The following is a 114,417-nucleotide window of genomic DNA, read 5'->3' as shown; positions in this document are numbered from 1 at the left end:
CCACGATCAAGTCGGTCACCGGCGGCAACGGCGCCACCGACGACCTGACCGGGCTCAGCGGCCACGGCCGGTTCGTCCGCCTGGTCGGTACCCAGCGAGGGACCAGTTACGGCTATTCGCTGTTCGAGCTGGAGGCCTACGGCACCCTCGACTCGAGCGGTGACACCCAGGCGCCGTCGGTGCCGACGGGCTTGACGGCCACGGCGGTGACAGCGACGACCGCCAACTTGTCGTGGACGGCGTCGACGGACAACGTCGGGGTCAGCGGGTACGAGGTACTTCGTGACGGGGTCGTGGTCACGACGGTCAGCGGCACGCAGTACAACGATTCCGGGCTGACGGGCGATACGTCGTACCAGTACTCCGTGCGCGCTCGCGACCTGGCCGGCAACCTGTCCGCGGCCAGTGCTCCGATCACGGTCAAGACCGCTGTGGGAGGGACCGGGTCGTTCGTGCTGGCCGCCGCCGGTGACATCGCGGACCAGTGCACCGCGTCGTCGTCCGACTGCATCCACCCGAAGACCGCGAACCTGGTCGATCTGATCAAGCCGGCCAACGTGATCACGATGGGCGACAACCAGTACGACGACGCGCATCTGTCCGACTTCCAGAACTACTACGACAAGTCGTGGGGCCGGTTCAAGTCGATCACCAAGCCGATCCCCGGCAACCACGAGACGTATGACGACCCGTCGTACAACGGGTACGACAAGTACTTCGGCTCGGCGATCGCGAAGCCGCTGGGCAAGCGGTACTACAGCTGGGAGAAGGGCAACTGGCACTTCATCGCCCTCGACTCGAACGACTTCGTCAAGGAGTCCAAGGCGCTCGCCGAGCCGGCCCAGCTCACCTGGCTGAAGTCGGACCTGGCCGCCAACACCAAGGGCTGCATCGCGGCCTACTACCACCACCCGCGCTTCAGCTCGGGTGACCACGGTGACAACGCGGGTGCCGCGCAGCTCTGGGACGTCCTGGTCGGCGCGAAGGTCGACCTGGTGCTGAACGGCCACGACCACCACTACGAGCGGTTCCTGCCGCAGAACAAGAGCGGGGTGGCCGATCCGAACGGGCCGGTCGAGATCATCGGCGGTACCGGTGGCAAGGAGCTATACCCGCCGAAGACCGCGCACCCGACGACCGCCAAGCTGCTCGAGACCTTCGGCGTGCTGAAGCTGTCGATGACCGACACCACCTTCCAGAGCCAGCTGATCAACCTCGACCAGCAGGTACTGGACAGCAGCCCGACCTACACCTGCCACTGACAGGCCGGGCTCATGTATCTCGCCGAGACTCGCAGTAGCAGCCCTTCGAAACAGACCGGCCGCCTGTGGCGCCGGGTGCCGGCCAACGTGCTGGCGCTCGGCGTGGTCAGCCTGGTCACCGACATCTCGTCGGAGATGGTGACGGCGATCCTGCCGCTCTACCTGGTGATCGGGCTGGGCCTCAACCCCTTGCAGTTCGGTCTGCTGGACGGGCTCTATGCCGGGGCGACCGCAGTACTGCGACTCGTCGGCGGGCACGTGGCCGATCGCTGGCGGCGGCTCAAAGCCGTCGCCGGCATCGGCTACGGGCTGTCAGCGGTCTGCAAGCTCGGGCTGCTGGCGGCCGGCTCCTCGGTCGCGGCGATCGGGGGAGTGCTTGCGATCGACCGGGCCGGCAAAGGTATTCGTACTGCTCCTCGCGACGCGCTGATCTCGTTGAGCACTGAGCCGGCGAAGCTGGGTCGCGCGTTCGGTGTGCATCGGGCGCTGGATACGTTTGGCGCCTTTCTCGGGCCGCTGGTGGCGGCTGGGGTGTTGTGGGCCAGTTTGGGCGACTTCGACGCGGTGTTCGTGGGCAGCTTCTGCATCGCTTGTTGTGGGGTGCTGCTGTTGGTGTTGCTGGTCAAGGATCATCCGCGGCCGGGGCCGGCTATCGCTGTGCCCTTGCGGGGGATGCTTGGACTGCTGAGCATCAAGGCCTTTCGCCGGTGTTGTGGGTGGGCGGCGATGCTCGGGTTGGTGACTATCACCGACTCGTTTGTCTATCTGGCGTTGCAGCGGCGGTGGGAGGTCAGTACGGCGCTGTTCCCGCTGCTGCCGATCGGTACTGCGGGGACGTTCTTGTTGCTGGCTGTTCCGCTGGGGCGGCTGGCTGATCGGGTCGGGCGATGGAAGCTCTTCCTGGCTGGGCACGGGGCACTGGTGCTTGCGCTGCTGTTGCTGTGTGGGCCGGTGAAGAGTCCGCTGCTCGCGGTGGTGGCGTTGGGGTTGCATGGCGCCTTCTACGCGGCCACTGACGGAGTACTGCCCGCTGCGGCTGGGCCGTTGCTGCCTGAGCACTTGCGGGCTAGTGGGTTGGCGCTGCTCCAGACGGGGCAGGCGTTGGCTCGGATGGTGTCGGCGGTGTTGGTCGGTCTCGTGTGGACGCTGTGGGATCTTCGGCCGGCGTTGCTGGCTACTACGGCGGCTCTGTTGGTGGTCACGCTCGCGGCTGCGGTCGTCCGGCCTTGGGAGGAAGCGCGATGAAGAAGATCCTCACGGGTGTGATCGGCGTTCTGTTGCTGCTCGGGGCCGGGACGCTGTACGTCGTACAGGCACGTGGTGGCGGACCGGCGGTCAACGCGCGGCCAGTGGTGTCGGGACAGGTGGCGGTTGCTCCGGGCAACTTGTACTTCCGGAACCTGGCGTCGGGACCGGACGAGGGCAAGCTGGCGGTGGTACCGGTCGGTGATTCCGCTGGTCCACGGCAGGTCGGGGAGTTGCATTGCGACCGGTTCGCGACGGCTCGCAGTACGAGCATCTGTCTGCGGTTGAAGCCGGGGTCGCTGCCGCCGCTCACCGAGATGCTTGCGCTCGGGCCGGATCTGAAGGTGAAGCACCAGGAGACCTTGCCCGGTACGCCGAGCCGCGCCCGCGTCTCACCCGACGGGAACATCGTCAACTGGACCGTCTTCGTCACCGGCGACTCGTACTCCGCGACCGGCTTCTCCACCCGCACCGGCCTGTACGACCTTCGCACCCGGACTCTGCTCAAGAGCATCGAAGAGCTCCCGGTCTTCGTCGACGGCAAACGCTACTTCGCCTCCGACATCAACTACTGGGGCATCACCTTCACTGCCGACAGCAAGTACTTCTACGTGACGATGGGCAGCAAGGGAAAGACACACCTGATCAAGGCCGACTACCAGGGCTACCGAGGCGACGCCGTCGCGTCGAATGTCGAATGCCCGTCGCTCTCCCCGGACGGCCGCCGAATCGCCTACAAACAAAAGACTCCCGACGGCACTTGGCGCCTGGCAGTGCTGGACCTGACCACCCACCAAATCACCCACCCTGCCGAAACCCGCCCGATCGACGACCAGCCCCTCTGGCAGAACAACACCACAATCCTCTACGCGCTCCACCACGACACCACCTCCGACATCTGGTCCGTCCCCGCCAACCCAACCGGCACCCCAACCCTCCTAGTCCCCGACGCCTCCTCACCCGCGGTCCGCTGACCCGCCGTAGCAGACCAGCAGACCGGCAGGCCGCTCGATCGGAAGACCAGCCGGTCGGTTTTGGTTGCTGATGGCAGGTAGCGGTCGTCAGTGCACGCGTAACTCGGCGGGTAATCGCTTGCCTCGGCGTGTTGGGGTGGTTGGTGGGGGTTGTGCGTGCGTGGCGGTGCCGGGGTTGGTGACTTTGTGCTCGGTGTGAGTGGATCCGTCGCTGGGGGGGTGCGCAGGTGGGGCACTAGGTGCCTCAGGCAACTGGTTTGGGAGGGCGGCGGGGGTGTTTTGGCTCAGTCGCCGGGCGGCTGGCGGCGGGTGAGTGGTGAGGGCAGCGTGGGCGGGTCGGCTGGCGGGTTGTTCGGCCGCTGGTGTCCTACAGGGTGGTAGTGGGCGAAGTAACGGGGTTCGTTGGCGGGGTTGTGGCGCTGGCGCGATGGTTAGTGCCGACGGCTGCTTGTGGGTGACTCGATGGCAGGGGCGCCGCGGCGTGGCCGGCCATCGGCAACCAGCCATCCAGGCCACACGCTCGCCATCGGGAGCCACCGATCCGCAGCGCCCTCGCAGTCGGCGAACCTGAGTCCGGAGCAGGCCACGCGGCTAGGGTTTGTGGGTGGATGGGTTGCGGCTTCGGACGCTCGAGCTGGCTGATGGGCCGGTGTTTGCACGCTGGGGGTTGGATCGACGGTTTTGTGAGGTGGCTGGGTGGCGGCTTGATCGGTCGTTGGCTGGGCATGAGGCGCATTGGCGGCAAGTGATTGTGGAGCCGAACGTGGGGCAGTTGCGGTTGGTGGCTGTGCACGGCGGCGAGTTGGTGGGGTACGTCGACCTGGCGGGGAGTGAGGTCGGGTGGCGAGAGTTGGGGTATGTGGTGGAGCGGTGGAGGCTTGGGCTGGGGAGTGCGGGGGCTCGGCTGGGGTTGGTGTGCGGGTTCGGCGTACTGGGGTTGCGGGAGATTTCGGGCTGAGGCGCTGGATGCCAACGGTTGCGTCGGTGCGGATTCTGCGGTCGCTTGGGGATGACCGAGACCGGGCGGGGTGAGGACGACTCGTTTTTGGGGGAGCCGTGCTTCTGTCGGAGGTTCCGGATCAGCGCGGGCGGGTGAGGGTTGCGACTTTGGTCGTAGGGCGGGGTCAGCCGGGTGGCTGGGTGGGGTGGGCTGTGGGTGGATTCGCTCGGGGGCTGGGCGCTGGCACGGTGTTGCCATGGTCAGTGAGGTTCAGGCGAAGAGCAGGAAGCGGCATCGGGTTCGGCGGTTCTTCGGGCGGGTGCTCGTGGTGGTGGTCGCCGTCGTGCTGGTGTTCGTGGTGGGGACCTACGTCTGGAGCTGGCGGGACGGGCGGAAGGCTGAGATGACTACGTCGGGGCCTTATACGGGGGACCTCGAGTCGTTGGAGAGGCGTCCGTTGCCTCGGTGGTTCGCGGATGCGAAGTTCGGGGTGATGATCCATTGGGGGTTGTACTCCGTACCGGGGTACGCGCCCAAGGGGACGACGTTCAACAAGTTGCTGGAGACGCAGTACGGCGACGCAATGACGCACAACCCGTACGCCGAGGACTATGCGAACGCGATGAAGGACCCGGACTCGCCGACGGCCGTGTTCCATCGCGAGCACTACGGGGATGCGGCGTACAGCGACTTCACCGAAGAGTTCGATGCAGGGCTGAAGCGTTGGGATCCGGATGAGTGGGCGGCGCAGTTCAAGGCGGCCGGCGCGGCGTATGTGGTGGTGACGGCGAAGTACGCCGACGGGTATTCGATGTGGCCGACCGCGGTGCGCAATCCGCATGCGCCGGACTTTCACGCCAAGCGGGATCTGATGGGTGAGCTGGCGACGGCTGTCCGCAAGCAGGGGTTGAAGTTCGGCGTGTACTACTCGGGCGGTGTCGACTGGACGTTCCAGCCGAAGGTGGTGAAGACGCTTGGTGACTACGCCTACCTGCCGTACGGCGCGGAGTACCGGCAGTATGCGATCGATCAGGTGCACGAGCTGATCCAGCGGTACAAGCCGGACATCCTGTGGAACGACATCTCCTGGCCGACCGGTTCGAAACGGTTGTACGCGCTGATGGCCGACTACTACAACACGGTTCCCGAAGGGGTGGTCGACGATCGGTGGAGCACGTCGTCGTTCAGCCGGCAGGTGCTGGGGCGGCAGCCGTTCCGGTGGGGGTTCGACCAGGTGATGAAGGGGGTGTTCCAGCTCCCGAGCGCGGCCGACAGCGTCAGTACGCCGGCCGACGTGCCGCACAGCGACTTCCGCACGCCGGAGTACGCCGATTTCGACACCATCCAGTCGAAGTTCTGGCAGCAGGACCGCGGGATCGGCGGCTCGTTCGGCTACAACCGCGAGGAGACCGAGGCCGACTACGCCAAGGTCCCCGAGCTGATCGACGCGCTCGCAAGCGGTGCCGCCAACAACGGGGCCCTCCTGCTCAACCTCGGCCCCAGCGGCGGCGAAGGCGAGATCGTCCCCGGCCAACTCAGCCGCCTCAAGGGAGTAGGCAGCTGGCTCCGCACCAACCAAGAGGCGATGACCGGCACCCGCCCCTGGACCCGCTCGACCGCCACCACCACAGCAGGCGACAAAGTCGTCTTCACCACCAAAGGCAACAACCTGTACGCCGTAGTCCTCGGCAACCCCAAAGGCGACATCACCATCAAGTCCCTGACCCTCCACGGCACCACCACCCACCAAGGCCGCCCCGTCCCCCTCACGGTCGCCAACGGCAACACAACCCTCAAAGCAGCCGCCGACGGCACCTACGCTCCCGTCTACAAGATCGCCGACGGAGTCTGAAAGCCGGGGAACCTCTGGACCTGGCCAGGCTGTCTACTAGGTGAGAGAGCCTGGTGGAGCGGGGGAGATGTGGGTCCGGACGACGATTTCGGTGACTTTGTGGCTGCGCGCTGGGCGAGTTTGGTGCGGGCGGCTGTGTTGCTGGGGTGTTCCGTGGCTGAGGGGGAGGATCTGGTGCAGAGCACGCTGGAGCGGTGTTTGCTCAAGTGGGACAAGGTGCGGGTCGCGGAGGATCGCAACGCGTATGTGCATCGGGTGCTGATCAATCAGTTCGTCTCGTCCCGGCGCCGTCGCTGGACCGGGGAGCGTCCGGCGGCGGTGTTGCCGGAGGTGGCCGGCGCCGATCAGACCGAAGGGGTCGATGACTCCGACGCGGTGATGCGGGCGCTGGATCGGTTGACCAGCGAGCAGCGGACAGCGGTCGTACTTCGGTACTACGCGCATCTCAGCGAGCAGCAAATGGCGTCGGCTCTCGGCGTCGCGGCCGGGACGGTGAAGAGCCGGCTGGCCAGAGCGCTGAAGACGCTCGCCGAGGACCCGAACCTGGCAGAACTGCGAGGAATCTGATGCGCGAATCCCAGCTGGCCGAGCTGCTCGAACGAGCCGGCGACCGGACCGTCGTCGGCGAGCGGCCGATCGACGCGATGCTGGCGGCGCTGCCCCGTCGCAAGCGCCGTCGTACCGCCCTGGTCTCCTTGGCCGCCGCGGCGACTGTGGTCGCGGCGGTCGGCGGAACCGCGCTGGTGGCGACGCCGGGCGGCGGCTCGGGGAAGGTGCCGGCTTCGTCCAAGAGCACGCCCAACCTCAGCAACCCGGTGCCGACGGCAATCAACGGCACGGGGACCAACGCAGTGCCGGCCGGGATGCGGCCGGCCGGCTTGGGGCATGTGGCGATCGCGGTCCCGCAAGGGTGGGGGACCAATCAGGTCCGCTGCGGAACTCCGCAGACGGACACGGTCCTGATCGACGGGTGGCTGACGCAGGCGTGCGCGTTTCCCCGGCCGGTCGGTGTCGAGAGCGTCGAGGTGGGTGACGGCGCGCAGGAGCTGGTGTACAAGTACGGCTTCGAACCGGACGAGGAGTTCCAGATCGACGGGGTCAAGGCCCAACGGCAGCGGACGGCCTGCTGGACGGGTGGTGCCGGCGGTCCGCAAGTCTGCCGGGGGATCGTGCTCCTCCCGTCGACCGGGGTCTGGTTCTCTGCGGAGTCGACGACGAGTGCGGCCGAGGTCGATCGCATTCTCGGCCGGATCATGGTGCTGCCGGATCGGGTCGGCGTACCGGAGCAGCATGGCGTGACGACGAAGGACGACGGCAGCTCCGGGCGGAAGTACGCCGATCTGCTGCGCGCACTGGGGTTGCGGGTCGAGACCAAGGCCACGGACGCGCCGGGCTACGCGCCGGGCGAGCTGCTCAAGGTCGCGCCCTTCCCCGGCACGATGCTGCCCCAAGGGGCAACAGTCACCATCACGGTCGCCGCGAAGCGCTGATCCCTGAGAAAATGGAGCGTATGACTGACTTCGTTCCGGGACTCGAGCTGAGCCGACTGTTCTACGCCGAGGCGGTGCGGCCGATCCTGGAGTCGAACTTCCCGGTACTCCCGCACAGCGCGGCATTGATCGGGCGTGGGTCGGAGGTGCTCGGCTTCGACGACGAGGTGTCGACGGATCACGACTGGAAACCACGGGTGCTGCTCTTCCTGCGCGAGGAGAACCCGGCCGTCGCCGAGACGTTGCGGCGCGAGCTGCCCGCGGAGTACCGGGGCCGGTCAATCGACGCGGCCGCACCGGGCGTACTCGGGTCGATCGGGGTGCACACGATCCACGGGTACTTCCGGGACACCCTGAAGGTCGAGATCCACGACGAGCTGACGGTCGAGGACTGGCTGACCTTCCCCGAGCAGACGCTGCGGACACTGACCGCCGGCGCGGTCCATCATGATGAGGCCGGACTGCAGGACGTCCGCGACCGGCTGGCCTACTACCCGCGCGACGTCTGGCTCTATCTGCTGATCGCGGGCTGGTGGCGGGTGCATCCGGAGATGAACCTGGTCGGCCGGACCGGCTCGGTCGGCGACGAGCTCGGGTCGGCGCTGATCGGTTCGCGGCTGGTCACCGACCTGATGCGGCTGTGTTTCCTGATGAAGCGGCAGTATGCGCCGTACTCGAAGTGGTTCGGTACGGCGTTCGCCCGACTCGACTGCGGCCCCGAACTCCAGCCGATCCTGACCGAGGTGCTCCGCGCCGGCACCTGGCAGGAACGCGAGCGCGCGCTCAACGCGGCGTACGAGAAGCTCGGTGCGATGCACAATGCGCTGGAGCTGACCGAGCCGGTCACCATCGGCGTCGAGCAGATGTGGGACCGGCCGTTCAAGGTCGCCTGGGCCGACTACCCGGGGCTGTTGGCGGCCCAGATCAAGGACCCGGCCGTGCTGAGCATCCTCGAGAGATGGCCGGTCGGCCCGGTGGACCAATTCCGCGAGCTGCTGTGGCGCCCGCACAACCGCACCTTGCTGCTCCGCGTCTTCGAGCAGGAATGACAGGAGCCCAGGTCAACCGACCTGGGCTCCTGCTGAAACCATTGCTTCAGGCGAAAGTCACTCGCCGACGAGCAGCGGACCGCCGCTGCCCGTGTAGAGGAAGTGCACCAGCGCGTCGTTGGTGGCCGGCGCGGTGCCGATCTTGTTGACGACCGTCTTCGAGCCGACCGCCTTGCCCATCGCGTACACGGTGACCGTGTTGGCGGTGTTGTCGAAGGCGCTCAGCATCGTGGCGTTGCCACAGCGCTGGGCGACCAGCTGGTCGAACTGCTTGAAGCCGCTCGCCCGGACCGCCTTCAGGGTGCCCTTGAACGTGCCGGTCACCGGAAGGTGGATCGTCCAGAGCGCGCCGGCCTTGGTGGTGGCCAGCAGGGTGTCGTACGTCGGGGCCGTGGCGATCACCGTGATCGCCTTGAACCCGTTGTACCCCGGGGCGTGCCCGGCGCCGACGACCGGACCGGTCGGTCCGTTGACGCGGTACCGGTAGAGCGAACCGTTGGTGTGCAGGCCGTACAGGAACGTGTGCTCCTTGGTCGTGCCCGGCACCCAGTAGTTGGCGCTCGTCAGAGTGGTGAATCCGCCGTAACCGCCGCCGAGGACCTTCGAGCTGACCTTCGGGGTCTGCGCGTTGTTGTAGTAGGTCTCGGCGCCCGCCAGCAGGTTGCCGCCCTGCAGGACGAAACCGGCCCAGTAGTACACGGTGTCCGACGGCTCCCAGTAGTACCAGCTGGAGCTGGCGCGGCCCGGGAACAGCTTGAACGGGGTGTAGTTGTGGACGTCGACCGGCCTGGTGGCAGTGACCCGGTAGGCGCTGTTCTTGGCGTCGGCGGTGATCGTGCCGACGTCGGTGACGCAGGCCGCGGACACGGCCTTCGTCTTGGGCTGCGCGTTCTGGGCCTGGGCCCGGCTGTGCGTCGGCTCAGGCTGGCCCTGGACCTCGGCGGTCGCCTGGCCGGCGGCAGCCGCCGCGGTGACCAGGCTGAGCCCGGCCACCACGGCAGCGAAACGACGAAATCTCATTCTGCGGTGTCTCCCTTTACTACTCGCCGATCAGCGACGGGCTGCCGCTGCCGGTGTACAGGAAGTGCGTCACCCCGTTGTGGCTGGCCGGCGCGCTGCCAATGGTGTTGATGATGGTCTTCGAGCCGTTCGCCTTGCTCATGGCGTACACCGTGAGCGTCTTCGCCGTGGGGTCGAAGCCGGTGAGCAGCGTGCTGCTACCGCAGCGCGACGCGACGAGCTTGTCGTACTGCTTGAAGCCGGTCGTGCGGACCGCCTTCAGGGTGCCCTTCAGCGGAGCGGTCACCGGGAGGTGGATCGTCCACAGGGCGCCGGCCTTGGTGGTGGCCAGGATGGTGTCGTAGCCGACCGTCTCGGAGATCACGGTGATCGACTTGAACGAGCCGTAGCCGGCCGCGCTGCCGTAGCTGGTGATCGGACCGGTCGGGCCGTTCACGCTGTAGCGGTAGAGCGAGCCGTTGGTGTGCAGGCCGTAGAGGAACAGGTGCGGCCGCGTCGTGCCCGGCACGTAGTAGTTGGAGCTGGTCAGGGCGGTGAAGCCGCCCCAGCCGGCGCCGAGCTTCTTCGAGCTCGTGGTCGGCGGGTTGGTGGTGCCGTTCTTGTACGTCTCGGCGCCGGCGTACAGGTTGCTGCCCTGCAGCACGAAGCCCGCGTAGTAGTAGATGTTGGCCGGGGTGCGCCACCCGTACCAGGTCGAGCTGGTCCGGGCGGCGAACAGCTTGAACGGCGCGAAGTTGCTGACCGTCAGCGGCTTGGTCGCGGTGATCCCGTAGCCGGAGTTGATCCCCGCGGCGGTGATCGCGCCGACCTCGACACCGCAGGCGGCCGCGGCGGCCTTGGTCTGCGGGGTCTGAGCCGCGGAGTGGCCGAGCGTGGTGCTCGGCCGGGGGTCGCTCTGTACGCCCGCCGAGGCCTGGCCGGCCGCGGCGGCCCCCGTCACCAGGCTGAGCCCGGCGACCGCAAGAGCAAAACGACGAATTCTCATCTGCAAAGATCTCCCTTAGTACTCGATGCCCCCCGAGGGCCTCTCGCACCGACGAATGTCGCCACACCCTATCGAGCCAGAGGTCTACACCAGTTCGGGGTTGCAGGTAGCTGCAACCCCGCCTCGACTGTTGCGGCCCGGTCGGCCGCTCCGCCAGCCGCTGTTCACCTGCGCTCCATCCGGGCGTCGGACGCTGCAATCCGCCCCATCGGCACGTCTCCCGTCCGATCGTCCGAGGGACACCTGATGCACCCGCCGGTACTCCGCGGGTCAACGGTCCTGCACGCCGTGACCCGTGTCCTCGCCGTCCTGCTGCTCGCCCTGCCCGGGGTCGTGCTGTCTGGCGTCGTGCTGCCTGACCTCGTCTTGCCTGGCGCCGGTCAGCCGCAGCGGGCGTTCGCGGCCGACAACCCGCCCTGGGAGATCAAGCCTGCCGCCAACATCTTCGGGGCGAAGCGCCCGAGCTTCAGCTACGCCCTGCCACGCGGCGGCCAGCTGCGCGACGGCCTGCTGATCGTCAACCGCGGCCGGACCGCGCTGACAGTGACGCTGCACGGCGCCGACGCCTTCACCACCGACGACGGCAGCATCGAGCTTCGGAGCACGGAGGCCAAGCCGCGCGACGTCGGCGCCTGGATCGAGTTGGATGAGACCACTGTGCGGGTCCCGCCCGGCCGCTCCGTCGACGTACCGTTCCGCCTCGCGCTCCCCGACAGCGCCACACCCGGCGACCACCTGGGCGGCATCGTCGCACTGGTGCAGCAGGCCGGTACTACGGACCGCCTGACCACCACCAGAATCCGCCTCCAAGTCAGCGGCGAACTCAAACCGGCCCTCGCCGTCGAGGACCTGAAGGTGCACTACTCCGGTACTCCGAACCCCTTCGGCGAAGGCAATGTCGCCGTCACCTACACCGTCCGCAACACCGGCAACACCATCGTCGCGGCCCGCCAGGCGGCCGCCGTCACCGGCCCGTTCGGCGTCTTCACCGCCGGTCCCGGGCAACTCGCCGATTCACCCCAGCTGCTCCCCGGTGAGACGTGGAAGGTCGCCGCCTCGATCCCCGGAGTACCGCCGGCCCTCCGCCTGACCGGCACAGTCCGCGTCGTACCGGTGGCGAAATCGGCCCCTCAACCCACCAGCGCCGCCACCGCTCACGTCCTCACCATCCCGTGGACACTCCTGCTCCTACTGATCGGCTGCGCAGGCGTCCTCGCCCTCGCCATCCTCAGCCGCCGCAACCGGAAGCGCCCCGCCCACGCCAGATGAGCACAAGGCCCGGACTGCTTCGAGCTCAGCCTCCACGACGGCCATCTGCGCGGTGACGGCGTCGTCCGGCGCGTCCAAGGGGAACTGCAGCGTGAACTGGTACTCGCTGCCGTCGCCGTTCGGCAGTACCCGGCTGTAGGCGCCTTGGCTCGGATCGTCGGCCGAGAGGATGTCGACGGTGCCGTGCTCGCGTGACGAGCGGACCACGATCCTCGCCTCGCCCTGTTCGTTCTCGATGATCCAGTGCTCGCCGGCCGGACGGGCCGAGCGGGCGAAGCCGGGGGCCCAGCGGGGGAACGCGGTCGGGTCGGAGACGAGGTCGAAGAGCGTCTCCGGCGAGGCCGCGATGGCGATGGACCGGGTGTGGCTGTGCTTGAAATTAGTATGCATGTGCAGATCATATGCACATGCTTACGATTGTTCAACGCCTATCATCCGAGTCATGCAGCGCGAAGACCTGGGATCGCTGTTCGGGCGGATCACCCGGCGGCTGTACGTCGCCGAGGAGCCGCTGCTGCGCGCGCACGGGCTCTCGATGTGGGGGTACGGCGTCCTCACCCACCTGGCCAAGGAGCCGGGGATCAATCAGCTCGGGCTGGCGACCGCGATCGGGTACGACAAGTCGCGGCTGATCGCGTTGCTCGACGGGCTGGTCGAGGACGGGCTGGTCGTGCGCGAGCAGGATCCGGCGGACCGGCGCAACCGGCTGGTCCGGCTGACGCCGGCGGGCGAGGCGCGGCTGGTCGCCGTACGGGCCGAGATCCGGGCGATGGAGGAGGAGTTGCTCGGTGAGTTCAGCGCGGCCGAGCGGCGGTCGCTGATCGGGATGCTGACCCGCCTCGCGGACTAGCTCGCCACGGTTCTAGCCGGTGATGTCGGCGGCGGTCTTCTCGGCTTCGGCGCGGGTCTTGGCGCTGATCTGGACCTTGCCGCCGGTGATCTCGGACATCACCGTGGGGGCGGTGACGACCTTGCCGCGGACGACGATCGCGAGCTGGTTCTCCGGCGGCATCTTGGTGGCGAGTCCGGCGGTGAGCTGCGCGAACGCCTTCGAGCCTTCGTCGTCCAGTGTCAGGTTGACGACCCAGGCGACCTTGTCGGGTGATTGGGCGGCGACCACCTCGGTGACGTGGGTGCCGTCGAGCCCGGCCTTGCCGAGGGTGTAGCGGATCCCGTCCGAGCCGCAGGCGGTGTCCGCGGAGGCGGTCGTCGTCGAGGCGCCGCAGCCGTTGGGCTCGGCCTTGACGACCGGGCGGAACTGCACGGCCTCCGGTGTCGACGGCCGGGTGGCGACCTTCTCGACGGCGGGCTTGCCGTCGTCGTTGTTGTTGCGCAGTAGCAGGACGCCACCCGTGACGAGGATGCCGACCAGCAGCAGTCCGAGCACGACGAACATCACGATCAGCGACGCCTGGTTCCGGCTCGGCTGACCGTTGTACTGCTGACCGCTGTACTGCGGCGTCTGCTGGGACATGCCTGCAGATACTACGCGTCACGAGTGTCAGGCACTGAGTGTCAGCAGGTCTCGCGGAGGTGGTCGGGGGTGCCGGGCGGGGTGACGTCCAGGTCGCGGCGGACGATGGAGAGTTTGTTGCCGAAGGCATCGCAGGCCTTGCGCAGACCGGCGGCGGTGTACTCGATCACCAGCACATGGTTGCCGAAGGCATCGGCATAGGCGGCGCATTCGTCGTACTGCCCGCACTCCTCGGAGACGGCGAAGTCGAGTCCTACCGACTTGCGGTCGGCGGCGAGGTCGGCAGTGTTCTTCTGGCCGATCGCGAGGTTGCGCTGGTGTGCGTGAGTCGCCAGGAGTGTGAGGAACTCCTTCGCTTGATCAGCGGTCAGGAGGTTCTTCGAGCGGGTGTAGCTGTCGTAGTTGTCCGGCTCGATGGCTTGGTAGCCGCTCGCCGCGCAGCCGTCGATCCAGCCGTTGACCTTGGTCGCGATCCGTTGCCGCTTGCCGGCGGTACGCAGGTCGAGCAGCGGTTCGTCCCAGTCCTCGTCGATGACCGTCTTGCCGGCCTTGTCCTTGAGCAGCAGGTCCTGGTCCCACTGGTCCTGCTCGTCGGGCTGGGCCTGGAAGGCGTTGACGTAACAGACGTTGTAGAGCCCGTTGACTGCCGGCGCGGTCCGGTCGCGCACCACGATCTCCACCCCAGCAGCCGGCGGATACGGGCCGCCCAGCTGATAGTCGAACCCGGCATGCAGGGGCGGAAGCCTGACCGGCGGTCCCGGTGAGGTCGGCGCGGGACTCGAGGTGCCGGCGGTCGGCGGACTGGCGGTCGGTGTGCCGGCCGCGGCCGGTTCGTCCGGAGTCGACGGCCGGTTGAGTAGGTAGGCGAGTCCGGCGAGGAGGAGGACGCCGCCGAGCAGGGCGAGCAGGAGCCGGCGGGCGCGCGCGGGCACAGCAGACAAGGGTGATTCCAACCGCTCGGGACCTGGTACGACGCATTCTCGCCTGCGAGAAGTTCCGGAACCGGGAGAGGGGTGTGCAATGCCTGGCCGGACAGTAGAGTCGCCGCCGAAGCAAGCGCTTTCCCCGTCTATCGAGGAGACATCGTGAGGCGATCCATCAGTGCGGCGGTCCTGGTTGCCGCGGCCGCCGGGAGCATGCTCGCAGCGGCCGGGCTGCCGGCGACCGCGGGCCTGCCTGCCACGAGCGGCCGGCCTGACCGCGGTACCGCCGTCACCGGCACCTACTCCAGCGGACCGGCACAAGCCTGGCAGCCGCTGCCCACCAGCTATGTGACCAGCGACCAGGGCGGTACGACGGACGCCACCGTCGTCGTCGACCCGAGCACGCTGCGGCAGCAGTACTCCGGGATCGGCTTCTCGCTCGACGAGACCAGCGTCTCCAACCTGTGGAAGCTGACGGCCGCCGAACGCGACCGCGCGATCCGGCTGCTCGTCGACCCGTTGACCGGCGCCGGGCTGGACCGGTTCCGGCTGACCATCGGCAGCCCGGACCTGATCGAGCACCTGCCGTTCTGGTCGTACGACGAACTGCCCGCCGGCGTGGCCGACGACTTCGCCCTCAAGCACTTCTCGATCAAGCGCGACGTCGACCTGCACATCGTCGAGACCGCCAAGCTGATCAAGCGCTACAACCCGCGCGCCACCTTCTTCGCCTCGGCGTGGAGCGCGCCGGCCTGGATGAAGACCAACAACCGGTTCACCGGCGAGGTAGCCCTCAAGCCCGGCAGCACGTCGTACTACCAGGTCGGCAAACTGCGCGACGACTGCATCGACGTCTTCGCCCAGTACTACGTCAAGTACCTCCAGGCCTACGCCAAGCAGGGCATCAAGGTCGACGCGCTGACCCTGCTCAACGAGCCGGGCATCGACGTGGTCTATCCCGCGATGGACATCAGCGTCGAGCAGCAGCAGAAGCTGGCGATCGCGATCAAGCGCGAGGTGAAGCGGGCCGGCCTCGGCACCGATCTCTACGTGCACGACTTCAACTTCTGGGACTGGCGCGACCCGAACAGCACCGAGACGAAGAACTACTACCGGATCCTCAACGACCCGTTGGCCGCTAAGGCCGCGGACGCGATCGCGTTCCACCCGTACTGGGGTGACCCGGCCGTCATGCGCGACGCCTACGAGCAGACCGGCAAGCCGGTGCACATGACCGAGACGAGCGATCTCAGCCCGGCCACGATCCTGAACTACTTCCGGCTGGACGCCTCGTCGTACGTGATGTGGGCGCAGACCACCGACCAGGACGGCGGCACCCTGCACTGGACGCCGCTGCGCGACAACAACGTCGACTGGGAAGAGGTCGGCCGCACCACCAAATGGCCCAACCGGCTGGTCAAGGTCAACACCACCACGCAGACCTTCACGGTTCGCGACGAGCTCTACGCGATGGGACAGTTCGCGAAATACCTGGGCAAGGAGCACACCCGGGTCGAGTCGAGCGCGACCTCGAACGGCATCGCCAACGTGGTCTACAAGGACCGCGGCGACAACTTCGTCGCCATCGTCGGCAACAGCAACGCCACCCCGTCGACGGTCCGCGTCGTGCTCGCCGGCAAGTCGTTCACGGCGACGGTCCCGGCCAACTCCTACGCGACGTACCGCTGGAAGGGCGACGTCCCGTCCCAGCACCACAACCACGCACCGGTACTACGCCCCGTCGGGGACGTAGTCGCCGACCAATACGCCACGACCCAGGTGCAGCTGTCCGCGACCGACCGCGATCGCGACCGGCTCACCTACTACGCCGTCGACCTGCCCGCCGGCGTCACCGTCGACGGACGCAGCGGCCTGGTGACGTTGCATCCGACCTCGGCCGGCAAGCAGGACCTGAAGTTCCGGGTCACCGATGGAGCGGCGAGCGATGAAGTGACCGTCCACGTGACGGTGACGCCGCACGGGACGCCGGTCGGCGAGAAGGTCGAGGCGGAGGCGTATGTCGCGCAGCACGGCTGGACCGACGGTGGCGCCAACTTCGTCGAGAACAACGCGGCCGCGAGTGGTGGCAAGAACGTCGGCTGGACGGCAGCGGGCAACTGGCTGCAGTACCGGCTGGACGTCACCAACGCCGGCACATACGACGTGGAGCTCCGCGTCGCGAACGGCACCGGCGCGACTGCTCCGGACGCGATCTCGCTGCGGGATGCGTCAGGCGCAGTACTGGCGAAGGTCTCCGTGCCGAGTACGGGTGGCTGGGGGACGTACCAGTCGATCCACACCCAGGTGACGCTGCCCGCGGGCGACCAGCTGATCACCTTGTTCTGCGAGACGGGCGGTTTCAACGTCGACTATCTACGCCTGACCGCCTAGCTGTACTGCAATTTCAGTAGGTAGGTGTCTGCAGGAGCACGACGACACAGTGGCCCTTCGGATCGAGGCTGGACGGATAGCCGATCTCGATCTGGAGGCCTGTGTCGTGGCGCTGTTTCTCTACCGTTTGGGTCGTCTGGCCTTTCGCCGGCGGTGGTACGTCGTACTGATCTGGGGTGCTGTCCTCGCGGTTGCCGGTCTGGCGGCCGGCGCCGCGACCGGCCTGCCGTCAGATACGAAGTCGACGCCGGGTGGCGACAGCGCGCGAGTCGTGTTCATCGCGCCGGCCGGGCAGAAGGTCACCGATGCAGGCAATCGGGCCGCGATCGAAGGGTTCGTCGCCGAGGTCTCGCGGGGGAGTCAGGTCGCCAGTGCGGCCAGTCCGTTCGCGTCCCGGGCGGTGAGTCGGGACGAGTCGGTTGCCTATGTGGTCGTCGGCTACGCCGGGGGCTCCGACGAGCTCACCGAGGACACCAGGAACCAGTTGCGGGCCGCGATCGACCGGGCCGAGACGTCCGGCTTGACGGTCGAGGTCGGGGGACCGGTGCTGGCCGACAAGCCCAAGGTCGGTGGAGCGAGTGAATTGGTCGCCGTCGCGCTGGCGGCCGTGATCCTCGTGGTGACGTTCGGTTCGCTGGTGGCCGCGGGGCTTCCGTTGCTGACGGCTCTGCTCGGAGTCGGGATCAGTACGCTGACGATCCTTGCCGTCGGCGACGCCTTCGGGTTGTCCACGACCACTACCGTCCTCGCCTCGATGCTGGGGCTGGCGGTCGGTATCGACTATGCGCTGTTCGTGGTCTCGCGCTATCGCGAGGAACGGGCCAAGGGCCGGCCGGCCCAGGAGGCCGTCGGGCTGGCGGTCGGCACGGCCGGTTCGGCTGTGGTCTTCGCGGGGCTCACCGTCGTCATCACGCTGGCCGGGCTCACGGTGCTCGGCATCCCGTCGGCGGGCAAGATGGGCCTGGCGGCGGCCGGCGCGGTCGTTGTGGCGGTCTTCATCGCGCTGACGTTGGTACCGGCTCTGCTGGGCTTCTGGCCGGATGCGGTGCTGTCGCGGCGAGTTCGCAACGGTAGGTCCGAAGAGGAAACCGAGAATCGCGGGACGCGGTGGGCGCGGCTCGTGCTGCGTCGTCCGCTGCCGGTACTGCTTGCCACGATCGCCGCCTTGGTGGTGCTCGCGATCCCGGTACTGGACCTGCAGTTGGGCGCGCCAGGCGACGAGAGCAGGTCCACCGCGACCACCGAGCGGCGTGCCTATGACGCTCTCGCCACCGCCTTCGGGCCCGGCTTCAACGGGCCGCTGACCATCGTGGTGGACACGGCCGGGGTGAGCGACCCGAAGGCTGTGGTCGCGACCATCGCAGCGAGGATTGCCGAGACGCCTGGCGTGGTGTCGGTCTCGCCGCCGCGGTTCGACCCGGCGCGGAGTACCGCGCTGTTCATGGCCACCCCGTCGACCGCTCCCGCCAGCCAGCAGACGAAGGACCTGGTTCACCTGATCCGGGACAACCGCGCTGTCACCGAGGCTGGCACCGGCGCTACCTTCCTGGTCGCCGGCGTCACGGCGGCCGACATCGATCTGGCCGATCAGGTGATGGGTGCCCTGGGCCCCTACCTCGCGATCGTGCTGAGCCTGGCCTTCCTGCTCCTGCTGACCATCTTCCGGTCGCCGATCGTGCCGCTCGAGGCGGTCTTCGGGTTCCTGTTGTCCACCGGCGCAGCGCTGGGTGCGGTGGTCGCCGTCTTCCAGTGGGGCTGGGGTGCTGAGCTGATCGGCCTGCAGCAGACCGGCCCGATCATCTCGATGATGCCGGTCGTGCTGGTGGGCATCATCTTCGGCCTGGCGATGGACTACGAGGTGTTCTTCGTGTCCCGGATGCGGGAGGCGCACTCGAGCGGCGAGTCGGCGAGCGAGTCCGTCGTCACCGGCTTCCGGCACAGCGCCCGGATCGTGGTGGCCGCCGCGCTGATCATGGTCGCGGTGTTCTCCGGCTTCGTCGGCGCCGACCTGCCGATGATCACGATGATCGGCTTCGCGCTGGCGGTCGCCGTCCTGCTGGACGCGTTCGTGGTCCGGATGACGCTGGTACCCGCTCTGCTCAAGCTCACGGGTGAGATCGCGTGGTCGTTGCCGCGCCGGCTGGACCGCATCCTGCCGCAGGTCGACGTGGAAGGCGCGGCTCTTCGCGATCGGGTGCCTAAAGTGGTGGAGACGACCATGGGAGTGGGCGCTTGACGATCAACTGGCGTGAGTACCTCAGGAACCACCCGCATGTCGTCGACGTCGCGCTCGTCGCCTTGCTGTTTCTCGCGGCGTCCGGGCCGGCGATGCTCAACAGCGAGCTGTCCGCCACCGACAAGCTGAGCTGGCGGTCTGCCGTCCCGCTGGCGCTGATCGGCTCGCTGGCTGTCTTGTGGCGGCGCGGCCACCCGCGCACGGTGGTCGTGGTGACAGCGCTGTGCGGATGCGCTGCGGGCGGTTTCGGGTATCTGATCACGCCGCTGACGCTGGCTCCGCTGATGGTGGCGCTCTACGAACTGGCCTTGCGGGCTCCTGGGCGGACCACGCGGTGGTACTGGCTTGGCGTCACGGTGGCAATCGGTGCATCGGCACTGGTCGGCGATCGCCACCGCTATCCGTGGGTCTTCGTGATCGTCAATGCCGTTCTGTACCTCGTACTGCCGGTGGCCGTCGCGGAAGCTACCCGGCTCAGGCGCAACTACTTGGCAGCCGTCCAGGCTCGCGCTGAGCATGCCGAGCAGACTCGCGAGGAGGAGGCACGGCATCGGGTCGCCGAGGAGCGGGTGCGGATCGCTCGCGAACTGCATGATGTGGTCGCCCACCACCTGGCCCTGGCCAACGCCCAGGCCGGCACCGCCGCCTACCTGGCCCGCAGCCACCCTGACCAGGTCGAGCCGATCCTCGAACAACTAACCGGTACTACGACCGCCGCCCTCCGCGAATTGAAAGCCACCGTCGGCCTCCTGCGCCGGCCCGACGACACGACCTCTCCACTCGAACCGGCGCCCGGCCTTGCCCGCCTCCCCGAGCTGACCGCCGCCTTCGCAGCCTCCGGGCTCGAGGTCGAGGTCACCGTCGAGGGTCAGCAGCAACCGCTGTCGGCCGGCGTCGACCTGACCGCGTTCCGAATCATCCAGGAGGCACTCTCCAACGTCACCAAGCATGCGACCACCGACACCGCGCAGGTGCAGTTGACGTACCGGAACGACCACCTCACCATCACCATCTCCAACACAGACTCCCCAACAGACTCTTCGACCCTGGATCACCCGGCACGGGGTGAGGTGACCGCGGGGCACTCGGCACCGGGTGGGGTTGCGGGGCCCGCGGCACCGGGTGGGGTTGCGGGGCCCGCGGCACGGGGTGGAGCGGCGGCAGAACGCGTGGCGGCGGGTGGGGTGGAGGGTGGGTTCGGGTTGGTGGGGATGCGGGAGCGGGTGGTGGCGGTGGGTGGGCGGTTTCATGCTGGGAGGCGGGCTGAGGGTGGGTTCGTCGTGACGACTACCTTGCCGGTGCGATGACGATCCGGGTGCTGCTGGCCGATGACCAGACGTTGCTGCGGGCAACCTTTCGGATGCTGATCGAGGCAACGCCGGAGATGGAGGTGGTCGGGGAGGCGGCCGACGGGGAGGAAGCGGTTGCGCTGACTCGTGCGCACCAGCCGGACGTCGTACTGATGGATATCCGGATGCCTGGCACCAACGGGCTCGCTGCCACCGCCGCGATCTGCGCCGACCCGGAGCTGGCGGCGACCCGGGTCCTGATCCTCACGACCTTCGAGACGGACGAGTATGTTGCCGAAGCTCTCCGTGCCGGCGCCAGCGGGTTCCTCGGGAAGGACGTCTCGGCCGACGGGCTGCTCGACGGTATCCGCACCGTCGCGGCCGGCGAAGCGCTGCTGTCTCCGACGGCGACCCGGGCGTTGATCGCCCGATTCCTCACCACCGACGAACCGAAGGCCGGTACTGCCGGTCTCGACCTGCTGAGTGCCCTCACTGCCCGCGAACGCGAGGTCATGGCGCTGGCGGCCGAGGGGAAGTCCAACTCCGAGATCGCCGACCAGTTGGTGGTCAGCGTGTTCACCGTCCGCACCCACATCCAGCGCGCCCTCACCAAACTCCACGCCCGCGACCGCGCCCAGCTGGTAGTGATCGCCTACCAAACCGGCCTGGTCCGGCCGCCTCCACGAGAGGTCACCGAGCCCGGCTGAGACTCACTGCGCGGCGCAACGGACCCGGCGACGGACCTCTCGCCAGGTCAGCCGGCGGCCGTCTCGCAGTGGGTCCACCAGTTGACGAAGCTTGACCACTTGGCTTCTGCCTCCGTGGTCAGCGGCTCCCAGGGGGACAGCGTTGGCGGCTCGTTCTTGCGGTAGGTCCAGTGGGCGATAACCCGGCCGTGCTGGATCAGGCTGCCGGACATGCGTTGTGGGTTGAAGCGGGGGTCGCGCTTCGCCTCGTACAGGGGGTCGTTCGTCGAGCGCCTGCAGTAGTAGAGGTTGTCGAACTCCGGTAGGACGTGGAGGCCGGGGCGCGTTGCTGTCGGGGCTGGCTTTTCGAGTTGGTCTGCGACGGTTTGGGCTTCGGATTTCTTGAGGCCGGACCAGTAGGCGAAGTCGTCGACGGTTGCCGGGCCGAACGCGGTTGCGAACGACCGGGCGAGGTCACGCAATCCGGACCGGGCGTCGGCCGGTTGTGGGGGTGCGGGGGCGAGGCGGTACGTCGTACGGGGTGGATGCCAGGCGTTGTCCGGGGCTACTTCGACGACCGGGAGGATCATGCGGAGGGCGAAGCCCAGGTGGCGGGGTTCGGCGTCGGGGAAGTGTTTGGCGGCTGCGGATCCGAGGTCTGCGCGGGTTCGCGGGTGGTCGTCGGACATGAGGTCGAGGCCGAAGTCGTGGAGTGCTTGGTAGTCGACGGAGGTCCAGATTCCGCGGCAGAAGCCGGCGACGAGTCGCTTCAGGGTTGGTTCGAGGGCCGTGCGCCAGAGCCAGTACTGGCGGAGGGTGAGGAGGTGGATGGTGCCTCGCATCACGTTCGACTTCACCAGGTCGTACGACTGCATCCGGGCGGTCAACTCTTCGAGGTCGCTCTTCTCGCCGCAGCGGGTCCAGATCGCTACCGGGATCGCGCGTGCGGTTTGCGCGTTGATGCCGGCGAGTTGTTCGACGAGTGCGACGAGGTCACCTGGGAACGGCTCGTCGAGGGACTGGCCTGACCACGGGAGGGCGCTGGGTGGCTCGGGGTCCATGGGGTGATCGTAAGGAATGTCGGGGTCTGACCGATCCGCGGTGGGTGCCGGTCCGAAGTACCGGTATGACCTCGAAGAGACGCCGTGCGCTGGCAGCCGTTGGAGGGGTACTCGCTGCGGGTGCCGGACTGGGGCTTGGTGAGCTGACGGCGGCGCTGGCGGGTGGTACGTCGCCGGTGGTCGGCGTCGGCACCCAGTTGATCGACCTGGCGCCGGGTGCTGCCAAGGACTTCGCGGTCAAGAACCTCGGTACCGCCGACAAGCCGGTCCTGATCGGCGTGGTGCTGTTCGCGGTGACCGTTTTCGCCTTGCTGGCGGGCGCGATCGGAGCGACGAGACCTCGCGTCGCCGTTGCGCTGACCGCCCTGCTCGGAGTACTGGCTATCCTGGCCGCCGCCACGGGCCGGACGCTCGCTCCGAACCATGTCGTCCGGGTGCTCCCCGGAATCATCACGTTGCTTGTAGCAACAATCGGCATCCTGCTCGTCCTACGGATCCTTCACCCCGGGAGCAGGACCAGCCAGCCCGGCAAGCCTGCCGCCAAGGCGTCGCCCGAGTCCGCCGCAGCGGCGGCCGGGCCGGCTGAGGCACCGGCTGGGTTTGATCGGCGGAGGTTTCTTGGGACTGCGATGGCGCTCGGCGTTGCCGGAGCAGGCGGATTGGGTGCCTCCTTGGTGATTCCGGCCGGGGTGAGTGAGGCGACGCGGCGGGGGATCAGGATTCCGGTGCCGGCCAGCCGGGCCCGGGCGATGCCGGCGGGGGTGATGGCCGACGTGCCCGGGGTGAGCCGGTTCGTCACGCCGAATCCGAGCTTCTACCGCGTCGACACGTTGTTGACCGTCCCGAAGGTCGATCCGCGGACCTGGAGCCTGCGGATCCACGGCATGGTCGATCGCGAGCTCGAGCTGAGCTTCGCCGACCTGCTCGACCGGCGGCTGATCGAGCGCGACATCACCCTCACCTGCGTCTCCAACGAGGTCGGCGGCCCGTACGTCGGCAACGCCCGCTGGATCGGCGTACCGATCGCCGAGCTGCTCCGCGAAGCCGGTGTCCAGGGCGACGCTGACGCGATCAAGTCGACCAGCGTCGACGGCCTCACCATCGGTACGCCGCTCAAGGCGCTCACCGACGGCCGGGACGCGATCCTCGCCGTCGGGATGAACGGTGAGCCGCTCCCCTTCGAGCACGGCTTCCCGGTCCGCATGGTGGTACCAGGCCTGTACGGCTACGTGTCCGCGACCAAGTGGGTCGTCGACCTCGAGGTCACCAAGTTCGCCGACTTCAGCGCGTACTGGACCGACCGCGGCTGGGCCGTCGAGGCGCCGATCAAGACCTCGTCCCGGATCGACGTACCGAAGGGTTTCGCCCGGATCAAGGCCGGCCCAGCCGTCGCGGCCGGCGTCGCGTGGGCGCAACAACGCGGCATCGCCAAGGTCGAAGTACAGGTCGACGACGGCGAATGGCAACCCGCGAAGCTCGCCGCCGAAGACTCCATCGACACCTGGCGCCAATGGACCTTCCGCTGGAACGCAACCCCCGGCAACCACACACTGACCGTCCGGGCCACCGACACCACCGGCGAGGTCCAGACCGCCGACCGCGCAGCCCCTCGCCCCAACGGCTCCAGCGGCCTCCACAACACGGTGGTGATGGTCGAGTAGTCAGTCCGGACGATCTGAGGCAGCTACACCCCGGCGAGACCGGGTCAGCAAGGGTGGGAGCCAGTAGAAGGGGATCAGTAGTGCGAAGGTGATGATGCCTAGGACGGGGAGGAGGGCGCCTAGGGCGGTGCCGATGCCGTAGAGGACCGGGCCTAGGAGGAAGCGGCGGCTGATTGCCTGGGCTTCCTTCGGGGTGATGGTGGGGCCTAGCAGGCGGTGGTCTCGGCGGGCGTATTCCCAGATGGCGTTGAAGGGGAAGCCGCCGGCCACCAGGACGACGCCGTACAGGACGACGGCCGTTCGTTCGGACTCGCCGTTGCGGAGGGCGGACGCCAGGACGCCGGCGGTGAACGGGATGAGGGCGACCAGCAACAACAGCAGGGTGTTGAGGAAGAGCAGCATCCGGTCGGCCACCGCGATGTGGTCGAACATCGCGTGATGGTTCGCCCAGACCAGGCCGATCACCAGGAAGCTGATCGTGTAGCCGAGGTAGGACGGCCAGAGCTCCAGCAGCTTGTGGGCCAGATCGTGGGTGTCTTCGGGCACCTTGATCTCGATCACCAGCAAGGTGATGGCGATCGCGAACACGCCGTCGCTGAACGCCTCCAGACGCGCAGTTTTCACCCGGCCGACGCTATCAGCGCGGGTGGGGCAGGACCGCCTGGTTTTCCGTACCACCGTCAGCCGCCCGAGCAGCGCGGGCTGCCCGCCGGGCGAGGTCGGCGAACGCGTTCCGCAGCTCCGGGGGATCGACCACCTCGATGTCGACGTCCCATCGGCTGAGGGTCGCTGCCAAGCCGGCCCACGACCAGGCGCCGAGGCGGACCCGGCAACTGTTGTCGTCCAAGGGCTCGACGATGCCGTCGCGGGCGAAGGGGATGACGTCGGCTGCCGGAGCGGCCAGGATGACTTCTCCTTGGCAGGGCCAGGTGTTGGGGCCGGGTGAGCCTTTGAAGCGGGCGGCCAGGAAGGTGGCGGGGTCGCCGCCGGGGACTTCGCGCGGGGTGAAGCGGGGGCCGGTGGGGATGCGAGGGGTCATTCGGTCCGCGCGGTAGATGCGCCAGTCTTCGCGTGCGGGGTCCCAGGCGAGTAAGTACCAGCGGCCGGCCTGGGCCAGCAGGTGGTGCGGGTGGACCCGGCGTGGTGCCACCAGCGGGCCGTCGTCGCGATCGGTCGGGGATCGGTAGTCGAAGCGGAGTTCTTCCCGGCTGCGGATCGCGGCGCCGATCGCGATCAGTACTTCGATGTCCGCCTGCGGATCGCCTTCCTCCGGCTGCTTGACGATGGCCGTGTCCAAGGCGTCGAGTCGGGCCCGCAGTCGCTTGGGCATCAGTTGAGTCACCGTAGTGAGCGCCCGAGCCGCCGCCTCCTCGATCCCTGCGCCGACGAGCGCCGCAGTCCGGAGCGCCACGGCCAGCGCGACGGCTTGCTCGTCGTCGAACAGCAGCGGAGGGAGGTGAGCGCCCGCGTCCAACCGGTAGCCACCATCGGGCCCCTTGATTGCGCGGACCGGGTAGCCGAGTTCGCGCAGCCGGTCGATGTCCCGGCGTACGGTCCGCGAGGTCACCCCGAGGCGGGCGGCCAGCAGGTCGCCCGGCCAGTCCCGGCGTACCTGCAGCAGGGACAGCAAGGACAGCAGGCGTCGCGAGGCGGACGGCGCGGAATTGATCGGCATGGATCTCATCATCCATCAAGTAGTGGACGTTCCCTGTCCGCTACTGCTGCGACTGTTCGGTTGTCGCCGGAACCGGTCCGGTGGACAACGAACAGGAGACAACGCATGTCTGTGCAGACGGTCGCTCACCTCAACTTCCACGGCGAGGCACGCGAGGCGCTGGAGTTCTACGCGTCGGTGTTCGGTGGGGACCTCACCATCGCCACCTACGGCGACTTCGGGCTGCCGAAGGAGCTGCCCGACGCCGGCAAGGTCGTGTTCGGCCAGGTTGCCGGCGGCAACGGATTCCAGCTGATGGCGTACGACGTACCGGGCGAGACCACGCCGGCCACCCCGGCGCCCAGTACCCACCGGGCGAACGGCACCACGATCACCACCGAGAAGTTCTTCCTCTCGGTGCGTGGCGACACGATCGACGAGGTCACCGCCTACTGGAAGGCCCTCTCCGAAGGCGCCACCGTGATCGAGAACCTCGCCCCCGCCCGATGGGCCCCCGCCTTCGGCATGCTCACCGACCGCTTCGGCATCACCTGGATCATCGACGTCGCCGCGACGAACCGCCAAGGCTGATCGGCGCCGTCACGCCAAGGTTCTGTGGGCCAGGTCGTGGCCGAGGGTTTGGCCGGTGTAGTGGTCCAGGCGGGTGTGGATGCCGGCGTAGAGGCGGCTGAGGCCGGCCTCGTCGGCTATTGCTTGTAGGGAGCGGAAGGTGCGTGTTGCGCCGGGGAGGAGTTCGGAGGTGACGGTGAGGTGGAGGCGGGGGTCGAAATGCTGGGACAGCAGGGTGGCGGCTGTTTGGGAGATGACGCTGTGGGCGCCGGGATAGGACGGGTCGGGCGGGGTGTTGGCCAGCGGGGTCCAGGTGGGGTCCGCGGCGGTGGAATGGTTGCCGTCGGCATCGGCCAGGCGGATCGCGGTGATCGGCCGCCAGATCCGGAAGTGGTACTTGGCGTCGTAGAACGCGATCACGGCGTCGGCCAGCGCCAGGGTGAGCTGGGCGAAGACGGCGGCGGCGCGGGACAGGTCGTGGTGCTGGGTCCGCAAGGCGGTTTGGGTGATCTCGTTCCAGTAGTTCCAGATCGGGGCCGCCCAGAAGTTCGCCTGTACGGTCTGGTCGGCCGTGCGGGTGGTGCTGTTGTTCCGGCCCAGTCGCCGGACTTCGTTGATCGCGGCGGCGTACCGGCGGCCGGCGAGGTCGGGGTACGCCTCGGGGCGGAAACGGTCGGCGCGCTTGATGAGGAACGGCGTCACGCCGGACCAGTGCGTGAACACCGGCGCGGCGTTGGCGGGCGGCGTAGGCCGGTACTGGCCGGGCTCGGTACCTGGGGCCAGCGGCGGTGGTACGGCCGATGAGCCGTCGTGGTCGCGCAGGTCGAGCAGCAGCCGAGCCGTCAGGCGGCCGGCGGCGATACCCGATTCCCGAGCCTGCGCAGGGCCGGCACCGACCAGCGACGCCTCGAGTTGGCGGCTCAGACTTGCGGCCTCGGTCGGGTACAGGGCAATGAGAACGTCGTGCCCGGCTTGGGCGGCCGCGGCGATCGGCGACGCCCCCGAGGCCGCATGGACGGCGAAGAGGTACGGCGTGCCTTTCCCGGTCGTGGCGACCACCGCGTTGTGGATCGCGGCGTGCAGGATCGCGAAGCTTCGGGTCGGGTGGATCGTGGGCGGTTGCAGGCCTGGCGTGCGGACGATCCGGAGCATGGCCTGATTCCAGGCGATCACCACGTCGGCGCCCGCCCGCACCTGCCGGGTCAGTTCGAGGGACGGGATGCGGGCAGCGGTATGAGCGGCGGCGAAGCCGGTGCTGGTCGCTGCGACGGCGACGGCCGCGGCGGTCGTGCCACCGGCGATCAGCAGGCCGCGGCGGGAGATTGGAGATGTCACGATGACTCCAGGGAGAGGATTCGATGGACGCCATGGGGATAGCCGGCCGGGTTACGAGCAGGACCCGTGTAACCCCCGCACCTATTACTGGTGTGGTGTCGTGTCGGTCCTGACGGGCGAAGGTGACGGTGGCGGGTGGCGGGACAGAGATCGTGGGGGCGGCAGCCGCCCGAACGGAGACCGGACGCGCCGGTTCAGCTGCACGTGGTGAGCGACGACAGCTACTCCGACTGGGAGTCCGTCTACAACGACAACGTGGACCGGGTGTACCGGCTCATGTACATCAAGGTCGGCAACCGGCCGGACGCCGAGGATCTGACGGCGGAGGTGTTCGTGACCGCGCTGAAGCCGTTGCGGCTGACGGCGAGCATCGGCGAGGTCCGGGCGTACCTGCTCGCGACGGCACGGACGGTGCTCGCGGGGTACTGGCGACGGACGCTGGGGCGCCAGATCACCCGGCTCGAGGAGGACTGGGCGCTGACCGAGCCGGTGAACGATGCCGGGGACAGCGGCGCGGTCGCCCGGGCGGCGGCGATCCTGGCCGAGTTGCCGGATCGGTACCAGCGCATCCTGCGGTTGCGGTTCATCGACGCCTGTTCGTTGAAGGAGGCCGCGATCGAGCTGGGAGTGACCGTGGGCAACGCGAAGGTGCTGCAGCATCGGGCGCTTCGCCAGGCCGCGGCCGTGGCAGACAGAATGGAGGGGTGACGATGCGCGGAGTACGCCGATTCGTCGACGACCTGCTGAACCGCCGTCGGACCAGACCCGCTGCCGTCGACGAGGCCGACGAGTCACAGATCCGGACCGCCGTCACCCTGCGTGCCGCCGGCCCGGACAGCACCCCGACCGACGACTTCGTCAACTCGCTGCGCGAACGCCTCCGGACCGAACTGGACGACGACACGTCAGCTGCGCACGAGCCGGCCGACGGTACGCCGGTGCGCGAACTGCGCGGCAGCAGCCGTCGGCGGTTCGTCGCGTCGATCGCGGCGGCCTCCGCGGCATCGGTCGCCATCGGGGTGGCTGCCGGGGAGGCGCTGGGCGGTGGCGGCGAGGCAGTGACGGCGGAGCCGGGCGAGCAAACGATCACGCCCGACAACGGTGAGTGGCGGGGGATCGTCGCCGCGAAGGACCTGCCGGACGGCGCGGTACGGCCGTTCGACACCGGCAGCATCTCCGGATTCGTCCACCGCTCCGGCGACCAACTGAACGCCGTGTCCGGGGTATGCACCCACCTGGGTTGCAAACTCGCTCTGGACGGACCCGCGCGACAGCTGAACTGTCCGTGCCACAACGCCGCGTTCGGCGTCGACGGTGCGGTGCTGCATCACCGGCTGCCGATCGCCCTGCCACCGTTGCCGAAACTGAACGTTCGCGAATCCGACGGAGTCGTCCAGGTCTTCGTGCCACCCCGCCAGGCGTAACCCCGGCCCCTATCAAGGGGCATGAGAATACGACGTTTCGTCATCGCGCTCGCGACGGTCGGTTGCCTCACGACCGTCGCCGCGTGCGGTACCGATAACCAGGCTCAGCCAGCCGCCAAGCCCGCTGCCTCCGGCTCCGAGATGCCAGGGATGTCGATGTCGCCGGCGCCGGCCGCCGGCCCCGCGGTCGTGGCCGATGCCGTGGACATCAAGGAGTTCGCGTTCGGCCCGCAGGACATCACCGTCAAGGTCGGCACCACCGTGACGTGGACCAACGACGACCAGGATCCGCACACGGTGACCAGTCAGAACGGCGACGGCCCGCTGAAGTCGAGCACCCTGCAGAAGGGCGACAAGTACGAGTACAAGTTCACCAAGGCGGGCACGTTCGGCTACTTGTGCACGATCCACCCGTTCATGACCGGCACGGTGGTGGTCACGGCATGAGCCCCGAGGACGGTCACAGCCCGGAAGGCATGACCCGCCGGCAGTTGATGCGGCACACCGCCTGGTTCGGCGCGGCCGTCGTACTGACAGTCACCGGAGGCGAGGTGATCAGCCAGATCGCCCGCGCGGACGAGCAGCCGGCGGCGCTGGCAAAGGACCCCAACGCGTTGCGGTTCCTCCAGATCAGCGACAGCCACCTCGGCTTCGTAGGGACGGCGAACACGGCCGTCGAGCAGTCCTTCGCCGAGGCGATCCAGCAGATCAACGAGCTGCCGTACCGATCTGATTTCGTCATGCACACCGGCGATCTGACCCATCTGTCGACGCCGGCCCAGTTCGACCAGGTCAAGCAGATGATGAGTGGCCTGAACACCGGCCACGTGTTCACCGTGCCGGGCGAGCACGATTCGATCGACGATCACGGGCAGAAGTACCGCAAGGCGTTCGGCAAGGGGACGGTCGGCGACGGGTGGTACAGCTTCGACCTGCGGGGCGTGCACTTCATCTCGCTGGTGAACACACTGAGCCTCGAAAGCCTCGGGCATCTCGGCGCGGATCAGATCGAGTTCGTCCGCCAGGATGTCGCGAAGCTGTCCTCCGACACCCCGATCGTCGTCTTCAGCCACATCCCGCTGTTCGCCCTGTATCCCAAGTGGGGCTGGGGAACAGACGATGCCACTCAAGCGCTCAGCCACCTCAAGAGGTTCTCCTCGGTGACCTGCCTCAACGGCCACATCCACCAGCTCTTCACCAAGACCGAGGGCAACATCACCTTCCACAGCGCGACCACCACGGCGTACCCGCTGCCGCGCCCCGGCGAGCGGCCGGCGCCGAGCCCGGTCACCTTGCCGGCCGGGAAGCTCAAGGCCGCGCTCGGCATCCGCGAGGTCCAGTACGTCGAAGGCACCGAACGCCTCGCGATCAAGGACGTGGAGCTCGCATGAGGACCTTCCGCCCCACCCTCACCGCCCTGCCGATCTCCGTCTGCCTGGCGATCGCCGGCTACATCCACGCCCAGCTGTACGTCCGCAGCTACCACGCGATTCCGTACATCGGCACGTCCTTCCGCTGGGACGCCGCCGCCTCCTTCGCCATCGCCGCGCTCCTGCTCCTCCGGAACGCGCCTGTACTCCGAATCGCCGCCATAGCCCTTTGTCTCAGTGGCCTGGGCGGCTTCATCGGGTCCCGGACGATCGGCCTATTCGGCTTCACCGAACGCGGCTGGCAACCGGCTCCCCAAGCCCTGCTCAGCGTGCTGGCCTGGGTTGTCGCGCTGGTCGTGCTCCTGATCCCCTTCGCGCAGCAACTCGCGGGCCGCCATCCATGGGGTGTCGGCGCGGTGGAGGAGATAGACCGCGGCCGCACCGACCACTGAGAAGGCCATGCCGGTGAGGGTGGCGGTGTTCCAGCCTGCGACGAGGGTTGCGGGCGTGCCGGCCGGGTGGACGGCGATGATCGTGACGACGGTGACGCCGATGGCCGCACCGACGTACCGGCTGGTGTTGTTGATGCCGCTGCCCGTGCCGGCTCGGTCCGGGGGAACGCTTGCGACGGCCTCCCGCGCGAGGGTTGCGTTGACGACTCCGGTGCCGACACCAGCTACGACCAGGCCGCCGATGAGGTGCCAGGGTGCGGACGTCGGGGTGAGCAGGGTCATGGGGATGAGGCCGATGGTGATGACTACGAGCCCGCCCGCCATCTTCGCGCCGCCGGACAGGCGTGGGGGCAGGTGGCGGGTGAGTAGGGCGGCGGCGACGCTGATCGCGGACCAGGACAGGAGCAGGACGGAGGCGAAGACGGGGGAGCGGGCCATTCCGCGTTCGAGGACCGTACAGAAGAAAGACAGCAGTGCGGTGATTCCGGCGCCGGAGATGAACGCGGCGAGCGTTGCTGCACTCAGGGCCGGGCGCCGGAACAGCGTCAGGTCGAGCATCGCGCCACTCGCCCGCCGCTGATGCGTGACGAAGCCGGTGAGGAAGACGACCGCGCCGGCCATCAAGCTCAACTCGAGCAGGCTGGTCCAGTCCTGGCGGCCTTGGGTCAGCGCGGCCAGGAGGCAGGCCAGGCCGATGCCGAGTAGGAGTGCGCCGATGACGTCGATCGTGCGGGCTCGGCCGGAGCGGGACTCTTCGAGCCGGAAGCGGCCGACCAGGGCGAGGCCGAGGGCGAGCACTGTGAACAGTAGATAGCTGTACCGCCAGTCGGCGGCAGTATCGATGAGGGAACCTGCGAGCGGGCCGAGAGCGATGCCGGCGCCGAGGCTGGCTCCCCAGATGCCGGTCGCGCGAGCGCGGGCCGGACCTGGCGGCGACGTGTGACTGATGATCGCCAGGCCGCACGCGATGACCGCTGCCGCGCCGATCCCTTCCAGGACTCGGCCGAGCACGAAGACCAGCGCGTTCGGCGCCAGGCCCGCAACCGCCGAGCCAATGCCTAGTACCAGCGCACCGGCGGTGAACACGCGCCGCCGGCCGAAGTCGTCTCCGATCGCGCCTGCGGTCAGCAGGGTGATCGCCAGTCCGAGGCTCATCGAGCTGAGGATCCACGAGGTCGCGATCGTGCTCGCCTGCAGCCCGGCGGCGACCGAGGGAACGATCGACAGCGGCGCGGTGAAGACGCTGAGGGCGAGCAACGTGCCCCCGGCCGTGATCGCGAGACCCGGCCGGTGCGGGGCGGGCGTGTCCATGGATCCTCCAGAATGGTTCGGTCAGCGAACCGATCTGAGGTTAGCACGGTTGGTTCGGTGAATGAACTATCCTGGGGGAATGGCTCTTCCCCGCGAATACCTCGATCAGCCGTGCTCGATGGTCCGGGCGCTGGAGATCGTCGGCGAGCGCTGGTCGCTGCTGATCATCCGCGACGCGTTCTTCGGCATCCGGCGGTTCACCGACTTCTCGTCCCATCTGGGCATCCCGCGCGCCGTGCTGACCGAACGCCTGGAGTTCCTGGTCAGTGAGGACGTACTGGCTCGCACGCCGGGATCGGGGCGCAGATTCGAATACGAGCTGACCGCAAAGGGCCTGGATCTGTGGCCGGTAGTCCGATCCCTCACCGAATGGGGCGACGCCCACTACGCGCCCCAAGGCCCGCGCCGGGTCTTCACCCACGCCGACTGCGGCGGCCAGCCCGACGCAACCAGGCGATGCTCCCGCTGCGGCGAAACGGTCCCGGTCGCGGCGATGCTGATGGAACCGGGCCCCGGCATGGTGGCGTCGCCGAAGGCCGATCCCATCAGCGCGGCCCTAGCCGAACGACGGCCGCTGCTGCAGCCGGTGGAGCCCTGAGTCGATCGCGTCAGGCGCAGTACCCGGGCGGATGCTTCGGCGGACTCGACGTGGTCCGGCAGCGAGGCTTCGCGTACGCCGATCAGCCGCACCGGACCGTCGTCGAGAACGAAGGTCAGGGTCAGCTCAGGGCTGCTCCAGCGCAGGAGGTTCCTCCACGGGTCTCGTTTCGCCGTCGGTCCGGCGGTGGGTCTCGAGCAGGTCGTCCTCGACCGTGAACAGGTGGACCGCCATCCGGATCCGGGCGCGGTCGGGGTCGTGCGCGGTCAGCGCGGCGAGGATCGCGAGGTGTTCGGTGTGGGCGGTCTCGTCGGCGCCCGGTTGGGTGATCGATCGGCGGAGCCGGTCGCGCATCGTTCGTCCACCCAGCGCGTTGATCAGTGCCGCCAGCACCGGATTGCCGGCCGCGTCCGCGATGATCCGGTGAAAGGCGATGTCGTTCTCGATCACCGTCTCGTGATCGGGCTCGTCGAGCCGCAGTTCCGCCTCGTTGTGGCGCAGCAGTTCGGCAGCGGCGTCGAGGTCGGCCGGCGCGATCTGCTGGGCCGCGATGGCGGCCGCCTCGGTCTCGAGCATCCGCCGGACCGCGTGCAGATGGTGCGTTCCGCTGCCGTCCTGCAGGTCGACGACGAACCCGATCGGTGCGAGCAGCATCGACGGCTCCAGTTTGGTGACGTAGGTGCCGTCTCCTTGCCGGGTCTCGAGAACTCCCATCATCGACAGCGCCCGGACTCCCTCACGCAGCGGGTTCCTGGAGACGCCGAGCGCCGTCGCGAGGTCCTTCTCGACCGGGAGCCGGTCACCGGACCGGAGCCGGCCGTCGATGATCATCTGCCGGATGCTCTCGATGACGACATCGGTCTGGGAGGTACCGGGCGCTTTGTCGACCACCTTGCCCGGCGTCATTGCTGTGGGTCCCGTGCCGGGGCGGACGACCAGTAGGCGCCGTCCGGAAACCGGTAGGTCTGAACTGACTCCCTGTGCATCTCGGCACTGTAGCCGGGAGCGGTCGGCGGCACGTACGCTCCGCTCTGGACCACACAGGGGTCGACGAAGTGTTCGTGCAGGTGGTCGACGTACTCGGTGACGCGGCCCTCGAGGCTTCCGGACACTGCGACGTAGTCGAAGACCGCGAGGTGCTGGACGAGCTCGCACAGACCGACACCACCTGCGTGCGGGCAGACCGGTACGTCGAAGCAGGCCGCGAGCAGGTAGACCGCGAGTACTTCGTTGACGCTGCCGAGGCGAGCCGCGTCGAGCTGGCAGAAGTCGATCGCGCCGGCCTGGAACATCTGCTTGAACAGCACCCGGTTCATGCCATGCTCGCCGCTGGCGATGCCGATGGGTGCGACCGCCTTGCGGATCGCGGCATGGCCGAGGATGTCGTCGGGGCTGGTGGGCTCCTCGACCCACAGCGGATCGAACTCGGCTAGCGCCTTGATCCACTCGATCGCCTGCGGGACCTCCCAGACCTGGTTGGCGTCGATCATCAGGTGACCGTCCGGGCCGAGCACCTCGCGAGCGATGCCGCAGCGCCGGATGTCGTCGTCCAGGTCGGCGCCGACCTTGAGCTTGACGTGTTTGTAGCCAGAGGCAACGGCTTCCTCGCAGAGCCTGCGCAGCTTGGCATCGGAGTACCCCAGCCATCCGGCCGAGGTCGTGTAGCACGGATAGCCGGAGGCCTCGAGCTCCTCGATTCGTTGCCTGCGGCCCGGTTCTTGCCGCTCCAGCAGGGCAACGGCTTGCTCGGGGGTCAGTACGTCCGCGAGGTACCGCAGATCCGCGGCGTCGACGAGCTGCTCGGCGGACATGCCGCTCAGTAGCCGCCACAGCGGTACGCCGGCCCGCCGGGCGGCCAGATCCCAGACCGCGTTCATGACTGCCGCGAGCGCCAGGTGGATGACGCCTTTGTCCGGGCCGAGCCAGCGCAACTGGCTGTCCGACTGGAGTTCCCGGTAGATCTCGCCGGGGCGATCGCACAGCCCGTCGACATCCCGGCCGACCAGTGGCTCGGCACGCTGAGCGGCGGCCGCGACGCACAGGTCGTTGCCGCGCCCGATGGTGAAGGTGAAGCCGTGCCCGGCGAGGTCCGGGTCGTCGGTGTGCAGGACGACGTACGCCGCCGAGTAGTCGCCGTCCTTGTTCATCGCGTCCGAACCGTCGCGGGTCAGCGAGGTCGGGAAGCGGACGTCGACGACCTCCACCGAGGTGATGCGTGGCATGGCGGCCCCTCAGGTCCGATCCCTATAGATGGGATCTTTCTTCCGATTCAACGGCTTTCAGTATGGACCATGCGGTGCAGCAGCGCTACGATCCCGGAAATTCATAGGATTAATACCTCGTCATCTCGACGGAGGACAGTGGTATGAGCAACCTGGTGAGCTCGGACCGCGCCGCGACGCAGCGGCTGTTCTACGACCGCCCGGCCGGCAGCTGGCTGGAGGCGTTGCCGCTCGGCAACGGCCGCATCGGCGCGATGTGCTTCGGCGGTGTCGGCACGGATCGGATCGGACTGAACGACGAGACGCTGTGGTCGGGCAGTCCGGAGACCGCGCGGCTGCTGTCCACTCCGCTGGGTGCGACCGGCGCCGAGGCGGTCGTGGCTGTGCGCGACGCGCTCGAGGCCGGCGATGTGCGCCGAGCGCATGAGTTGGCCCGGGGGTTCCACTCCGGCTACAGCCAGGCGTACCTACCGTTGGGCGACCTCCTGCTGGAGGCACGGGCCGGTGGCGCCACTCCGGCCGCGGGCGACGTTGCGCAGTACCGGCGGGAACTCGATCTCGATGCGGCGACGGCAACGGCGGAGTACGAGCTCGGCGGGGTCGTGGTGCGGCAAGAGGTCTTCGTCAGTGCGCCGGACGGTGTGCTGGTCGTGCGAATGACCGCGTCCGATCCGGTGCTGGCGCTGACATGCCGGCTGACCTCGCAGTTGCCGTCGCAAGCTCAGGCCGCTGCCGATGGGCTCGGCTTGTTGCTGCAGGCCCCTGCTGATGTCGCTCCTCCGCATCGCGACGTCCCGGAGCCGGTCCGGTACTCCGAAGGCCCTGATCGCGGCATGGCAGCAGCCATTGCGCTACGGGCCGCGAGCGACGGCGAGATCCGGGCCGATGAAACCGAGCTCAGCGTCGAGGGCGCGAGCGAAGTCACGCTGATCCTCTCCACGGCCACCGGGTACGCCGGGCCGTCGGCCGCGCCGACCCGATCGGCGGCGGAGTGCTGGGCGGACGCGGACGCGACGGCACTCGCCGCGCGAGCCCGTCCGTACGCCGAACTCCTGGCCGATCATCGCGAGGATCACCAACGGCTGTTCCGTCGGTCGGCGCTCGAGCTGGCCGGTCCGGCCGGGCAGGCTGACCTTCCGACCGACCTGCGGATCGCGCGCGAGACCGACGCGGAGGATCCTGCGCTGGCAGCGCTGCTGTTCAACTACGGCCGCTACCTGATGATCGCGGGCTCGCGGCCGGGCGGCCTGCCGACCAATCTGCAGGGGATCTGGAACGACATCCTCCGGCCGCCGTGGAGCAGCAACTACACGGTCAACATCAACACCGAGATGAACTACTGGCCGGCGGAGACGACCAATCTGTCCGAGTGCCACGAACCGCTGCTGCGCTACATCGGTCAGCTCGCCCAGGCCGGGAGTACGACGGCCAGGGAGCGGTACGGCTGTGGTGGCTGGACCGCGCATCACAACGCCGACGCCTGGTGCTGGTCGTTCCCGGTCGAAGGAGATCCGCGCTGGTCGAACTGGCCGATGGCAGGAGCCTGGCTGGCCCGTCATCTGTGGGACCACTACGAGTTCACCGGCGATCTGGAGTTCCTCCGCGAGTCGTGGCCCGTGCTGCTTGGCGCCGCGGAGTTCTGCCTCGACTGGCTGGTGGAGATGCCGGACGGCACCCTTGGTACGGCGCCGTCGACGTCACCGGAGAACGACTACCTCGCCGACGACGGACAGCCCGCATCGGTGACCCGGTCGGCGACGATGGACCTGGCCCTCATCGCGGATCTCTTCCAGCGGGTAGCGCAAGCCGCCGGACTGCTCGAGATCGTCGACGCCCTTGTCGATGAGCTGTCCGCTGCCCGCAAACGGCTGTCCGAGCCATCGATCGGTGCTCGCGGACAACTGCAGGAGTGGGCGGCCGACCTCCCCGAAGAGGATCCCCATCACCGGCACATGTCGCACCTCGTCGGCGTCCATCCCGGCGATGCGATCACGCCGGACAGTACGCCGGTCCTGGCAGCCGCGGCAGCGCGCACGCTGGACCTGCGGGGCGACGAGGCCACTGGCTGGTCGCTGGCCTGGAAGATCAACCTGCGGGCCCGGCTCCGCGATGCGGTCGCCGCGCACCGCCTGGTCCGGGCATTCCTCAGGCCTGCGGACGACACCGCGACGGGGCGGCCTGGCAGCGGCGCGGGTGTCTACCCGAACCTCTTCTGCGCACACCCCCCGTTCCAGATCGACGGCAACTTCGGCGCGACCGCAGGGATCGCGGAGATGCTGCTGCAGAGCCATACCGGCGAGATCGAGGTACTGCCCGCACTGCCGGTCGACTGGCCTTCCGGTCGGGTGACCGGTCTGCGTGCGCGAGGCGGCGTCTCGGTCGACCTCGCCTGGTCCACGGACGGAGTGGACGTGACCCTGACCGCGGATCGGAACCAGGAGCGCGTCATCCGCTCTGGCGACGAACGGATCACCGTCCGGCTGAGCGCCGGCACAGCCCACCGTCTCAGCTTGAGCTGACGACGCCCAGGCAGGAGGAGGCCCCGATGGCAGCAATCCCCACCACCATCCCGCCACCCATCGGCGAAGCACCGCCACGGCCACGGCCGCGGCGGCGCCGGCGCGAACGCACCACGGTCGTCGGCCTGCGTCGCAGTCTGCGGCGGCACTGGACGCTGTACCTGCTGATGGTTGTCCCGCTGGTCTGGTTCGCGGTCTTCAAGTACATCCCGATGTCGAACGCCGTGCTCGCCTTCAAGAACTACAACGTGATCCAGGGCATCTGGGGAAGCTCCTGGATCGGCTGGCAGAACTTCGAGGTGTTCTTCCAGAACCCGGTGTTCTCGACCCTGGTGAAGAACACCTTCCTGCTGTCGGTCTACACGGTCGCGGCCGGCTTCCCGCTGGCGATCGTCTTGGCGCTGGCGCTGAACGAGGTCCGTACCGGCCTCTTCCAGCGGACCGTGCAGATGGTCACCTACGCGCCGTACTTCATCTCGACCGTGGTGGTCGTCTCGATGACCATCCTGGTGCTGTCGCCGCGGTTGGGCATCGTCAACGAGGGACTGGGATTCTTCGGGGTTCCCGCCGTCGACTTCCTGGGCAATCCCGACTACTTCCGGCACATCTACGTGTGGTCGGACGTCTGGCAGACCACCGGATACTCGGCGGTGATCTATCTGGCGGCGCTGGCGGGGATCGACCCGGCGTTGCACGAGGCGGCGAAGGTGGACGGCGCCGGGCGGCTGCGCCGGATCATCCACGTCGACCTGCCCGGGATCATGCCGACCGCGGTGATCATCCTCGTGCTCGCCGTCGGCAACATCATGGCGATCGGCTTCGAGAAGGCCTTCCTGCTGCAGAACCCGCTGAACCTGAGCCAGTCCGAGATCATCGCCACCTACGTCTACAAGACCGGTCTGCTGAACGCCGACTTCAGCATGGCGACCGCGATCGGCCTGTTCAACTCGGTGATCAACCTGGTCCTGCTGCTGATCGTCAACGCGATCGCCAAGCGAGTCACCGGCAACGGACTGTGGTCATGAGCACGGCCCAGCGGATCCGGGAGTCGCGCTCGGACCGGATGTTCATGTTCTGCGTCTACCTGTTGCTGACCGTCTTCCTGCTGGTCGTGCTACTGCCGCTGCTGTACATCGTGGCCAGTTCCTTCAGCAGCCCGCAGGCGGTGTCGTCGGGCCGGGTGCTGCTCTGGCCGGTGGACTTCTCGCTGCGCGGGTACCACGCGGTGTTCGAGAATCCGCAGGTCGTCCAGGGGTACGCGAACTCGTTGTTCTACACGGTCGTCGGCACGATCGTCAGCGTCACGATGACGATCGCGATCGCCTATCCGCTGTCGCGCCGGACGCTGGTCGGCCGCAACCTGGTGATGACCCTGATCCTGTTCACGATGCTGTTCACCGGCGGCCTGATCCCGACGTACCTGGTGGTCCAGCAGGCCGGCCTGCTGGACACCCGGTGGGCGCTGATCATCCCGCAGGCGATCGGGGTCTGGCAGGTGATCATCGCCCGCACCTACTTCCGCACGGCGATCCCCGAGGAGCTGGTGGAGGCCTCGCAGCTCGACGGTTGTGGCGACCTGCGGTTCCTCTGGTCGGTGGTCATCCCGCTGGCCAAACCGATGATCGCGGTGGTCGCGCTGATGTACGCCATCATGCAGTGGAACTCGTACTTCGACGCCCTGATCTACCTGAAGAACCCGGACCTGTTCCCGCTGCAGCTGGTACTGCGCAACATCCTGATCCTCAACACCACCGGCGGGGGAGCGGTCGACGCGTCCGTCGCGCTGCAGCGGCGGGAAATGGCCGACCTGCTGAAGTACTCGCTGATCGTGGTCGCGAGCGTTCCCGTGCTGCTGATCTATCCGTTCGTCGCGCGCTATTTCACCAAGGGAATCCTGATCGGCGCCGTGAAGGGCTGATCCTCGGCACCATCTCTACCCTGTGAGGGAACCATGTCTGGACAGTTCGGAAAGCGGAGGCGTGCCGCGGTTGCCGGTGCGAGTCTCCTGGCACTCGCCCTGGCCGCTTGCTCAGGAGGCGGATCGTCGACGACCGCGGGCAAGCCATTGCCGACCATCACCGGGAATCCCGCGGTCACTCTCGACGTGTTCGCGCCGCAGTCGGCCGACTGGAACCTGGCCACCAACGACTTCACCAAGCTGGTGAAGCAGAAGTTCAACCTCAGCATCAAGTGGCAGACCACGACGTTCGACGGCGGGCCCGCCAAGGAGAAGCGGCAGATCTCGCTGGCCAGTGGCGACTATCCGGACCTCTACCTGCTGATCCCGTGGGTCGACCAGTTCAGCCAGGCGGATCTGCTGAGGCTGTCGAACCAGGGCGTCGTCGTCGCGCTGAACCAGCTGATCGACCAGTACGCGCCGAACATCAAGAAAGCGCTGGACGCCTCGCCGGGCTACAAGGAGATGGCGACGGCGCCGGACGGGAAGATCTACGGGATGCCGCAGTGGGTGGACTGTTTCCACTGCTCGTACCAGGACAAGCTCTGGATGAACACGACCTGGCTGAAGAAACTCGGGCTGGAGCAGCCGAAGACGACCGAGGACATGCGCAAGGTCCTGCAGGCGTTCAAGACGCAGGACCCGAACGGCAACGGCAAGGCCGACGAGGTCCCGCTCAGCGCCGATGTCCGCGACAGCTTGATCCCGTACTTCATGAACGCCTTCATCTACGACCCGCAGGGCACCAGCGGCAACAACAACTCCACCCTGGTGCTGAACGACGGCAAGGTCGACATCCAGGCCAACAAGGACGGCTGGCGCGACGGTCTGAAGTACCTCAACTCGCTGGTCAAGGAAGGCCTGATCGACAAGGGCGCCTTCACCCAGAACCCGGACGCGCTGATCCGGCAGGGCGACTCGGGCAGCGTACCCGCGCTCGGCGCGGCTACCGTGCTGCACTCGGGAGAGTTCGTCACCATCGGGCAGGCGGACGGGCGGGACAAGCAGTACTACGCCGTCCCGCCGCTGACCGGGCCGAGCGGCGCGAACTTCACCGGCTACAACTTCCCGAGCGTGCCCGGAGCGACGTTCGTGCTGACCAGCAAGGCGACCCCGGAGGAGCAGATCCAGGCGATCAAGATGCTCGACTACATCTTCACCGACGCCGGCCAGATCAACGGGCAGTTCGGCATGGAGGGCAAGGGCTGGACCAAGCCCGGACCCGGGGACGTCGCCCTGGACCAGTCGCTGAAGCCGGTGTTCAAGCAGATCCCGCTGAAGCCGGGCTCGAAGCCGTTGAACTCGGGCTGGGGCGCGCTCGCCCAGTACAACAACACGGCCCAGTTCCGCAACTCCGAGGCGATCGCCCCCGACATCAACTCGCAGCCGGGCTATGAGCGCCGGTTGTTCGAGGCAACCAAGTTGTACGCCGGCAAGGAGGACAAGGCCCAGATCTACCCGTTCTGGAAGGTGTGGATCGACCCGTCCCTGGCGAGCGAGGTCGCGACACTGCAGACGAACCTCGAGAACTACGTCCAGCAGAACGCCCTGCAGTTCATCACCGGCTCGAAGAACATCGACACCGACTGGGACGCCTACGTCAAGGGCCTCGACGGCCTCGGGCTGAAGCGCTACCTGGAGATCCAGCAGACCGCCTACGACAAAGTGCCCGGCAAATAGCCGGCTGACTGGCGGTTAGCGTTAAAACCAGATCCAGCCTGACTGCATCTTGACGTGACCCGCGCGGCTCACTAGCGTGCGGGTCACGGATTTTAACGTTAATAAGATGCAGGTCAGGGAGGCCGGGATGGCGCCGGTGCCGCATGGGCATGTGACGTTGGTGCAGGTGGCTCGCTGGGCAGGGGTGTCGGCTCAGACGGTGTCGAACGCGGTCAACAATCCCGAGCGGGTGGCGCCGGCGACGCGGGAGCGGATCCTGGCGGCGGTCGAGGAGCTGGGCTACGAGCCGAACCTGTCGGCGCGGGCGCTGCGCAACCGCAGCTCGTCGCTGATCGCGTTCAAGACCCGGCCGGCCCGGACCGACAAGGCCTCGCTGCTGATGGACGAGTTCCTGTACGCGCTGAACGCCGCCGCGGCCGAGGCCGGCTACCACCTGATCCTGTGCCATGCCGAGGACGGCTCGGCGAACGAGATCAAGGCCTACCGGGACCTGCTGAAGAAGACGTCGGTCGACGCGTTCGTACTGGCCGAGACGCATCGCAACGACGACCGGGTCTCGGCGCTGCGGTCGTGGGGCGTGCCGTTCGCGTCGTTCGGCCGGTCCTGGGACGGTGACGAGGCCACGTCCTGGGTCGATGTCGACGGCCGCGCGGGCACCCGGGCGGCGACCGAGCACGTCGCGGCGCAAGGGCACTGCCGGATCGGTCATATCGGCTGGCCGGCCGAGTCCGAGATCGGCTCCGAACGTCGCGAAGGCTGGCTCGAGGGATGCCGGGGGCGCGAGCTGGAGACGGATCTCCAGGCGGCGGTTGCCGACACCCTGGAGGCGGGGCGGCAGGCCGCGCACCGGATGCTCGATTCGTCCCGCCCTGCCACGGCGCTCGTCTGTGCGTCCGACACGCTCGCCCTTGGCGTACTCCGTGCGCTGCACGAGCGGGGGCTGCGTCCAGGGGCCGACGTCGCGGTCACCGGGTTCGACGACTCACCGACCGCAGCACTCGTGAGCCCCGGGCTCACCACCTTGCACCAGCCGATCGACGTCGTCGGCCGGCAGCTGATCCAGTCGATCGACAACCTGCTCGCCGGCGATCTGCGGGATCCACAGCACGTCTTGCTGGAACCGGAACTGATCGTCCGCGGCTCCAGCCTTCCAGGTCCACCGAGGCAGTGAGGGGATACCGATGAGGACCCGAACGAAGTTGCTCGCAGCAATCACCGCCGGGGCGCTGTTGCTGCCGGCCCTGACTTCCTTGCCGGCGGCGTCGGCGACACCGTCCAACGCGTTCGTGGTCAATACGGAGAAGCTCGCGGGTGGTACCGGGGTGGCCGGGGTGATGGATCTGACCGCCTACGGTGACCTCGACTGGGTCCATCCGGCCGGCACGGGTACCGAGCGCAAGGCCGGGGTCGCGCCGTCGATCACGGTCGACAACCTCGATCCCGCTGCTGCGCAGACCACTCTCAACGACAGCCCGCTGTCGTTCCGGTGGTCGGACGGGACCTCGACGGCATCGAGCACGGGGATCACCACGGGCGGGGTTTTCAACTCGGCCGGCGCGGCGGGCGGCTACCGGATCACGGTCGCGCCGGCGGATTCGGCCCGGCGGTTGGTGTTCGTGGGCGGGATCTGGCAAGCCCGTGGCACGGTCAGCGTCGCTGCGGCGGACGGGAGCGGTACGGCGTACACGACTCCGATCAGCGCCACCGATGCTGCTGTTGCCAAGCGCTACACGGTGACGATCCGGCCGGGGGAGGGCGTGGTCGTGACGGGCAAGTTCACCGAGAAGGTCCAGCCGGCCGGGAACGTGTCGCTGTCCGCGGTCGCGCTTTCGCGGGTCGCGTCGGCGGCCGGGCCGAGCTTCACGGCGACGGCGCCGCCGGTCTCGATGGATCTGACCGGTGAGGGGCCGAGCGACTGGCTGCATCTCGATGGCTCGACGATCAATCGCAGTTCCGGCGTACCGGCTGGGACGGCTCGGCTTGCTGTCGCGAACCGGCAGGCCGGCGCCGCGATCGGTGCGCAGAACGACAACCCGGTGACGTACTCATGGACCAACGGCACGCCGACCGGGGCCCAGGCGGGCACTCGGCAGGGCGGCATCTTCTTCGCCGATGGAGCCGACACGGGCGTGGATCTTGGCGGGTCGTACGGCTTCGACCTCACGGTCCCGGCGGCGGCGAGCGGACGGACCGTACGGTTCGTGTCCGGCGCCTGGCGCGCGGCCGCGACCGTGTCCGTCTACCTCAACGGCGCTGCGACGCCGAGCTTCGTCAGTAGCGATCTGGTCAGTTCCAACGACGCGGTCACCCGGCTGTACGAGCTCACCATCGCCGCCGGCGACTCGGCCCGGATCAGCGCGCAGCTGCTCCGCAAGACGCATGCCTCCGGCAACGTGACGCTGGCCGGCGTGACTCAGTCGGAGACGTCGGCCGATGGGTACCGTTCGCTCACCCGGACGCTGCTCGCGCGGGCCGCGTCGGCTGACTTCAACGCAGCCAGCGAGGCGGCGCAGCAGCAGCTCGACGGCGAGATCACCTCGGCGACAGCGGTGATCGGGGATGCCTCAGCTCAACGGGACGAGCTGCGGCTGTCCTACCTGCTGCTCAAGGCTGCTTTCGACGAGGCTGGGGTGGCGGCGGCTGGAGCGGAGTACACGAACGTCACGAACCCGGGGCTCACCTCGTCGTTCGGATGGGAGGGCGACCTGAACGCGCCGATCGCCTTCATCGACGGGAGTTACAAGCTGCGGAGCCGGGGCGACGCGATGGTGACGTTCGGGGTGCCGAACATTCCCGGCAAGATCAAGTGGACGAACGCCGAGGGGTATCTGCCGGCGTTCATCAGTGAGTACGCCAAGGACGGGCTGCAGATCCAGGTCGAGAACTTCGCGGATCTGGTCGTGATCGGCGGGAATCGGTTCGAGGTGGCGTACTCGCGGATGACTGTCACGAACACGACCGCGGCTACCGCCCGGTTGCCGCGGGTGTCGGGCCTGTTGACGCCGCTCACCGCTACCGCCGCGTCGACGACGATCGGCGCGGGGGAGACCGTGGTGCGCGACTATGCGGTCGCCGCTGATCGGTTCGGGGCGAGCTACGACTGGCCGTCCGCGCTGCAGTTGCAGCAGGCGGGATCGTTCAGCAAGCACTACAAGGACATGCGGAAGTACTGGAACACGCGGCTGGCGGCGATCGCGCAGATCACCGACCTGCCGGATCAGCGGCTCGTCAACGCGTACAAGGCCGGCTACATCTACACGCTGATCATCCGGGACGACATCGACGGCGCGAAGCAGTTGCACGTCGGCGAGAACGGGTACGACGAGATGTTCGACCACGACACGATCGGCATCGTGGCCACCCTGCTGACGATCGGCGACTTCACCTACGCCCGCGACTACCTCGCGACGCTGCCGGCCCAGCTCCAGTACGACGACGCCAAGTGGAAGTACAGCTGGCCGTACGCGCTGTACCTGCAGCGGACCGGCGACAAGGCCTTCGTGCGCAGCCAGTTCGAGACGATCAAGAAGAACACCCACATGGTCGAGACGGACCGGATCGACGGCGGTACCGGCATCATCAAGCAGACCTTGGCGATCGACTCGCTGGGCTACTGGACGATCGACAACTGGTCGGCGCTGGCCGGGCTCACGACGTACCGGTACCTGGCCACGGCACTCGGTGAGACGGCTGAGGCGGCGTGGGCCAAGGCGGAGTACGACGATCTGCTGCGGGTCGCGACGGCCCGGATCACCCAGACGATGCAGGAGCACAACCTGGACTACATCCCGATCTCGATGGTCGAACCCAACGAGACCGGGCCGCGCAAGGATCCCCGGGACGCGAACTGGGCGTCGATGTTCCTGTTCGGCCGGTGGGCCTGGGACGGGTATCTGTTCGGCGCGGAGCAGAGCGGGGTGATGCTCGACAAGATCGACGACACCTACACGCACGGCTTCGACCGTCGCAAGGACATCTCGGACACCATCTACAACTTCGGCGGCTATCCGCACGGCTACTACTCGAGCGCGTACAACGCCGGGTACGGGAGCTCCGCGCTGCGGGGTGAGCAGTACCGCGATCTGGGGATCAAGGCGTACCAGTTCATGATCTCCAAGTCGCAGAGCGGGCCCTTCGGCTGGTGGGAAGGTGTCGGCTATCCGAGCGCGAACTCGCCGTGGGACATCGACCACGCGTCCGGCGGCGGCGGCTCGAACCAGCACATGTGGGGACAGTCGACGGCGACCAAGGTGCTGTTCGACTCGCTGATCGCGGAGAAGTCCGATGGCACGCTGATCATCGGCCGCGGCGTACCGGGCGAATGGCTCGCCGGCCGCCAGAAGCTCGCCGTCGACAACTACCCGACCTCCGACGGCAAACGCGCCGGCTTCCGGCTGACCACCAACGGCAAGTACCTGTCACTCGAACTGACCGGCGCTTCCGCTACGGCGTACAGCATCGAACTCCCGGCGCTGCGCAACAACATCGCCACCGTCTCGATCAAGGGCGCCGTGGTCGACCAGTCCGCGGGCACCGTCGTCCTCCCGGCCGGCACGACCTACGCGACAATCACCTTGCAACGCCCCTGACCGCATCGGGTGCAACCTGAAGGAGCGGGCTTTCCGTCTTGGGGGAGACATGGAGAGCGGAGGCGAGGATGGCGGAGCGTGACAAGGCGTTCGCCGAGTTCGTGGAGGCGGCGAGTCCGTCGCTACGGAGGACGGCGTACCTGATCGGCGGCGACCGGCACAAGGCGGACGACGTCGTCCAGGAGACGCTCTACCGGCTGTACCTCGCCTGGCCGAAGGTGCAACGGGCCGGCAACCCGTTCGCCTACGCCCGCCGGACGCTGGTCAACGTCGCGTACGACGGTGGCCGGCGGCCCTGGCGCCGGGAGGTCACCAGCGCCGAGGTCCCGGAGCGCGCCGTCGAGAACGGCGACTTCGCGACCGGGCACGCCGAGCGTGACGAAGTGCTCGAAGCGCTGCGAGCACTCGCCCCACGCCAGCGTGCCTGCGTCGTCCTGCGGTACTACGAGGACCTCTCGATCGAGCAGACCGCGGAGATCCTCGGCTGCTCGGAGGGCACGGTGAAAAGCCAGGCCGCGCGTGGCCTCGACACTCTCCGCAAGGCCATCGATCGGCGCCGGAGCCCGGCGCTGTGAAGGAGAACGAGATGGAAGACACCCGCGAGGTCAGCGCTGAACTACGCCGCCTGGCCGACGCCGAACCACTGGACCACTTCGACACCGCGACGGTCGTCACCCGGGGCCACCGCGGCCTGCGCCGCCGGCGCCTGCTGGGTGCCGGCGGTGCCGTCGCCGGCGTCGCCGCGGCAGCCCTCGCCGTCACCCTCTTCCCGAATCCGGGCACCACCGGCAACACTCCCGGTGTGGCCGCGGCCGAGAACTCCCAGTTCGGCCCGGTCCCCGGCGTACCTCGTGGCGAGGACGGCGCCGCCCAGCGGATCTCCAAGCAGGAGGCCGAACGCCGCTGCGCGCTCCGGTACCCCGGCGCGAAGAAGCCGCTGATGAAGACGTCCGGCTTCCGGTCCGTGAGCTCGCGCGCCTACGCACTGAAGAACGGTTCCACCGGCCCCTTCTTCTGCATCATTCCCGGCGGGGACAAGCCGTCGGCCGCACTGGTGGCCGCCGCGAAGGCGGATCCGTTCCCGGACAACCCGGCCGGCCAGCTGCGCAACTGCTCGGTGAACGCCTGGGTCGACATGACCAACTGGCACATCCAGGTCTCCGACCGCTTGAGCCTGACCGAGAAGAACTACACCGGTTTCAGCGGCGCCCTGCTGATCGCGACCTCACCGTCCGGCAAGACAGTGATCGCCTGCCAGCTGCCGATCGACGAGATCCGGGGCGGCGGCTACGGCTGGGGCGTCACCGCCCTACGCCTCGGCGACCTGGGCACGGACTACCCGCGAGTCCCCTGGCCTGACGGCACCCGCGGCAAGGACATCGCCGCGATCCACCCCGCGGGCACCGATTGCCAAGGCACGGCCGGCGGCCGCTCGCTCCCGACCGGTTGGGGCCGGGCACCGGCCAACACCGCCAAGGTCGTAGTACAGATCGGCTCCGGCCCGACCTACGAGGCGCCCCTCGCAGACGGCTGGTTCGCCTTCACCGCCCTGGACAAAACCCCCCACTCCACCGCCGACCCCCTGAAGGTCAGGGCCTACGACCAAACCGGCAAGCTCCTCGCCAAGCTCTACCCCGAGAAGTGATCCAGGAGCCGGCCCGGGACCACCCGGGCCGGCCCCTTCTTCAAGACACTGACACCGTATCTGGTCCTCAGTACTCGCAAGCGGCACAGCGTCGGGGGCTGTCGGCCTAGTGGTATGCCTGGCCGCTGTGCTCCTCACCAGGGGCACTGCTTCCCCGAGCAGTACCGCCGACGTATCCGTCACAGCCAAGGCCAGCGGGCCCATCTAGCCCACCTACGAGTCCATCGGCGGCGCCCTCCCATGGGCGACCACCCGCGGTCAACTGTGGGTGCTGGATGCCGTGGCTCGTGCGCGGAGGCCGAGGCTGAAGAGGTCGGCCTTCGGCTTTTGTGATGACTCGAGTTTGCGGTAGGCGGTCGGCGTGACCCCGACCTCGGCCAGGAACTGGCGGTTGAAGTTGGCCATGTTCCGGTAACCGCTCCGCTGGCCCACTTGGCCGATGGAGGCGTCGGTGGTGTCGAGAAGGCGGCGTGCGTGGGCGATGCGCAGCTTCTTGACCATCGCGCTGAAGGTCATGCCGGCGGCACTGCGGAAGTACTTGGAGAAGGTCGATTCGGACATGTGCGCAAGCCGGGCGGCGGTCGACAGCCGGATGTCGTCGGTGAGGTTTTCGAAGATGTACGCCAGACCCAGCTCGACGGCGTTCTGCGAATTGCCGTCGGCCGGCCGGCCGAGCCATTCGCTCGCGACGATCTCACGCTCGTCTCGAGGGGCTCGGGCGAAGATGCCCAGCAGACGGAAGAGGCCGGCGACCTGTTCGGCACCATCGCCGCGGACAACGTCGAGGATGGTCTCCGCGGCCTGCCAGGCGGTCGTTCCGTAGAAGACGATCCCTCGGGCCGCTGTACATGATCCTCAAGAGCTTCGGCCTGCTCGACAACATCTACATGCTGGCCATCGTCTACGGTGCGGTGAACCTGCCGGTGACGGTGTGGATGATGCGGTCGTTCTTCCTCGAGGTGCCGTTCGAGATCGTCGAGGCGGCGCGGGTCGACGGGGCCGGGTTGTTCCATGAGATCGTGCGGGTCGTCCTGCCGCTCGTGCTGCCGGGCGTCGCGGCCGCGGCTCTGATCAGCTTCATCTTCAGCTGGAACGAGTACTTCTTCGCCACCCTTCTGACGAGCAACGCTGCGCGGACCACTCCGCCGTTCCTTGGCAGCTTCGTCGACGGGCGGGGCCAGTTCCTCGCCGTCCTGTCGGCGGCGGCGACGATCGCCGCACTGCCGGTGATCCTGGCCGGCTGGATCGCGCAGAAACAGCTCGTCCGCGGGCTGTCGATGGGGGCCATCAAATAAGCCCTCACGACGATGCGGACAGGGCGGCTGACCATGCTGCCCACGCTGCGGTGGTCTCGTGCTCCGGGCCCAGGCAGACAGCCTGCCGATCAGCCGGCCCGGAGTCTGCGGGACTGGGCGGTGCGCCGCCGGTTCGTACATGTTCACGGAACGAGCGAGAGCCCGGGCCTTGCAGTCCGTGCGATATGGGCGCAGGGTCGAGAGGGGCGGTTTGACAAAGGGAACGGCATCGTCGTCTGTTCGGAGTCTCGCCCTCGCTAGGGAGCCGAGATGCCAGCATTCACGCGCACTTCGGGCCGTCGACGGACTACGATCCTTGCCGTTTCGCTGTTGATGCTCGCGTCTTCGGCCTGCGGCAGCGATTCGTCGACGACCCCGTCTCCGAGCCTGACTGCCAGCGCTCGGACCTATACGAGCCACGCCTTCTCGATACCGCTCATCGCCACGCTGCCCGATGACCTCAAGGTCGAGGCGGATCCGGACAGCGCCACGCTACTGAGTTGGGACTCGAATCTCGCCGAGAACAACAAGGTCCGCTTCGTGCTGCCCGTCAACGTGTACAAGCCGAAACAGCTCAAGCCGGCCGCGCCTCCTCAGGACTACCTGACCTACCTTCGGGGACTCACCGCGCAAGGCGTGACACTTACGGACGAGGTGACGACAACCGTCGACGGCCACAACGCGACCGTCATGACGGGCGATGCTGCGGGGCCGCTCGACGGGGTCCTCGGGTGCCCGGAGGCCAACATGCCGGCCGACGACTGTTTCGGACTCCAGCCTGATCTCACCCTGCGCATCGCCGTGATCGACGTCAGCGGGAAGACCTTGCTCGCGTGGGCTCGGGCGGAGAAGGGCGCCGTCGACGTGGCGACCTTCTTCACCGAGTTCGAGACGATGCTCAAGGGAGTGAAATTCACCTGACGACGACATGAATCAGCCGGGGTCCGATCTTCAGGACCTGGTCACCCGTGCTGCGTGCCATCGCCGTTTGCCGTGAAGGCGCTGCTGTATCGATTGCGACTGCTCTTGACGGACCGTGTTGGCCTGGTCAGACTATCGGGACTGTTAGCGCTAACAATCCTGGTGAGGTTGCGATGCAGATCAGTATGCGCTCGTTCCTGGTGGTCGCCGCGGCGCTCTTCGCCGTGCTTGGTGGGCAGATCGTGCCGGCGACAGCAGTCGCCGGCGTCACGTTGACAGACCAGGTGAAGGCTGACGACGCCGCGGCGGCGCTGGCCGTCGTGCACGCCGACGATGTTCGCGGCAACCTGAGCTTGCCGGCGGTTGGTGAGCACGGCGCCGCGGTCAGTTGGGTGTCATCGGCCCCGGCGGTGGTCGACAGCGGCGGCGTGGTCCACCGGCCCGCGCACGGAAGTGGCGATGCCGGCGTCACGCTCACCGCCACGACCGAGGTCGGAACGGCCGAGGCCAGCCGGGAGATCGGCCTCACCGTGCGCGAACTCCCGGCGGCCGAGCCGTACACCGGATATGCGTTCAGCTATTTCACCGGCAACTCGATCGCCGGGGAGAAGATCTACTTCGCCGCCAGCCGTGGCAACACGGCACTCAAGTGGGACGAGCTCAACAACGGCCGGCCCGTGCTCGAGTCCACCAAGGGCACTCTCGGTCTGCGGGACCCGTTCCTGATCCGCTCGCCTGAGGGTGACCGGTTCTTCCTGATCGCGACCGACCTGTCCATCGGCCGCAACGGCGACTGGGATGCCGCGCAACGCCGGGGCAGCCGCTATCTGGAGGTCTGGGAGTCCACCGACCTGGTGACCTGGTCGGAGCAGCGCCATGTCCTGGTATCGCCCGAGACAGCCGGCAACACCTGGGCACCCGAGGCCTACTGGGATGACGAACTTCAGTCCTACGTCGTGTTCTGGGCGTCGAAGCTGTACGCCGCCGACGATCCGGGACACACCGGTTCGACGTACAACCGGATGCTCTATGCAACGACTCGCGACTTCCGGACCTTCAGCGCGCCGGCCATCTGGCAGGACCGGGGCGAGTCGCGGATCGACTCGACGGTGATCAAGGAGAACGGCGCGTACTACCGCTTCACCAAGGACGAGGGTGGCGGCGGCACCGGCTGCTCGGACATCATCCAGGAGAAGTCCTCGTCACTGACCGCGGTCGACCTGCCCGGCCAACCGGCGTGGGCGATGCAGGACTCGTGCATCGGCCGCGACGCCGGTACGTCCGCAGTCGAAGGACCGACCGTCTTCAAGTCCAACCCGGGCGACACGTCCGGCTCCAGGTACAACCTTTTCGTCGACGAGTACGGCGGCCGCGGGTACATCCCGCTCGGCACGAATGATCTCGAGGCGCCGAACTGGCAGGTGCCGGCGACGTACTCGCTGCCGGCCAGCCCGCGCCATGGCACGGTGCTCCCAGTGACCCAGGCCGAGCTCGACCGGCTGCGTAACGGTCTGGTGCTGCCACCCCCGGTGAAGGCGGATGCGAACGGGCTGGTCGCGCACTATCCGTTGAACCAGACCACCGGCGGTACGGCGACCGACGTCACCGGTCACGGGTACGACGGCGTCGTCACCGGTGACGCGTCCTGGGCCGACGGTGCACTCAACCTCGGGGGCACAGATGGTCACGTGAAGCTGCCCGACAACCTGATGACCGGACTCGACGCGATCACCGTCTCGGCCGATGTCTGGATCGATGCCGGCCAGGCGACGCCGTACTTCATCTGGGGACTCGGCAACACCGCGAGCGATATCGGTAACGGCTACCTGTTCACCACCGGCGACGCCTACCGAACGTCGATTGCCACCGGCAACTGGTCGACCGAGCAGACAGCCACCTCGGGCAGCCCCGTACCGCGTGGTGTCTGGAAGGCGCTCACCTACACCCTGACCCCCGACGACATCGCGACGATCTACCTCGACGGCGTGCAGGTCGGCCGGAAGACCGCTGTCACGATCGACCCTGGAGATATCGGCGGCGGCCGTACGACGGCCAACTACATCGGGCGTTCGACCTACACCTCTGACAAGTACCTGAAAGGCAAAGTGCGCGACTTCAGGCTGTACAACCGGGCCTTGTCAGCCGGTGAGGTCAGCGACCAGGACGCCGACCCGCGAGCAGTCATCGGCGTCGAGCTGGCGAGTCTGAAGGTGCCGGCGATCATCGACGACGCCTCCTCCACCGTCACCCTGCCGGTGGTCCCCGGCACCGATCTGAAGAAGCTGGCGCCGGTACTGAAGGTCGTCTCCACCTCCAAGGTGTCGCCGGCCGGGCGGGTCAACCTCTCGAAGCCCAGGACCTACATCGTGACCGCCCAGGACGGAACCGAACGGGCGTGGACGGTCAAGGCCGTCGAGATGCGATCGCCGGTGTTGCCGGGGTACAACGCCGATCCGAACATCGCTCGCTTCGGCGACACCTACTACCTCTACGTGACGACCGACGGAACGGCCGGCTGGGGCGGCAAGGACTTCTACGTCTGGAAGTCGAAGAACCTGGTGGACTGGCAGAGGTCGGCCAAACCGTTCCTGACGCTCGACGGCGCGAACGGCACCGTGCCCTGGGCGAGCGGCAACGCCTGGGCGCCGACCATCATCGAACGGGCCGGCAAGTACTACTTCTACTTCTCCGGGCACAACCCGGCCTACAACCGCAAGACGATCGGCGTCGCGGTGGCGAACAGCCCCGAGGGCCCGTTCACCGCGCAGCCGGCCGCGATGATCCTCAACAACGAGGCGGTCACGTCCGGCCAGGCGATCGATCCGGCCGCGTTCCGCGATCCGGTGACCGGGCGGTACTACCTGTTCTGGGGCAACGGTTCGCCGGTGTACGCCGAGCTGAGCGACGACATGCTGACGATCAAGCCGGAGACACTCAAGCCGATCAGCGGGCTGACGAGTTTCCGCGAGGGGTCCTTCGTCAACTATCGCAAGGGGACGTACTACCTGACGTACTCGATCGACGACACCGGTTCGCCCGACTACCGGGTGGGCTACGCGACGGCGAGCAGCGTCAACGGACCGTGGACCTACCGTGGCGTCATCCTCGAGAAGGATCCGGCGCAGGGCATTCTGGCGACCGGCCATCAGTCGATCATCCAGGTACCGGGCACGGACGACTGGTACATCGCGTACCACCGCTTCGGTATGCCCGGTGGTGACGGTACCCATCGCGAGACCACGATCGACCGCCTGTACTTCGCCGCCGACGGCACGATCACGAAGGTCAAGCCGACCCCGAGCAGCGTCGCCCCACTCCGGATCCATCCCCATCGCTGAACCGGGGGAGGTTCCGGATCGTTGCGGATCTGTACGAATGTGATCGCTGTCTGGTGGCCTGCCGAGGCACGCGGGAGCATGGCCGGATGACCCTTGCCGAGCGCTGGCACGCACTCGACCCGGCGACCAAGAGGGAGGCTCTCGACCTGGCACGGGATCGTGCAGGTGTCCCCGACCTCGGGCAGCGCGGGGTCTGGGAATCACGGCCCCCGACTGCCTCGGCCGCGGTGCTGGACCGTGCCGCGGGGGATCGTTCGCGGCCGTGGCCCCGGCTGCTGCTGTCGGACTTCGCCCGGTACTGGCGTGACGGAGTACGGACGGCGTACGAAGGTCCGGCGGGGGAGTTGCGGCAGCGAACCAGTACGGCGGTGCTCGCGGCTGTCCTGACCGGAGACCAGCAGGATGTCGACGAGGCCGCCGACGGACTGTTGCTGCTCTGCGAGCAGACGACCTGGTGCTGGGCAGCTCACGAGTCGTTCGCGGCAGCGCGAGGAGAGGTCGTGGCGGATACCGGTGCGCCGTACCTCGATCTGGGCGCCGCCGAGACCGTGGAGATCCTGGCGTGGGCCGATCTCGTGCTCGGCCCGGCACTGGATGCACGCGTGCCGGGTCTTCGCCGACGCCTGCGGGAGGAGGCCGAGCGGCGGGTACTGCGGCCGTTCGTCGAGGACCGTCGCTGGCACTGGCTCGGACTCGACGGACACCTGCACAACTGGAACCCGTGGATCCACGGGCATGTACTGGTCGCCGCGCTGTTCCTGGACACCGATCCGGTACGCCGTACGCAGGTGGTCGAGCTCGTTGTCGACGGTCTCGACCGCTACCTCCGGGCGCTCCCGGCCGACGGCGGGTGCGATGAGGGCTACGCATACTGGTGGAACGGACCGGCGCGACTGGCCAGCGCGTTGGAACTCCTCGACCGGATCACCCTCGGCGCCTTCGATCCTTGGCAGTGCGCGCCGCTAGAGGAACTGGCCCGGTACCCCCAGCGGATGACGTTGGGCGCCGGCTGGTTCGTGAACGTCGGCGACGGACCGGCCAGGCCCGCACCTGACCAGCCGTGGGACGTGTTGCACCGCTGGGGCCGCCGGATCGGTGACGGGGACGTCATGGCCCAGGCGGCCGCACACCGTGACGAGCTGCGGTTCGTGGCTGGTCTGGGACGAGCGTTGGTAGCACTCGCTGATGACGACTGGTGGCGGGCGACCGCCGTACCGCTGCCGCTGCCTCGATCGAGTTGGCTGCCCGAGGTGCAGTTGCTGGTAGCCCGGCAAGACGGCGGCTCCACCGCGGGCTGGGCGCTGGCCGTGAAGGGCGGGCACAACGACGAGAACCACAATCACAACGATGTCGGCTCGTTCGTCGCCGCACTCGACGCGACGCCGGTGCTGGTGGACCTGGGGCAGCCGACGTACACGGCGATCTCGTTCTCCGATCGCCGGTACGAGCAGTGGGTGGTCCGCAGCGAGTGGCACAACGTCCCCGTCGTCAACGGTCGCGAACAGCAAGCAGGTCCGCAGTGGCGGGCGACGGACTTCGCCGTCGACAGTCCTGGCGATACCGACCGCGCCGAGCTCGATCTGTCGGACGCCTATCCCAGCGGGAACCTGCGCCGGACGGCGACCTTGGACCGGATCGGTCAGACCGTCCGCATCGTCGACACGTGGCCGCGGGGGACCGAGATCGCCGAGCACTTCGTGATCGCCGGACGACCCGTTGCTCACCAGCCCGGCCGCCTCGTGGTCGAGACCCTTGGCGGCAGCGTCGCGGAACTGCGGTGGGATGGCGGCCTCGGCACCGGCCGGCTGGAGCAGCGATCCGTCGATGACGAACTGCTCCAGCGGGTCTGGGGAGCGGCCGTCCACCGCCTGATCCTTGCAGCGGGCAACAATCATTTCGAACTCACCCTGATCCGAGGACCTCGTTGATGAACGACGCCCGCTTCACCGGCCTCACCCGCGACTCCTGGGCGGCGGTCGCCGACCACCTGCTGCTCTCGCTGCGTGGCTGGGCCTCGCCCGGGCACGCCCGGATCGACCTGCCTGGACAACAGAGTGCGTACGGACCCGACAGCGACTCCTTGGAGGCCTTCGCCCGGTCTTTCCTGCTGGCAGCGATCCGGCTGAAAGGTGACGATGGCAACGACCCGCACGATCTCGCCGGGTGGTACGCCGAGGGCCTGCGGGCCGGGACCGATCCGAGGTCACCGCACGCCTGGCCGCGCCCGGACCAGCTCGGGCAGGCCAAGGTCGAGGCCTGCTCGATCGCGCTCGGGCTGCAGCTGAGCAGGCAGTGGTTGTGGGACCGGCTCGACGACCGTGATCGCGAGCAGATCGTCGCCTGGCTGGCGACCGTGGTCGGCGAGAAGTATCCACCGATCAACTGGGTCTGGTTCCAGATCGTCGTGGAGACGTTCCTCAAGTCGGCCGGCGGACCGTGGTCCCGCGACGACATCGACAGCGGCCTCGCGGTGCACGAGTCGTTGTATCGCGGACACGGCTGGTACGCCGACGGCCCGGAGCGCGCGTTCGACCACTACAACGGCTGGGCGCTGCATGTCTATCCGTTGCTGTGGGCATCGATGGACGCCGGGTTGTGTGATCCCGCGCTGGTGACCCGATGGCGCGAACGGCTGACGGCCTTCCTGGATTCGGCGGTCCACCTGGTCGGCGGCAACGGCGCACCGCTGATCCAGGGCCGGAGCCTGACCTACCGGTTCGCCGCCGCCGCGCCGTTCTGGATCGGTGCGATCACCGGTGCCACCGATCTTGCCCCTGGCCTGCTGCGCCGGACGACGTCGGGCATGCTCAAGTACTTCCTCGACCAGGGCGTCCCCGATCGGCGAGGTCTGCTCACCCTCGGCTGGCACGGCGAATGGCCGGCGATCGCCCAGTCGTACTCCGGCCCGGGATCGCCGTACTGGGCGGTGAAAGGCATGCTCGGCTTGATGCTCCCGGCAAGTCATCCGGTCTGGACCGCGGCCGAGGAGCCCTTGCCCGTCGAGCGTTCCGACTTCACCCGCGAACTCGCAGAGCCCGGCTGGCTGATCAGCGGGACCCGGGCGGACGGGATCGTGCGCGTCGTCAACCACGGCACCGACCACTCGGTCCCGGGCGACGAACGCGCCGACTCACCGTTGTACGCCCGACTGGGGTACTCGACCCACACCATGCCACCGCTGAGTACGCCGTACTGGGCGCAACCGCTCGAGAACAGCGTCAGCATCGTGCACCCCGAGCTCGGCCGGTCGCATCGCAACGGCTTCACGACGACCGGTTCGAACGCGTCGATCGCGGTGACGCACTGGGTGCGGACGACCGATGACACCGGACCGGAGCATGGATCGGGCCGCGGCGGAGGGGTCGTCACCGGGCCGACGGTCGCGATGGTGTCCTCGCTGCGCGGAAGCCACGAGGTGCGGGCCGCACGCATCGATCCGGACGCAGTCGTCGAGCCCGGCCTGCTGCTCGAGATGTCCGGCTGGCCGCTCACTTCCGACACCCCGCCGTCGGCCGTACTCGAAGCGCGGGCCGACGTCCGTGCCGCTGAGTTGCTGTCCTCCGTCGAAGGCCGCATCGGCTTCGACGCGGTCGACGTCCGCCGATCCGACGAGCCGGAGGCCCTGGGCAACCACACCGCGATACCCGTCGTGAGCGCGGCCGCCGTACCGGGTCAGATCTTAGTGGCCATCGTCTCCCTGTCCGGCGGTCGCCCCGAGCCTGTTCCGAGCCTTGCGGTGGATGGCGGCTGTATCCGGGTCACCTGGTCGGATGGCACCGACGAGATCTTGTGCGTATTTCGTTCGCGCCCCTGTTCGGCGTGCTGACAGACTTGCCGGATGGACGAGTCGGTACGGACCAACCAGGCGGTCTGGGACCAGGCGGCGACGAAGTACGTTGACGAGTACGACGAACTCCTGGAGCAGGCCCGCGGTGAGTGGGAACTGTTCCCTCGGGAGCTGGAACTGTTGGGTCCGGTGCTCTCGGCTGCTCCGACCGTCGTGCATTTCCAGAGTGGGCACGGATTGGACGACACTGCACTTGTCCGGGCGGGGGCGCGGACTGTACTGGGGATCGACTACAGCGTGGTCACCGCGGCTGCGGCACAGCGCCGGGCCGTCGAGGTCGGCGCACCGTGTCGGTACGTTGCGGCCGAGGTGCCTGCCGTGCCCGTGCGCGACGCGTGCGTGGACCTTGTGTACACCGGCAAAGGCGCAGTGATCTGGATGCGCGACATCGACGCGTGGGCGCGGGATGCGGCGCGAGTACTGCGGCCGGGCGGCAGTCTCTTCGTGTACGAAGCACATCCGGCGGTACCGCTGTGGACCTGGGACGAGGACGAGCCGCGGATCCGTGCGGACCGTAGCTACTTCGCCGAGTCGCACGTCAACGACAGCTTCCCCGGCAACGGCGCGCGCGAATGGCAGTGGACGCTCGGCCAACTCGTGACTGCCGTCACGCGCGCGGGGCTGCGACTCGACGTGCTGGAGGAGTACGCCGAGCCGTTCTGGCGTCCCGACGACGGATCCGAGGCTGCCGCCTGGTCCGGTCGCCTGCCGAACGCCTATGCCCTGCTGGCTCACAAGTAAGGCGCCGAAGGCGGCAGGGCGGTCAGTGCGGCATCGATGAATCGCGGATGACCAGCTCGGGCACGATCAGGACGCGTTGCGGCGGGCGGCGGCGGCCTTCGGTCAGACGGGCGACCATCTGCTCGACCGCGGTCCGGCCGACCATGGACTTCGGCGGACGGATCGCGGTCAGGGCCGGCTCGGCCAGGTGGGCGATCTCGTCGTCGTAGGCGACGATCGCCAGTTGGTCCGGGATCGCGATGTCCTGCTCGGCGCAGTACTGGGCGACTGCCATCGCGTCGGGGTCGGAGTGCACGACGAGCGCCGTCGTGCCGGCGGTCCGGCAGCGCTCGAGTACCTGGGCGATGATGTCGCGGTGCCCCGGCTGGTCCATGTTCACGGACTCGCGAATCACCAGGCCGGCCGGGATCGCGAGATCGGCACACACGAGATTCCAGCCGGCCGCCAGATGGGCCGAGGTCGGACTTCCTTTCGACAGCAGTAGCGCCAGGTTGCGGTGACCCTGGGCGTGCAGGTGCCGGACAGCCAGCTCGACCCCCAGGGCGTGATCACTGCGGACCCATTCGACCTGGTACTTCGTGGGTGTCCAGCGCGGCGGCTGCCGCTCGACCAGGATCACCGGTACCGGGAGCCGGGCCATCCAGTCGATCATCTCGTCGACGGCGGCTCCCTCCAGGTTCGGCGCGAGCAGCAGGCCCTGGACCTGCTGCGCCTCGATCAACCGGGTGATCTGCCGGCGGTCCTCGGCCCAGTCGTAGCTCGATCCGCGCAGCTGGATCGCCACTCCCAGTGCGGCGGCGGTCGTCCGCGCCCCGGAGACGATCGGCGGCCAGTAGTAGTCGAGCGAGGGGACCACCATCCCGATGGTGAACCGGGGCGCGGCCGGGCCGCGTCGTCGCGCCGGAGGCGCCAGGTCGGTCGGCAGGGTCGCGCCGCCGTGGACCTTGGTGAGCAGGTTCTGTGAGGCGAGCGCGGCGATGTCGCGCCGGACGGTCAGCTCGCTGACGCCGAGCAGTTCGGCCAGGTCCTTGACCCGGACGGCGCCTTCGCGGCGCAGCTCGTCCATCACGCGTTCGTGCCGCTGCAGGCCGAACAGCCGGTCGTCCGGCATCCGCCAACCTCCGTTGTTCGAGTCTGAACGTTTGTGAATGATCACGGATGAGCCGTAGATGGTCTGAACGTCTGCGTCATCTCATGTTCACATGACCGCAACGGTAACCGCTTACCGCAGTGAGGCGCTGCTCGTGATGAACCGCGAGTCGTTCGACGCTCACTTCGATCGGCCCCGGCTCGATCGGCTCCGCTCGCTGGTGGCGCTGCCCGATCCGATCTGGACCGACGAGCTCGACTCCGCGCGGGCCCGGGCCCGCCTCGCCACCGCCGACCTGATCGTCAGCTCCTGGGGTGTGCCCCGGCTGACAGCCGACCGGTTGGCCGCCGCGCCGCGGCTCAAGGCCGTCTTCCATGCGGCCGGAAGCGTCCGTTCGGTGGCCGACGGCGTCCTGTGGGCCCGGGACATCGTGCTCACCAGCGCGGCCGACGCCAACGCGATCCCGGTCGCCGAGTACACGCTGGCCGCGATCATCCTGGCCGGGAAGAAGGCGCCGTTCCTGGCCGCGGACGCGGCGACGGCGTACCGGGGCTGGGGTCAGTCGCAAGGTTTCGGCGACCTGTCGAACTTCCGGCGCACGATCGGTGTGGTCGGCTTCTCCCGGATCGGGCGCCGGGTCGTCGACCTGCTCCGCGTGCTCGACGGCCCGTCCGTGCTGGTGGCCGATCCGCATGCTGACCCGGCGGAGGTGGAAGCGGCGGGTGCGCGACTGGTCGGTCTCGACGAACTGCTGCCCCGCGTCGACGTGCTCTCCCTGCATGCGCCGGCACTGCCGAGCACGTACCAGATGATCGGCGCCCGGGAACTGGCCGGCCTGCCCGACCGCGCCACCGTGATCAACACCGCGCGGGGAAGCCTGATCGATTCGGCCGCCCTCGCTGCCGAGTGCCGGGCCGGACGGCTGTTCGCGATCCTCGACGTCACCGATCCGGAGCCGCTGCCGGCCGATTCGCCGCTGCGTTCGACCCCCAACGTCATGGTCACCCCGCACATCGCCGGATCCCTCGGCACCGAGATCCATCGGCTCACCGATCACATGCTGGCCGAGCTCACCCGGTGGCTGGCCGGCGAACCGCTCCGGCACCGGATCACGGCCGACCTCTTCCCGCTCACCGCCTGACCGCCACCCACGCAGTACGAAGTACAAGGAGAAACGCCCGTGAAGCGACACCTCGTGACCATCCTGGCCGGTGCGTCCGCGCTGGCCCTGCTGGCCGGCTGCGGAGGCAGTTCGAACGGTCCGGCCGCCGACGGGCCGCAGACCATCAAGGTCGCGCTCTGGAACTACGCCACCACACCGGAGTTCAAGGCAATCATCGACGGCTTCCAGCAGGCCAACCCGCAGATCAAGGTCGAGCCGGTCGACATCCTGGCCGACGACTACGCCGAGAAGGTCACCACGATGCTGGCCGGCGGTGATTCGACCGACGTGCTGACGATGAAGAACGTCATCGACTACGCCCGGTTCGGCACCCGCGGGCAGTTGCTGCCGCTGACCGACCAGGCCAAGGCACTCGACCCCGCGAAGTACTCGGGCCTGAAGGCCTACGAACTCGACGGCAAGTACTTCGCCCTGCCGTATCGCCAGGACTTCTGGGTGCTCTACTACAACAAGACGCTGCTCGAGCAGGCCGGCGTGCCGGAGTCGAAGCTGCAGAACCTGACCTGGGCCGACTACGCCACGCTGGCGAAGAGCCTGACCAAGGGCGATGGCCCGGCCAAGGTGTACGGCGCGTACCAGCACACCTGGCGCTCGGTGGTCGAGGCCACCGCGGCGGCCCAGACCGGCGGTGACCTGCTCGGTGGCGACTACGGCTTCTTCAAGGACCAGTACACGATGACGCTGGATCTGCAGAAGGATGGTGTGCTGTTGCCCTGGGCAACCGCCAGGAGCCAGAAGGTCACGTACAACACGATGTTCTCCACCGGTAAGGCCGCTCTGATGCCGATGGGCACCTGGTACGCCTCGACGCTGCTGGCCGACACGAAGTCGGGCAAGACCAAGGTGGAGTGGGGGATGGCGCCGCTGCCGCAGCGCACCGCGGACGGCAAGGTGACCACCTTCGGTTCGCCGACCGCGTTCGCGGTGAACAAGAACTCCAAGCACGCCGACGCGGCGAAGAAGTTCGTCGAGTGGGCCTCGAGCGAAGCCGGGGCCACCACGGTCGCCAAGGCCGGCGTCACGCCGTCGCTGCAGAGCCAGCAGATCCTCGACACGTACTTCGCCCTGCCGGGGGTGCCCGGCGACGCGGTGGCGAAGAAGGCCTTCAAGCCCGACACCGTGGTGCTCGAGATGCCGGTCGGTGACAAGTCCTCCGACGTCGACCAGATCCTGACCGAGGAGCACGAGCTGATCATGACCGGGCAGAAGTCGCTGGACGACGGCCTGGCCGAGATGGCCAAGCGGGTCAAGAACGAGGTCCGCTGACCGATGACCGCCACCGTGTCCGCACCGCGGCAGGTCCGGCCGCCTGTGCCCGCGCCGCGGCCGGCCCGGCGCCGCAGCCGGACCTGGGTCGGCTGGAGCTTCATCCTGCCGAACTTCATCGGCTTCGCCGCGCTCACGCTGGTGCCGGTGATCGCCTCACTCGCGTTGTCCTTCCTCGACTGGGACTCCTACAGCACCCCTCGCTGGGTCGGCCTGGACAACTTCGAGCGGATGATCCACAACGACACCTTCTGGACCGCACTGAAGAACACGGCGTACTACGCCGTCGGGCACGTACCGCTGACGCTGTGTGCCGCACTCGGCTTCGCGGTGCTGCTGAACCAGAAACTGAAGGGAGCGCGGTTCTTCCGGACCGCGCTGTTCTTCCCGTACATCACCTCGCTGGTCGCGGTCGCCGTCGTCTGGAACATGTTGCTCAGCCCGGAGTCGGGCCCGGTGAACCAGTTCCTGCGGGCCGTCGGCATCGACCACCCGCCGGGCTGGACCACGTCGACCACCTGGGCGATGCCCGCGGTGATCGTGGCCAGCGTGTGGCGTGATCTCGGCTACTACATGATCCTCTATCTCGCCGGCCTGCAGACGATCCCGGCCGAGCTGTACGAGGCCGCCCAGGTGGATGGGGCGAGCGGCTGGCAGCGGTTCCGGCACATCACCGTTCCGGGGCTGCGGCCGACCACCTTCTTCGTGCTGATCATGCTGACCATCTCCAGCTTCAAGGTGTTCGACCTGATCCAGGTGATGACCGAGGGCGGCCCGGGGCGCGCGACGCTGGTGCTGTCCCAGGTCATTTACCGCGAGGGCATCGTCCAGGGACGGTTCGGCTACTCCTCGGCCGTGTCGATGGTGCTGTTCGTCATCGTGCTGACGATCACCGTGGTCCAGTTCCGGTTGCAGCGAAGGAGCGAGCGATGAGCCGGGTACGCCGCACGTCGGCGTACCTGCTGCTGGGGCTGCTCTCGGTGGCGGTGCTGGTGCCGTTCGCCTGGATGGTCTCGTCGTCGCTGAAGGCCGACGCGGACGTCTTCAGCGTGCCGGTCCGGTGGATCCCGGCCGAGTTCCACTGGGGCAACTTCAGCGCGATCTGGGGCCGGATCCCGCTACTCACCTACCTGCGCAACTCGGTGTTCCTCAGCGTCACGATCACCGCCCTGCAGGTGCTCACGGGCAGCTTCGCGGCGTATGGGTTCGCCAAGGTGCGGTTCCCCGGCCGGGACGCGTTGTTCCTCGCCTACATCGCGACGATCGCGGTGCCCTGGCAGGCGTACATGGTGCCGCAGTACGTGATCATGCAGAAGGCGGGCCTGGTGAACACACACCTGTCGCTGATCCTGCTGCAGGCGTTCAGCGCCTTCGGGGTGTTCTTGATGCGGCAGTACTACCTGACCATCCCCGACGAGCTCAGCGAGGCCGCCCGGCTGGACGGGCTGAGCGAGTACGGCATCTGGGCCCGGATCATCCTGCCGTTGTCGAAGCCTGCGCTGGCGAGCCTCGCCCTGCTCACCTTCGTCAACACCTGGAACGACTACATGGGTCCGTTCATCTATCTGACCGACAACAACCTGTGGACGATCCAGCTGGGGCTGCGCTCGTTCGTCGGCCTGTACGACGCGGAGTACGCGATGATCATGACCGGATCGGTGCTGTCCGTGCTGCCGATCCTGGTGATCTTCCTGCTCGGCCAGAAGTACTTCGTGCAGGGCATCGCGACCAGCGGGATGAAGTGATGGCTTCCCCGTTGTCGCGGGTGAACGTCCGGGCGGACGCCTGGGAACTGCTCTGGTCGTTCGCCCACCGGGTCCTGGCGGTCAACTTCGTGCTGGCCGTCGCCGGATCGCCGCTGATGCTTGCCCTCGGCACCGTCGCGACGCCGTGGAAGTACCCGCTCTTCTTCGGCCTGCTGGCCCTTCCACTCGGACCGGCAGCGGCCGCCGCGTTCGGCTATCTCGCCATCGACGACGCCCGTCCTCCGTTGAGCGCCCTGATCCGGTTGGTGTGGGTCACCGGTCGTCGCTCGCTCCTCGTTGCCTCGCTCACGGCAGGGCTGGCGGGAGTTCTGCTGGCCGACCTCAAGGTGCTGGCCGGTGCATTTCCGGCCGCCGCGCCCCTGCTGGTGGTGCTTCTCGTGCTCGTACTCAACGCAGGCCTCACCGGTTTGGTGCTGGCCGGCACCGAGCCGGCGCTACGTCTGCGAGCGCTGCTGCGGCTCGCTGTCTACACCGGCGTCCGCGCCTGGCCGCTCAGCCTGCTCTCACTCGGTGTCCTGACGGCCGTACTGATCATCGTCAGCCAGGTCCCGGTGGCGGGCCTGGCCACCGTCCCGGGGTGTGCCTTGTGGGTCGTGCACACGAACACCAATGCCCAGCTCGCTCGAATCAGGAATCCGCCCGCCCGATGAGGAGAATCCGATGAGGCTGCTCAGACCAGTTCGAATCCTTGCCGTCCTGACCGCCGCGCTCACCCTGCTGGCTCCCACCGCGGTCGCGGCACACACCGAGCGGTACACGTCGTTCCGCCCAGGTGCTCAATGGCTCGACAACAACGGGCAGGTGATCCAGGCCCATGGTGGGCAGATCGTCGCCTCGACCGATGGCGGCGGGAAGCGGGTCTGGTACTGGTACGGCGAGGACCGCAGCAACGGCTACTACGACAGCCCTGGCGTGCACGTGTACTCGTCGTACGACCTCTACAACTGGAAGGACCGCGGGCTCGCGTTGCGGGCGATGAGCTCGCCCGGCCAGTTCGAGAGCGACCCGTACTTCGCCAAGGTCTACAAGCACTACACCCCGGCGCAGAAGGAGGTCGTCTGGCGCGACCTGTCGACCAACAGCGCGCGTACGGACGGTTGGGCGCGGCCGTCGATCCTCGAGCGGCCGAAGGTGATCTACAACAAGTCCACGCGCAAGTGGGTGATGTGGGTGCACTCCGACGGGCCCTCGTCGCCGGCCAGTACGTCGACGTACGCGCGGGCCGAAGCCGGTGTGGCGATCGCGGACTCGCCGATGGGACCGTTCCGCTGGATCGACTCGTACCGGTTGAACCATGTGCCGAGCGATTCCGTGCCCTGGTGCGGCACCGGGTCCTCGTTCGACCCGGCCGGCGGGATGGCGCGGGACATGAACCTGTTCGTGGACGACGACGGCACGGCGTACATCATCTACTCGTCGGAGGAGAACCGGTCGATGTACATCTCCAAGCTCGACCGGGACTACACCTATCTGTCGGCGCGGCCCGAGAACGCCGTACAGGGCAAGGACTTCGTCCGCACACTGGCCTGCAACCAGCGGGAGGCGCCGGCCATGTTCAAGTCCGAGGGCCGGTACTACCTGCTCACTTCGGGTGCGACCGGCTGGGACCCGAACCCGGCCAGGTACGCGACCTCGGACAATGTCCTCGGTCAGTTCACCGACCAGGGCAGCCCGATCAGCGGCCCGGGCGCGGCGACCACCTTCGGCTCGCAGAGCACCAACGTGATCCCGTACGACCAGGAGAACAACAAGTTCGTCTTCATGGCCGACCGCTGGACGCCGAGCGACCTCAAGAACGCTCCGTACGTCTGGATGCCGATGTCCCTGGGCGAGAGCGGCAGCCTGTCGATCGGCCCGGACCAGGAGTGGACGCTGGACGACTTGGCGCCGTACCAGCGGTGGAGTGTAGAGACCCAACTGCCGGACCACACCTGGCTCGGTGACACCAGCACCCTGCCGGCCGAGGTGATGGTGAAGACGGGCTCGCGGTCGACGCAGGTGGCCGTGACCTGGGACGCGGCGAGTGTCGCGCGGCCAGGACCCACCAATCTCCGGGGGACGCTGGCGGACGGACGGACCTTCACCCGGTCGATCGTGGTGATGCCACGTGAGCTGCGGTACGCGGTCAACGCCGGTGGGGTGGCCACCGCTGACTGGCAGATCCTGGCGAAGAACGCCTCATTGCTGAACTCCAGCGCGGAACAGGCGTTGGGAACCGATCCCGTCACCGGGACCGCCTGGGGTTACACGGGTGCGAGTGCACCATCCGGTACTGCGAACGGCGACCTCTACAGCACCTTGCGGTACGCCAAGAACCACGAACCGCTGACCTACACCTTCGGGGGCCTGGAACCGGGGACGTACACCGTGCATGCCGGGTACTTCGATCCCTGGCCGTGGGCCAACCGGGCGGCGCAGGTGACCATCAACCGTGCCGTCGTCGACCAGCAACGCCTGTTCGCCGGCACCAACGAGGCAGCGGCGTACGAAGGTGTCACGGCCGGCGCCGACGGCAAGATCTCCGTCACGATCGCGCCGACCAGGTCGCCCGACATCCAGGTCAGCTGGCTGATGGTCGCCCGCACCGGCTAGCCGGTGCGGTGCGCATCCTCAGAGGTCCAGTTCGATGGTCGCGAACGAGTGCGGCGGGAGGGTCAGCCGCAGCCCTCGATCGTCTTCGGCGATGCCGGTCAACGCCACCGGTACGACGGCTTGCGGATCGGCCATCGAGTTGTGTGCCTGGAGTTCGGGGGCCGTGAGCAACCGTCCGCGGTGGTCGCGGATCGTCGCGCCCCGCAGGTCCAGGACGACCTCGGCGGACGCGGCCGGATCGAGATTGGTGATCGACACCAGGGCATGGTCACCCTTCACGCTGGCCGAGGCCGAGAGCAGCTCCAGGCGCTTGCCGTCGAGTTCGTACGGCGCTTGCCGGTCGACCAGATGGACCGGTACCGACGTCGCGTCGTGATGGCCCTTGTTCATCTCGAAGACGTGGTACGTCGGGGTCAGCACCAGCCCGCCGGTGTCGTCGGTCAGCAGCATCGCCTGCAGGACGTTCACCGTCTGGGCGATGTTGGCCATCACCAGCCGCTCCGCATGCCGGTGGAAGACGTCGAAGTGCAGGCCGGCCACCAGCGCGTCGCGCAGTGCGTTCTGCTGGTACAGGAATCCCGGGTTGGTGCCCGGCTCGACGTCCCACCAGGTGCCCCACTCGTCGAGGACGAGGCCGATCCTGCGCTGCGGGTCGTAGGCGTCCATGACGGTCGAGTGCCCGGTGAGCACGCGGTCGATGTCCTGGGCCTTGATCATGGTCCGGTAGTAGTCGTCGAGGTCGAAGTCGGTCGCGCTGCCCTTGTGTTCCCACGTTCCGGGCACGGTGTAGTAGTGCACCGATACCGCCTGGAAGAGATTCCGCGGTTCGCCGCCGAGGCTGCTGATCGCCTTCATCAGGGCCTCGGTCCAGGCGAGGTCGTGGTCGGAGGCGCCGGCGGCGATCCGGTACAGCTTGTTCCCGTCGTGGTCCTTGCAGAAGGTCGCGTACCGGCGCGCCAGTTCGACGTAGGCCTCGGCGCTCAGATTGCCGCCGCATCCCCAGGCCTCGTTGCCGATTCCCCAGTACGGCACCTTCCAGGCCGCGTCGCGTCCGTTGGCCTGGCGGAGCCGGACCATCGGGCTGTCGCCGTCGCGGGTGAGGTACTCGACCCAGTCGCTCATCTCCTGCACGGTGCCGCTGCCGACATTGCCGTTAACGTACGGCTCGGCGCCGAGCAGTTCGCACAGCGCCATGAACTCGTGGGTACCGAAGTGGTTGTTCTCCACCACGTTTCCCCAGTTGGTGTTGACCATTCCGGGCCGGTCGGCCAGCGGGCCGATGCCGTTCATCCAGTGGTACTCGTCGGCGAAACAGCCACCCGGCCAGCGCAGGTTGGGGATGTTCAGGGCCCGCAACGCCTCGACCACGTCGAGCCGGATGCCGCCCTCGTTCGGCAGACTGGACGATTCGCCGACGTAGAAGCCGTCGTAGACACAGCGGCCGAGATGCTCGGCGAAGTGTCCGTAGAGGTGCCGGCTGATGGTCGGGCCGGGGACGTCGAGGTCGATCACGATCCGCGATTCGGTGGACAAGATGCTTCTCCTAGGAGTGCGAGCGGGGGCGGCGGCGGGCGATCGGCGTACTGGCCGGGCTGGCCAGGCCGAGCTGACCGAGGAAGTGCTCCAGCGCGAACGCGGCCATCCCGAGCGCGACCGGGTTGCCGGGAACACGGGAGGCCTCGACGGTGAGGTTCGGCAGCGAACCGGGCAGAACGTGATCCGGCAGTTCCGAGCGGACGGCCGGTACGAGCCACTCAGCCAAGGCGGCCGAGGTCCAGCCGGTCAGGGTGATGTACGGAATGTCGAGCAGGTTGACGAGGTCGCCCAGAGCGGCCGCCAGGTAGTGGGACGTCCGTTCGGCCAGCTCGGCCAGGACCGGGTCACCGGTCGCGAGACCGTCGGCCACCGCCTCGACGAAGCCACGTTGCAGCGGCTGGCGCAGCGCGGGATGCGCCGGGTCGATCTCCGCGAGTGAGGTCTCGATGCCGTGCACGCCGAGGTACGCCTCGACGCAGCCGCGACGGCCGCAGCGGCACCGCCGGCCGTCCAGCTGGAGCAGGGTGTGGCCCCACTCGCCGGCGTTGTTGTTCGCGCCGCGGATCAGCGCTCCGTCGATGGCGATCCCCGCGCCGACGCCGGTGCCGAGGTTGACCACGGCCATGCTCTCGGTCACCCGCCCCACGCCGAACCACATCTCGGACAGCGTGACCGCCTTCAGCGGGTTGTCGACGTTCACCGGGATCCGCAGGCTCTGCGCGAGCAGTTCCTCGATCTCGACGTCGTGCCAGTCCCAGTTCGGCGCGAAGACCGAGACGCCGGCTGCCGGGCTGACCTGACCGGGCATGCTGACGCCGGCGCCGAGGATCCGGTCCCGGTCACCGGTTCCGATGGCCGCGTCCACCGCCCGGACGATGCCGTCCACGACGTAGGCCTGACTGTTCTCGTGCTCGTCCAGCGTCACCTCGCCGTGGCTGACCGGGGTGAGGGCGATGTCGAAGACGGTGGCCGCCACATAGGTCTCGGCGACGTCGACACCGACGATGCGGCCGCGATCGGGGTCGATCGCCAGCCGCTCGTACGGCCGTCCGACGGTCCGGCGTTCCATCGTGGCGATCCGCAGCACGCCTTCGGACAGGAACTCGGTGACGAGGGTGGCCACGGTCGCGGTACTGAGCCCGGTGTGCCGGGCGATCTCCTGCCGGGTGGACGGACCCAGCCCGAACAAGGCGTGCAGGACCTCGAACCGGCTCTCGTTGCGAAGATCACGTGACGTCTGCCGCGGCACCTCGGCCCCCTCTGCTGGTGGATGCACCTAGCTGAAGCGTACGAAGTACCGGCGTACCGGAACCCGCGAGGCCCCGCACCAACAGGGTCAGGCCGGACCATCCCGCGGGCAGCCACAACACGTCCGGGTCGCCACCCGAGAACCTCGCCCGGTCACCGGTCCAGATCCGGCCGAGGCACTCCCCACCGGCCCAGGCGGTCACCCGTACCTGCGTGCCATCGAGCCTCAGCAGCCGCTCGTCGTCGCCGGCAGGCACGTCGACGTCGAGCCAGACCTCGTGCCCTGGTTCGAGACTCAGCGGTAGTTCGAGGTCGGTGGTCTCGGCTTCGTGGATGGCGAAGTCGGTCAGCAGTTCGTCGTTCTGGACCGCGCAGGTCCAGTCCGTCACCGGCGCGAGGCTGAGCAACTCCGCGTGCAGGCCGGCGCCACCGGGATGATGGATCAGCGTGACCGAGACCTCGCTGACGAAGGCCGCGGGCAGCATCACCCACGGGTTCTCCCGATGGACGGTGACCGGCTCACCGCCGTCGACGCTCACCCTCACCGGCTGGTCGACGCCGATCAGGTGAAGGGCCGACGTGGTCGTCAGGGCGAGACGGCGTGAATAGGTGATCGGTACGCCGACGCGCGTGCTGCTCCAGCCGCCGAGCGACCGCAGCGGCGCCGGCTGACCCGCCCAATGACCCTCCACCGTCCACGAGGCCGCGAGATCCTGAACGCCTCGCACCTTCCACAGCCGGCCGAGCCCCCGCAGCGAACCCAGCCGGAGCGCCGGCAGCCGCGCGTCGTCGAAGTTGGCGTGCCCCCAGATCTCGACCGTCGCCTCGAGGTCGGCGGTACCTTCGACAGCACGTACGTCGAGCCGGTGGATCGCGCCGAAACCGGCGATGGTCGGTTGGGCCAGCCCCGCGATCGACAGGTCCACGAGGTCCGACGCACCGATCAGCAGGAGTTCGTCGACGCCGGTCAGGTTCGCCGACGCAGAGTAGGTTCCACGGCCCCGGTAGGCGCCCAGCGATTCGAGCGACGGCGGCAGCCGATGGGTGCCGGCCGCTGTCGCGGGAGCCGTCGCCGATCGCTGCCGGACCGCCCGCACTTCGGTCGACGGCCCAGGAACGGCTTCGTCCGGTACGCCGGCCAGCTCGACCGTGCCGTCCGGACGGACGGACTCGAGTCGAGCGGCCTGCTCAGGAGTCAGTACGACGAGAGTGATCCCGTCGACGACCTGGTGCTCGGCGTGCCCGGCGGTCGCGGGGATCTCGACCCGGGTCCGGCCGAGTACGACGGTCACCGGTACGGCCGACGAGAACACGAGTACGGTGTCCGTCAGCGCGACCAGGTCCGCCGAGGCGAGCGTCAACGTCCTGCCACGTAAGGGCAGATCGACCAGCATCAGCGGGCACGAGTCGCCGGCGACCGCGACGGAGACTCCGCCGACGACCGCACGACCGGGACTGTCGCCGAGGTTCGGTAGGGCGATCAGCTGGCCGCCACCGTGCAGGTCGAGAGCCGACAACGACGAGCTGGTGGGGAAGTCGGCCGTCACCTCCGGGCGCGGCACCGTCGAGGTGGCCAGCGCCAGCCGCGATCCCAGCGCGGTCAGTACGTGGGCGAGCACCTTCGCTTCGGCGTACTCCGGACGCTCCTGCCCGGTGGGTGAGACGTAGCCACCGAAGTCGTAGTCGTGGCTCATGAAGTTGCCCGGGTCGCCCCAGTTGCCGGTCGACGGGGTGTAGCCGAAGTTCCAGCCGGACGACTGCAGGTAAGGCGCGATCAGCGACGCGCCACTCGCCAGTAGCCGCCGCAGCGTCCGGTGCCGCCGGTTGGTCTCGGTGACGAGCAACGGGAGATCGCGATCGGCGAGCAGCCCGGCGTAGCGGCGTACCTCCTCCTCGATGTGCGGTGAGCCGTCGTCGGGGTAGAAGTTGCACGCAGCAACGATTCCGGGGACGTCCCCGGTGGCGCCGGCGATGTCGCCCTGCCCGGCACAGGCGATCAACGGCACCGTGATGCCGTGATCGATCGCCTGGTCGCGCAGGGCGGTCAGGTAGCCGGTACGGTCCGCGCAGTCGAAGAAGTCCAGCTCGTTCTCCAGCTGGACCATGATGACCGGACCGGCCGGATGCTGGCGCTCGGCGAGGATCGGGAGCGCCTGGTCGAACCAGGCCGCCACCTGGGCGAGGTAGCGCGGCTCGTTCTGACGGACCCGTACCTCGGGATCGAGACCCAGCCAGGCCGGCAGCGCGCCACCGTCCCACTCCGAACAGATGTACGGCCCGGGCCGGGCGATGACGGACAAACCGGCCTCATGCGCCAGGTCCAGGAAGGCCGCGACGTCACGCCGGCCGTCGAACGACCACCGGCCGGGGGAGAGCTCGTGGTAGTTCCAGGGCAGGTACACGTCGACACAGGTGTAGCCCGACGCGCGGACTTGTTCGAGGCGGGCCTGCCACTGCTCTCGCGGCAGCCGGAAGTAGAACAGCGACGCGCAGAGCAGCAGCTTCGGACGGCCGTCGATCCGGATGCCGGAGGCGTCCAGCTCGACACCGGTACTGACAATGGTCACTTGACCCCCGCGCTTCCGCCGCTGATGTCCATCTCGTACAGGTACCGCTGGCCGAGGTAGTAGACCAGGATCATCGGCAGCGTCAGCAGGATCGAGCCGACCATCACCAGATTCCACGGTGGAGCCTGCAGCGCCTGCGACGTACTGGTGATGTACTGCACGCCGAGAGCAAGCGGCATCTTGGACTCGTCGTTCAGGTAGATCAGCGGGCCCATGAAGTCGCCCCAGGTCGCCGTCAGGGTGAAGATCGCGATCGCGATCAGCACCGGGCTCAGCATCGGCAGCATGATCCGGCGGTAGATGCCGAAGAAGCCGAGCCCGTCCACCATCGCGGCCTCGTCGATCTCGCTCGGCAGCCGGGAGACGAACTGGCGGACCAGGAAGACGTTGAAGGCGTTGGAGAAGAAGTTCGGCACGATCAGCGGCAGGTAGGTGTTCACCCAGCCGAGGTCCTTGAACAGGATGAACTGCGGGATCATCGTGATCTGCGCGGGGATCATCATGGTCGCGATGACGACGATGAACAGCCCGTTCTTGCCGGGTGCCCGCAGCCGGGCGAACGCGTAGCCGACCAGCCCGCTGGACAGCACCTGACCGGCCACCGCGCCGGCCGAGATGATCACCGAGTTCAGCAGGAACCGCTGCATCGGCAGCTCGGTGCCGAACACCCGGGTGAAGTTCTCCCAGTGGAACTCGCGCGGAATGATCGTGAAGGTGTTCGCGTTGACGGTCTGGTCGCTGGACAGCGCGATCGACACGACGAACACCAGCGGCACGCAGAGCACCGCCGAGACGATGATCAGGGTCGCGTAGCTGAACGGTGTCGACCGCTTGGCGCCGACCGTCCGTTCGGTACTGCGCACCCGCCGCGTGGCGGCGGCGGTGGAAACAGCGGTGGCCATCACTTCACCTCGGTCTCGTAGAACACCCAGCGCCGGGCGCTGCGGAAGGCGATCAGGGTGAACACCAGGATCACCGCGAACAACAGCCAGGAGATCGCCGACGCGTACCCCAGGTGGTAGTAGGAGAACGCCTCGTTGAACAGCAGCGGCACCATCGTCTGGCTCGCGTTGTCCGGGCCGCCCTTGGTCAGGATGTACACCTGGGAGAACACCTGGAACGCCCCGATCAGGCCCATGATCAGGTTGAAGAAGATGATCGGGGTCAGCTGCGGGACGGTGATGCTCCAGAACTGCCGGACCGGACTCGCACCGTCCACCTCGGCCGCCTCGTAGAGCTCACGGGGTATGCCTTTCATTGCTGCCAGCAACAATACGGTCGCCGCGCCGGCGCCCCAAACCGACAGCAGGATCAGCGCCGGTTTCACCCAGACCGCTTCCAGCAGCCACGACGGTCCGGGGATGCCGAACACGCCCAGCAAGTCGTTCAGCGGGCCGGACGGTGCGAGCACCATCTTGAAGATCATCGCGGTGGCCACCAGGGGAACCAGGGTGGGCAGGTAGATCAGCGTCCGGAACAGCTTGCGCAGCCGGATTCCCTTGTTCAGCAGGTTCGCCAGCCACAGGCCGAGCACCAGACCGAGCGGGACCGAGACCGCCGCGTAGTAGAAGGTGTTCCACAACGCCTTCCAGAAGACGGGATCGTCGGTCAGCAGCCGGACGTAGTTGTCCAGCCCGACCCACTTCGGCGGGGTGAAGGAGTCCCAGTCCGTCAGCGAGAAGTAGATCGACGCGACCATCGGACCGAGCAGGAACACGACGAAGCCGATCACCCACGGCGAGGCGAACAGGTAGAACCACAGCGCCTCCCGGCGCCGGAGCCTCGACATCGCCTAACCCGCGGGCTTGATGATGGACTCGAGCCGCTGCTGGATCGCGGTCAGCGAGGTCCGGGCGTCCTTCTTGCCCAGCCAGAAGTCGGCCAGCCCGTCGTCGAACGCCTTCTGCATCTCGTTCCAGGCAGGGATGAAGGGCGCCCGGTAGACGAACGCGCTGGACTCGGCGAAGACGTCCATGTTCACCGGCTTGGTCATCCAGGCCGGTTTGAGGAACGCGTCGCTCTTCTGCACCTCGAGGCTGGCCGGCACGTCCTGCCCGGTGGCGATGATCTTCTGCTGCGCCTCGGCCGAGGTGAGGAAGTCGATCGCCTTGAACGCGGCGTCGGGGTTCTTCGCCGTCCGGGAGATGGCCAGCCCGCTGCCGAACGCGGTCACGGCCTGGTCCTTGCCCCGCCACAGCGGCGCGATGTCCCACTCGATCTTGCTCTTCGTCAGGCCGCTGATCCCCCAGAACCCGGTGGTGTTGACCGCGACCTTGCCGTTCGCGAACGCGCCGTCGCCGCCGACGTCCGCCCCCATGTCGGCGTACTGCTTCTTGGTCGGGACGACGCCGTGCTTGAAGACCAGGTCGCCGGTCCACTGCAGCGCGTCGATCACCTCGTCGGTGGCCACCGACGGCTTGCCCGAGTCGTCGATGATCTTGCCGCCGTTCTGGTAGACGAAGCTCCACCACTGGGCCCACCAGCCGCCGCCGGAGTAGCCCCACTGCTTGCCGGGGACGGTCAGCTCCTTGAACGCGGCCAGGGTCTCGTCCCAGGTCCAGTCGGCCGTCGGGGCTTTGATGCCCTTGGCATCGAACAGCCCCTTGTTGTAGTACACGATCATCGCGCCGGACCGGTCCGGGATCGCGTAGACCTTGTCCTGGTACGAGTACAGCTTGCCGATCGACCCGAACCGCTTCTCCAGGTCGAGCCCGGCCTTCTTGGCCAGCTCGTCCAGCGGCTGGATCTGGTTCTTGCTCGAGTAGACGTTGACGCTCTCGGCCACCTGCATGATGTCCGGGCCCTTGCCGCCGGCAATCATCGTCTGCACCTTCTGCGCGTACCCGTCGTTCGGGATCAGCTGCAGCTTGACCTTCAGCTCGGGGTACTTCTTGACCAGCAGGTCGATCCGCTGCTGGTACGTCGTCTTGTCGTTCTCGCCGCCCCACACCGTCATCACCAGGTCGGCGGCGGTGGAGCTGCCCGAGGCCTTGTCGCTGTCCGAACCGCAGGCGGTGAGGGTGATCACGCCGGCGGCCGCGCCCAGGCCGAGAAAACCGCGACGCGTCAGACGCGTCCTGTCGATCGCCATCGCACAGTCCTCCTTGGGGTTTGAGTGGTGGTTAAGCTAACCGTCAGAAAAACTCCCGGCAAGACCTCGGCCGATAAATGTGTGCGCTAACAATTCAGCGTCGGGAACTGTTGACGCACGGGACGTTAGCGCTAACATTCAGCGCAAACAGCGCTGGATGGAGGAACTGCCGTGATGAAGAGACTGATGGCCGTGGCGACGGGGCTGGTGCTCGTCGGGGGCCTGGTGGGCTGCGGGGACGACAAACCCGAGTCGAAGGCGGCGAGCGACAGCATCACGATGGGCTTCGCCCAGGTCGGCGCCGAGAGCGGCTGGCGGACGGCGAACACGAAGTCGGTCCAGGAGGCGGCCAAGACCGCGGGGATCGAGCTGAAGTTCTCCGACGCGCAGCAGAAGCAGGAGAACCAGATCAAGTCGATCAGGTCGTTCATCCAGCAGAAGGTGGACGTGATCGCCTTCAGCCCGGTGGTCGAGACCGGCTGGGACACCGTGCTGATGGAGGCCAAGCGCGCCAACATCCCGGTCATCCTGACCGACCGCGCGGTCGACTCCAAGGACACCACGCTCTACAAGAGCTTCCTCGGCTCCGACTTCGTGGTCGAAGGTAAGAAGGCCGGCGAGTGGCTGGTGAAGCAGGGTGACGCCGCGGACGTGAACCACGACGGCTCGATCAAGGTGGTGGAGCTGCAGGGTACGACCGGCGCCGCGCCGGCCATCGACCGCAAGGAGGGCTTCGAGGAGGCGATGAAGGCGAATCCGAAGATCGCCATCGCCGCCTCGCAGACCGGTGACTTCACCCGGGACGGCGGCAAGAAGGTGATGGAGTCGTTCCTGAAGTCGCAGAAGGACATCGACGTGGTGTTCGCGCACAACGACGACATGGGGCTGGGCGCCATCGAGGCGATCGAGGCCGCCGGTCTCAAGCCGGGCAAGGACGTCCAGATCATCACCATCGACGCGGTGAAGGACGGGATGACCGCGCTGGCCGACGGGAAGATCAACTACATCGTCGAGTGCAACCCGCTGCTCGGCCCGCAACTGATGGGGCTGGCGAAGAAGGTCGTGGCCGGCGAGGAGGTCCCGGCGCGGGTACTGACCGAGGAGACGGTCTTCGACCAGGCAGCCGCCAAGACGGCGCTGTCCGCACGGCAGTACTGATCCCGCGATGACCCAGGCGATCACTCCCGCCCCATCGACGGCGCTCACCCCGCCGGTGGTCGAGATGCGCGGGATCAGCATCGGCTTCCCCGGTGTCAAAGCGCTCCAGCAGGTCGACTTCCGGCTGCTCCCCGGTGAGATTCACGCCCTGATGGGTGAGAACGGAGCAGGCAAGTCGACCCTGATCAAGGCCCTGACCGGCGTCTACGCGATCGACGAGGGCACCGTGGCGGTGGCCGGCGCGGAGCATCTGTTCGGCTCACCGGCCGACTCGCAGGCCGCCGGGATCAGCACCGTGTACCAGGAGGTCAACCTGTGCACGAATCTGACCGTCGCGGAGAACATGCTGCTCGGCCGCGAACCGCGGCGGTTCGGCCGGATCGACGGCTTGGCGATGAAGGCCCGCGCAGGGTCGATCCTGGACCGTCTCGGCCTGGCGATCGATCCGGGGTCGACGCTGGCCGACCACCCGATCGCGATCCAGCAGCTGGTCGCGATCGGGCGGGCGCTCGACCTCGACGCGCGGGTGCTGATCCTCGACGAGCCCACCTCGAGTCTCGACGCGGACGAGGTGGCGAAGTTGTTCGCGGTGATGCGGACGCTGCGCGGCCAGGGCGTGGCGATCCTGTTCGTCTCGCACTTCCTGGACCAGGTGTTCGAGATCTCCGACCGGATGACCGTTCTGCGCAACGGCAAGCTGGTGGGGGAGTACCCGACCGGGAGCGTCAGCCAGCTGGAGCTGGTCGAGGCCATGATCGGTCGCGAACTGGAGACGCTGGACAAGCTCGAACAGCACGCGGCGGCCGACGTGCCGCAAGACCGGGTACCGCTGGTGAAGGTACTGGGCCTGAGTCGCCGCGGCAGCCTGCAAGCCGTCGACCTGGAGATCTACGACGGTCAGGTGATCGGTATCGCCGGTCTGCTGGGGTCGGGACGAACCGAACTCGCCAGGCTGCTCTTCGGAGCCGACACCGCGGACACCGGCTCGATCGACGTACGCGGTACGCGGCGAAGGTTCCGTACGCCGCGGAACGCCATCGGCGCCAGGATCGCGTTCTCCAGCGAGGACCGTCGCGCGGAAGGCGTGGTGGAGGATCTGACCGTCGCGGACAACCTGCTGCTCACCCTGCAGGCTTCCCGGGGCTGGCTCCGGCCGATACCGGTCCGGACCCGCGAGCGGCTGGTCGCCGAATACATCAAGGCCCTGGACATCCGGCCGCCCGACCCAGCCGCGCTGATGCGCAACCTGTCGGGTGGCAACCAGCAGAAGGTCCTGCTGGCCCGCTGGCTGATCACCGAGCCGGAGCTGCTGATCCTGGACGAGCCGACCCGTGGGATCGACATCGGCGCCAAGACACAGATCCAGCAACTCGTCGCGAAGCTGGCCGCGGACGGCCTGTCCGTCGTCTTCATCTCCGCCGAACTCGAAGAGGTGCTCCGGCTGAGCCACCGGGTGCTGGTGATGCGGGACCGGGCGAAGATCGCGGACCGGCCCAACGACGACACCGTCACGGTGGCCGCGATCCTCGAGCTCATCGCGGCCGGCGGTCCGGCAGCCGAAGGGAATCCCGATGCGTGACCTCGTCCGCCGGCCACTGTTCTGGCCGGTCCTCGCCCTGGTCCTGCTGCTGGCTCTGAACGCGGTGGTGACCCCGGCGTTCCTGTCGGTACGGATCCAGGACGGTCATCTGTACGGCAGCCTGATCGACATCCTCCGCAACAGCGCTCCGGTGCTCCTGGTGGCGCTGGGCATGACGCTGGTGATCGCCACCCGGGGGATCGACCTCTCGGTGGGGGCGGTGGCCGCGATCGCGGGCGCCGCCGCCTGCGTGCACATCGCCGGCTCACCGCAGCAGGCGGCGACCTCGACACTGCTCACCGCGGTCGCGATCGCGGTCGGCGTCTGCCTGCTGCTCGGCCTGTGGAACGGCTTCCTGGTCTCGGTGATCGGCATCCAGCCGATCATCGCCACCCTGGTGCTGATGACCGCCGGCCGCGGACTGGCCATGCTGATCACGGACGGCCAGATCACCACAGTCGTGAGCCCCGGGTTCAAGGTGATCGGGGCCGGCTTCGTCGCGACCCTGCCGGTGGCGATCCTGATCGCCCTCGCGGTCTTCGCGCTGACGGCCGTACTGGCCCGGCGGACCGCGCTGGGCCTGCTGATCGAGTCGGTCGGCATCAACCCGGAAGCGAGTCGGCTGGCCGGGATCCGCGCCCGGACGATCACCTGGACCGTCTACGTGTTCAGCGCCTTCTGTGCCGGCGTCGCCGGGCTGATGATCGCGTCGAACACGAGCGCGGCGGACGCGAACAACGCCGGCCTGTGGATCGAGCTGGACGCGATCCTGGCCGTCGTGATCGGCGGCACCTCGCTGGCCGGCGGAAAGTTCTCCCTGACCGGGACGCTGGTCGGTGCGATGTTCATCCAGACCCTGGCCACCACGATCCCGACCATCGGGATCCCGGCCGAGGCCAACTATCTCTTCAAGGCGGTCGTCGTGATCGTGGTCTGCCTCTTGCAGTCGCCGAAGGCGCGGGCGGCGCTGCGCAGCCGCCGGCCTCGCCGGGCCACCCCCACCGTACGGACGGAAACAGCATGAGCGCGCCGGCCCTGTCGCCCGCGGTGACGGCCCGGATCCGTCGGTACAGTCCGCCCCGCCGTTATCTGCCGGTCACGGCGGCTGTCGCGCTGCTGATCGGGATCTTCGGCGCCGGGTCGCTGCGCTACCAGGGTTTCGCGGATCCTCAGGTGATCCTGAACCTGTTCGTCGACAACGCCTTCCTGCTGGTGCTGGGGGTCGGGATGACGTTCGTGATCCTTGCCGGCGGCATCGATCTGAGCGTCGGCTCGGTGGTCGCCTTGTCGACGATGATCGCGGCGTCGACGCTGGAGGCGGGCTGGCCGGTGGCAGCCACCGTCATCGCCGTCCTGGTGGCCGGGACGCTGCTGGGTACGTTGATGGGCCTGGTCATCCACTACTTCGATGTGCAGCCGTTCATCGCGACCCTGGCCGGGATGTTCCTGGCTCGTGGGCTGTGCTACCTGATCAGCGTCGAGTCGATCCCGATCCGTGATCCCGGTCTGACCAGATTCGCTCAGGGAACCGTCCCGCTGCCCGGCGGTTACCACGTCACCCCGAGCGTCGTGGTGGCCCTGGTGGTCTTCGCGATCGGCGCGTGGGTGCTGCACCTGACCCGCTTCGGGCGCACGGTCTATGCCGTCGGTGGCAGCGAGAGCTCCGCGCATCTGATGGGGTTGCGGGTCGCTCTGGTCAAGGTCGGCGTGTACACGATCAGCGGCCTGTGCTCGGCGCTGGCCGGGTTGCTCTTCGCGGCCTACACCCTGTCGGGGTACAGCCTGCACGCCGTCGGGATGGAGCTCGACGCGATCGCTGCGGTGGTGATCGGTGGGACGCTGCTGACTGGCGGCCGGGGCCTGGTGCTGGGCACGATGGCCGGGGTCCTGCTGCTCGGCACCATCCAGACCTTCATCTCGTTCGACGGCACGCTGAGTTCCTGGTGGACGAAGATCTCCATCGGAGTGCTGCTGCTGATCTTCGTGGTGATCCAGCGCCTGTTGACCAGAAGGCAGACCTGACGGCGATCAGGCAGCGCCGGAGCTCTCGCGCACGATCAACCTGGCGGGGATCTGCTCACTGCTCGGCCGGCCGCCGTTCATCTGCTCGGACAGCAGGTGGAAGGTCCGCCGGCCGACCTCGTCGAAGTCCTGCCGCACGGTGGTCAGCGGCGGGTTGAAGAACTCGGCCTCCGGGATGTCGTCGAACCCGACGAGCTGGACGTCGCCGGGCACCGAGATTCCGGCCTCGGTGAACGCCCGCAGCAGGCCGAGAGCCATCTGGTCGTTGGCGACGAACACGGCCCCCAGGCTGGATTCGCCGGCCAGTGCCTTACCGGCCTGGTACCCCGAGCGCGGGCTCCAGTCGCCCCGGGTCAGCCGGGGCCGGCGGACGCCGTGGGCCTTGAGCGTTTCCCGCCAGCCGCGCTCGCGTTCGGCCGCCTCGAGCCAGTCCGCCGGCCCGCCGACATGCCAGACCGTCTTGTGACCGAGCGACAGCAGGTGCTCCGTCGCGAGGCGGGCGCCGTCGTACTGGTCGACCGAGACGGCCGGCACCGGTGAAGCCGCGCCGCCGACCGCGACGAGCGGCACGCCGTGCGGCGCGAACTCCAGTGCCTTGGCCGTTGCGACGTGTGGGGCGATCACGACGATGCCTTCGACCGCCTGGCGCTGCAACGACTCGACTGCTTCGGCGATCGCCTGGCCACCCGGCTGGCTGATGCTCGCCACGGTGATCGCGAAACCGGCATCCCGCGCCGCGCGCTCCACGCCGTAGAGCGTGCTGGCCGGTCCGTACAGGGTGGAGTCCAGGGTCACCACCCCGAGCGTGCCCGTCCGCCCGGTGACCAGGGCTCTGGCGGCGGTGTTCGGCCGGTACCCGATGCTCTCGATCGCGGCCAGCACCCGCTCGCGCGTCGCCGGCCGGACGACGCCGCTGTCGTTGATCACCCGGGACACCGTCATGTGGGACACCCCCGCGAGCACGGCGACATCAGCCAGGCTCGGATGCCGCCGGGCCGACGACGCCACCGGCTGGTGCCCGACGTCCGAACCCTTCACCACGTTCACCTCTCCGATCGTCGCCCCGGCTGAATTCTGTCATCCGCGACCCTCTTCCCCGCGGATGACGGCACCGAGTTCGATGACGCGGGCGGAAGGTTCGCAGGACGAGGTGGTGACGGTCAGCATCTGGCCGGTGCTGGTGTAGGTCCAGTCACCGGGCTGGGCCGGGAAGAAGTTCTCGACGGTCCGTCCACCGAGGGGGAGGTCGAGCCGGCCAGGAGTGGCGGCACGGTGCCACAGGGTCAAGTACGACGAGGTGGCACCCGCCAGGCCGAAGGCGACCCACTCGTCGGTCCAGCCGGGCAGGCCCAGCGGCCAGAACGGCGTCAGCTCCTCGATCTGCGCCAGTACCTGCCGATGCGCCGAAACCGCGGCCCGGACCAGGTCGAGCTCGTCCGTCGTCATCCGGTTCAGGTAGCCCGACAGGTACATCCGGCCGAGGATTCCGTTCACCAGGCTGACAGTGAATCTCTCCGTCGACGTGCTGGTCTCCGGGTAGGCCCAATGGCCGGCCTGTTCGGGAAGGACCGACGCGGCCGCGGCTGCCGCGATCGGGGCATAGAGCAACGGATCCTGCTGGTCCGAGGTCGATTGCAGGTGCAGCCTGGACAGCAGCGCATAGTCCATCCGCAGCGCACCCGATCCGCAGTTCTCCAGCAACAGTTCCGGGTGACGCGCCTGTACGCCGTCCAGCCAGTCGAGGTGCGCCCGGTTGTGCTCGAGCAGCCCCTGTCCGGGTGACTTCCCGCCGAGGTCGGAGCCCGGACCGGTCATGGTGTTGTAGTCCAGCTTGAAGAATCCGATCCCGTACTCCGCGACCAGCCGGTCGACGGTGCTGTCGAGATGGTCGCGGGCCGCCGCGCTGCGCAGGTCGAGCAGATACCGGCCGCTCTCGGCGTACCGGACTCCACGCCTGCTGATAAACGCCTCGTCGGGCAGTTCCCGGGCCAGCGGCGAGTCGACACCGATCACCTCGGGTTCGAGCCACAGTCCGGGCACCATGCCACGGTCGCGGATCCGGTCGATCACCTCGCCGAGACCGTTCGGGAAGCGGGTCGCCGACGGTTGCCAGGCGCCGACCGTACTCCACCAGTCGCCCTCGGCGTACCAGCCGGCATCGATGCAGAAGTAGTCCGCGCCGGCGTCCGCGGCGGCGTCGATCAGCGGCAGCAGCTTGGCCGTGGTCGGATCGCCCATCAGGGTGTTCATGTAGTCGTTGAAGACCACCGGCAGCCGATCGTCCACCGGGCGGCGCCGGCGCAGTGCGCGGCGCTGGCGGGTCAGGGCCGCGAAGGCGTCGTCCTGTCCGCGGCCGGCGACCAGCGACACGGGCACAGTGCTGAACGAGTCGTCGGCGCTGATCGAGGTGGTCCACTGGTGTTCGGCGTCGGTGGGGCCGCTGAGCAACAGGTATCCACCCTGCCGCGTCTCGCCGACCTCGTAGTGCCAGGGCCCGTTGTGCTCGATCTGCCAGCCGAGCGAGTACGGCTCGTCGTGTGCCAGCAGCACCCCGGTCGGCAGTCGCTCACCGGTGGACCACGAGCCGTTGCAGGTGACGGCCCGGCGCGTGCGCGGCGGTGGACGATGCACCGCGGTCCGGATGTCGGGCAAGCCGGTACTGCGCAGCGGCGAGCGGCTCCAGCGGCTCTCCGCCATCCAGTCGTTGTCCCCGGCCAGCAGGTCGAAGTCCACCGAGCCGAGACCGATCACCGCCGATGACAGGAAGTCCAGTTCGAGCCGCCCGGCACCCGTGAGCGTCGCCTCGGTCCAGGTCTGAACGCCTGCCAGCGCCCTGAAGCAGCTAATGACTTCGAGCCCGGTCACGTCGTCGTGCTGGACGATCCGGAGCATATCCGCGCTCTGCTCGTGCCGTTGGTACCGCAGCCGCTTCCCGATCGTCGTCTCGACGTGCCGGAACGTGCTCGGTGAGCGCCCGTGGCCGAGCGCCGACACCTCCACCAGAGGCTGATCCGTCGTCCCGGAGCCGTCGCCCGGCTCGTCACGCGGCCGGATCGAATCCAGCCGGACCGGGCCGTCGTCGAAGCAGAAGGTCAGCGTCAGGTCGGCAGTCTGCCAATGAAACGTCATGAAGCTCCGTTCGTGGATGCGATCGGTCGGAAGATGAGGCCGCTCCGCCGATGACGCCGAGGCTCCCTCCCGGCGTCATCGGCGAAGCGCCCGCGCAATGACCTAGCTGATGGTCAGGTCGCGGATGTTCGTGCCGGTTCCGGTGAAGACCAGGTAGACGTCGCGGACGCCGTGGGCCAGTCGTGGGTCGAGCCGGCTCGTGGTCGCGGCCCAGGTGTAGCGGTCGCCGGTGACAGGGCTGGTGAGTGTGCCTGCGAGCGGTCCGGCCGGGCTGTCGAGGTGGATCTCCACGTTGGCGGTTCCTGCCGGAGCTCGCGAGACGGTGGCTTCCAACCGGGTCGCGCCACGGCCCAACTGGACATCCTGGAAGGAGATCCAGTCGCCCGTCGCCGTCTTGCCGACTGCGTCGCCGCGCACCTTGGCGGCATCGATGAGCTCGATCCCCGAGTAGTCGTCGAAATCCGTGGCCGCTGTCCGCCTGCTGAGGTCCCGGGCCGGGATCACCTCACCACGGACCGCTACCGACGTACGGGCCCTGATGTCGGCCGACGAACTGCCCACTTGCACGTCCTGGACGGCCGACTCGACCACCCACTTGTTCCGGGTCACGTCCCAGAACGCCAGGTCTTTCGCTTTCACCGCGAAGGAGACGGTACGACGTTGCCCGGGGGCGAAGGACAGTCGCTGGAACCCGCGAAGCGTCCTGACCGGCTGGGCCACCCGCGAGGTGCGTTGCGCGGTGTAGAGCTGAACGACCTCGTCGCTCGCGGTCCGGCTGGTATTGGTCACGTCGACGCTGACCTTGAGCAGCCCGTTCGGTGCGAGGACGTGCGAGTCGACCCGCAGTCCGGAGTAGCGGAAGGTGCCATAGGTCAGGCCGTGGCCGAACGGGTAGAGCGGAGTCGCGCGGTGGTACTGATAGGTCCAGCCGGCCTTGATCACGTCGAAGTCCAGCGGATCCGGCAGTTCCTTGTCCGTGCGATACCACGTCTGCGGGAGCCGGCCGGACGGCGAGTAGTCGCCGAACAGTACGTCCGCAAGCGCCCGGCCGGTCTCCTGGCCTGCATGCGACGTCCACAGGACCGCCTTCGCCTGCGACCAGTTCCCCGTCAACGGGTAGCTGCTCTCCAGCACCACGATGGTGTTGGGATTGGCAGCGGTGACGGCCTTCACGATCGCCTGCTGGCCGGCGGCCAGAGCGGTACTCTGCCGGTCGTTGTCCTCGCGACCGTTGATGAACGGATCACTGCCGACCACGACGACCGCCGTGTCCGCCTTCTCCGCGGCCGCCACCGCCGCGGCCGTACCGCTGACGAGAACCTCCCGGGAGAACTGAGCCGCCGTGTCCTGGGTGGCCGCGCCGATCTCGAGCTTCCCGTCGCCGGTCAGCACGATGTACTGGTTCGGTCCGTTCCACGGCTCCTTGACCTCGTTGCCGCGGTACCGCAGCACGTAGTTGCCGTTGGCAAGTTGTTCCAGGCCGAACTGCTGCTGGACGAACCAGCCGTTGGGTTTGTCCTGGTCGTTCACCAGCCCGTTGCCACTCCGCGAGACGAACTTGCCGTTGGCGGCCGAGCGCAAGGCGAGCTTGCCGCCGCCCCAGTCGAAGACGTCCAGCGACTGAGCCGCGCCCGCCGTCGCCGCGTCGGCGGCCAGCGCGCCACCCGTGGCGCCGGCCGGGGCGGTCACATACTTGCCGGTGGCAATGGAACGGAGCGCGATCCGGTCCACGCCCTCGGTCGCAGTGACCGTGCCGCCCGCGCCGAGACGCTCGGCGATACCGGCTCGCGGGGTGATCCGGTACGGCATCGTGCCCGAGTACCAGTCCTCGTACAGGGTGTCGGCCAACGGACCGATCACCGCGACGTCGTTGGTCCGGGTGGCATCGAGCGGCAGTGCGTGGTGCTTGTTCTCCAAGAGGACGAGTTGCTCGCGTGCCGCTTCGCGGGCCAGTTCCCGATGGGCCGGGCTGTCGATGCTGTCCGGCCCGATCTGCTCGTACGGGTTCAGCCCGGCCGGGTCGAACTCGCCCAGCCGGAAGCGGATCGACAGCAGGTGCCCGACCGGCTTGTCGATGTCCGCTTCGGTGAGCAGACCCTTCGCCAGCGCTTCCTTCACCGCGGCGACGGTCGGGCCGCTGTTGCTGTCGTTCTCGGTGAAGCTGTCCAGGCCCGCCTTGATCGCTGCGGCAGCACCCTCGGCGGCCGTGGGGTAGTACTGCTGGATGCCACTGACGTTGCCCGCGCCCGAGGCGTCCCCGACGATCATCAGATCATCGGCCGACCAGGAGCGCACCGTCTCGCCGAGTTCGGGCGACACGTGCGTCGGCCTGCCGTTCAGCAGGTTGTACGACGCCATCACGCCGGTAGCCGCCTTCGCGGCAAGGGCCGGCTGGAAGGCCTTGTACTCGTACTCACGCAGTACCCGGGGCCGGACGCTCGCTGACACGACGGCACGATCGGTCTCGACGTTGTAGGAGGCGAAGTGCTTCAGGGTCGGAGCTGTCTTGAGGTAGCGCGGGTCGTCGCCCTGCAGACCGTGCCCGTACGCCGTCGCGATCTCACTCGTCAGCAACGGGTCTTCGGCGTAGCCCTCCTCGTTGCGGCCCCACCTGGGGTCACGCAACAGGTTCACCACCGGCGCCCACAGGTTCAGCCCGTTCTTCGCCGGGTCGATCCGGTTGAACGCCCGCGCCTCGTCTCCGACGGCTGAACCGACCCGCTTGATCAAGGCCGGGTTCCAGGTACTGCCGAGTCCAACGGCCTGGGGGAAGACGGTCGCCTCACCCAGCCAGGCAACGCCGTGCAGCGCCTCAGTACCGGTCTTGAAGGAGGCGATGCCCAGTCGCGGGATCGCGGGCTGGTACTGATGCAGCAGCGAGACCTTCTCGTCCAGCGTCAGACGGCTGGTCAGGTCGTTCAGCCGGACCTGCAACGGCAGGCCGGGATTGCGGAACTCCGGCACGGGCTCGGCCCGCGCGGGCTGCCCCACCAAGACCGCGGGGACGAGCAGCAGGGCCAGGAGAGCGCCCCCGAATCGATGCCGATAGGTCATGGCGGTTCCCTTTCGGAGAAGTGTCGAAGCGCTTCGACTATCGGGGCAGGAGTCTGGGCCGTCAAGAGCCAGGAGGTCATTGCCGTCGTGCTCGGTCAGGCCAGGGGGAGCCAGACGCGCATGGCGCCGGGCTCGCGGTTTGCCCAGGTGTAGTAGGGAATCGCGGTGACGATGACCGGAGTACTGGCGGTCGAGGCCGGCGGGTAGGGCTGGTAGAGAGTCGTGTCGAGGGGCGTGGCGACCGCGGGCAACCGGAGGTGGACGGGAGCGGCGCCGTGCTGCGGTACCTCTTCGAGAATGGCGCCTGACTGGTCCAGCGCCAGTTGCTCGACCGTGATGCCGTCGGGAAGGTCTGCCTGCTCGACGCAGTACACGATCGGTCCGCGTTCGATGGCCACACACCCGCGGACGGCATCGACGCGCCGGTCCGCGCGGACCAGGCGCGGCTTCATCGGCAAGGTGATCCGCACGGTTGCGCCGTCCTCGCACGACGCTCGCAGGTAGTCGCCCGGTGTCGGTTCCGCCAGGATCTCCGCGCCCTTCGCGGCAGCGGTCGCGCCCGTGGCCCAGGCGGGGATGCGGACTGCGAGCTCCCCTCGGCCGCGGATGGTCACCAGTACCTCGCCGCTCCATGGATAACCGGTTTCGACCACCGCGGTCAGCGTGTCCGCCGTGAACGACCCTGCCGTGAGGAGATGCAACTGGAGCCCGGAGGCGTCCGAGGTGGCGGCGTAGCCGTGCAGGGAGGCGAGCAGGCGAGCGAGATTGGGCGGACAGCAGGCGCACTCGTACCACGGCAGCCGCTCGCTGGGCGCATCCTCGTGGGAGCCGTCGTGTCCGGTGCGCAACTGCAACGGATTGGAGTAGAAGAAGGAGATGCCGTCGGCTGTCATCGCTGCCGCGACGGCATTGAGCAGCGCACGCTCCATCTCCTCGGCGTACCGTGCCCGTCCCGTTGCCAGCAGCATTCGCCAGGACCATTGCAGGGCCGCGATCGAGGCGCAGGTCTCGGCGTAGGCGCGGTCGGGTGGTAGCTCGAACGGATCGCCGTACGCCTCGTCCCGATGTCTCGAGCCATGTCCTCCGGTGATGTACATCTTCGTACCGAAGGCGCTGTCCCAGAGCTGCGTCATCGCGTGCAACAGTGTCTCGTCACCGTTCTCCAACTGCAGATCGGTGACGCCGGCGGCCAGATAGAGCTGCCGCACCGAGTGCCCGATGGCCTCGGTGGCGGCCCGCACCGGCAGGTGATCCTGGTAGTACTGGGATCCGAAGTGCCCGGGCGGCAGGGCGCCGTGCCCACGTCGTTCGATCTGCAACTCGGCCGCCCGGAGATAGGACTCCTCGCCGGTCTCGCGGTAGAGCTCGACCAGCGCTGTCTCCACCTCCGGGTGCCCATCGATCCGCGGGCCGGCGTCGGCAGTAAAGGTGCGGGCGATCAGGTCGGCGAATCTCCGGGCGATCGCGAGGAAGCGCGGATCGCCACCACCACGGTGGATCGCTACGGCAGCCTGGATGAGATGACCGGCGCAGTAGAGCTCGTGGCTGTGCTCGAGCTGACTGAACGGCTCCTGGTCCGGCATCCCCTGCACACGAGTGTTGAGGTAGCCGTCCGAGGTCTGCACCTGCTCCAGCAGCTCGGCCATCTCGGACAGCAATCCGGCCCACCGGCCGGTACCGGTCCGCGCCATCTCCCAGCCGATCGCCTCGAGCGTCTTGTAGAGATCCGAGTCGGCGAACCACATCCCTCGGAAGCTGCCCTCAGGAGCGCCTGGTACGCCGACCAGCCGACGGAAGTTCTCGATGACACCCGTGCGCTCGATGTTCTCCACGCAGTGCGGAATGGTGGCCGCGGCGTTGACCTCCTGCCAGCCACCCAGCAACGACGCAGGGTCGAGCCGCACCCCGCTCAATGCCAACGGAGTCAACCGTGCGGCCTTCCGCGGCACGACCGGCCCCTGGGTACCGATCGGTGATTCCTGAACGCTCATCTGTGGCTCCAGACTCTCGACCCACTGCATGTTAGCGCTCACATCAACTCTTCGACAGGCGGCAACCTTTTCGCCTCCGGCGGCAACTGGGAGGTGGACGGCGATTCGATCAACCGAACGGATGGATAGATGAGGACAACGAAGCACGGTGGGGCGCAACTGCCGAAAAAGCGCCGGCGGGCCGTCGGCATTCCGCTGACCCTGCTGGCTGTCGGCCTAGTGGTCTGCCTGGCCGCTGCGTTCCTCACCAGGGGAAGAGCTACCCCGAGCAGTACCGCTGACGCGTCCGTTGCGGCTGCCGAGGCCGGCGTGCCACCCGATTCCGGCTCTGCGGACGCGACGGCCGACGCCACCACCGCACCGACGCGGCCGCCGGCCGCGAGCCTGCCGCCGTCGCGCCATACTCCGTCGTCCTCGACCGCGCGCAAGCCTCCTCCGTCGTCCTCGACCGTGCGCAAGCCTCCGGCTTCCACTCGCAGCCCCCGCCCGACCTCCAGTACTTCGCCAGCAGCTACTCGCAGCCCGGGCGTCTCATCCAGCACCCCGCGTACAGCGTCCTCGGGAACCTCGGGATCCTTGGCGGGACGGATCAAGCCCGCCGTCCGATACCACGGCGTGGCGACCGCCTACGAGGCAGGCGACGGTAACGGTGCCTGCCTGTTCGGCCCGTCCGGCGACATGATGATCGCGGCGATGAACCACACCGACTACGAGTCGGCCAAGGCATGCGGGGCGTACGTACTGGTCCGCGCCGCCAACGGGGCCTCCATCACGGTACGGATCGTCAATGAGTGCCCGTTGCCCTGCGCCCCAGGGCAAATCGACCTCAGCCAGCAGGCCTTCGCCAGACTCGCCAAACTCTCCGTCGGCCGGCTCCCGATCACCTGGACGCTGCTGAGCCCCGCCGCCTCCGGCAAGATCTCCATCCGGTACAAGACCGGGTCCAGTCAGTACTGGTGCGGCATCCAGGCGATCGGTCACCGCAACCCGGTGGCCGCGCTCGAGGTCCGGACCACCAAAGGCTGGCGGAAGCTGCACCGCACCGACTACAACTACTTCCTCTCCACTGACGGCAGCGGATGCGGCAAAGCGATCAGGCTCACCGACATCTACGGCGAGCGGCTGACCATCGACGGGATCGCACTCGAGCCGGACGTCGCGCAGCCGACCCGGGTCCAGTTCAGCCGGCATTGACCGTGCCGCCTGTCCATCGTCAGGACGCCGCCCTCCACGGGCGGTCGCCGTCCGGCAGCCGATCAGGGGCGCTGTTACGCTCGGGCCGATTGTTAACGCGCACATCGCAGGGAGAGGGCGACCGCGGGAGATGCTCCTCGACGACGCGTCCGAGGAGTTCAACGACTTCTTCGAACGCCACCACGCCGAACTGGCTCGTCTCGCCCACCTCCTGACCGGCGAGAAGGACGTGGCCGACGACCTCGCCGCCGATGCGCTGGTCGCCCTGTGGCAGCGCTGGGACCGGTTGCGGGCGGCGCAACACCCGGTCGCCTACGCCCGCGGCGTGGTGGCCAATCTGGCTCGGGAGTGGATCCGGAGTACGGTCCGCGAGCGACGGCGAGTCGGGCTGTTCTGGTCACGCGGTACGGAACCGGTGGACGGGCCCGACGTTGCGGTCGTGCTGGACGTCCGGGCTGCGCTCAGCCGGCTGCCGTTCCGCAAGCGGGCGTGTGTGGTCCTGCGTCATGCCTTCGACCTGTCGGAGAAGGACACCGCCGCCGCGCTGGGCATCTCGGTCGGTACGGTGAAAAGCCAGACCTCGAAGGGGATGGCCGAGCTGGAATCGCTGCTCGGCGCAGAAGCAGTCGGCGAACTCGCGGCAGGAAGGAGGAACCGGTGAACGAGGAGATCAGCCGACGGCTGCGAGAGGCCGCCGAGGCCCACGAGCCCAACCGTGCAAGGATCCTGGCGCGTGTCGAGCGCGGCGCGGCCGACCCCACCGTCCGGCACCGCACACCTTCGATCGCGAGGTCCTGGCAGCAGGCGGCGATCGTCGGTCTGGTCGCCGCCGCCACCCTGGCGACCGGTGGTCTGGCCGTAGCCGCCATCGGCGGAACTCCTTCGCTGCCGGCTGTCGCCCCGACTCCCACGGTCCCGCACCCGATCGCTACCTCCACTCCGACGCCATCCCCCCGCACCACCCGCACCACCAGCACCGCCACCGCCACCCGCCCTGCCCCGACCACCACCCCGCGCAGCCCACACCCGACCCCGCCGACCACCAGCCGCTTCCAGAACGGACCGCTGTGGTCCCAAGGCTCGATAGACGCGCACAGCACCATCTACTGGGCCCAGAACAACCTCACCCTCAAGACCACTCAGCCACTCACCTCGCTCACCGTGGAACTGCGCATCGCCCAGACCGGCGACGTGCGGACGACCGGCTACTGGCAAACCCTGCCGAGCGAGGACTTCACCGTCACCGTTCAGGAGACCGGCGGTGCACTGCTCTACCGCTGGCTCCTCATGCCGGGCCGCACCGTGCCGGCCGGACAGCATGTGTTCGCAGCCCAGTACAACCACGCCACCGGCACCCGCAACCCCAAGCGCGACACCTACTACGCCCAAGCCCGAACCTCAGCCGGCCCCAGCACAGTCCGGGGAGGCTTCACACAATGATGTGAGGGGACACCCAGCTGCAGAAGTCGCCTAGAACACCAGGCCGAGAACTGGCTGCCTACAACCTCGCCCAAGAGGTCTGCCCCTACCGGAAACTGCCCGCACAGAAACTCCCGAACCCCGACCCGCGCCGCCTCGGCCCCCTGCTGACCGCGCAGTCCGAGTTCGACCCGGCCACGATCTAAAGGCTGAACACCGGCAATCTGCGCCGGTACTCAGCACGGCGGTCGCTGTCAACGACGCGGGTACTCACGGCCAGTACGGCAGCGCTGCCGGTCGACAACTAGGTCTACCCCCGGCCGGTCGACCGCCTCGGGCGGCCTCATCCTTCGAGAACCGACCACATGCCCGATCACGTCCGCAAGGCCGCTGAACAGCTGATCCGGTAGCCCCGCACCGGGGGGATCTCGGACTACACACGGCACCACGAATCGCAGATGGCGGGCCGCCCGAGCGAGGACGCGGTAATGGTCGGTGTTCAGGACGGTTGGCCTGGGGTCGTGGGACCTGTGTCCCTGGATGGGTGGGACGGGGCCGATCAGGCTGGGGGCCTCTGCTTCATTCGGTCAGCGATTCGCTGGGGGTGCGCGACATGAAGTCTCGGCTGTTGACAGTGGTGCTGGGCGTCGGGCTGGTGAGTTGGCTGCTGCCTGGGCCGGCTTCGGCATCACAAGGTCAGGTGACGGAGGCCTGTGGGGTGGTGGCCGGTTCGGTGACATCGGGCGGTGACCATCGTCAGCAGTACTTCTCGGCGACTGTTCCCCCGACGCGGATCCTGGACCATGTTCTTCAGTACCAGGCGTTTCCGGCCGGCCAGACCAGACTGAGCGGTTCGATGGTGGCCGATCCCAATGCCGCCGGGCCGGACGTGAGCGGTCACCTTGTGATCGGGTCGGTGATGTACTCGACGGCGTACGCGGCCAACTGGTGGGAGCCGGAAACGGGACCGGTGCGGCTGACCCGGGTCGGTGGCGGCTGGGGTGATTTCACCGCTTTCGACGAGGCGCTCTATGTCCCCACGACCGGTCGTGGCCGGACTAGTGCCTACGGTTTACGTTCCGACGGTGTCCTGTTCCGGTGGACCATCGCGCCGTCCGGCGTCTGGCAGGGCAAGACGTCGTACCCCGGGTTCGCGGCCGTCAAGGCGTTCGCGATCATCAGCGAGACCGCGACGTACGACACCTTGCTGGCGACTACTCGTGGTGGGGCGCTGTACACGATCCACATCCCGACCTCCACGCCGATGCACCCGGTGGTCAAGCTGGTCCGGCGTACCACCTGGCAGGTCTTCGAGTCCTTGATGGTCGCCGCCTGCGGCCAGTACGGCGTACTACTGCTCGGCGTCGACAAGAACACCCACTCGGGCTACCTGTACGCCGTCGGCCACGCCACCGGCCTCTCCACCGTCATCCAGCCACGCGGCAAGCTGCCAGTGTCCTTCGACGACCCGACCTACCACGGTTGGGCCGCCCCAGGCTCCCCACTCTTCGGCGAGTAACCCCTTCGCAGCATTGACGGCCACGAGGTGAGTGAGGGGACGCGGGTACGCCGGGTCGTGCCGGACGGGTTCAACGGGTCATCGCGAGTACGTCGCGGACCAGGCGCCTGGGGTGGTCGTCGTCGAGTGGCAGGGCGAAGATGACGTTGTAGTACAGCGGCGCGACGATGTGGTCGAGGATTTGCTGGACGGTCGGTGTCTGCTCGCCTCGTTCGCTGGCACGCCGCGTCATCTGCGTTGCCTGCTCGTGGCGGGCGTCGGTGACCGCGCAGTTCGTGACGAGGTCGACGCGGGCCGCCACCATCGCGCGCAGGTAGCGGGCTCGCTCGGGACGGGTGATGTCGCCGGCGATGATGTTGGCCCAGTCCGTCAGGTCCTGCTCGAGGGATCCGGTGTCGGGCACGGACTCGCCGTCCCGCGTCAGCGCTGCGACGGCGACGTCCTCGAGTAGCGCGTTGACGTCGGGCCAGCGCCGGTAGAGCGTCGTCGGGTTGACCCCGGCGCGCTCGGCGATGACCGGAAAGCTGATCTTGTCGGCGCCCTGACCGACGAGCTCGCCGACGGCGGTGTAGATCGCGGTCAGCACCCGGTTGCTCCGCCCTCCAGGACGACTCGGTCGGTCAGGCATGCCGCCATTCTAAGCAAAGAAGTTTGCTTTTACGAAGATCCGGGCGCTAGTGTCCTTAGAGCAAAGATCATTGCTTTTGGGATGGAGGTCTCCCGTGTTCAGCCGCTCAGTCTCGTTCGTCGTCGCCGGGGCGGCCGGCGCCGCGACGCTGACCGCCGCGTCGGCGCCGTCGCCGCTCTATCCCGTCTACCAGCGTCTGTGGGGGTTCTCCGCGTTCGTGCTGACGGTCGTCTTCGCCGTCTATGTGTTCGCGTTGCTCGGCGCCTTGCTGACCGTCGGCTCGCTCTCCGACCGGGTCGGTCGTCGCCCGGTCGCGTCCGGAGCGCTGGCGCTGCTCGCGCTGGGCATGGTGCTGTTCGCGATCGCCGGAGGTACCGGCGGTCTCGTGGTCGCGCGCATCGTGCAGGGTCTTGCCGTCGGCGCTGCCACCGGTACGACGACGGCGATGATCATGGACTCGGCGCCGAACCCACGGTTCGGTTCGGTCGTCAGCAGCGCGGTACCGTCCCTGGGCATCGTGATCGGAGCCGTCCTCGCCGGTGCGCTCGTGGAGTTCGCGCCACTGCCTCGTCAACTCGTCTTCTGGATCCTCGCCGTGGTCTACCTGATGCTCGCAGCGCTCGTCTGGCTGATCCCTGAGGGCGCCCGTCCGAAGCCGGCCGCGCGGGAGTCGCTCTGGCGGTCGCTGCGGCCGAGCGCCGGGCTTCCGCCGGCCGTGCGGCCGGTCTTCTTCGCCCTGGTTCCTTCGATGGCCGCGACGTGGGCGCTCGCCGGGTTGTACCTGTCGCTCGGGTCGTCCGTGCTCGGTACCGTCCTCGAGGTGCACAGTCATTTCGTCGTCGGCATCGTGCTCGGAGTGTTCTTCGCCGCCGGGGCAGCCGGCACCGTGGTCTCGTCGGTCTCGCCGACGCGTTGGCGCGAGTGGCTCGGGTACGGATCACTCGCTCTCGGCGTTCTGGTCACGATCGCGGCGATGCTGCTGACCACGTTGCCGCTCTACGTGGCCGGATCGGCAGTCGCCGGACTGGGCTTCGGCGCGACGTTCCGCTTCGCCGTCCACGCACTCGGCGAGGCCGCGCCGGACAGCCGGCGCGGGGAGGTGTTCGCGACCATGTACATCGTCAGCTACCTCGCCTTCAGCATGCCCGCACTGGCTGCCGGACTCGCCGCCGAACGCTTCGGCCTCGAACCGACAGCGGTCGCGTACGGCGCCCTGGAAGTCGCCCTGATCCTGATCGCGGCGGCCGCCGGAATCATCCGCGCCCACCGACAGGTCAGCGAGAACGAGCTATTGGCGGAGCACACTGTCGTCCGCGAAGCGGAGTTGCCGTGTCGGACCAGTTGATGGCTGTGATGATCACACCGTTGGGCATCCTGTTCACTCCTTGCTTGCTGGCAGATAGACCAGCTCGACCACGCCAGATTCGAGCTTCCGTGCGTCGCTGAGCTGGAGCGTGGCCCGGACACCACCATCGGTGAACAGCCGCGTTCCTCCGCCGAGAACGAGCGGGTGAACCGCGACCCGGTATTCGTCGATCAGGTTGTGATTCATGAGCGTTTGCACCAGCGTGGAGCTGCCGTACACCTCGATGTCCCCACCGGTTTGCTGCTTGAGCTGGGCGATCTCCCCGGCCACGTCGCCTTGGATCACCGTCGCGTTCCAGGGCAGCGACCCGGTCAGCGTTCTCGATGCGACGAGCTTGGGAATCTCGTTCGTCCGGTCGAGGTACGGGCCGCCGCCTTTGATGTTGCCCCAGGACCGGTACATCAGCTCGTAGGTGGTCCGCCCCATCAGGAAGTAGTCGCTGGCCAGCAAGCGGCCAAGCGCCTCCTGCTGCGCCTGGTCGGTGAAGTACTGGTTTGCCCAGCCGCCCTGGTCGGTTTCGCCGAACCCGCCTGGGTCCTGGATGACGCCGTCGAGCGAGGCCAGGGTCGAAACGGTCAGTTTTCGCATGACGAACCTCCGTGTGTGGGGTTGCCGACCCTTCGGCAACCGTCGCACTACAGACCGACCGCGCGGCCGGAAGGAATCGGTCTGGCCCAGGAAATTCCGCGTCGCCGATTGTTCAGCCCCGCATGGCGGCCCAATGGCGGGTCATGCGTCCGGCGGGACCGCCGGGAACCCGAATGCGGTGACCAGATCTGCGTCGCCGAACGCGGTGATGCGTGAGATCCCCTCCGCGTCCGCTGTGAGCACCACGATCCCGTAAGGGAGATAGCCGCCGTCCGCACCGCGGTGGTAGGCGGCGACCGCGGGCTGCCCGTTGGCGCTGGCCGGCAGCATCCGCCAATGCCCGGGCGAACCCAACACGTGCTGTCCCATGTAGGGCATGCAGTATCTGATCCCGGAGTACCAGCGCCGCAACGGCGGAGCCTCGAGCGTCGCGTCGGCGCGCAACAGCCGTTCGAGTGCTGCGGGGTCGGCCTTCTCAAAGGCGGCGACGTAGCGGTCCAGTAGCTCGCGCTGCTGCGGCTCGGTCAGTTCGCCTACCTGGTCCGCGACCGGCGCCACATCGTCCAGCCGTGCCCGGGCCCGCTGCAGAGCGCTCTTCACGGCTGCCACCGAAATGTCGAGCAGCTCGGCAACCTCAGCGGCACTCCAGGCGAGCACCTCGCGAAGGATGAGCACTACGCGCTGGCGGGGCGGCAGGTACTGCAGGCTGGCGACGAGCGCGAGCCGCACGGTGTCCCTGGCGGTGACGATCGCGGCCGGATCGTTCGAGTCCGGCAACCGGTCATCTGGAAACGGCTGCAGCCACGTCACACTCGTATCCACCGAGTTCGGCGGGGCGGAGGAGTCCTGACTCGGAGCGCCCAAGCCGGACGGCAGCACCCGCCGGCCGTGGTGCTTCAAGGCGCTCAAGCAGGTGTTCGTCGCGATCCGGTACAACCAGGTCCTCAGCGACGCCCGTTCTTCGAACGAGTCGAAGGCTCGCCAGGCGCGCACGTAAGTCTCTTGCACCGCATCCTCGGCATCGGCCAACGATCCGAGCATTCGATAGCAATAGGCCAGCAGTTCCGGCCGGTACTGCTCGGCGCGCAGCACGAACTCGTCGCTTTCCGCCGCGGTCCCGGTCACACCGCACACGTTAGCCCGGTGCCCCTCCCCGGCGAAGCTGGTTGCAGCCAGCCCCTCGGTCTGCTCGAAGGCGATGGCCAGGGTGGGCGTGCGGGCGACCGCCATCGAGGTGAATCCCATCCGCCGACCGTCGAACTGTCACGCCCATTGCAGTACGTCGTGATGCGACAGCCGGGGTAGACGGGGGAGCCACGGGGCTTTGCCCGGGTGTCCGATGTTCACGACCAGGATCGAGTGCAGCCGGCCGTCGGGGAAGAACTCGCTGTCCATTCCGCCGGCGTCGAAGCCGCCCATCGGACCGGCGGCCAGGCCGTGCGCGCGGACCGACAGGATGAAGTAGCCGGCCTGCAGGATCGCGTTGAACTTCGCGGCCTCGGTGCGCAGCTCGGCGTTCGCCGCGAAGGTGTCCTTCAGCTCCGGCCGGAACGGCAGCACCGCCGGGATGTGCTCGTGGAACCGGGTGTCGGTCGCGAGGACGGCCACCGCCGGCGCGGACGCGGTCTTGGCTTGGTTGCCCTCGTTCATGTGCTTGACCAGCCGTTCCCGCGCTTCACCCGGATGCACGTAGAGCACGCGCAACGGCTGGGTGTTCGCCGAGGTGGGACCCCACTTGGCCAGCTCCCAGATATCGCGCAGGTCCGCGTCCGGCACCGGGGTGTCCGCGAAGGTGTTCGCGGTCCGGGCTTCGGTGAACAGGACGCGTTTGGCCTGCTCACCCAGCCGGCCGAGCCGTAGCGGGTCCGGATCCGTGTAGTCCTCGGGGTTCATCGTTCAATGCCTTTCGACGTCAGGAAAGTGGGCGCTCGACCAGGCTTCGCAGCACGAGCGCGTTGGGGGCCTCGATCAGCCGGCCTCCTTCGGCCAGGCGTCCCACCTCGACCGGCGAGAGGCCGAGTGAGTTGACGAGTTCTGCGACCCGCTCGCCGGCCTCCTGGTCGTCGGAGGCGACGAAGACGACGCGCCGTCCGACGGCGGGGTCGAGCGCTTCGGACAGCACCTTGGCCGGCAGTTGGTTGAATGCCTTGACCACCGTCGCGCCGGGCAGTTGCGCTGCGACGTACTGGGACGACGGCAGGCCGCCGAGGATGCTCTCGGCGTCGGATGCGTAGTGCGCGTTGGCCGCGTCGACGACGGTCTTGCCGGTCCAGTCCGGCAGTGAGCGGCCGAACTCCGCGATCGCCGGGAACGGGATCGCCATCAAGATGACGTCGCTCGCCAGTGCCTGGTCGAGAGGTACGGCGTGGACGCCCGCGCCGAGCTCGTCGGTGAGCTCACGGAGCGAGTCAGGTCCGCGGGTGTTCGCGATGCTCACCTCGATACCCGCCCGGGCGAAGAGCCGGGCCAACGCCGAGCCGACGTTCCCGCTGCCGACGATCGAGTACCGAGGTACAGCAGTCATGATCTCCTCCATGTAGTTAACGTGTGAACTAAACGTAGCACGAGTAGTTCACATGTCAACCAGGTTGTGTACGATCGTCTCGTGACGACGACACGGTGGCTGGACGAGCGGGAGGACCGCGCCTGGCGGAGCCTGATGGCGATGCAGGACGGCCTGACCGAGTACCTCGACCGGCAGCTGCGGACCCGGTCCAGCCTGTCGACGCCGGACTACCAGGTCCTGGCGCACCTGTCAGAGGCAGCAGACGGCCGGCTGCGTCCGTTCGAGTTGGGCCGATTGCTGCACTGGGAGAAGAGCAGGCTGTCGCAGCACCTGAGCCGGATGGAGAAGCGCGGCCTCGTGGCGCGCGAGCGCTGTCTCACCGATCAGCGCGGCGCGGTCATCGTGATCTCAGCGCAGGGCCGTGCGCTGATCGAGGCAGCCGCTCCGCTGCACGTCGCAGAGGTACGTACCACGTTCATCGACCACCTCACGGCCGAGGAGCTCGAGACCCTCACTGCCATCGGAGACAAGGTGCGGAAGCGGCTCGAAGAGCTCGGCGCCGAGGACTGAGGGCAGAGGCCAGAACTGGCACTCGTGGCCGTCGGTGCGCCGTCAGCCAGCGCTGGACCGCCCAAGCCGCCGGTGACAGAACGGCTCCTGCTGGAGTGTCAGAAGTCCCAGGCGGCCCGGATCGCTGCGGCTTCATGTTCGGCTTGGTGTTTGCCGATGTGGAGGGCTCGGCCGGCGGTCTCCGGGTCGAGCATTTTGATCGGCGTTTCGATGTCGCTGAAATCGGGCTCCATGGCTACCAGTCGGGTGGTTTCGCGTAGTTGGGCGATTTCGGCGTCGGCTTTGATGGTTGAGGCGGACCGATTGCTGTCGGCTCCGCCTTCTTGGGCCCCGAGAGGAAGGCATGACACGACCACGAGAACGTCGCTCGGTGGCGCCGCCGCGGCGTTCAGGTGGTTCACGATTCCGCCGTCCATATAGCGGTTTCCGTTGATGGTGACGGTGGGGAACAGCATCGGTACGACGCAGCTGGCAGCGACCGCGTGCAGCAGCGGCACGCCGGATGCTTGGCTCCACACGACAAGTTCGCCGGTGCCGGTGTCGATCGCTGTGCAGCGGAACCCGGCGGGCCAGGCGACGCCGTCGAGTATCTCGAGCAGGCCGAGGTAGTCGTCTTCGGTGAGTGTGGTCGACGCTTCCTGTGCTGCAGAGCCGATCGCCCGCAGCGCTTGCTGCGGGTCGGCAGCGAAGACTGCTTGGCGCGACGCGTCCAGGAAGCTTTGGGAACCTGCCCCCAAGCTGTCGAAGTCGAGTTTCTTCCCCACCTCCGCGAGGACGGCGAGCGCATCGGTCACGTCGCGGCCGCTGGACAACAGCGCGCCGACCAGGGATCCCGCGGAGGTTCCCACGATTGCCGAGGCTCCTGCCAAATCGACGCCGGCGTCGCGCAGTCCGGTGAGCAGACCGGTCTGCCAGGCGACACCGACGGTTCCGCCGCCGCCGAGAACGACCGTGCGGGTGGGTGAGCCATTTCCTTGAAGAGTCATTGCTGTTCCTTCCGTGATGCGATGTCGATACCGAACAGGGAGCAGGCGTTGCCTGCGGTGAACTTGTCGCGGTCTTGGTCGGTGGGGAACTCGGTGAGGAACTTTTCGATGTCGGTCTTGTCCGGCTGCTGGAAGGGATAGTCGGTCGAGAACAACAGCCGATCGGGCGTGGTCACCTCCAGGGCATGGCGCAGCAGCGTGGGATTGAGCATTCCGGAGGCGGTGATGTGGATGTTGGAGCGGACGTAGTCCGACACCTTCCGATCCAGGCCCGCAATGCTCGAAAGGCTGTCGGCGCGGTCGGTCCAGAACGGCAACAGTTCGCCCCAGTGGCCGAGCACGAGTTGCAGGTCGGGATGGCGGTCGAGGGTGCCACGGACGATCAGGCGCAAGGCGGCGACCGCGGCCTCCAGGTGCCAGCCCCAACCGAAAGTCGCCAGGGCCAGGTCGGTCGCGGGGTCGAAGCCGCTGTAGACGGCCTGACGGATCACCCGCGAGGGAATCTGCGGGTGGATGAAGATCGGTTGTCGCAGGGCCGCGGCGGTGGCGAACAGGTCGTCGTACCGGGGGTCGTCCAGCGGGATCTCGCCGGTCCGCCCGTAGACCATCGCTCCGACGAACCCGAGACCGGCGGTCCGTTCGAGCTCCGCGCCGGCCGCCTCCGGATCCGCCAACGGCAGGGTGGAGAAGGCTCGCAGCCGTGTGGGGTGCCGGCCGACGGCCTCGGCGGCGATGTCGTTGGCCCGCCTGCTGAGCGTTCGTGCGTCGGCTGGATCCAGTGGCTGGCTACCGGGTGGTGCCAGGGAGAGGATCTGCAGGTCGACCCCCTGGGCGTCCATCGCCGCGATCCTGGCGTCGCCGATGTCGTCGAGGCGCTCGAGATTGTCGCCCATCTCGTCGAACACGATGCTTGCGTCCCCGCGGTCCATGGGGAGCGCCTTCACTGCCGACGTGAGCTCGGGCAGATTCCAGTGTTCTTCGATCGCGATCAACACCACGGCGGGCCTTCCGATCCGGTGCAGGCATTCTGCTCAACGCTGTTGAGTGAGACCATACACGAATCGCTCAACGCTGTAGAGTGAAGTTGTGAACGAGACCTCCCGTGACGCCAAACGCGCCCGCACCGCACAGCGGATCCTCGATGCCGCCAGGCAGGAGTTCGCAACCAAGGGATTCGACGGCGCGACGATCCGGGGCATCGCCGGTGTCGCGGGAGTGGATGCCTCGCTGGTGATGCAGCACTACGGCTCGAAGGCGGCGCTCTTCACCACTGCTGTTCAGCTGCCCAGCGACGACGCCGAGAGCGCCGCCGAGCACCTTCTGGAGGTACTGGCCAACCGGCTGCGCGATCTGCCTCCGGAGACGAGCGCACTGGTCCGGTCCATGCTCACGGTGCCGGAAGCCGCCGAGTCGATGCGGGCCTATCTCGACGAACGCGTCGACAACCTCGCCAGATCCCTGGACGGCGACGACGCACGCTTGCGCGCCCTGATCACGGTGAGCGGCATCCTCGGCCTGACGATCACGCAGCACTTCCTGAAGCTGAGCGCCTTCGACGACGCCTCCCACGAATCGTTGCTGCAGGCCGCCCGCGGCTGGACCGCATACCTGTCGCGCGACTCGTAAGACCGATCACCAGCGCATCAGCGATCCCGACGAGGTCGCCGCGCAGGGCGGCACCGAAGGCATGCGGAGATCGAGGCCCTGCTCACGCAGGCCAGCGGACGGGATGCAACTCGAACGTGAGCCTGCCGGCGAGTTCCGGTCAGCGGGCTCAGCTGACGAAGTAGGGCCAGCCTCGAAGGTGGTTTATGAAGCGCTCGCTCAGTCCGCCGTCCCGGAGAAACTGCGCTGGAACGGGAATGGGCGGGCTCGTGTAGCTCTGGTTCGCGTGAACCTGGCGGGGACAGTCCCTCTGCAGGATCGCGGCTCGGCCGATCAGCACGAAATCGCACCCCTCGTCGAGAATCTGGGCTGCTCGTTCAGCGGTCTTGATCTTGCCGGCGGCGCCGACCCGCACTCCCTTTCGGGGCAGCGTCGTGAAGACACTGAGCATGGTCTGCCCGCGAAACGCGCCCTCCGTAACCAGTTGCGCCGAGTTCCACAGCGCGAGGTCGAGGTAGTCGATCATTTCGCGGTCGAGGATCTCTGCCGTGATTTCGCGCAGCTCCTCCAGGCGGAGCCCGTAGCGCTCGATCGAGAGTCGCCACCCGATCTGGAAGTCGGCACCGCACGCTCGCCGGATGCCCTCCAGTACCTCGGTCGTCAGACGCGCTCGATTTTCGACGCTGCCGCCGTACTGGTCCGTCCGATCGTTGAGGAGGGGAGAGAGGAATTCCGAGAGCACCCACCCGAACGCCCCGTGGAGACAGACTCCGTCGAACCCGGCCCGCTCGGCGCGAAGAGCCGCCTCGATGAAACTGTCGCGTATTCGCTCGACCTGCTCCGTGGTGAGCGCCGCGACTTCTGGCAAGGTGGCGCCGGAGGCGGGGGCGGGCACTCCTCCGAAGTCGGGATCGGCGCGGTGGCCGGCGTGGTGGAGCTGCACTGCCGACAGGCCGCCGCCTTGCCGGATGGACGTTGCGATCTGGCGCAGGCCGACGAGGTGCCTGTCGTCGTGGATTCCGAGCTGGCGCCCGTAGGCGATTCCGCCTGCTTCGACCGTGGTGGCGCCGGTCTGGATCAGTCCGTAGCCGCCTTCGGACAGCTGGCGGTACCAGTCGAGGTCGAATTCGGACGCGGAGCCGTCGAAATCGCTCTGCTGCGTGACCAGCGGCGCCAGCATGATCCGGTTGGGCATCGACCGGCCGTGCAACAAGGTGAGTGGCTCGAAAAGATCGGACACGGTCATGTGACGCTCTCCGTTGCGTTGTTGATGCGGCGGTTAGACTAGGGCCGAACCTTCACATCCATGTGATGGCAGGCGCGGAGGGATGGACGGGTGAGAATCAAGGAGCTCTCCGAGCGAGTAGGCGTCTCGACCCGACTGCTGCGGTACTACGAAGAGCAGGGACTCCTCTCGCCGCGACGCGAGGAGAACGGCTACCGGTTCTACGACGACGACGCCGTGGCGCGAGTGCAGCAGATTCGTGGCCTGCTAGGGGTGGGACTGACGACGGAGATCATCCGTGACGTCCTGCCCTGCCTGGCCGAGGCGGCGTGCTCCAAGTACAACGACCCCGAGTTCGTTGCCCGGATCGCACGCGAACGAGACCGGCTGAAGGAACGCGTCACTGTGTTGTCGCAGAACCTGAAGGCACTGGACGACTACCTGAACGCGGTCGGCGACCAGCGCTCGCCCGGAGCCGCCGCCTGACGGCTACCGGCTGCCGGGCTGTACGAAGTCTCCCCAGCCTCGAAGGTGGTTGATGAAGCGTTCGCTGATGCCACCCCTGCGAAGGAATTCGGCGGGAACAGGAAGGGCCGGGCTCTCGTAGGAGAGGTCTGATCGGACCTGCTCGGGGCAATCCCGCTGAAGGATGCCGGCCCTTCCGATCAGGACGAAGTCGCAGCTGTCGTCGAGCAGTTGCGCGGCACGGCGAGCGCTCCGGATTCTCCCCGCGGCCCCGAGCCGGACGCCCTTGCGCGGGAGTTCGGCGAAGACGCTGAGCATCGTCTGTCCGCGGAAGGTGCCTTCGGCAACGATCTGGTTGTAGTCCCACAGGGCAAGGTCCAGATAGTCGATCAGTTCCCGGTCGAGGATCTCGGCGGTCATCTCGCGTAGCTCTTCCAGCCGCAGACCGTACCGCTCGATCGACAGTCGCCAGCCGATCTGGAAGTCGGGCCCGCAGGCGCGGCGGATTCCTTCGATCACTTCGAGTGTGAAGCGCGCCCTGTTCTCGAGGCTGCCGCCGTACTTGTCCGTCCGGTCGTTCAGCAACGGTGACATGAACTCGGACAGAATCCAGCCGAAGGCCCCGTGAACCGACACCCCGTCGAAGCCCGCCTTCTCAGCTCTCCGCGCGGCCGCGATGAAGCTGTCGCGGATGCGTTCGACCTCGGCCGTCGACAGCGCCGAGACGCCTGGCAGGGTGTAGCTGGATGCCGGCGAAGGCACGCCTCCGTAGTACGGGTTCGCGCGGTGACCGGCGTGGTGAAGCTGTACCGCCGAGAGCCCGCCCCCGTCCCGGACCGAGGTCGCCATTTCCGTGAGGCCAGGGATGTGGGCGTCGCTGAAGATGCCTGGCTGCCGGGCGCAGGCGATCCCACCCGCCTCGACGATGGTGGCGCTGGTCTGGATGAGCCCATAGCCGCCGCGGGCGAGCTGACGCATCCAGTCCTGGTCGAATTCGGACAGGAAGCCGCCCGGTTCGCTCTGCTGGTTGGTCAGGGGCGCCATCATGAACCGGTTTCGCATCGCCGGTCCGTGCAGGAGGGGCAGCGGTTCGAGGAGGTCAGAGACGGTCATGAGGGCAACCCTCACACCTTCACATCAATGTGAAGGCAAGCCTCTTCGCGAGTAGGCCCGAGCCGCCTTGCGTTCACATTGATGTCAACGTTTCACACTCGTCGAGGTCCCGCGATCGCGGGCACCGAAACGCGGTCCGGGTGGAGTTCTTCACGCTCTGCCCGGTCGATCAAGAGGAAGAAGCAATGACTACAGTCCGGGACACTCAGTTAAGGGCTCAGAAAGCCGATCGCTTTCCCGTAGCCGGTCTGATCGCACTGTTCACCGCAGGATTCATCACCACCCTCACCGAGGCACTGCCTGCCGGGGTACTACCGCAGATGAGCGGTGCGCTCGGTGTCTCCGAATCGGTGGCCGGCCAGACCGTGACGATCTACGCGGTCGCCACGATTCTGACGGCGATCCCCGTCTCGATTCTCACGACGAGCTGGCCGCGGCGCCATCTGATGGTCGTCGCGCTCGTCGGATTCCTGATCGCGAACGTCGTGACGGCGATCTCGCTCGACTACACGATCACGATGATCGCGCGGTTCATCGCGGGCGCTGCGTCCGGCGTGACGTGGAGCATTCTCGGCGGCTATGCGCAACGCATCACACCCGACGCGTTGAAGGGCAGGGCGATGGCCTTCGCCTTCGCCGGCACCCCGGTGGCGCTCTCGCTGGGCGTTCCCGTGGGAGCGTTCCTCGGTCAGTCCGTCGGATGGCAGTCGACGTTCGGTCTCATGTCGGCGCTGACCCTGCTCCTCATCGGATGGACGCTGTGGAAGCTGCCGAACGTTCCCGGCCAGCAGGCCGCCGAACGACTTCCCCTCCTTCATCTGCTGCGTATCAAGGGGCTTCGCACGATCCTGGTGGTCACCGGTGTCTTCGTGCTCGCTCACACCATCCTCTACACCTACATCGCTGCGGTGCTCGCCGGTGCCGGTCTCACGGACCAGGTGCAGTGGATCTTGCTCGACTTCGGAATCGCCTCGATCCTCAGCATCTGGCTGACGGGAGTCTTCGTCGACCGGCACCACCGCCGCCTGGTACTGCTCAGCACGACCTTCTTCGCCGCAGCCGCGGTCGCGCTGACGCTCTGGTCGGGGAACCCGATCGCCGACTACCTGGCCGTGGGCGCCTGGGGCCTGGCGTTCGGTGGCTCCGCGACGTTGTTCCAGGGCGCCCTGATGGCGGCCTCGCGTGAGCATGCCGACGCCGCGCAGCCCCTCATGGTCACGATGTGGAACGCCGGTATCGGCCTCGGCGGATTGATCGGCGGCATCCTTCTGGCCGGTCTCGGGTCGGCGTCGCTCCTGCTCGCCGTCGCGGTGCTCGTTCTCTCCACCGTGATCGTGGTGATCTTCGCCCGGGGACACGCGTTCCCCGGCCCCGCATCCAACCGGTAAGCGAATGTCGGACGAGAACGGAGTACCCATGTACCTTTCACAGACAACCGATCCCGATCCCGTCCCGGACGCGCCGACGGTGCCGGCTCCGATCAAGGTGGATGTGTGGTCCGACATCGCGTGCCCGTGGTGCTACATCGGCAAGCGGAAGTTCGAGACGGCCCTCGACGACACCGGCATCGCGGTCGAGATCGAGTACCACGCGTACGAACTCGCTCCGGATCTGCCCGAGGAATTCGAGGGCAGCGAGCAGGACTATCTCGAGATCCGCGGGTACTCCGCCGATGAGGTGCAGCCGTTACTGGCTCGATTGGCCGGTGCCGCGAAAGCGGTCGGGCTGGACTTCGACTACGACATCCTCAGGCACACCAACATGGTGAAGGGGCACCAGCTGATCCGGTGGGCGCACTCCAAGGGGCGGCAACTCGACATGGTGGAGCGCCTTCTCGCCGCTCACTTCGAGGAGGGCAGGCACGTGGGCCGTGACGAGGAACTCGCCGATCTGGCGGCCGAGATCGGACTCGACCGGGTGGAGGCGCTGGCAGCTCTCGCCGAGAATCGCTACCTGCGGGACGTGCGTGCGGAGGAGAGGCGCGCGAAAGAGCTCGGCATCAGAGGCGTCCCCTACTACGTTTTCGATAACACCTATGGAGTCTCCGGAGCCCAGGACCCTTCCGTATTCGCCGACATCCTTCGACAGCTGTCGGGACGCAAGGAGGTGTCATAGTGCCCGAGAACCGGAAGCAAAGGCTCGTCGAACTCGATGCGCCGATCGCCGCCGGCTGCGTCGACGGCGTCTGCGAGATTCCAGGGAGTGCCGTTGTCCCGGATTCCGGCGACGAATCCGAGGACGACGAAACCAGCAGCTGACACCCGCCGCCCGTGGCCCAGCCACGGGCGGCGCCGTCCATTCAGAAGTCGAAGCTGCACGCGCGATCGGTGAGGAACGGACCCAACTGCGCGAAGCACTGGCTACGTTCAAAGTGCTCGGCGCCGAACCCTGGGCTCAGCGGGCGGAGCGAGAACTCCGGGCGGCCGGCGAAATCTCCGCACCGGCGAGAACACAGTCGACCACCCTGACAGCACAGGAGCTTCAAATCGCTCGCCTCGCCGCCTCCGGACTGACGAACAAACAGATCGCAGCGCGGCTGTTCCTGTCGCCTCGAACGGTCAGTGGCCATCTCCATCGGGCCTTCCCCAAACTAGGTATCGCCACCCGCGCCGCGCTCCGATACGCGCTCGGCGAGGGTCCCTGACCAACCGGCCGCCGCGCCGCTCAAGGGTGGGCAGAGCTCGGATCTCATCGCCTGGGGCCGCCCGAACCAGACAGGGCCAGCGGCCTCGGTCACCCCGTCTCTCGATCCAGGCTCATATCCCTATGACCGCCCGTAGGGCTCGCAGCAGGTGGTCTCGGCGGCTCTGTGAGCTGACGGCGAACTCCGTGACCTCTTCGTCGGCAAACAGTGCTGTGGACACGGCCTGCCCCCACAGGATCCGGTAGGCGGTGTCGGCGGCTTCCGGGCTGGTTCCGAAGCGTTCGACCAGTAGGGCGCTGAACTCTCGCGCGGCCTGTCGGGTGCTCGCCGCGCCGCGCTCCCGCAGCAGTGGGTCGTCGTAGCCACTGAGCATGAACGCCTGGAAGATCAGCCGATTCTCGGTGAAGACATCGGCGAACGCCTCGATGAGCCGGCGCAGCAGGGTCTCGCCTTCGGCGATATCCCAGACTGCTGCGGCACGCGAAAGCCAGGCGTCCTCGATCTTGACCAGGAAGCGGTCCTGGGCTGCCACGAGCAGACTCCGGCGGTCGGCGAAGCGGTGGTAGATGGCGCCGTTGGAGACCCCCGAGGCCTTGCTGACCGCTGCGATCGTCAGTGCTGCAGGTCCCTGGCTTCCCAAGATCTCCAGCGCCGCATCGAGCACTCTTGCGGTCGAGTCCTGACTACGGGCCTGCTGGGGACGTCGCATACCGGCTTGTCGGTCTGCCATCCGTTTACCTCTCTTCGTCGAGCCCTGGTGACAGCCCAGAACTAGAGGAGATACTCTGATTCTGCCAAAACCAGAGCATGCACTCTAGTTGGAGGATGTCATGGCGATCGCGCCGACTCAGGGCCTCTTCACCCAGTCCAAGCCGCCGCAGACCGGAGGCTACCCGGGGTTCCGCCCTGGCAGCTGGGTGGAGGACGGTATGCGGAGCGACCGGGACGTGGCCGTGCCGATGCGAGATGGCACCGTCGTCTACGTCGACGTCTGCCGGCCAGAAGGTGCCAGTCAGGTGCCGGTCCTGCTGGCGTACGGCCCCTATGGCAAGCACAACGGCTTTCCTCCGATCCTGGCAGCCGGCGCCGACATCGAACCGCCGCTCCCGGCAGGTACCCGCTTCGAGGCGCCAGTGGCGCAGTACTGGGTCCGGCACGGCTACGCGGTGGTCTATGCCGACCCGCGCGGCTGCTGGTGGTCAGAAGGTGACGCCAGCCCCTTGAGTCTGCAGGAGGCCGAGGACGGGCACGACCTGGTCGAGTGGGCGGGGACGCAGCCTTGGAGTAACGGCAAGGTCGGAATGAGTGGTGTGTCCTATCTGGCCATGACGCAGTACGCCGTTGCTGCCACTCGGCCGCCGCACCTGGCCGCAATCAACCCTTGCGAGGGGATCAGCGACACGTACCGCGAGTCGATCTTCCACGGCGGCATCCTGGAGACCCAGTTCTCCCTGCATCTCACGGGTGAACTGATCGGCTTCGGCCGGAACAAGACCGAGGACGCGTTCAGCGAATTGCTCGCGCATCCACTGCTGGACGACTTCTGGGCAAGCCGGGCATTCCAGCTGGAGAACATCGAGGTACCCGCGTTCTTCGTGTGTTCGATGGGTAACCACGGCACCCACACACGCGGGACCCTGGAGGCGTACCGCCGTGCGGGTTCCTCGCAGAAATGGCTGGACGTCCACGGGCGCAAGGAGTGGCGCTACTACTACACGCCGGACAACGTCGAGCGCCAGCGAACGTTCTTCGACCACTTCCTCAAGGGCATCGACAACGACCTCGACAGTTGGCCTCCCGTTCGCGTCGAATACCGCGATCGCACCGAGACCGGCCCGGTCCGCGACGAAACCGCGTGGCCCCCGGCAGGGGTCCACCACAGCCCTTTCCACCTCGATGCTTCGACCGGCCAAATGCTCCCCAGCAGCCCCTCGCGGGCAGCCACGGCCGGATACGACCCCACCAAGTCACCTACCGAGCCCAACCGGCACGCAGGCGACCAAAGAAGCGTTTTCGACCTCACCTTCGACGAAACCACCGATCTGGCCGGCCCCGTTTCCCTGATCCTCTGGGCGGAGTCGCCGGGCGCGGCTGACATGGACGTCTTCGTCACGCTCGACAAGCTCGACACAGCCGGGAATCGTGTCGGTTACCCGCTGGCCGCCTACCTTGACGACGGGCCCTTGGCCTATGGCTGGATGCGTGCCAGCCGCCGCGAACTCGACCCCGCCCTGTCCACAGCCGAGCGGCCGGTACAGGCCCACCGCCGCGATCTGCCCCTGCCCGAGCACGGCCCGATCCGTCTCGACATCGAGATCTGGCCGATCACCGCGCACTTCCACCCGGGGGAAACGTTGCGCTTGACCATCGCCGGCGCGGACATCTACCGCTGGCCTGCGGAACACTTCGTCAACGGCCACGACTTCCTGAACAACACCGCTCCGCACATCCTCCACACCGGCGCGGACCACGACTGCGTGCTGCGCCTCCCCGTCGTCACCGCCAGCAGCACCCCCGCTGAAGATGCCGGCGATGTGAGTTCGGAGTCCGGTGCGTGAACACGCCGAGCCTCACCTCCAGCCCGATTGCTGGTGCATGGGCCTGGTCGGGGTGGTGCACGCACTGACCCCGCGTCCGCCGCCACAGCGACGACCACCGACAGGAACAGGCGCGAGATCCCGCCCGCGGCGCCACCCCACGAGAAAGGAACACCGATGATCCGATACGCCACAACCCGCGCCGACCGGGCCTGCTTTCCGCACAGCTACAAGACTGAACGCCGCTACCTCGGTTACCGCCTGGACGAGGAGTCCAAGCCGTACGCCAAGTACTTCCAGCTCGACACGCGGCCTGTTCAGGACCACGTCCGCGAAGCCGTGGTCGCGGGCATGGCACCGACCGAGTACGCCTACGGCATCGAAGATGCCGCCCGCATCATGTCCCGCCCGGGCTACCACAAGATGGAGACCGGTTGGACGCGCGTTCCGGGTGGATTGATGATCTCGGTCCTGACGGACATGCCGGGCGTCACCGGTCAGATGTGGGACTGGTGGTTCGGCTGGCATTCGACGGAAACCGCCCGCTACAAGCTTTGGTACCCCGATGCCCACCAGTTCTCAGCGCTCGGCGAGGACCGCAGTGCCGACCGCACCCTCACCGACCGCCAGCGATACATCGACAACGTCTCCTATGTCGACGAGTACGTCGGAGGCTCCCTCCAGCGGCTCGCGATCCGCTTCACCGACCCCAAGCGCCTCGGCTTCGACGAACCAGGATCCGGCCATGCCGTCATCTGCGCGCGCGTCGGACTCAGCCAATACCCCGTCGCCCAGGGCTGGCTCATCCACCAGGTCCGCCCCACCTCCGCCGGCGCCGAAATGCGCAGCCGCTTCTTCCTCGACAGCACCGAGGTCCTCGACCTGCCGGACCACTCCCTCCCAGGCCGGGGAGCAACCCTCCTCACCGGAAGAACTGCCCGGAAGCTGGGCGGCTCCGCGCTGCCACGGCTGGGCAGGAAGGTGCTGGGGCCGACCTTCGGCCAAGACCTCCTCTACCACTGCGGCGCGGAGATGAACCACCTCGCTTCGTTCCTGCCGCAACTCCACGAAGAGTTCAACGGCACACCTTGATCGCAAGTGCCCTACGGCCTTGTGGAGCCGCGCACACGGTGCAAACCCAACCGCGACCGACTTATTGCACAGGAGAACGTGATGACTCTTGAACCCGTGACCTTCGAATCCGACGGCGTCCGTCTGGCCGGCGACCTCTACCTGCCAGACAACCCCGCCGGACCGGTGCCGGGAGTGGTGATGGCCCCCGGCTTCGGTGGCGTCAAGGAAATGCTCATGCCTCCCTACGCCGCGTCCCTCAACGCGGCCGGCATCGCCGTCTTGGTCTTCGATTACGCGGGCTTCGGCAGCAGTGACGGGGAGCCTCGGCAGCACATGGACCTCGAAGCCCAGCAGCGTGCCTACCGCCACGCATTGGACTACCTTGCCGCTCGCCCCGGCATCGACGAGGAAAGACTGGGCGTGTTCGGCACCAGTATGTCCGGGGGCCACGCCCTGGCTGTAGCCTCCTCCGACACCCGCGTGCGCTCCACCGTCGTGCTCATCCCCTTCACAAGCCTGGACACCTCCCAGTTGCCCCCCGGACTGCTTGACATCTTCGAGGACGCAGCCCGGCGTCAGGCGGCCGGAGAAGAACCCCAGATGATCGCCAGCACGGGCAAGCCCGGAGAAGTGGCCGCGATGACATCCGACGGCGCGTGGCAATGGATGGAGCGCATGACCGCCGACGCGCCCACCTACCGCAATGAGGTCACCATGGCCTCCCTGTGGAATCTCGCCGGCTATCACCCAACGGGAAACCTGGAAGCCATCGCCACGCCAGTTCACGCGATCCTTGCATCGGACGATGCCATCACTCCCGCTTCGGCCGCACGCCAGGCATTGCGCCCGGTCGCGCAGCTTGACGTGGTCGAAATTCCGCAGTCGCACTTCGAACTCTTCACCGACCACCTGGAGGAGACCATCGACCTCACCACACGCTGGTTCGAGCGCGACTTCGGCACCATCGACCCCGCCAAGTAACGGCCCGGCCGGGCCGTACGTCTAACCCGATACTCCGCCGGCGCGTGGAGTCAGGGGTGGGTGTCTGCCGACCGCGCAAGCAGGTAGAGCTGCCTCGACCTTCCTCGTCAACCGCGACGGTGAAAGAAAGTCCTAGCGGCGGCGCAACCGTGCGACGGTGCAGGTCACCGCTGACTCGATCAATGACGCATTCGACGGCAGTCCTCGGAGTGCGGAAGAGATCACGACGCCGCAGCGAGCATGGGCGCGCCGTTGAGGGCGGCATCGCCCGCGCTGACCCGCCGCAGCGAAAGACGGATCGGCCAGAACCCGCCGGCGCTACCGACCGGTGGCTGGATCTAATCCAGCGGAGTTCCGGTGACTGTTCAACAGATGGGCGACGACGCCCGTATACCGCTGCGTATCTGAAAAGTCTTCTGGAGGGAACCAAGTGCGAATCCATCGCAGCATCGGTCTGGTGATGGCGGGGCTGGGCCTGGCCGCTACCGCTTTGGTGTCACCCGCCTTCGGTGACACTTCACCGGTCGGCATCGCCTCAGCCGGAATCGTTGCCGACAGCACCAAGCCACTCCCGATCACCGCGCAGGACCGGCTGTACACGGCTGACCAGTCCTCCAACACGGTGACCGTGATCGACCCTTCGACCGACAAGACCCTGGGGACCATCGCCTTGGGAAGCCAACGGGTCGGCGCGACGCTGAGCCCCCAGTACCTGGGCGATGTGGGCGTGCACGGTCTCGCCTTCTCGCCGGTCACGCGCCGCCTGGCGGTTGTCAGCGTGACGAGCAACACGGTCGATATCGTCGACACGACGACCAACAAGGTTCTCAGCAAGACCGACGTTGGCCGTGCTGCCCATGAAGGCAGCTTCACGGCGGACGGCAAGGAGTTCTGGGTTGCTGATCGGGGGCGAGACACGGTCAGCGTGGTCGACGCCCTGAACGGTGGGCTGAAGGCCGATGTCGTGGTGGGAGCCGGTCCGTCGAAAGTGGTGATGAGCCCCGACGGCCGGTTCGCCTACGTGAACCACATCGCGCTGGCTGAGATCACTGTCGTCGACACTGCCTCGCGCCGCGTAGTGGACCACATCACGGGCCTTGGGGACGTCTTTTCCTCTGATCAGGCAATCTCGCCGGACGGAGCGGAACTCTGGGCAGCGCACAAGCGGGTCGGCAAGGTCTCAGTCATCGATCTGCGGCAGCGCAAAGTGACACACGTGCTGTCCACCGGTCCGGACACCAACCATCCTCAGTTCGCCGACACGCCGTCGGGCAAGTTCGTCTATCTCACCATCGGTGGCCTGGACCAAACCTTGGTGTTTCGCCGCGGTGACCGGCCGGAGCTGCTGCAGCGGATCGCGAACCACGGACATGCCCCGCATGGCGTCTGGCCCAGCGGGGACGGCAGCCGCGTCTACGTCGGCCTGGAGAAGTCGGACAAGGTCGACGTCATCGACACTTCAACGCAAAGAGTCGTCGCGACGATCTCTGGCGGCCAGGAACCCCAGGCTGTCGTCTATGCCCCCCGAGCGGCATCGCCCGGACCAGCAATGAATCTTGGTCGGCAGGGCCTGGGACAGCAGCCGCGTAACGTGCCCACGACGCTCCCGGACGGACGAGCAGGTGAAACCCTCGATCCGGTGCATGGCCGGACGCTCGAAGCCACCGTCCGTCCCGTTGCCGGTGTGGACATGATTCAGCTTCAAGCGCGAGGACTCGAGGCCGCCACGACCTACCAGGCGTACTCGGTCGATCAGACCGGGCGCCGCACCGCACTGCTCACCTTCAGTACTGATGCCGCAGGCAACGCACCGATGGTCCTTGCGTTCAGCAGCTTCACCGGTCAACGGGTCAGCATCGAAAGTCGTGGCCAGGCCAGCGCCGCCGCAATGGCCGCCACGATGGCGCTGGCAGGGTGTTGCTGCTGCTGAGCCAGAACCTCTTGATGCCGACAGCAACGAAGAGCGGGTGGAATCACGGGTGGTTGGTACAAGCGCGCCCACCCATGACGGCCTCATCGACGGATGCGTAGTCCTCAGCAGCTCCAACGGCGGAAGGCAGGGATGACGAACCTCGGGGCCGAAGATCACATGCAACCGTCCGATTCTCCGGCCGAGTGCGTCGAGACGCTGCAAACCGCTGACGGGGTCGAGGCTGCCTACGGCCGTTACCGTGCGGAACTGCTGGGGTTCGCCGTGAATTCCCTGTCCGATCGGGAGTTGGCCGAAGAGGTCGTCCAGGAAACCTTCGTGCGGGCGTGGAAAGCCGCCGACCGGTTCGATCCGCGACGAGGCTCGCTTCGGACCTGGCTGTTCGCGATCGCGCGCAACGGAATCGTCGACGCGGTACGCCGGCGCGCGGTTCGTTCCGACATCGGACCGGCCGGGGTGGAGGAACGGGTCAAGAATGACCCGGTTGAGCAACTGCTGCTCAACATCCAGGTCGGTGAGGCTCTTCGAGCTGACACCGGAGCACCGGCAGACCGTGATCGAGGTTCACTACTTCGGCCGAACCTGTGCAGACCTCGCCGGCGAGCTCGGCATTCCTGCCGCAACCGTGAGAAGCCGTCTGTACTACGGCCTGCGCACGTTGCGCTCGATCCTGGAGAAGAACGGATGGCTGGCCGAATGAAGGACGAGTGCCGGGAGGCCCGGCCGATCATCGCGGAGGCACTGACGCTGGATCTGTCCCTTCCGGAAACCACCAATCGGCACCTTCGGACCTGCGATGACTGCTTGGCCGAGGCCGACGGCATCAGGCGGACAGTCGTGACCTTGGGGCTGGCGACCTCGCCGGCCTTCTTGCCTGCGACGGTTGCGGGAACACGGTCGGTCGGCGGAAGGCGATCCAACCGTTGGAGAGCGCTGACTGCCGCGGCAGCCGCAATCGTCGTTGTCGGCGGGTTCCTCCTGACCGGATCCGCGGCGCCCGAGGCCACTCAACCGTCGGCCGCTGTCATCGAGAGGGCCGGCAAGATGACTACCCACCCCTGGGGGACGGAGATCCCCGTGTCGGTCACCGGCCTGGAGTCCGGCAGGTCGTACCGGCTGGTGGCGACAGACGCGCACGGGGTGCGCGGAATGGGCGGGAGTGTGACAGGGGCGTCCGGTCAGGTGGTTCGGGTTCGTATGGTGACAGCCCTGCGCAAGGAATCGATCACTGCTGTCCTGCTCGAGCAGGACGACGGCGTACTGGTCACGCGGCTGGCGATATCTCCGGCCCGTTGATCGAGCACTGAGCTACTGCTACAAGGCTTGCGGGCGGGGGATCGGGCTCCATCGTTTCGGGGAGGAGAAGACCAACGACGTGACGGGGCGGCCGTCGTCGTTGAGGGCGTCGACGAACGGCTCGAGGGCGCTCAGGCTCTCGGCGACGACCCTGATGATGTGGTCGCTCTGGCCGGCCACCCGATGGTCTTCGAGTACCCGTGGCTCTGCCTCGGCCTGAGCGGCGATCGCGTACGACTGCCGCCGGCCGCCGCTGGCGATGTGGATGAATCCCTCGATGCCGTATCCAACGGCCGCGGGGTCGATCCGGGCACTGTAGCCAAGGATCACGCCGGCCTCTTCGAGGCGACGGACCCTGCTCGTGACGGCGGGAGCAGTGAGCGAAACCTGACGCCCGAGCTCCCGGTATCCCATCCGGGCATCGTCTTGTAGGGCCGCGATGATCTGCCAATCGATGTCGTCAAGTTGGATCATCAGGCCAGAGTACTGCGACTGATGATTTGTAAAGTAATTGGCGCCCGGAACCTTGCGAACTGTCTTCCAACCAGGTTCCGTGCTTCACTAGCGTGATGGTGTGACCAGTGATCAAGACCCCGCCACCGCACGGCACCCGAAGTTCGCGTCCGCCGGACTGTTCGTACTGGTATCCGTACTCTGGGGAGTGCCGTACCTCTTCAATGACATCGCGCTGCAACAGATCGGACCGCTGTGGATTGCAGCGGTCCGGGTGGCGATTGCCGGCCTGGCTCTCGGGCCACTGCTCCTCCGCGACGGACGCTGGCGCAGCATCGTCGAACGGTGGCCCTCACTGCTTCTTCTCGCAGTCGTGGAGGTCGCACTGCCCTTCACGCTCATCGCCATGGGCCAGCGAACGGTTCCCTCCGGCACCACTGGTGTGTTGATCGCACTCGAGCCGATCTTTGTCGCGCTGATCGCGCTCTGGCTGACTCGCGGGCGCGACATGACCGTCACGGGTTGGGCCGGTCTCGCTGTCGGCATCCTCGGTGTGATCACCCTCCTGGGACTCGACCTCACCGGGCCCGGAGCGCTCTTGATCGTGGCCGCGGCGCTCAGCTACGCGATCGGCGCGACCTCGATCCCGCACCTCTTCCCTGACACCGACTCGCTCACCATCGCCGCGGCGATGATCCTGCTTGCGACCCCGATCCTGCTGCTCGTCGCGCTCCTGTCCGAGCCCTTCGTCCTGCCCTCACCCGAAACGTGGACAGCGCTTGTCGTGCTCGGCCTGGCCTGCAGTGCTGCAGGATTCACGGCGTTCTTCTCCCTGATCAAACGAGCTACCCCCACCACGGCGTCGATAACGATCTACGTCTCGCCCATCGTCTCGCTGGGTGCGGGCATCGTCGTCCTCGGCGAACGGGCCACCCTGAGCGAAGGCATCGGTTGCGCCCTCATCCTGATCGGAGCCGCCCTGGTTCTGCGCCGAAAGGCAACGCCAGACCTGAATGACGATGTCGCTGCCGACCGAGCGCCACAACGTGCAGATCAGGCCTAGCAACGGAAATCTGGCCCTGACGGGCCTCGAGGTCATCGCCGGCGGCGTGCTCGGCTCGCTGGACCGCAGCCGCGATGCGGAAGCGTTCACGCCCGCTGTGTCCCAATTGATCCGATCCTCGGCAGCCTCAGGGGATACCGGCCACCAAGCTCGACCAAGCTGGTGACGCTCGGTCAGCTGGGGTCGGTGTGGAGTGGCGCGTGGAAGTAAGGCCTGATGGCCAGACCTCGATCCGACGCTGAGGCCGGCCGGGCCTTCTCCGTAGCTCGGGGCTGGTTCTCATCGGGTCCGATCCCAGCCGCGACGGGGGCGGTGGCTGCCGAGCATGCCGAAGTGGAACAGTGGGCTGCCGATCCGGAGCAGGCGGTTCTCGTACAGCTGGGAGGATCTGGTGGTCCAGCCGAACTTGTCGTAGCGGTAGCGCCACAGGTGACCGGCCACGAAGATCGTCAGGCACAGGTAGGGGACGATGACGAAGAGGAACTCGTTCATCGGCGGGCTCCCGGGAACGACGGCATCGGTAGCAGCGTGGGCGCGGCCGCACCCGGACTGAACTGAGGACTGGCGAAGGGGGCGAGGCCGACGTCTTCCTCCGGAGGTCCTTCGGCGGCGAGGCGTCGTACGGCGTCGCGTTCGTCGCCGCGGAGCTGCGGCAGGGTGGCGGTGACGGCGTCGATGAGGTTCGCCCACGGGGATCGCTTGTCGCGC

General features: G+C 67.7%; 101 protein-coding genes and 2 pseudogenes (1 of these 103 only partly in view). 66 read left to right on the top strand and 37 right to left on the bottom strand.

All coding sequences use genetic code 11. The features are described from left to right. The 8 genes from ABD768_RS39400 to ABD768_RS39365 form a co-directional block, all read left to right on the top strand. On the top strand, nt 1–1,262 hold the 3' portion of the coding sequence (locus tag ABD768_RS39400) for a discoidin domain-containing protein (RefSeq protein ID WP_344849499.1). 295 nt of this gene lie to the left of the window's left edge; 1,262 of the gene's 1,557 nt are visible here — the last part of the coding sequence; its start codon lies off the left edge, out of view; it ends in the stop codon at nt 1,260–1,262. A 12-nt stretch (nt 1,263–1,274) separates the two neighbouring features. Continuing rightward, nucleotides 1,275–2,507: an MFS transporter gene (locus ABD768_RS39395; RefSeq protein ID WP_344849497.1), complete on the top strand. Its 1,233-nt coding sequence runs from the start codon at nt 1,275–1,277 to the stop codon at nt 2,505–2,507. Further along, the gene (locus ABD768_RS39390; RefSeq protein ID WP_344849495.1) at nt 2,504–3,481 is read left to right on the top strand and encodes a TolB family protein; all 978 of its coding nucleotides are present in this window, start codon (nt 2,504–2,506) and stop codon (nt 3,479–3,481) included. Before ABD768_RS39395 ends, ABD768_RS39390 begins: the two co-directional genes overlap by 4 nt. A gap of 763 nt (nt 3,482–4,244) precedes the next feature. Then, nucleotides 4,245–4,439, top strand: coding sequence for a GNAT family N-acetyltransferase (locus ABD768_RS39385; RefSeq protein ID WP_344849493.1), 195 nt, complete (start codon nt 4,245–4,247; stop codon nt 4,437–4,439). Between the two features lie 238 nt (nt 4,440–4,677). Further along, nucleotides 4,678–6,273: an alpha-L-fucosidase gene (locus tag ABD768_RS39380; RefSeq protein WP_344849492.1), complete on the top strand. Its 1,596-nt coding sequence runs from the start codon at nt 4,678–4,680 to the stop codon at nt 6,271–6,273. A 69-nt stretch (nt 6,274–6,342) separates the two neighbouring features. Further along, nucleotides 6,343–6,840, top strand: coding sequence for a SigE family RNA polymerase sigma factor (locus ABD768_RS39375; RefSeq protein ID WP_343974153.1), 498 nt, complete (start codon nt 6,343–6,345; stop codon nt 6,838–6,840). Continuing rightward, nucleotides 6,840–7,763, top strand: a complete 924-nt coding sequence (locus ABD768_RS39370; RefSeq protein ID WP_344849491.1) for a PASTA domain-containing protein — start codon at nt 6,840–6,842, stop codon at nt 7,761–7,763. Before ABD768_RS39375 ends, ABD768_RS39370 begins: the two co-directional genes overlap by 1 nt. 20 nt (nt 7,764–7,783) lie before the next feature. Further along, nucleotides 7,784–8,812, top strand: a complete 1,029-nt coding sequence (locus tag ABD768_RS39365) for a DUF4037 domain-containing protein (protein WP_344849489.1) — start codon at nt 7,784–7,786, stop codon at nt 8,810–8,812. Nucleotides 8,813–8,869: 57 nt separating this feature from the next. On the opposite strand, the gene ABD768_RS39360 is transcribed toward ABD768_RS39365, so the two are convergent. Both ABD768_RS39360 and ABD768_RS39355 read right to left on the bottom strand, forming a co-directional pair. Beyond that, on the bottom strand, nt 8,870–9,832 hold the full coding sequence (locus ABD768_RS39360; protein WP_344849487.1) for a hypothetical protein: 963 nt from the start codon (nt 9,830–9,832) through the stop codon (nt 8,870–8,872). A 19-nt stretch (nt 9,833–9,851) separates the two neighbouring features. Continuing rightward, a complete protein-coding gene (locus ABD768_RS39355; RefSeq protein WP_344849485.1) occupies nt 9,852–10,817 on the bottom strand; it encodes a hypothetical protein in 966 nt (321 codons plus the stop codon). A 246-nt stretch (nt 10,818–11,063) separates the two neighbouring features. On the opposite strand from ABD768_RS39355, the gene ABD768_RS39350 reads away from it, so the two are divergent. Next, on the top strand, nt 11,064–12,086 hold the full coding sequence (locus tag ABD768_RS39350) for a WxL protein peptidoglycan domain-containing protein (RefSeq protein ID WP_344849483.1): 1,023 nt from the start codon (nt 11,064–11,066) through the stop codon (nt 12,084–12,086). Here ABD768_RS39350 and ABD768_RS39345 read toward each other — a convergent pair. After that, complete coding sequence (locus tag ABD768_RS39345; RefSeq protein WP_344849481.1) at nt 12,006–12,476, bottom strand: SRPBCC family protein; 471 nt, start codon at nt 12,474–12,476, stop codon at nt 12,006–12,008. The two genes, ABD768_RS39350 and ABD768_RS39345, sit on opposite strands and share 81 nt — an antisense overlap. 52 nt (nt 12,477–12,528) lie before the next feature. On the opposite strand from ABD768_RS39345, the gene ABD768_RS39340 reads away from it, so the two are divergent. Beyond that, entirely contained in the window at nt 12,529–12,936 is a 408-nt protein-coding gene (locus tag ABD768_RS39340) for a MarR family winged helix-turn-helix transcriptional regulator (RefSeq protein WP_344849479.1), read from the top strand. Nucleotides 12,937–12,948: 12 nt separating this feature from the next. On the opposite strand, the gene ABD768_RS39335 is transcribed toward ABD768_RS39340, so the two are convergent. Then, complete coding sequence (locus ABD768_RS39335) at nt 12,949–13,560, bottom strand: SecDF P1 head subdomain-containing protein (protein WP_344849478.1); 612 nt, start codon at nt 13,558–13,560, stop codon at nt 12,949–12,951. A 41-nt stretch (nt 13,561–13,601) separates the two neighbouring features. Continuing rightward, the gene (locus ABD768_RS39330; protein ID WP_344849530.1) at nt 13,602–14,492 is read right to left on the bottom strand and encodes an endo alpha-1,4 polygalactosaminidase; all 891 of its coding nucleotides are present in this window, start codon (nt 14,490–14,492) and stop codon (nt 13,602–13,604) included. Between the two features lie 153 nt (nt 14,493–14,645). Here ABD768_RS39330 and ABD768_RS39325 point away from each other — a divergent pair, with 153 nt between their 5' ends. Genes ABD768_RS39325 through ABD768_RS39310 form a run of 4 tightly spaced genes read left to right on the top strand, consistent with a single transcriptional unit; the run spans nt 14,646 to nt 21,106 of the window. Next, complete coding sequence (locus ABD768_RS39325; protein WP_344849476.1) at nt 14,646–16,874, top strand: carbohydrate-binding protein; 2,229 nt, start codon at nt 14,646–14,648, stop codon at nt 16,872–16,874. Between the two features lie 49 nt (nt 16,875–16,923). Beyond that, entirely contained in the window at nt 16,924–19,110 is a 2,187-nt protein-coding gene (locus ABD768_RS39320) for an MMPL family transporter (RefSeq protein WP_344849474.1), read from the top strand. Beyond that, on the top strand, nt 19,107–20,417 hold the full coding sequence (locus tag ABD768_RS39315; protein WP_344849472.1) for a sensor histidine kinase: 1,311 nt from the start codon (nt 19,107–19,109) through the stop codon (nt 20,415–20,417). Before ABD768_RS39320 ends, ABD768_RS39315 begins: the two co-directional genes overlap by 4 nt. Further along, complete coding sequence (locus ABD768_RS39310; protein WP_344849469.1) at nt 20,414–21,106, top strand: response regulator transcription factor; 693 nt, start codon at nt 20,414–20,416, stop codon at nt 21,104–21,106. The genes ABD768_RS39315 and ABD768_RS39310 overlap by 4 nt, the downstream gene beginning before the upstream one ends. A gap of 47 nt (nt 21,107–21,153) precedes the next feature. Here the strand turns inward: ABD768_RS39310 and ABD768_RS39305 are convergent, their stop codons facing one another. Then, complete coding sequence (locus ABD768_RS39305) at nt 21,154–22,146, bottom strand: DNA glycosylase AlkZ-like family protein (RefSeq protein ID WP_344849467.1); 993 nt, start codon at nt 22,144–22,146, stop codon at nt 21,154–21,156. A gap of 65 nt (nt 22,147–22,211) precedes the next feature. Here ABD768_RS39305 and ABD768_RS39300 point away from each other — a divergent pair, with 65 nt between their 5' ends. Continuing rightward, nucleotides 22,212–23,807: a molybdopterin-dependent oxidoreductase gene (locus ABD768_RS39300; protein WP_344849465.1), complete on the top strand. Its 1,596-nt coding sequence runs from the start codon at nt 22,212–22,214 to the stop codon at nt 23,805–23,807. On the opposite strand, the gene ABD768_RS39295 is transcribed toward ABD768_RS39300, so the two are convergent. Then, complete coding sequence (locus tag ABD768_RS39295) at nt 23,808–24,431, bottom strand: TMEM175 family protein (RefSeq protein ID WP_343974192.1); 624 nt, start codon at nt 24,429–24,431, stop codon at nt 23,808–23,810. Between the two features lie 13 nt (nt 24,432–24,444). Then, the gene (locus ABD768_RS39290) at nt 24,445–25,482 is read right to left on the bottom strand and encodes a helix-turn-helix transcriptional regulator (RefSeq protein WP_344849463.1); all 1,038 of its coding nucleotides are present in this window, start codon (nt 25,480–25,482) and stop codon (nt 24,445–24,447) included. A 105-nt stretch (nt 25,483–25,587) separates the two neighbouring features. Between ABD768_RS39290 and ABD768_RS39285 the strand changes: the two genes are divergently transcribed. After that, a complete protein-coding gene (locus ABD768_RS39285; protein ID WP_344849461.1) occupies nt 25,588–26,052 on the top strand; it encodes a VOC family protein in 465 nt (154 codons plus the stop codon). Between the two features lie 9 nt (nt 26,053–26,061). Here ABD768_RS39285 and ABD768_RS39280 read toward each other — a convergent pair whose 3' ends face one another. Beyond that, nucleotides 26,062–27,366, bottom strand: a complete 1,305-nt coding sequence (locus ABD768_RS39280; RefSeq protein ID WP_344849459.1) for a vanadium-dependent haloperoxidase — start codon at nt 27,364–27,366, stop codon at nt 26,062–26,064. 207 nt (nt 27,367–27,573) lie between these two features. Here ABD768_RS39280 and ABD768_RS39275 point away from each other — a divergent pair, with 207 nt between their 5' ends. The 4 genes from ABD768_RS39275 to ABD768_RS39260 are packed head-to-tail and all read left to right on the top strand — an operon-like array spanning nt 27,574 to nt 30,181. After that, the gene (locus ABD768_RS39275; protein ID WP_344849457.1) at nt 27,574–28,074 is read left to right on the top strand and encodes an RNA polymerase sigma factor; all 501 of its coding nucleotides are present in this window, start codon (nt 27,574–27,576) and stop codon (nt 28,072–28,074) included. A 2-nt stretch (nt 28,075–28,076) separates the two neighbouring features. Continuing rightward, a complete protein-coding gene (locus ABD768_RS39270) occupies nt 28,077–28,790 on the top strand; it encodes a Rieske (2Fe-2S) protein (RefSeq protein WP_343974419.1) in 714 nt (237 codons plus the stop codon). 21 nt (nt 28,791–28,811) lie between these two features. Next, complete coding sequence (locus ABD768_RS39265; RefSeq protein ID WP_344849455.1) at nt 28,812–29,237, top strand: cupredoxin domain-containing protein; 426 nt, start codon at nt 28,812–28,814, stop codon at nt 29,235–29,237. Then, a complete protein-coding gene (locus tag ABD768_RS39260) occupies nt 29,234–30,181 on the top strand; it encodes a metallophosphoesterase family protein (protein ID WP_344849453.1) in 948 nt (315 codons plus the stop codon). Before ABD768_RS39265 ends, ABD768_RS39260 begins: the two co-directional genes overlap by 4 nt. Nucleotides 30,182–30,435: 254 nt before the next feature. Here ABD768_RS39260 and ABD768_RS39255 read toward each other — a convergent pair whose 3' ends face one another. Then, nucleotides 30,436–31,923 (bottom strand): MFS transporter, encoded by a 1,488-nt coding sequence (locus tag ABD768_RS39255; protein ID WP_344849451.1) that lies wholly within the window; start codon nt 31,921–31,923, stop codon nt 30,436–30,438. 79 nt (nt 31,924–32,002) lie between these two features. Here ABD768_RS39255 and ABD768_RS39250 point away from each other — a divergent pair, with 79 nt between their 5' ends. After that, complete coding sequence (locus tag ABD768_RS39250) at nt 32,003–32,521, top strand: winged helix-turn-helix transcriptional regulator (protein ID WP_344849449.1); 519 nt, start codon at nt 32,003–32,005, stop codon at nt 32,519–32,521. A gap of 126 nt (nt 32,522–32,647) precedes the next feature. Here ABD768_RS39250 and ABD768_RS39245 read toward each other — a convergent pair whose 3' ends face one another. Then, nucleotides 32,648–33,427: a FadR/GntR family transcriptional regulator gene (locus ABD768_RS39245; protein WP_344849447.1), complete on the bottom strand. Its 780-nt coding sequence runs from the start codon at nt 33,425–33,427 to the stop codon at nt 32,648–32,650. After that, nucleotides 33,424–34,743 (bottom strand): L-fuconate dehydratase, encoded by a 1,320-nt coding sequence (locus ABD768_RS39240; RefSeq protein WP_344849445.1) that lies wholly within the window; start codon nt 34,741–34,743, stop codon nt 33,424–33,426. Before ABD768_RS39240 ends, ABD768_RS39245 begins: the two co-directional genes overlap by 4 nt. A 143-nt stretch (nt 34,744–34,886) precedes the next feature. Between ABD768_RS39240 and ABD768_RS39235 the strand changes: the two genes are divergently transcribed. The 8 genes from ABD768_RS39235 (at nt 34,887) to ABD768_RS39200 (ending at nt 47,133) form a co-directional block, all read left to right on the top strand. Further along, nucleotides 34,887–37,262, top strand: coding sequence for a glycoside hydrolase family 95 protein (locus ABD768_RS39235; protein ID WP_344849443.1), 2,376 nt, complete (start codon nt 34,887–34,889; stop codon nt 37,260–37,262). Nucleotides 37,263–37,288: 26 nt separating this feature from the next. Then, on the top strand, nt 37,289–38,287 hold the full coding sequence (locus tag ABD768_RS39230; protein ID WP_344849441.1) for an ABC transporter permease: 999 nt from the start codon (nt 37,289–37,291) through the stop codon (nt 38,285–38,287). Then, a complete protein-coding gene (locus ABD768_RS39225; protein WP_343974229.1) occupies nt 38,284–39,180 on the top strand; it encodes a carbohydrate ABC transporter permease in 897 nt (298 codons plus the stop codon). Before ABD768_RS39230 ends, ABD768_RS39225 begins: the two co-directional genes overlap by 4 nt. Nucleotides 39,181–39,213: 33 nt before the next feature. After that, a complete protein-coding gene (locus ABD768_RS39220; protein ID WP_343974232.1) occupies nt 39,214–40,899 on the top strand; it encodes a type 2 periplasmic-binding domain-containing protein in 1,686 nt (561 codons plus the stop codon). Between the two features lie 106 nt (nt 40,900–41,005). Next, on the top strand, nt 41,006–42,070 hold the full coding sequence (locus ABD768_RS39215; RefSeq protein WP_344849437.1) for a LacI family DNA-binding transcriptional regulator: 1,065 nt from the start codon (nt 41,006–41,008) through the stop codon (nt 42,068–42,070). Nucleotides 42,071–42,080: 10 nt separating this feature from the next. Continuing rightward, on the top strand, nt 42,081–45,488 hold the full coding sequence (locus tag ABD768_RS39210) for a sugar-binding protein (protein WP_344849435.1): 3,408 nt from the start codon (nt 42,081–42,083) through the stop codon (nt 45,486–45,488). Between the two features lie 68 nt (nt 45,489–45,556). Beyond that, a complete protein-coding gene (locus ABD768_RS39205) occupies nt 45,557–46,063 on the top strand; it encodes a SigE family RNA polymerase sigma factor (protein WP_344849433.1) in 507 nt (168 codons plus the stop codon). Nucleotides 46,064–46,074: 11 nt separating this feature from the next. Further along, nucleotides 46,075–47,133: a hypothetical protein gene (locus ABD768_RS39200; RefSeq protein ID WP_344849432.1), complete on the top strand. Its 1,059-nt coding sequence runs from the start codon at nt 46,075–46,077 to the stop codon at nt 47,131–47,133. 258 nt (nt 47,134–47,391) lie between these two features. On the opposite strand, the gene ABD768_RS39195 is transcribed toward ABD768_RS39200, so the two are convergent. Next, the gene (locus tag ABD768_RS39195; protein WP_344849430.1) at nt 47,392–47,694 is read right to left on the bottom strand and encodes a helix-turn-helix domain-containing protein; all 303 of its coding nucleotides are present in this window, start codon (nt 47,692–47,694) and stop codon (nt 47,392–47,394) included. Here ABD768_RS39195 and ABD768_RS39190 point away from each other — a divergent pair, their 5' ends adjacent. The 7 genes from ABD768_RS39190 to ABD768_RS39160 all read left to right on the top strand — a co-directional run bounded on the left by ABD768_RS39190 (nt 47,695) and on the right by ABD768_RS39160 (nt 57,275). Then, complete coding sequence (locus ABD768_RS39190; RefSeq protein ID WP_344849429.1) at nt 47,695–47,985, top strand: hypothetical protein; 291 nt, start codon at nt 47,695–47,697, stop codon at nt 47,983–47,985. Beyond that, nucleotides 47,982–48,428: a carbohydrate ABC transporter permease gene (locus ABD768_RS39185; RefSeq protein ID WP_344849428.1), complete on the top strand. Its 447-nt coding sequence runs from the start codon at nt 47,982–47,984 to the stop codon at nt 48,426–48,428. Before ABD768_RS39190 ends, ABD768_RS39185 begins: the two co-directional genes overlap by 4 nt. Before the next feature lie 270 nt (nt 48,429–48,698). Continuing rightward, nucleotides 48,699–49,349: a hypothetical protein gene (locus ABD768_RS39180; protein WP_344849427.1), complete on the top strand. Its 651-nt coding sequence runs from the start codon at nt 48,699–48,701 to the stop codon at nt 49,347–49,349. A 173-nt stretch (nt 49,350–49,522) separates the two neighbouring features. Beyond that, nucleotides 49,523–52,687 (top strand): family 43 glycosylhydrolase, encoded by a 3,165-nt coding sequence (locus ABD768_RS39175; RefSeq protein ID WP_344849425.1) that lies wholly within the window; start codon nt 49,523–49,525, stop codon nt 52,685–52,687. Between the two features lie 86 nt (nt 52,688–52,773). Then, a complete protein-coding gene (locus ABD768_RS39170; RefSeq protein WP_344849423.1) occupies nt 52,774–54,615 on the top strand; it encodes a heparinase II/III domain-containing protein in 1,842 nt (613 codons plus the stop codon). Beyond that, a complete protein-coding gene (locus ABD768_RS39165; RefSeq protein ID WP_344849421.1) occupies nt 54,615–56,513 on the top strand; it encodes a DUF2264 domain-containing protein in 1,899 nt (632 codons plus the stop codon). Before ABD768_RS39170 ends, ABD768_RS39165 begins: the two co-directional genes overlap by 1 nt. Before the next feature lie 12 nt (nt 56,514–56,525). Beyond that, nucleotides 56,526–57,275 (top strand): class I SAM-dependent methyltransferase, encoded by a 750-nt coding sequence (locus ABD768_RS39160; protein WP_344849419.1) that lies wholly within the window; start codon nt 56,526–56,528, stop codon nt 57,273–57,275. Nucleotides 57,276–57,297: 22 nt separating this feature from the next. Here the strand turns inward: ABD768_RS39160 and ABD768_RS39155 are convergent, their stop codons facing one another. Further along, entirely contained in the window at nt 57,298–58,386 is a 1,089-nt protein-coding gene (locus ABD768_RS39155; RefSeq protein ID WP_344849416.1) for a substrate-binding domain-containing protein, read from the bottom strand. A gap of 91 nt (nt 58,387–58,477) precedes the next feature. On the opposite strand from ABD768_RS39155, the gene ABD768_RS39150 reads away from it, so the two are divergent. From ABD768_RS39150 to ABD768_RS39125, 6 genes are read left to right on the top strand one after another with little or no spacing between them, the layout of a single operon-like run. Next, complete coding sequence (locus ABD768_RS39150; RefSeq protein WP_344849414.1) at nt 58,478–59,506, top strand: hydroxyacid dehydrogenase; 1,029 nt, start codon at nt 58,478–58,480, stop codon at nt 59,504–59,506. 39 nt (nt 59,507–59,545) lie between these two features. Beyond that, nucleotides 59,546–60,814, top strand: a complete 1,269-nt coding sequence (locus tag ABD768_RS39145; RefSeq protein ID WP_344849412.1) for an ABC transporter substrate-binding protein — start codon at nt 59,546–59,548, stop codon at nt 60,812–60,814. Between the two features lie 3 nt (nt 60,815–60,817). Beyond that, on the top strand, nt 60,818–61,747 hold the full coding sequence (locus ABD768_RS39140; RefSeq protein ID WP_344849410.1) for a carbohydrate ABC transporter permease: 930 nt from the start codon (nt 60,818–60,820) through the stop codon (nt 61,745–61,747). After that, complete coding sequence (locus ABD768_RS39135) at nt 61,744–62,559, top strand: carbohydrate ABC transporter permease (protein ID WP_328320074.1); 816 nt, start codon at nt 61,744–61,746, stop codon at nt 62,557–62,559. Before ABD768_RS39140 ends, ABD768_RS39135 begins: the two co-directional genes overlap by 4 nt. Beyond that, on the top strand, nt 62,559–63,230 hold the full coding sequence (locus tag ABD768_RS39130) for a hypothetical protein (RefSeq protein ID WP_344849405.1): 672 nt from the start codon (nt 62,559–62,561) through the stop codon (nt 63,228–63,230). The genes ABD768_RS39135 and ABD768_RS39130 overlap by 1 nt, the downstream gene beginning before the upstream one ends. 10 nt (nt 63,231–63,240) lie before the next feature. Then, the gene (locus tag ABD768_RS39125) at nt 63,241–65,172 is read left to right on the top strand and encodes a glycoside hydrolase family 43 protein (RefSeq protein WP_344849403.1); all 1,932 of its coding nucleotides are present in this window, start codon (nt 63,241–63,243) and stop codon (nt 65,170–65,172) included. An 18-nt stretch (nt 65,173–65,190) separates the two neighbouring features. Here the strand turns inward: ABD768_RS39125 and ABD768_RS39120 are convergent, their stop codons facing one another. Genes ABD768_RS39120 through ABD768_RS39095 form a run of 6 tightly spaced genes read right to left on the bottom strand, consistent with a single transcriptional unit; the run spans nt 65,191 to nt 73,614 of the window. Then, complete coding sequence (locus ABD768_RS39120) at nt 65,191–66,705, bottom strand: alpha-N-arabinofuranosidase (RefSeq protein WP_344849401.1); 1,515 nt, start codon at nt 66,703–66,705, stop codon at nt 65,191–65,193. Nucleotides 66,706–66,715: 10 nt separating this feature from the next. Beyond that, complete coding sequence (locus ABD768_RS39115; protein ID WP_343974294.1) at nt 66,716–67,984, bottom strand: ROK family transcriptional regulator; 1,269 nt, start codon at nt 67,982–67,984, stop codon at nt 66,716–66,718. Beyond that, entirely contained in the window at nt 67,935–70,523 is a 2,589-nt protein-coding gene (locus ABD768_RS39110; RefSeq protein ID WP_344849398.1) for a beta-galactosidase, read from the bottom strand. The genes ABD768_RS39115 and ABD768_RS39110 overlap by 50 nt, the downstream gene beginning before the upstream one ends. Continuing rightward, nucleotides 70,520–71,425 carry a carbohydrate ABC transporter permease gene (locus ABD768_RS39105; RefSeq protein WP_343974299.1) on the bottom strand — a complete coding sequence of 302 codons (906 nt, stop codon included), beginning with the start codon at nt 71,423–71,425 and terminating at the stop codon, nt 70,520–70,522. The genes ABD768_RS39110 and ABD768_RS39105 overlap by 4 nt, the downstream gene beginning before the upstream one ends. After that, on the bottom strand, nt 71,425–72,312 hold the full coding sequence (locus ABD768_RS39100) for a carbohydrate ABC transporter permease (RefSeq protein ID WP_344849396.1): 888 nt from the start codon (nt 72,310–72,312) through the stop codon (nt 71,425–71,427). The genes ABD768_RS39105 and ABD768_RS39100 overlap by 1 nt, the downstream gene beginning before the upstream one ends. A 3-nt stretch (nt 72,313–72,315) precedes the next feature. Then, entirely contained in the window at nt 72,316–73,614 is a 1,299-nt protein-coding gene (locus ABD768_RS39095) for an extracellular solute-binding protein (RefSeq protein ID WP_343974305.1), read from the bottom strand. Between the two features lie 174 nt (nt 73,615–73,788). Here ABD768_RS39095 and ABD768_RS39090 point away from each other — a divergent pair, with 174 nt between their 5' ends. From ABD768_RS39090 to yjfF, 4 genes are read left to right on the top strand one after another with little or no spacing between them, the layout of a single operon-like run. Beyond that, a complete protein-coding gene (locus ABD768_RS39090) occupies nt 73,789–74,772 on the top strand; it encodes an ABC transporter substrate-binding protein (protein WP_343974308.1) in 984 nt (327 codons plus the stop codon). A 7-nt stretch (nt 74,773–74,779) separates the two neighbouring features. After that, nucleotides 74,780–76,351: a sugar ABC transporter ATP-binding protein gene (locus ABD768_RS39085; protein ID WP_343974311.1), complete on the top strand. Its 1,572-nt coding sequence runs from the start codon at nt 74,780–74,782 to the stop codon at nt 76,349–76,351. Beyond that, on the top strand, nt 76,344–77,375 hold the full coding sequence (locus ABD768_RS39080) for an ABC transporter permease (RefSeq protein ID WP_343974313.1): 1,032 nt from the start codon (nt 76,344–76,346) through the stop codon (nt 77,373–77,375). Before ABD768_RS39085 ends, ABD768_RS39080 begins: the two co-directional genes overlap by 8 nt. Then, on the top strand, nt 77,372–78,373 hold the full coding sequence (gene yjfF, locus ABD768_RS39075) for a galactofuranose ABC transporter, permease protein YjfF (protein ID WP_344849393.1): 1,002 nt from the start codon (nt 77,372–77,374) through the stop codon (nt 78,371–78,373). Before ABD768_RS39080 ends, yjfF begins: the two co-directional genes overlap by 4 nt. A gap of 6 nt (nt 78,374–78,379) precedes the next feature. Here yjfF and ABD768_RS39070 read toward each other — a convergent pair whose 3' ends face one another. The 4 genes from ABD768_RS39070 to ABD768_RS39055 all read right to left on the bottom strand — a co-directional run bounded on the left by ABD768_RS39070 (nt 78,380) and on the right by ABD768_RS39055 (nt 86,547). Then, on the bottom strand, nt 78,380–79,420 hold the full coding sequence (locus tag ABD768_RS39070) for a LacI family DNA-binding transcriptional regulator (protein ID WP_344849391.1): 1,041 nt from the start codon (nt 79,418–79,420) through the stop codon (nt 78,380–78,382). A gap of 30 nt (nt 79,421–79,450) precedes the next feature. Continuing rightward, the gene (locus ABD768_RS39065) at nt 79,451–81,502 is read right to left on the bottom strand and encodes a glycoside hydrolase family 36 protein (protein WP_344849389.1); all 2,052 of its coding nucleotides are present in this window, start codon (nt 81,500–81,502) and stop codon (nt 79,451–79,453) included. A gap of 102 nt (nt 81,503–81,604) precedes the next feature. Continuing rightward, a complete protein-coding gene (locus tag ABD768_RS39060; protein WP_344849387.1) occupies nt 81,605–84,556 on the bottom strand; it encodes a glycoside hydrolase family 3 protein in 2,952 nt (983 codons plus the stop codon). 95 nt (nt 84,557–84,651) lie between these two features. Further along, entirely contained in the window at nt 84,652–86,547 is a 1,896-nt protein-coding gene (locus ABD768_RS39055; protein WP_344849385.1) for a glycoside hydrolase family 127 protein, read from the bottom strand. A 129-nt stretch (nt 86,548–86,676) separates the two neighbouring features. On the opposite strand from ABD768_RS39055, the gene ABD768_RS39050 reads away from it, so the two are divergent. The 4 genes from ABD768_RS39050 (at nt 86,677) to ABD768_RS39035 (ending at nt 90,679) form a co-directional block, all read left to right on the top strand. Then, complete coding sequence (locus ABD768_RS39050) at nt 86,677–87,741, top strand: expansin EXLX1 family cellulose-binding protein (RefSeq protein WP_344849383.1); 1,065 nt, start codon at nt 86,677–86,679, stop codon at nt 87,739–87,741. Between the two features lie 130 nt (nt 87,742–87,871). After that, entirely contained in the window at nt 87,872–88,402 is a 531-nt protein-coding gene (locus ABD768_RS39045; RefSeq protein ID WP_344849381.1) for a SigE family RNA polymerase sigma factor, read from the top strand. Continuing rightward, the gene (locus ABD768_RS39040; RefSeq protein ID WP_344849379.1) at nt 88,399–89,181 is read left to right on the top strand and encodes a hypothetical protein; all 783 of its coding nucleotides are present in this window, start codon (nt 88,399–88,401) and stop codon (nt 89,179–89,181) included. Before ABD768_RS39045 ends, ABD768_RS39040 begins: the two co-directional genes overlap by 4 nt. 592 nt (nt 89,182–89,773) lie before the next feature. Further along, on the top strand, nt 89,774–90,679 hold the full coding sequence (locus tag ABD768_RS39035) for a hypothetical protein (protein ID WP_343974337.1): 906 nt from the start codon (nt 89,774–89,776) through the stop codon (nt 90,677–90,679). A 70-nt stretch (nt 90,680–90,749) separates the two neighbouring features. Here the strand turns inward: ABD768_RS39035 and ABD768_RS39030 are convergent, their stop codons facing one another. Next, entirely contained in the window at nt 90,750–91,307 is a 558-nt protein-coding gene (locus ABD768_RS39030; RefSeq protein WP_344849377.1) for a TetR/AcrR family transcriptional regulator, read from the bottom strand. A 94-nt stretch (nt 91,308–91,401) separates the two neighbouring features. Between ABD768_RS39030 and ABD768_RS39025 the strand changes: the two genes are divergently transcribed. Then, entirely contained in the window at nt 91,402–92,652 is a 1,251-nt protein-coding gene (locus tag ABD768_RS39025) for an MFS transporter (RefSeq protein WP_344849375.1), read from the top strand. Between the two features lie 33 nt (nt 92,653–92,685). Here ABD768_RS39025 and ABD768_RS39020 read toward each other — a convergent pair whose 3' ends face one another. The 4 genes from ABD768_RS39020 to ABD768_RS39005 all read right to left on the bottom strand — a co-directional run bounded on the left by ABD768_RS39020 (nt 92,686) and on the right by ABD768_RS39005 (nt 95,785). After that, entirely contained in the window at nt 92,686–93,261 is a 576-nt protein-coding gene (locus tag ABD768_RS39020) for a dihydrofolate reductase family protein (protein WP_344849373.1), read from the bottom strand. Between the two features lie 141 nt (nt 93,262–93,402). Beyond that, nucleotides 93,403–94,506, bottom strand: coding sequence for a sigma-70 family RNA polymerase sigma factor (locus tag ABD768_RS39015; protein WP_344849371.1), 1,104 nt, complete (start codon nt 94,504–94,506; stop codon nt 93,403–93,405). 18 nt (nt 94,507–94,524) lie between these two features. Continuing rightward, complete coding sequence (locus ABD768_RS39010) at nt 94,525–95,154, bottom strand: malonic semialdehyde reductase (RefSeq protein WP_344849369.1); 630 nt, start codon at nt 95,152–95,154, stop codon at nt 94,525–94,527. Between the two features lie 19 nt (nt 95,155–95,173). Continuing rightward, nucleotides 95,174–95,785 carry an NADPH-dependent F420 reductase gene (locus ABD768_RS39005; RefSeq protein ID WP_344849367.1) on the bottom strand — a complete coding sequence of 204 codons (612 nt, stop codon included), beginning with the start codon at nt 95,783–95,785 and terminating at the stop codon, nt 95,174–95,176. 81 nt (nt 95,786–95,866) lie between these two features. On the opposite strand from ABD768_RS39005, the gene ABD768_RS39000 reads away from it, so the two are divergent. Next, nucleotides 95,867–96,337, top strand: coding sequence for a MarR family winged helix-turn-helix transcriptional regulator (locus ABD768_RS39000; RefSeq protein ID WP_343974358.1), 471 nt, complete (start codon nt 95,867–95,869; stop codon nt 96,335–96,337). A gap of 98 nt (nt 96,338–96,435) precedes the next feature. Here ABD768_RS39000 and ABD768_RS38995 read toward each other — a convergent pair whose 3' ends face one another. Continuing rightward, nucleotides 96,436–97,323, bottom strand: coding sequence for a patatin-like phospholipase family protein (locus ABD768_RS38995; RefSeq protein WP_344849365.1), 888 nt, complete (start codon nt 97,321–97,323; stop codon nt 96,436–96,438). Then, nucleotides 97,320–98,252, bottom strand: coding sequence for an amidohydrolase family protein (locus ABD768_RS38990; RefSeq protein WP_344849363.1), 933 nt, complete (start codon nt 98,250–98,252; stop codon nt 97,320–97,322). Before ABD768_RS38990 ends, ABD768_RS38995 begins: the two co-directional genes overlap by 4 nt. Nucleotides 98,253–98,409: 157 nt before the next feature. Between ABD768_RS38990 and ABD768_RS38985 the strand changes: the two genes are divergently transcribed. Continuing rightward, nucleotides 98,410–98,949 carry a TetR/AcrR family transcriptional regulator gene (locus ABD768_RS38985; RefSeq protein WP_344849361.1) on the top strand — a complete coding sequence of 180 codons (540 nt, stop codon included), beginning with the start codon at nt 98,410–98,412 and terminating at the stop codon, nt 98,947–98,949. 148 nt (nt 98,950–99,097) lie between these two features. Here ABD768_RS38985 and ABD768_RS38980 read toward each other — a convergent pair whose 3' ends face one another. Further along, complete coding sequence (locus tag ABD768_RS38980) at nt 99,098–100,174, bottom strand: NADH:flavin oxidoreductase (RefSeq protein ID WP_344849358.1); 1,077 nt, start codon at nt 100,172–100,174, stop codon at nt 99,098–99,100. Nucleotides 100,175–100,264: 90 nt separating this feature from the next. On the opposite strand from ABD768_RS38980, the gene ABD768_RS38975 reads away from it, so the two are divergent. Continuing rightward, nucleotides 100,265–100,639 (top strand): MerR family transcriptional regulator, encoded by a 375-nt coding sequence (locus ABD768_RS38975; protein WP_344849356.1) that lies wholly within the window; start codon nt 100,265–100,267, stop codon nt 100,637–100,639. 3 nt (nt 100,640–100,642) lie between these two features. On the opposite strand, the gene ABD768_RS38970 is transcribed toward ABD768_RS38975, so the two are convergent. Next, a complete protein-coding gene (locus ABD768_RS38970; RefSeq protein WP_344849354.1) occupies nt 100,643–101,731 on the bottom strand; it encodes an NADH:flavin oxidoreductase in 1,089 nt (362 codons plus the stop codon). A gap of 185 nt (nt 101,732–101,916) precedes the next feature. Here ABD768_RS38970 and ABD768_RS38965 point away from each other — a divergent pair, with 185 nt between their 5' ends. The 4 genes from ABD768_RS38965 to ABD768_RS43195 all read left to right on the top strand — a co-directional run bounded on the left by ABD768_RS38965 (nt 101,917) and on the right by ABD768_RS43195 (nt 104,375). Next, nucleotides 101,917–103,119 carry an MFS transporter gene (locus ABD768_RS38965; RefSeq protein ID WP_344849352.1) on the top strand — a complete coding sequence of 401 codons (1,203 nt, stop codon included), beginning with the start codon at nt 101,917–101,919 and terminating at the stop codon, nt 103,117–103,119. Between the two features lie 28 nt (nt 103,120–103,147). After that, nucleotides 103,148–103,846 (top strand): DsbA family oxidoreductase, encoded by a 699-nt coding sequence (locus ABD768_RS38960; RefSeq protein ID WP_344849350.1) that lies wholly within the window; start codon nt 103,148–103,150, stop codon nt 103,844–103,846. Next, nucleotides 103,846–103,989 (top strand): hypothetical protein, encoded by a 144-nt coding sequence (locus ABD768_RS38955; protein WP_344849348.1) that lies wholly within the window; start codon nt 103,846–103,848, stop codon nt 103,987–103,989. Before ABD768_RS38960 ends, ABD768_RS38955 begins: the two co-directional genes overlap by 1 nt. Nucleotides 103,990–104,102: 113 nt before the next feature. Beyond that, nucleotides 104,103–104,375: a response regulator transcription factor gene (locus ABD768_RS43195; protein ID WP_425558473.1), complete on the top strand. Its 273-nt coding sequence runs from the start codon at nt 104,103–104,105 to the stop codon at nt 104,373–104,375. 112 nt (nt 104,376–104,487) lie between these two features. On the opposite strand, the gene ABD768_RS38950 is transcribed toward ABD768_RS43195, so the two are convergent. Then, nucleotides 104,488–105,105 carry a TetR/AcrR family transcriptional regulator gene (locus ABD768_RS38950; RefSeq protein WP_343974387.1) on the bottom strand — a complete coding sequence of 206 codons (618 nt, stop codon included), beginning with the start codon at nt 105,103–105,105 and terminating at the stop codon, nt 104,488–104,490. A 100-nt stretch (nt 105,106–105,205) separates the two neighbouring features. Here ABD768_RS38950 and ABD768_RS38945 point away from each other — a divergent pair, with 100 nt between their 5' ends. The 7 genes and pseudogenes from ABD768_RS38945 (at nt 105,206) to ABD768_RS38920 (ending at nt 112,193) form a co-directional block, all read left to right on the top strand. Then, complete coding sequence (locus tag ABD768_RS38945; protein ID WP_344849346.1) at nt 105,206–106,933, top strand: CocE/NonD family hydrolase; 1,728 nt, start codon at nt 105,206–105,208, stop codon at nt 106,931–106,933. 156 nt (nt 106,934–107,089) lie between these two features. Further along, nucleotides 107,090–108,004: a DAPG hydrolase family protein gene (locus tag ABD768_RS38940; RefSeq protein WP_343974393.1), complete on the top strand. Its 915-nt coding sequence runs from the start codon at nt 107,090–107,092 to the stop codon at nt 108,002–108,004. Between the two features lie 6 nt (nt 108,005–108,010). Next, the gene (locus tag ABD768_RS38935; protein WP_486327394.1) at nt 108,011–108,967 is read left to right on the top strand and encodes an alpha/beta hydrolase; all 957 of its coding nucleotides are present in this window, start codon (nt 108,011–108,013) and stop codon (nt 108,965–108,967) included. Nucleotides 108,968–109,427: 460 nt separating this feature from the next. Continuing rightward, the gene (locus ABD768_RS38930; RefSeq protein WP_344849528.1) at nt 109,428–110,897 is read left to right on the top strand and encodes a YncE family protein; all 1,470 of its coding nucleotides are present in this window, start codon (nt 109,428–109,430) and stop codon (nt 110,895–110,897) included. A 93-nt stretch (nt 110,898–110,990) separates the two neighbouring features. Next, nucleotides 110,991–111,323 (top strand): annotated as a pseudogene (locus ABD768_RS43190) (RNA polymerase sigma factor); the annotation flags it as partial. Between the two features lie 88 nt (nt 111,324–111,411). Further along, nucleotides 111,412–111,597, top strand: coding sequence for a sigma factor-like helix-turn-helix DNA-binding protein (locus tag ABD768_RS38925; protein ID WP_344849341.1), 186 nt, complete (start codon nt 111,412–111,414; stop codon nt 111,595–111,597). Further along, the gene (locus ABD768_RS38920) at nt 111,582–112,193 is read left to right on the top strand and encodes an anti-sigma factor (protein ID WP_344849339.1); all 612 of its coding nucleotides are present in this window, start codon (nt 111,582–111,584) and stop codon (nt 112,191–112,193) included. Before ABD768_RS38925 ends, ABD768_RS38920 begins: the two co-directional genes overlap by 16 nt. An 18-nt stretch (nt 112,194–112,211) precedes the next feature. Here ABD768_RS38920 and ABD768_RS38915 read toward each other — a convergent pair whose 3' ends face one another. Further along, nucleotides 112,212–112,667 carry an Lrp/AsnC family transcriptional regulator gene (locus tag ABD768_RS38915; protein WP_343974405.1) on the bottom strand — a complete coding sequence of 152 codons (456 nt, stop codon included), beginning with the start codon at nt 112,665–112,667 and terminating at the stop codon, nt 112,212–112,214. Nucleotides 112,668–112,767: 100 nt separating this feature from the next. Here ABD768_RS38915 and ABD768_RS38910 point away from each other — a divergent pair, with 100 nt between their 5' ends. Further along, the gene (locus tag ABD768_RS38910) at nt 112,768–113,709 is read left to right on the top strand and encodes a DMT family transporter (protein ID WP_344849336.1); all 942 of its coding nucleotides are present in this window, start codon (nt 112,768–112,770) and stop codon (nt 113,707–113,709) included. Between the two features lie 279 nt (nt 113,710–113,988). On the opposite strand, the gene ABD768_RS38905 is transcribed toward ABD768_RS38910, so the two are convergent. Next, nucleotides 113,989–114,201, bottom strand: a complete 213-nt coding sequence (locus ABD768_RS38905; protein ID WP_344849334.1) for a respiratory nitrate reductase subunit gamma — start codon at nt 114,199–114,201, stop codon at nt 113,989–113,991. Continuing rightward, a pseudogene (locus ABD768_RS38900) lies at nt 114,198–114,417 on the bottom strand (nitrate reductase molybdenum cofactor assembly chaperone); the annotation flags it as partial. The pseudogene ABD768_RS38900 and the gene ABD768_RS38905, both read right to left, overlap by 4 nt.

The organism is Kribbella ginsengisoli, assembly GCF_039537185.1.
Taxonomy (GTDB): Bacteria; Actinomycetota; Actinomycetes; order Propionibacteriales; family Kribbellaceae; genus Kribbella; species Kribbella koreensis.
This window is presented reverse-complemented; position numbering and strand designations above follow the sequence as displayed.

What these genes read in the sequence shown, in the direction of transcription:
- ABD768_RS39395 (WP_344849497.1), top strand. Translation starts at nt 1,275, where the DNA reads ATGTATCTCGCCGAGACTCGCAGTAGCAGCCCTTCGAAACAGACCGGC.
- ABD768_RS39390 (WP_344849495.1), top strand. Translation starts at nt 2,504, where the DNA reads ATGAAGAAGATCCTCACGGGTGTGATCGGCGTTCTGTTGCTGCTCGGG.
- ABD768_RS39380 (WP_344849492.1), top strand. Translation starts at nt 4,678, where the DNA reads ATGGTCAGTGAGGTTCAGGCGAAGAGCAGGAAGCGGCATCGGGTTCGG.
- ABD768_RS39370 (WP_344849491.1), top strand. Translation starts at nt 6,840, where the DNA reads ATGCGCGAATCCCAGCTGGCCGAGCTGCTCGAACGAGCCGGCGACCGG.
- ABD768_RS39365 (WP_344849489.1), top strand. Translation starts at nt 7,784, where the DNA reads ATGACTGACTTCGTTCCGGGACTCGAGCTGAGCCGACTGTTCTACGCC.
- ABD768_RS39360 (WP_344849487.1), bottom strand. Translation starts at nt 9,832, where the DNA reads ATGAGATTTCGTCGTTTCGCTGCCGTGGTGGCCGGGCTCAGCCTGGTC.
- ABD768_RS39355 (WP_344849485.1), bottom strand. Translation starts at nt 10,817, where the DNA reads ATGAGAATTCGTCGTTTTGCTCTTGCGGTCGCCGGGCTCAGCCTGGTG.
- ABD768_RS39350 (WP_344849483.1), top strand. Translation starts at nt 11,064, where the DNA reads ATGCACCCGCCGGTACTCCGCGGGTCAACGGTCCTGCACGCCGTGACC.
- ABD768_RS39345 (WP_344849481.1), bottom strand. Translation starts at nt 12,476, where the DNA reads ATGCATACTAATTTCAAGCACAGCCACACCCGGTCCATCGCCATCGCG.
- ABD768_RS39340 (WP_344849479.1), top strand. Translation starts at nt 12,529, where the DNA reads ATGCAGCGCGAAGACCTGGGATCGCTGTTCGGGCGGATCACCCGGCGG.
- ABD768_RS39335 (WP_344849478.1), bottom strand. Translation starts at nt 13,560, where the DNA reads ATGTCCCAGCAGACGCCGCAGTACAGCGGTCAGCAGTACAACGGTCAG.
- ABD768_RS39310 (WP_344849469.1), top strand. Translation starts at nt 20,414, where the DNA reads ATGACGATCCGGGTGCTGCTGGCCGATGACCAGACGTTGCTGCGGGCA.
- ABD768_RS39305 (WP_344849467.1), bottom strand. Translation starts at nt 22,146, where the DNA reads ATGGACCCCGAGCCACCCAGCGCCCTCCCGTGGTCAGGCCAGTCCCTC.
- ABD768_RS39300 (WP_344849465.1), top strand. Translation starts at nt 22,212, where the DNA reads ATGACCTCGAAGAGACGCCGTGCGCTGGCAGCCGTTGGAGGGGTACTC.
- ABD768_RS39290 (WP_344849463.1), bottom strand. Translation starts at nt 25,482, where the DNA reads ATGCCGATCAATTCCGCGCCGTCCGCCTCGCGACGCCTGCTGTCCTTG.
- ABD768_RS39285 (WP_344849461.1), top strand. Translation starts at nt 25,588, where the DNA reads ATGTCTGTGCAGACGGTCGCTCACCTCAACTTCCACGGCGAGGCACGC.
- ABD768_RS39270 (WP_343974419.1), top strand. Translation starts at nt 28,077, where the DNA reads ATGCGCGGAGTACGCCGATTCGTCGACGACCTGCTGAACCGCCGTCGG.
- ABD768_RS39265 (WP_344849455.1), top strand. Translation starts at nt 28,812, where the DNA reads ATGAGAATACGACGTTTCGTCATCGCGCTCGCGACGGTCGGTTGCCTC.
- ABD768_RS39260 (WP_344849453.1), top strand. Translation starts at nt 29,234, where the DNA reads ATGAGCCCCGAGGACGGTCACAGCCCGGAAGGCATGACCCGCCGGCAG.
- ABD768_RS39255 (WP_344849451.1), bottom strand. Translation starts at nt 31,923, where the DNA reads ATGGACACGCCCGCCCCGCACCGGCCGGGTCTCGCGATCACGGCCGGG.
- ABD768_RS39250 (WP_344849449.1), top strand. Translation starts at nt 32,003, where the DNA reads ATGGCTCTTCCCCGCGAATACCTCGATCAGCCGTGCTCGATGGTCCGG.
- ABD768_RS39245 (WP_344849447.1), bottom strand. Translation starts at nt 33,427, where the DNA reads ATGACGCCGGGCAAGGTGGTCGACAAAGCGCCCGGTACCTCCCAGACC.
- ABD768_RS39240 (WP_344849445.1), bottom strand. Translation starts at nt 34,743, where the DNA reads ATGCCACGCATCACCTCGGTGGAGGTCGTCGACGTCCGCTTCCCGACC.
- ABD768_RS39235 (WP_344849443.1), top strand. Translation starts at nt 34,887, where the DNA reads ATGAGCAACCTGGTGAGCTCGGACCGCGCCGCGACGCAGCGGCTGTTC.
- ABD768_RS39230 (WP_344849441.1), top strand. Translation starts at nt 37,289, where the DNA reads ATGGCAGCAATCCCCACCACCATCCCGCCACCCATCGGCGAAGCACCG.
- ABD768_RS39225 (WP_343974229.1), top strand. Translation starts at nt 38,284, where the DNA reads ATGAGCACGGCCCAGCGGATCCGGGAGTCGCGCTCGGACCGGATGTTC.
- ABD768_RS39220 (WP_343974232.1), top strand. Translation starts at nt 39,214, where the DNA reads ATGTCTGGACAGTTCGGAAAGCGGAGGCGTGCCGCGGTTGCCGGTGCG.
- ABD768_RS39215 (WP_344849437.1), top strand. Translation starts at nt 41,006, where the DNA reads ATGCAGGTCAGGGAGGCCGGGATGGCGCCGGTGCCGCATGGGCATGTG.
- ABD768_RS39210 (WP_344849435.1), top strand. Translation starts at nt 42,081, where the DNA reads ATGAGGACCCGAACGAAGTTGCTCGCAGCAATCACCGCCGGGGCGCTG.
- ABD768_RS39205 (WP_344849433.1), top strand. Translation starts at nt 45,557, where the DNA reads ATGGCGGAGCGTGACAAGGCGTTCGCCGAGTTCGTGGAGGCGGCGAGT.
- ABD768_RS39200 (WP_344849432.1), top strand. Translation starts at nt 46,075, where the DNA reads ATGGAAGACACCCGCGAGGTCAGCGCTGAACTACGCCGCCTGGCCGAC.
- ABD768_RS39195 (WP_344849430.1), bottom strand. Translation starts at nt 47,694, where the DNA reads ATGTCCGAATCGACCTTCTCCAAGTACTTCCGCAGTGCCGCCGGCATG.
- ABD768_RS39185 (WP_344849428.1), top strand. Translation starts at nt 47,982, where the DNA reads ATGATCCTCAAGAGCTTCGGCCTGCTCGACAACATCTACATGCTGGCC.
- ABD768_RS39180 (WP_344849427.1), top strand. Translation starts at nt 48,699, where the DNA reads ATGCCAGCATTCACGCGCACTTCGGGCCGTCGACGGACTACGATCCTT.
- ABD768_RS39175 (WP_344849425.1), top strand. Translation starts at nt 49,523, where the DNA reads ATGCAGATCAGTATGCGCTCGTTCCTGGTGGTCGCCGCGGCGCTCTTC.
- ABD768_RS39170 (WP_344849423.1), top strand. Translation starts at nt 52,774, where the DNA reads ATGACCCTTGCCGAGCGCTGGCACGCACTCGACCCGGCGACCAAGAGG.
- ABD768_RS39165 (WP_344849421.1), top strand. Translation starts at nt 54,615, where the DNA reads ATGAACGACGCCCGCTTCACCGGCCTCACCCGCGACTCCTGGGCGGCG.
- ABD768_RS39160 (WP_344849419.1), top strand. Translation starts at nt 56,526, where the DNA reads ATGGACGAGTCGGTACGGACCAACCAGGCGGTCTGGGACCAGGCGGCG.
- ABD768_RS39155 (WP_344849416.1), bottom strand. Translation starts at nt 58,386, where the DNA reads ATGCCGGACGACCGGCTGTTCGGCCTGCAGCGGCACGAACGCGTGATG.
- ABD768_RS39150 (WP_344849414.1), top strand. Translation starts at nt 58,478, where the DNA reads ATGACCGCAACGGTAACCGCTTACCGCAGTGAGGCGCTGCTCGTGATG.
- ABD768_RS39140 (WP_344849410.1), top strand. Translation starts at nt 60,818, where the DNA reads ATGACCGCCACCGTGTCCGCACCGCGGCAGGTCCGGCCGCCTGTGCCC.
- ABD768_RS39135 (WP_328320074.1), top strand. Translation starts at nt 61,744, where the DNA reads ATGAGCCGGGTACGCCGCACGTCGGCGTACCTGCTGCTGGGGCTGCTC.
- ABD768_RS39130 (WP_344849405.1), top strand. Translation starts at nt 62,559, where the DNA reads ATGGCTTCCCCGTTGTCGCGGGTGAACGTCCGGGCGGACGCCTGGGAA.
- ABD768_RS39125 (WP_344849403.1), top strand. Translation starts at nt 63,241, where the DNA reads ATGAGGCTGCTCAGACCAGTTCGAATCCTTGCCGTCCTGACCGCCGCG.
- ABD768_RS39105 (WP_343974299.1), bottom strand. Translation starts at nt 71,425, where the DNA reads ATGGCCACCGCTGTTTCCACCGCCGCCGCCACGCGGCGGGTGCGCAGT.
- ABD768_RS39100 (WP_344849396.1), bottom strand. Translation starts at nt 72,312, where the DNA reads ATGTCGAGGCTCCGGCGCCGGGAGGCGCTGTGGTTCTACCTGTTCGCC.
- ABD768_RS39095 (WP_343974305.1), bottom strand. Translation starts at nt 73,614, where the DNA reads ATGGCGATCGACAGGACGCGTCTGACGCGTCGCGGTTTTCTCGGCCTG.
- ABD768_RS39090 (WP_343974308.1), top strand. Translation starts at nt 73,789, where the DNA reads ATGAAGAGACTGATGGCCGTGGCGACGGGGCTGGTGCTCGTCGGGGGC.
- ABD768_RS39085 (WP_343974311.1), top strand. Translation starts at nt 74,780, where the DNA reads ATGACCCAGGCGATCACTCCCGCCCCATCGACGGCGCTCACCCCGCCG.
- ABD768_RS39080 (WP_343974313.1), top strand. Translation starts at nt 76,344, where the DNA reads ATGCGTGACCTCGTCCGCCGGCCACTGTTCTGGCCGGTCCTCGCCCTG.
- yjfF (WP_344849393.1), top strand. Translation starts at nt 77,372, where the DNA reads ATGAGCGCGCCGGCCCTGTCGCCCGCGGTGACGGCCCGGATCCGTCGG.
- ABD768_RS39065 (WP_344849389.1), bottom strand. Translation starts at nt 81,502, where the DNA reads ATGACGTTTCATTGGCAGACTGCCGACCTGACGCTGACCTTCTGCTTC.
- ABD768_RS39060 (WP_344849387.1), bottom strand. Translation starts at nt 84,556, where the DNA reads ATGACCTATCGGCATCGATTCGGGGGCGCTCTCCTGGCCCTGCTGCTC.
- ABD768_RS39055 (WP_344849385.1), bottom strand. Translation starts at nt 86,547, where the DNA reads ATGAGCGTTCAGGAATCACCGATCGGTACCCAGGGGCCGGTCGTGCCG.
- ABD768_RS39050 (WP_344849383.1), top strand. Translation starts at nt 86,677, where the DNA reads ATGAGGACAACGAAGCACGGTGGGGCGCAACTGCCGAAAAAGCGCCGG.
- ABD768_RS39045 (WP_344849381.1), top strand. Translation starts at nt 87,872, where the DNA reads ATGCTCCTCGACGACGCGTCCGAGGAGTTCAACGACTTCTTCGAACGC.
- ABD768_RS39035 (WP_343974337.1), top strand. Translation starts at nt 89,774, where the DNA reads ATGAAGTCTCGGCTGTTGACAGTGGTGCTGGGCGTCGGGCTGGTGAGT.
- ABD768_RS39030 (WP_344849377.1), bottom strand. Translation starts at nt 91,307, where the DNA reads ATGCCTGACCGACCGAGTCGTCCTGGAGGGCGGAGCAACCGGGTGCTG.
- ABD768_RS39020 (WP_344849373.1), bottom strand. Translation starts at nt 93,261, where the DNA reads ATGCGAAAACTGACCGTTTCGACCCTGGCCTCGCTCGACGGCGTCATC.
- ABD768_RS39015 (WP_344849371.1), bottom strand. Translation starts at nt 94,506, where the DNA reads ATGGGATTCACCTCGATGGCGGTCGCCCGCACGCCCACCCTGGCCATC.
- ABD768_RS39010 (WP_344849369.1), bottom strand. Translation starts at nt 95,154, where the DNA reads ATGAACCCCGAGGACTACACGGATCCGGACCCGCTACGGCTCGGCCGG.
- ABD768_RS39005 (WP_344849367.1), bottom strand. Translation starts at nt 95,785, where the DNA reads ATGACTGCTGTACCTCGGTACTCGATCGTCGGCAGCGGGAACGTCGGC.
- ABD768_RS38995 (WP_344849365.1), bottom strand. Translation starts at nt 97,323, where the DNA reads ATGACTCTTCAAGGAAATGGCTCACCCACCCGCACGGTCGTTCTCGGC.
- ABD768_RS38990 (WP_344849363.1), bottom strand. Translation starts at nt 98,252, where the DNA reads ATGGACCGCGGGGACGCAAGCATCGTGTTCGACGAGATGGGCGACAAT.
- ABD768_RS38980 (WP_344849358.1), bottom strand. Translation starts at nt 100,174, where the DNA reads ATGACCGTGTCCGATCTTTTCGAGCCACTCACCTTGTTGCACGGCCGG.
- ABD768_RS38970 (WP_344849354.1), bottom strand. Translation starts at nt 101,731, where the DNA reads ATGACCGTCTCTGACCTCCTCGAACCGCTGCCCCTCCTGCACGGACCG.
- ABD768_RS38965 (WP_344849352.1), top strand. Translation starts at nt 101,917, where the DNA reads ATGACTACAGTCCGGGACACTCAGTTAAGGGCTCAGAAAGCCGATCGC.
- ABD768_RS38960 (WP_344849350.1), top strand. Translation starts at nt 103,148, where the DNA reads ATGTACCTTTCACAGACAACCGATCCCGATCCCGTCCCGGACGCGCCG.
- ABD768_RS38950 (WP_343974387.1), bottom strand. Translation starts at nt 105,105, where the DNA reads ATGGCAGACCGACAAGCCGGTATGCGACGTCCCCAGCAGGCCCGTAGT.
- ABD768_RS38945 (WP_344849346.1), top strand. Translation starts at nt 105,206, where the DNA reads ATGGCGATCGCGCCGACTCAGGGCCTCTTCACCCAGTCCAAGCCGCCG.
- ABD768_RS38940 (WP_343974393.1), top strand. Translation starts at nt 107,090, where the DNA reads ATGATCCGATACGCCACAACCCGCGCCGACCGGGCCTGCTTTCCGCAC.
- ABD768_RS38930 (WP_344849528.1), top strand. Translation starts at nt 109,428, where the DNA reads ATGGCGGGGCTGGGCCTGGCCGCTACCGCTTTGGTGTCACCCGCCTTC.
- ABD768_RS38920 (WP_344849339.1), top strand. Translation starts at nt 111,582, where the DNA reads ATGGCTGGCCGAATGAAGGACGAGTGCCGGGAGGCCCGGCCGATCATC.
- ABD768_RS38915 (WP_343974405.1), bottom strand. Translation starts at nt 112,667, where the DNA reads ATGATCCAACTTGACGACATCGATTGGCAGATCATCGCGGCCCTACAA.
- ABD768_RS38905 (WP_344849334.1), bottom strand. Translation starts at nt 114,201, where the DNA reads ATGAACGAGTTCCTCTTCGTCATCGTCCCCTACCTGTGCCTGACGATC.